The organism is Poriferisphaera corsica (assembly GCF_007747445.1).
In the GTDB taxonomy this organism is placed as follows: Bacteria; Planctomycetota; Phycisphaerae; order Phycisphaerales; family Phycisphaeraceae; genus Poriferisphaera; species Poriferisphaera corsica.
In genome coordinates, this window is record NZ_CP036425.1 from 922,743 (window position 1) to 1,038,085 (window position 115,343).

General features: G+C 49.1%; 103 protein-coding genes, 2 tRNA genes and 1 pseudogene (2 of these 106 cut by a window edge). 55 read left to right on the top strand and 51 right to left on the bottom strand.

Going from position 1 to position 115,343, the window contains the following annotated elements:
* Positions 1–566, bottom strand: partial view of a segregation and condensation protein A gene (locus tag KS4_RS03650; protein WP_145074772.1) — the beginning only. 862 nt of this gene lie to the left of the window's left edge; the window shows 566 of its 1,428 coding nt (coding positions 1–566); the start codon lies at positions 564–566; its stop codon lies beyond the left edge, outside the window.
* A 165-nt stretch (positions 567–731) separates the two neighbouring features.
* Here KS4_RS03650 and KS4_RS03655 point away from each other — a divergent pair, with 165 nt between their 5' ends.
* Positions 732–1,805: a KpsF/GutQ family sugar-phosphate isomerase gene (locus KS4_RS03655; RefSeq protein ID WP_145074775.1), complete on the top strand. Its 1,074-nt coding sequence runs from the start codon at positions 732–734 to the stop codon at positions 1,803–1,805.
* A gap of 7 nt (positions 1,806–1,812) precedes the next feature.
* Here KS4_RS03655 and KS4_RS17460 read toward each other — a convergent pair whose 3' ends face one another.
* Positions 1,813–2,304, bottom strand: a complete 492-nt coding sequence (locus KS4_RS17460) for a DUF2867 domain-containing protein (protein ID WP_200761535.1) — start codon at positions 2,302–2,304, stop codon at positions 1,813–1,815.
* 150 nt (positions 2,305–2,454) lie between these two features.
* On the opposite strand from KS4_RS17460, the gene KS4_RS03665 reads away from it, so the two are divergent.
* Complete coding sequence (locus KS4_RS03665) at positions 2,455–2,976, top strand: KdsC family phosphatase (RefSeq protein WP_145074781.1); 522 nt, start codon at positions 2,455–2,457, stop codon at positions 2,974–2,976.
* A 44-nt stretch (positions 2,977–3,020) separates the two neighbouring features.
* On the opposite strand, the gene KS4_RS03670 is transcribed toward KS4_RS03665, so the two are convergent.
* Genes KS4_RS03670 through KS4_RS03680 form a run of 3 tightly spaced genes read right to left on the bottom strand, consistent with a single transcriptional unit; the run spans position 3,021 to position 4,801 of the window.
* Positions 3,021–3,731: a hypothetical protein gene (locus KS4_RS03670; RefSeq protein ID WP_145074783.1), complete on the bottom strand. Its 711-nt coding sequence runs from the start codon at positions 3,729–3,731 to the stop codon at positions 3,021–3,023.
* 33 nt (positions 3,732–3,764) lie between these two features.
* Positions 3,765–4,472, bottom strand: a complete 708-nt coding sequence (locus KS4_RS03675) for a zinc ribbon domain-containing protein (RefSeq protein ID WP_145074787.1) — start codon at positions 4,470–4,472, stop codon at positions 3,765–3,767.
* A gap of 17 nt (positions 4,473–4,489) precedes the next feature.
* Positions 4,490–4,801 (bottom strand): tetratricopeptide repeat protein, encoded by a 312-nt coding sequence (locus KS4_RS03680; protein ID WP_145074789.1) that lies wholly within the window; start codon positions 4,799–4,801, stop codon positions 4,490–4,492.
* Positions 4,802–4,959: 158 nt separating this feature from the next.
* On the opposite strand from KS4_RS03680, the gene KS4_RS03685 reads away from it, so the two are divergent.
* On the top strand, positions 4,960–6,060 hold the full coding sequence (locus KS4_RS03685; RefSeq protein WP_145074792.1) for a hypothetical protein: 1,101 nt from the start codon (positions 4,960–4,962) through the stop codon (positions 6,058–6,060).
* Here KS4_RS03685 and KS4_RS03690 read toward each other — a convergent pair.
* Entirely contained in the window at positions 6,057–6,569 is a 513-nt protein-coding gene (locus KS4_RS03690) for a metallophosphoesterase (RefSeq protein WP_145074795.1), read from the bottom strand. The two genes, KS4_RS03685 and KS4_RS03690, sit on opposite strands and share 4 nt — an antisense overlap.
* A gap of 383 nt (positions 6,570–6,952) precedes the next feature.
* On the opposite strand from KS4_RS03690, the gene carB reads away from it, so the two are divergent.
* The gene (gene carB, locus KS4_RS03695) at positions 6,953–10,402 is read left to right on the top strand and encodes a carbamoyl-phosphate synthase large subunit (protein WP_145074798.1); all 3,450 of its coding nucleotides are present in this window, start codon (positions 6,953–6,955) and stop codon (positions 10,400–10,402) included.
* 73 nt (positions 10,403–10,475) lie between these two features.
* On the opposite strand, the gene KS4_RS03700 is transcribed toward carB, so the two are convergent.
* Positions 10,476–11,303, bottom strand: a complete 828-nt coding sequence (locus KS4_RS03700) for a helix-turn-helix domain-containing protein (protein WP_145074800.1) — start codon at positions 11,301–11,303, stop codon at positions 10,476–10,478.
* Between the two features lie 358 nt (positions 11,304–11,661).
* Between KS4_RS03700 and KS4_RS03705 the strand changes: the two genes are divergently transcribed.
* The gene (locus KS4_RS03705; protein WP_145074803.1) at positions 11,662–12,189 is read left to right on the top strand and encodes a peroxiredoxin; all 528 of its coding nucleotides are present in this window, start codon (positions 11,662–11,664) and stop codon (positions 12,187–12,189) included.
* 84 nt (positions 12,190–12,273) lie between these two features.
* Positions 12,274–12,813, top strand: coding sequence for a carboxymuconolactone decarboxylase family protein (locus KS4_RS03710; protein ID WP_200761536.1), 540 nt, complete (start codon positions 12,274–12,276; stop codon positions 12,811–12,813).
* Positions 12,814–12,939: 126 nt separating this feature from the next.
* Here KS4_RS03710 and KS4_RS03715 read toward each other — a convergent pair whose 3' ends face one another.
* The 3 genes from KS4_RS03715 to KS4_RS03725 all read right to left on the bottom strand — a co-directional run bounded on the left by KS4_RS03715 (position 12,940) and on the right by KS4_RS03725 (position 14,904).
* Positions 12,940–13,413 (bottom strand): hypothetical protein, encoded by a 474-nt coding sequence (locus KS4_RS03715; protein WP_145074809.1) that lies wholly within the window; start codon positions 13,411–13,413, stop codon positions 12,940–12,942.
* Between the two features lie 264 nt (positions 13,414–13,677).
* Positions 13,678–13,914, bottom strand: coding sequence for a hypothetical protein (locus tag KS4_RS03720; RefSeq protein WP_145074812.1), 237 nt, complete (start codon positions 13,912–13,914; stop codon positions 13,678–13,680).
* A gap of 165 nt (positions 13,915–14,079) precedes the next feature.
* Positions 14,080–14,904 (bottom strand): YdjY domain-containing protein, encoded by an 825-nt coding sequence (locus KS4_RS03725; RefSeq protein ID WP_145074815.1) that lies wholly within the window; start codon positions 14,902–14,904, stop codon positions 14,080–14,082.
* Between the two features lie 420 nt (positions 14,905–15,324).
* Here KS4_RS03725 and KS4_RS03730 point away from each other — a divergent pair, with 420 nt between their 5' ends.
* Together KS4_RS03730 and KS4_RS03735 are read left to right on the top strand one after the other, a co-directional pair.
* The gene (locus KS4_RS03730) at positions 15,325–16,371 is read left to right on the top strand and encodes a Gfo/Idh/MocA family protein (protein ID WP_200761537.1); all 1,047 of its coding nucleotides are present in this window, start codon (positions 15,325–15,327) and stop codon (positions 16,369–16,371) included.
* A 45-nt stretch (positions 16,372–16,416) separates the two neighbouring features.
* Positions 16,417–16,788, top strand: a complete 372-nt coding sequence (locus KS4_RS03735) for a hypothetical protein (protein WP_145074820.1) — start codon at positions 16,417–16,419, stop codon at positions 16,786–16,788.
* A gap of 398 nt (positions 16,789–17,186) precedes the next feature.
* Here KS4_RS03735 and KS4_RS03740 read toward each other — a convergent pair whose 3' ends face one another.
* The 10 genes from KS4_RS03740 to KS4_RS17470 all read right to left on the bottom strand — a co-directional run bounded on the left by KS4_RS03740 (position 17,187) and on the right by KS4_RS17470 (position 25,744).
* Positions 17,187–17,936, bottom strand: a complete 750-nt coding sequence (locus KS4_RS03740) for a pyridoxine 5'-phosphate synthase (protein WP_145074823.1) — start codon at positions 17,934–17,936, stop codon at positions 17,187–17,189.
* 126 nt (positions 17,937–18,062) lie between these two features.
* Positions 18,063–18,680 (bottom strand): MotA/TolQ/ExbB proton channel family protein, encoded by a 618-nt coding sequence (locus KS4_RS03745; RefSeq protein ID WP_145074826.1) that lies wholly within the window; start codon positions 18,678–18,680, stop codon positions 18,063–18,065.
* Between the two features lie 50 nt (positions 18,681–18,730).
* Positions 18,731–19,171 (bottom strand): hypothetical protein, encoded by a 441-nt coding sequence (locus tag KS4_RS03750; protein ID WP_145074829.1) that lies wholly within the window; start codon positions 19,169–19,171, stop codon positions 18,731–18,733.
* Between the two features lie 133 nt (positions 19,172–19,304).
* Positions 19,305–19,445, bottom strand: a complete 141-nt coding sequence (locus KS4_RS17465; protein WP_200761538.1) for a hypothetical protein — start codon at positions 19,443–19,445, stop codon at positions 19,305–19,307.
* A 138-nt stretch (positions 19,446–19,583) separates the two neighbouring features.
* Entirely contained in the window at positions 19,584–20,207 is a 624-nt protein-coding gene (locus KS4_RS03755) for a LysE family translocator (RefSeq protein ID WP_145074832.1), read from the bottom strand.
* Between the two features lie 33 nt (positions 20,208–20,240).
* Positions 20,241–20,762, bottom strand: coding sequence for a zinc ribbon domain-containing protein (locus tag KS4_RS03760; protein WP_145074835.1), 522 nt, complete (start codon positions 20,760–20,762; stop codon positions 20,241–20,243).
* Positions 20,763–20,777: 15 nt separating this feature from the next.
* Positions 20,778–21,515 (bottom strand): SDR family NAD(P)-dependent oxidoreductase, encoded by a 738-nt coding sequence (locus KS4_RS03765; RefSeq protein ID WP_145074838.1) that lies wholly within the window; start codon positions 21,513–21,515, stop codon positions 20,778–20,780.
* 3 nt (positions 21,516–21,518) lie between these two features.
* Entirely contained in the window at positions 21,519–22,367 is an 849-nt protein-coding gene (locus KS4_RS03770) for an aldo/keto reductase (protein WP_145074841.1), read from the bottom strand.
* 323 nt (positions 22,368–22,690) lie between these two features.
* Positions 22,691–24,835: an elongation factor G gene (gene fusA / locus KS4_RS03775; protein WP_145074844.1), complete on the bottom strand. Its 2,145-nt coding sequence runs from the start codon at positions 24,833–24,835 to the stop codon at positions 22,691–22,693.
* A 744-nt stretch (positions 24,836–25,579) separates the two neighbouring features.
* Complete coding sequence (locus tag KS4_RS17470) at positions 25,580–25,744, bottom strand: hypothetical protein (protein WP_200761539.1); 165 nt, start codon at positions 25,742–25,744, stop codon at positions 25,580–25,582.
* 114 nt (positions 25,745–25,858) lie between these two features.
* Between KS4_RS17470 and KS4_RS03780 the strand changes: the two genes are divergently transcribed.
* A complete protein-coding gene (locus KS4_RS03780) occupies positions 25,859–26,071 on the top strand; it encodes a hypothetical protein (protein WP_145074847.1) in 213 nt (70 codons plus the stop codon).
* A 50-nt stretch (positions 26,072–26,121) separates the two neighbouring features.
* Here KS4_RS03780 and KS4_RS03785 read toward each other — a convergent pair whose 3' ends face one another.
* The 6 genes from KS4_RS03785 to KS4_RS03810 form a co-directional block, all read right to left on the bottom strand.
* Entirely contained in the window at positions 26,122–26,844 is a 723-nt protein-coding gene (locus KS4_RS03785; RefSeq protein ID WP_145074850.1) for a PEP-CTERM sorting domain-containing protein, read from the bottom strand.
* A 92-nt stretch (positions 26,845–26,936) separates the two neighbouring features.
* Positions 26,937–27,665 carry a PEP-CTERM sorting domain-containing protein gene (locus tag KS4_RS03790; protein ID WP_145074853.1) on the bottom strand — a complete coding sequence of 243 codons (729 nt, stop codon included), beginning with the start codon at positions 27,663–27,665 and terminating at the stop codon, positions 26,937–26,939.
* 417 nt (positions 27,666–28,082) lie between these two features.
* Entirely contained in the window at positions 28,083–28,799 is a 717-nt protein-coding gene (locus tag KS4_RS03795; RefSeq protein WP_200761540.1) for a PEP-CTERM sorting domain-containing protein, read from the bottom strand.
* Positions 28,800–29,172: 373 nt separating this feature from the next.
* The gene (locus KS4_RS03800) at positions 29,173–30,129 is read right to left on the bottom strand and encodes a GNAT family N-acetyltransferase (RefSeq protein ID WP_145074859.1); all 957 of its coding nucleotides are present in this window, start codon (positions 30,127–30,129) and stop codon (positions 29,173–29,175) included.
* Between the two features lie 172 nt (positions 30,130–30,301).
* Positions 30,302–33,409, bottom strand: a complete 3,108-nt coding sequence (locus tag KS4_RS03805; RefSeq protein WP_145074862.1) for a discoidin domain-containing protein — start codon at positions 33,407–33,409, stop codon at positions 30,302–30,304.
* 315 nt (positions 33,410–33,724) lie between these two features.
* Entirely contained in the window at positions 33,725–34,405 is a 681-nt protein-coding gene (locus KS4_RS03810; RefSeq protein ID WP_200761541.1) for a PEP-CTERM sorting domain-containing protein, read from the bottom strand.
* A 367-nt stretch (positions 34,406–34,772) separates the two neighbouring features.
* Here KS4_RS03810 and KS4_RS03815 point away from each other — a divergent pair, with 367 nt between their 5' ends.
* Together KS4_RS03815 and KS4_RS03820 are read left to right on the top strand one after the other, a co-directional pair.
* Complete coding sequence (locus KS4_RS03815; protein WP_145074868.1) at positions 34,773–35,684, top strand: FkbM family methyltransferase; 912 nt, start codon at positions 34,773–34,775, stop codon at positions 35,682–35,684.
* Between the two features lie 267 nt (positions 35,685–35,951).
* Positions 35,952–36,431 (top strand): hypothetical protein, encoded by a 480-nt coding sequence (locus KS4_RS03820; RefSeq protein WP_145074870.1) that lies wholly within the window; start codon positions 35,952–35,954, stop codon positions 36,429–36,431.
* A gap of 59 nt (positions 36,432–36,490) precedes the next feature.
* Here the strand turns inward: KS4_RS03820 and KS4_RS03825 are convergent, their stop codons facing one another.
* From KS4_RS03825 to mutL, 3 genes are all read right to left on the bottom strand, one after another.
* Complete coding sequence (locus KS4_RS03825; protein ID WP_145074873.1) at positions 36,491–37,213, bottom strand: PEP-CTERM sorting domain-containing protein; 723 nt, start codon at positions 37,211–37,213, stop codon at positions 36,491–36,493.
* 201 nt (positions 37,214–37,414) lie between these two features.
* Positions 37,415–37,942 (bottom strand): ClbS/DfsB family four-helix bundle protein, encoded by a 528-nt coding sequence (locus KS4_RS03830; protein ID WP_145074875.1) that lies wholly within the window; start codon positions 37,940–37,942, stop codon positions 37,415–37,417.
* 457 nt (positions 37,943–38,399) lie between these two features.
* Positions 38,400–40,337, bottom strand: coding sequence for a DNA mismatch repair endonuclease MutL (mutL, locus tag KS4_RS03835; protein WP_145074877.1), 1,938 nt, complete (start codon positions 40,335–40,337; stop codon positions 38,400–38,402).
* 494 nt (positions 40,338–40,831) lie between these two features.
* On the opposite strand from mutL, the gene KS4_RS03840 reads away from it, so the two are divergent.
* Positions 40,832–42,106 carry a pre-peptidase C-terminal domain-containing protein gene (locus tag KS4_RS03840; RefSeq protein ID WP_145074880.1) on the top strand — a complete coding sequence of 425 codons (1,275 nt, stop codon included), beginning with the start codon at positions 40,832–40,834 and terminating at the stop codon, positions 42,104–42,106.
* A gap of 41 nt (positions 42,107–42,147) precedes the next feature.
* Here KS4_RS03840 and KS4_RS03845 read toward each other — a convergent pair whose 3' ends face one another.
* Positions 42,148–42,840: a hypothetical protein gene (locus KS4_RS03845; RefSeq protein ID WP_145074883.1), complete on the bottom strand. Its 693-nt coding sequence runs from the start codon at positions 42,838–42,840 to the stop codon at positions 42,148–42,150.
* Between the two features lie 51 nt (positions 42,841–42,891).
* Positions 42,892–43,596, bottom strand: coding sequence for a cell division protein ZapB (locus tag KS4_RS03850; RefSeq protein ID WP_145074886.1), 705 nt, complete (start codon positions 43,594–43,596; stop codon positions 42,892–42,894).
* Between the two features lie 118 nt (positions 43,597–43,714).
* On the opposite strand from KS4_RS03850, the gene rsmA reads away from it, so the two are divergent.
* The 9 genes and pseudogenes from rsmA (at position 43,715) to KS4_RS03895 (ending at position 53,354) form a co-directional block, all read left to right on the top strand.
* Positions 43,715–44,578, top strand: coding sequence for a 16S rRNA (adenine(1518)-N(6)/adenine(1519)-N(6))-dimethyltransferase RsmA (rsmA, locus tag KS4_RS03855; RefSeq protein WP_145074889.1), 864 nt, complete (start codon positions 43,715–43,717; stop codon positions 44,576–44,578).
* 123 nt (positions 44,579–44,701) lie between these two features.
* Positions 44,702–45,490, top strand: coding sequence for a glycosyltransferase family 2 protein (locus KS4_RS03860; RefSeq protein WP_145074892.1), 789 nt, complete (start codon positions 44,702–44,704; stop codon positions 45,488–45,490).
* A gap of 35 nt (positions 45,491–45,525) precedes the next feature.
* Positions 45,526–47,064: a hypothetical protein gene (locus KS4_RS03865; protein WP_145074895.1), complete on the top strand. Its 1,539-nt coding sequence runs from the start codon at positions 45,526–45,528 to the stop codon at positions 47,062–47,064.
* A 54-nt stretch (positions 47,065–47,118) separates the two neighbouring features.
* The gene (locus tag KS4_RS03870; RefSeq protein ID WP_200761543.1) at positions 47,119–48,663 is read left to right on the top strand and encodes a transglutaminase-like domain-containing protein; all 1,545 of its coding nucleotides are present in this window, start codon (positions 47,119–47,121) and stop codon (positions 48,661–48,663) included.
* A gap of 662 nt (positions 48,664–49,325) precedes the next feature.
* Positions 49,326–50,162 (top strand): nickel pincer cofactor biosynthesis protein LarB, encoded by an 837-nt coding sequence (larB, locus tag KS4_RS03875; RefSeq protein WP_145074901.1) that lies wholly within the window; start codon positions 49,326–49,328, stop codon positions 50,160–50,162.
* Positions 50,163–50,186: 24 nt separating this feature from the next.
* Positions 50,187–51,083, top strand: coding sequence for an NAD(P)H-hydrate dehydratase (locus KS4_RS03880; protein ID WP_145074904.1), 897 nt, complete (start codon positions 50,187–50,189; stop codon positions 51,081–51,083).
* Positions 51,084–51,320: 237 nt separating this feature from the next.
* A tRNA-Glu gene (locus KS4_RS03885) sits at positions 51,321–51,395 on the top strand.
* Positions 51,396–51,884: 489 nt separating this feature from the next.
* The gene (locus KS4_RS03890) at positions 51,885–52,865 is read left to right on the top strand and encodes a helix-turn-helix transcriptional regulator (RefSeq protein ID WP_145074907.1); all 981 of its coding nucleotides are present in this window, start codon (positions 51,885–51,887) and stop codon (positions 52,863–52,865) included.
* Positions 52,866–52,904: 39 nt separating this feature from the next.
* A pseudogene (locus KS4_RS03895) lies at positions 52,905–53,354 on the top strand (RbsD/FucU family protein).
* 49 nt (positions 53,355–53,403) lie between these two features.
* Here KS4_RS03895 and KS4_RS03900 read toward each other — a convergent pair.
* The gene (locus tag KS4_RS03900; RefSeq protein WP_315851389.1) at positions 53,404–53,922 is read right to left on the bottom strand and encodes a dihydrofolate reductase; all 519 of its coding nucleotides are present in this window, start codon (positions 53,920–53,922) and stop codon (positions 53,404–53,406) included.
* A gap of 396 nt (positions 53,923–54,318) precedes the next feature.
* Here KS4_RS03900 and KS4_RS03905 point away from each other — a divergent pair, with 396 nt between their 5' ends.
* The 3 genes from KS4_RS03905 to KS4_RS03915 are packed head-to-tail and all read left to right on the top strand — an operon-like array spanning position 54,319 to position 56,268.
* Entirely contained in the window at positions 54,319–55,662 is a 1,344-nt protein-coding gene (locus KS4_RS03905) for an FHA domain-containing protein (protein ID WP_200761545.1), read from the top strand.
* Positions 55,659–56,000 carry a hypothetical protein gene (locus KS4_RS03910; protein ID WP_145074916.1) on the top strand — a complete coding sequence of 114 codons (342 nt, stop codon included), beginning with the start codon at positions 55,659–55,661 and terminating at the stop codon, positions 55,998–56,000. Before KS4_RS03905 ends, KS4_RS03910 begins: the two co-directional genes overlap by 4 nt.
* A gap of 25 nt (positions 56,001–56,025) precedes the next feature.
* A complete protein-coding gene (locus KS4_RS03915) occupies positions 56,026–56,268 on the top strand; it encodes a hypothetical protein (RefSeq protein ID WP_145074919.1) in 243 nt (80 codons plus the stop codon).
* A gap of 14 nt (positions 56,269–56,282) precedes the next feature.
* On the opposite strand, the gene KS4_RS03920 is transcribed toward KS4_RS03915, so the two are convergent.
* The gene (locus KS4_RS03920; protein ID WP_145074922.1) at positions 56,283–56,711 is read right to left on the bottom strand and encodes an NADH-quinone oxidoreductase subunit A; all 429 of its coding nucleotides are present in this window, start codon (positions 56,709–56,711) and stop codon (positions 56,283–56,285) included.
* A gap of 187 nt (positions 56,712–56,898) precedes the next feature.
* Here KS4_RS03920 and KS4_RS03925 point away from each other — a divergent pair, with 187 nt between their 5' ends.
* The 4 genes from KS4_RS03925 to KS4_RS03940 all read left to right on the top strand — a co-directional run bounded on the left by KS4_RS03925 (position 56,899) and on the right by KS4_RS03940 (position 60,429).
* Entirely contained in the window at positions 56,899–57,780 is an 882-nt protein-coding gene (locus KS4_RS03925; RefSeq protein WP_145081415.1) for a thymidylate synthase, read from the top strand.
* A 196-nt stretch (positions 57,781–57,976) separates the two neighbouring features.
* Positions 57,977–58,050, top strand: a tRNA-Val gene (locus KS4_RS03930).
* A gap of 135 nt (positions 58,051–58,185) precedes the next feature.
* Entirely contained in the window at positions 58,186–59,757 is a 1,572-nt protein-coding gene (locus tag KS4_RS03935) for a hypothetical protein (protein ID WP_145074925.1), read from the top strand.
* A gap of 60 nt (positions 59,758–59,817) precedes the next feature.
* Complete coding sequence (locus KS4_RS03940; protein ID WP_145074927.1) at positions 59,818–60,429, top strand: AAA family ATPase; 612 nt, start codon at positions 59,818–59,820, stop codon at positions 60,427–60,429.
* A 422-nt stretch (positions 60,430–60,851) separates the two neighbouring features.
* Here KS4_RS03940 and KS4_RS03945 read toward each other — a convergent pair whose 3' ends face one another.
* Positions 60,852–61,523, bottom strand: a complete 672-nt coding sequence (locus tag KS4_RS03945) for a T6SS immunity protein Tdi1 domain-containing protein (RefSeq protein WP_145074930.1) — start codon at positions 61,521–61,523, stop codon at positions 60,852–60,854.
* A gap of 140 nt (positions 61,524–61,663) precedes the next feature.
* Entirely contained in the window at positions 61,664–62,551 is an 888-nt protein-coding gene (locus tag KS4_RS03950) for a formyltetrahydrofolate deformylase (RefSeq protein WP_145074933.1), read from the bottom strand.
* A gap of 465 nt (positions 62,552–63,016) precedes the next feature.
* Here KS4_RS03950 and KS4_RS03955 point away from each other — a divergent pair, with 465 nt between their 5' ends.
* Entirely contained in the window at positions 63,017–63,832 is an 816-nt protein-coding gene (locus KS4_RS03955) for a FliA/WhiG family RNA polymerase sigma factor (RefSeq protein ID WP_200761546.1), read from the top strand.
* A gap of 430 nt (positions 63,833–64,262) precedes the next feature.
* On the opposite strand, the gene phoU is transcribed toward KS4_RS03955, so the two are convergent.
* The 6 genes from phoU to KS4_RS03985 form a co-directional block, all read right to left on the bottom strand.
* Complete coding sequence (phoU, locus tag KS4_RS03960; RefSeq protein ID WP_145074936.1) at positions 64,263–64,934, bottom strand: phosphate signaling complex protein PhoU; 672 nt, start codon at positions 64,932–64,934, stop codon at positions 64,263–64,265.
* A gap of 177 nt (positions 64,935–65,111) precedes the next feature.
* On the bottom strand, positions 65,112–66,011 hold the full coding sequence (pstB, locus tag KS4_RS03965) for a phosphate ABC transporter ATP-binding protein PstB (protein WP_234698851.1): 900 nt from the start codon (positions 66,009–66,011) through the stop codon (positions 65,112–65,114).
* 61 nt (positions 66,012–66,072) lie between these two features.
* Positions 66,073–67,065, bottom strand: coding sequence for a PstA family ABC transporter permease (locus tag KS4_RS03970; RefSeq protein WP_200761547.1), 993 nt, complete (start codon positions 67,063–67,065; stop codon positions 66,073–66,075).
* Positions 67,066–67,125: 60 nt separating this feature from the next.
* Entirely contained in the window at positions 67,126–68,112 is a 987-nt protein-coding gene (gene pstC, locus KS4_RS03975) for a phosphate ABC transporter permease subunit PstC (RefSeq protein ID WP_145074939.1), read from the bottom strand.
* 124 nt (positions 68,113–68,236) lie between these two features.
* A complete protein-coding gene (locus KS4_RS03980) occupies positions 68,237–69,241 on the bottom strand; it encodes a PstS family phosphate ABC transporter substrate-binding protein (protein ID WP_145074942.1) in 1,005 nt (334 codons plus the stop codon).
* A gap of 505 nt (positions 69,242–69,746) precedes the next feature.
* Positions 69,747–70,760 (bottom strand): UbiA family prenyltransferase, encoded by a 1,014-nt coding sequence (locus KS4_RS03985; RefSeq protein ID WP_145074945.1) that lies wholly within the window; start codon positions 70,758–70,760, stop codon positions 69,747–69,749.
* A gap of 192 nt (positions 70,761–70,952) precedes the next feature.
* Between KS4_RS03985 and KS4_RS03990 the strand changes: the two genes are divergently transcribed.
* Entirely contained in the window at positions 70,953–71,828 is an 876-nt protein-coding gene (locus tag KS4_RS03990; RefSeq protein WP_200761548.1) for a HEAT repeat domain-containing protein, read from the top strand.
* Between the two features lie 110 nt (positions 71,829–71,938).
* Here the strand turns inward: KS4_RS03990 and KS4_RS03995 are convergent, their stop codons facing one another.
* Complete coding sequence (locus KS4_RS03995; protein WP_200761549.1) at positions 71,939–73,435, bottom strand: phosphodiester glycosidase family protein; 1,497 nt, start codon at positions 73,433–73,435, stop codon at positions 71,939–71,941.
* A 308-nt stretch (positions 73,436–73,743) separates the two neighbouring features.
* Positions 73,744–75,183: a phosphodiester glycosidase family protein gene (locus tag KS4_RS04000; protein ID WP_145074951.1), complete on the bottom strand. Its 1,440-nt coding sequence runs from the start codon at positions 75,181–75,183 to the stop codon at positions 73,744–73,746.
* A gap of 464 nt (positions 75,184–75,647) precedes the next feature.
* Between KS4_RS04000 and KS4_RS04005 the strand changes: the two genes are divergently transcribed.
* Positions 75,648–76,334: a dual specificity protein phosphatase family protein gene (locus KS4_RS04005; protein WP_145074953.1), complete on the top strand. Its 687-nt coding sequence runs from the start codon at positions 75,648–75,650 to the stop codon at positions 76,332–76,334.
* 35 nt (positions 76,335–76,369) lie between these two features.
* Here KS4_RS04005 and abc-f read toward each other — a convergent pair whose 3' ends face one another.
* Positions 76,370–78,475 carry a ribosomal protection-like ABC-F family protein gene (gene abc-f, locus KS4_RS04010; protein WP_200761550.1) on the bottom strand — a complete coding sequence of 702 codons (2,106 nt, stop codon included), beginning with the start codon at positions 78,473–78,475 and terminating at the stop codon, positions 76,370–76,372.
* Between abc-f and KS4_RS17480 the strand changes: the two genes are divergently transcribed.
* Both KS4_RS17480 and KS4_RS04015 read left to right on the top strand, forming a co-directional pair.
* On the top strand, positions 78,450–78,743 hold the full coding sequence (locus KS4_RS17480) for a hypothetical protein (RefSeq protein ID WP_200761759.1): 294 nt from the start codon (positions 78,450–78,452) through the stop codon (positions 78,741–78,743). The two genes, abc-f and KS4_RS17480, sit on opposite strands and share 26 nt — an antisense overlap.
* The gene (locus tag KS4_RS04015; RefSeq protein ID WP_200761551.1) at positions 78,691–80,094 is read left to right on the top strand and encodes a sulfatase family protein; all 1,404 of its coding nucleotides are present in this window, start codon (positions 78,691–78,693) and stop codon (positions 80,092–80,094) included. The genes KS4_RS17480 and KS4_RS04015 overlap by 53 nt, the downstream gene beginning before the upstream one ends.
* 167 nt (positions 80,095–80,261) lie before the next feature.
* On the opposite strand, the gene acs is transcribed toward KS4_RS04015, so the two are convergent.
* Positions 80,262–82,283 carry an acetate--CoA ligase gene (acs, locus tag KS4_RS04020; protein WP_145074961.1) on the bottom strand — a complete coding sequence of 674 codons (2,022 nt, stop codon included), beginning with the start codon at positions 82,281–82,283 and terminating at the stop codon, positions 80,262–80,264.
* Positions 82,284–82,822: 539 nt separating this feature from the next.
* On the opposite strand from acs, the gene KS4_RS04025 reads away from it, so the two are divergent.
* The 4 genes from KS4_RS04025 (at position 82,823) to frr (ending at position 86,512) form a co-directional block, all read left to right on the top strand.
* On the top strand, positions 82,823–84,010 hold the full coding sequence (locus KS4_RS04025; RefSeq protein WP_200761552.1) for a carbonic anhydrase: 1,188 nt from the start codon (positions 82,823–82,825) through the stop codon (positions 84,008–84,010).
* A 58-nt stretch (positions 84,011–84,068) separates the two neighbouring features.
* Positions 84,069–84,863: an NYN domain-containing protein gene (locus KS4_RS04030; RefSeq protein WP_145074967.1), complete on the top strand. Its 795-nt coding sequence runs from the start codon at positions 84,069–84,071 to the stop codon at positions 84,861–84,863.
* A 190-nt stretch (positions 84,864–85,053) separates the two neighbouring features.
* Positions 85,054–85,782, top strand: a complete 729-nt coding sequence (gene pyrH / locus KS4_RS04035) for a UMP kinase (protein WP_145074970.1) — start codon at positions 85,054–85,056, stop codon at positions 85,780–85,782.
* Positions 85,783–85,945: 163 nt separating this feature from the next.
* Positions 85,946–86,512, top strand: coding sequence for a ribosome recycling factor (gene frr / locus KS4_RS04040; RefSeq protein ID WP_145074973.1), 567 nt, complete (start codon positions 85,946–85,948; stop codon positions 86,510–86,512).
* Between the two features lie 75 nt (positions 86,513–86,587).
* Here the strand turns inward: frr and KS4_RS04045 are convergent, their stop codons facing one another.
* Entirely contained in the window at positions 86,588–87,823 is a 1,236-nt protein-coding gene (locus KS4_RS04045) for a hypothetical protein (RefSeq protein WP_145074976.1), read from the bottom strand.
* A gap of 206 nt (positions 87,824–88,029) precedes the next feature.
* Between KS4_RS04045 and KS4_RS04050 the strand changes: the two genes are divergently transcribed.
* Entirely contained in the window at positions 88,030–89,523 is a 1,494-nt protein-coding gene (locus tag KS4_RS04050; RefSeq protein WP_200761553.1) for a radical SAM protein, read from the top strand.
* A gap of 147 nt (positions 89,524–89,670) precedes the next feature.
* Here KS4_RS04050 and KS4_RS04055 read toward each other — a convergent pair whose 3' ends face one another.
* Positions 89,671–90,171: a helix-turn-helix domain-containing protein gene (locus KS4_RS04055; protein WP_200761554.1), complete on the bottom strand. Its 501-nt coding sequence runs from the start codon at positions 90,169–90,171 to the stop codon at positions 89,671–89,673.
* A 518-nt stretch (positions 90,172–90,689) separates the two neighbouring features.
* On the opposite strand from KS4_RS04055, the gene KS4_RS04060 reads away from it, so the two are divergent.
* Positions 90,690–91,211, top strand: a complete 522-nt coding sequence (locus tag KS4_RS04060) for a hypothetical protein (protein ID WP_145074986.1) — start codon at positions 90,690–90,692, stop codon at positions 91,209–91,211.
* A gap of 61 nt (positions 91,212–91,272) precedes the next feature.
* Here KS4_RS04060 and KS4_RS04065 read toward each other — a convergent pair whose 3' ends face one another.
* Complete coding sequence (locus KS4_RS04065) at positions 91,273–92,478, bottom strand: aminopeptidase (RefSeq protein WP_145074989.1); 1,206 nt, start codon at positions 92,476–92,478, stop codon at positions 91,273–91,275.
* 214 nt (positions 92,479–92,692) lie between these two features.
* Here KS4_RS04065 and KS4_RS04070 point away from each other — a divergent pair, with 214 nt between their 5' ends.
* The 3 genes from KS4_RS04070 (at position 92,693) to KS4_RS17860 (ending at position 95,590) form a co-directional block, all read left to right on the top strand.
* Positions 92,693–93,838 carry a phosphotransferase gene (locus KS4_RS04070; protein WP_145074991.1) on the top strand — a complete coding sequence of 382 codons (1,146 nt, stop codon included), beginning with the start codon at positions 92,693–92,695 and terminating at the stop codon, positions 93,836–93,838.
* A 38-nt stretch (positions 93,839–93,876) separates the two neighbouring features.
* Complete coding sequence (locus tag KS4_RS04075; RefSeq protein ID WP_200761555.1) at positions 93,877–94,353, top strand: GNAT family N-acetyltransferase; 477 nt, start codon at positions 93,877–93,879, stop codon at positions 94,351–94,353.
* Between the two features lie 421 nt (positions 94,354–94,774).
* Complete coding sequence (locus KS4_RS17860; protein WP_145074994.1) at positions 94,775–95,590, top strand: type II secretion system protein; 816 nt, start codon at positions 94,775–94,777, stop codon at positions 95,588–95,590.
* 538 nt (positions 95,591–96,128) lie between these two features.
* On the opposite strand, the gene alr is transcribed toward KS4_RS17860, so the two are convergent.
* Entirely contained in the window at positions 96,129–97,409 is a 1,281-nt protein-coding gene (gene alr, locus KS4_RS04085) for an alanine racemase (protein WP_145074997.1), read from the bottom strand.
* 520 nt (positions 97,410–97,929) lie between these two features.
* Here alr and KS4_RS04090 point away from each other — a divergent pair.
* On the top strand, positions 97,930–99,282 hold the full coding sequence (locus KS4_RS04090; protein ID WP_145075000.1) for a DEAD/DEAH box helicase: 1,353 nt from the start codon (positions 97,930–97,932) through the stop codon (positions 99,280–99,282).
* Between the two features lie 267 nt (positions 99,283–99,549).
* On the opposite strand, the gene KS4_RS04095 is transcribed toward KS4_RS04090, so the two are convergent.
* Positions 99,550–101,280, bottom strand: coding sequence for a diguanylate cyclase (locus tag KS4_RS04095; protein WP_145075003.1), 1,731 nt, complete (start codon positions 101,278–101,280; stop codon positions 99,550–99,552).
* A 231-nt stretch (positions 101,281–101,511) separates the two neighbouring features.
* The gene (locus KS4_RS04100; protein WP_145075005.1) at positions 101,512–101,721 is read right to left on the bottom strand and encodes a hypothetical protein; all 210 of its coding nucleotides are present in this window, start codon (positions 101,719–101,721) and stop codon (positions 101,512–101,514) included.
* Positions 101,722–102,209: 488 nt separating this feature from the next.
* Here KS4_RS04100 and atpG point away from each other — a divergent pair, with 488 nt between their 5' ends.
* The 12 genes from atpG to KS4_RS04160 all read left to right on the top strand — a co-directional run.
* Entirely contained in the window at positions 102,210–103,091 is an 882-nt protein-coding gene (gene atpG / locus KS4_RS04105; protein ID WP_145075008.1) for an ATP synthase F1 subunit gamma, read from the top strand.
* Positions 103,092–103,325: 234 nt separating this feature from the next.
* Positions 103,326–103,751, top strand: a complete 426-nt coding sequence (locus tag KS4_RS04110) for an AtpZ/AtpI family protein (RefSeq protein WP_145075010.1) — start codon at positions 103,326–103,328, stop codon at positions 103,749–103,751.
* A complete protein-coding gene (locus KS4_RS04115; RefSeq protein ID WP_145075012.1) occupies positions 103,723–104,202 on the top strand; it encodes a hypothetical protein in 480 nt (159 codons plus the stop codon). Before KS4_RS04110 ends, KS4_RS04115 begins: the two co-directional genes overlap by 29 nt.
* 2 nt (positions 104,203–104,204) lie before the next feature.
* On the top strand, positions 104,205–105,236 hold the full coding sequence (locus KS4_RS04120) for a F0F1 ATP synthase subunit A (protein WP_200761556.1): 1,032 nt from the start codon (positions 104,205–104,207) through the stop codon (positions 105,234–105,236).
* Positions 105,237–105,371: 135 nt separating this feature from the next.
* A complete protein-coding gene (atpE, locus tag KS4_RS04125; protein ID WP_390620472.1) occupies positions 105,372–105,635 on the top strand; it encodes an ATP synthase F0 subunit C in 264 nt (87 codons plus the stop codon).
* Between the two features lie 133 nt (positions 105,636–105,768).
* Positions 105,769–106,356 (top strand): F0F1 ATP synthase subunit B, encoded by a 588-nt coding sequence (gene atpF, locus KS4_RS04130; RefSeq protein WP_145075017.1) that lies wholly within the window; start codon positions 105,769–105,771, stop codon positions 106,354–106,356.
* A 35-nt stretch (positions 106,357–106,391) separates the two neighbouring features.
* Positions 106,392–106,988, top strand: coding sequence for an ATP synthase F1 subunit delta (atpH, locus tag KS4_RS04135; protein WP_145075020.1), 597 nt, complete (start codon positions 106,392–106,394; stop codon positions 106,986–106,988).
* An 87-nt stretch (positions 106,989–107,075) separates the two neighbouring features.
* Positions 107,076–108,611, top strand: a complete 1,536-nt coding sequence (gene atpA / locus KS4_RS04140; protein WP_145075023.1) for a F0F1 ATP synthase subunit alpha — start codon at positions 107,076–107,078, stop codon at positions 108,609–108,611.
* Positions 108,612–108,778: 167 nt separating this feature from the next.
* On the top strand, positions 108,779–109,039 hold the full coding sequence (locus KS4_RS04145; RefSeq protein ID WP_200761557.1) for a PLDc N-terminal domain-containing protein: 261 nt from the start codon (positions 108,779–108,781) through the stop codon (positions 109,037–109,039).
* Between the two features lie 739 nt (positions 109,040–109,778).
* Positions 109,779–111,062 carry a citrate synthase gene (locus tag KS4_RS04150; RefSeq protein WP_145075025.1) on the top strand — a complete coding sequence of 428 codons (1,284 nt, stop codon included), beginning with the start codon at positions 109,779–109,781 and terminating at the stop codon, positions 111,060–111,062.
* Positions 111,063–111,295: 233 nt separating this feature from the next.
* The gene (locus KS4_RS04155) at positions 111,296–114,004 is read left to right on the top strand and encodes an NAD(P)-binding domain-containing protein (protein ID WP_200761558.1); all 2,709 of its coding nucleotides are present in this window, start codon (positions 111,296–111,298) and stop codon (positions 114,002–114,004) included.
* 26 nt (positions 114,005–114,030) lie between these two features.
* Positions 114,031–115,343: the 5' portion of a hypothetical protein gene (locus KS4_RS04160; RefSeq protein ID WP_145075031.1), read on the top strand. Its footprint extends 241 nt past the window's final position; the window shows 1,313 of its 1,554 coding nt (coding positions 1–1,313); the start codon lies at positions 114,031–114,033; its stop codon lies off the right edge, out of view.

Here is a 115,343-nt window from a genome sequence, read left to right on the forward strand (position 1 = left end):
ATTTCAGGTTCTTCGGGCTGCGCGTCTGGGTCTTCCATGGCCTTTTTGGGGGCGGACTGGAAGCGGTTTTGCCATTCGTATTCGCGGTGTTCGAGTTCGATCGATGCGTCTTTGAATCGTTTGTAGGCGAGGAGTTGCTGGACGAGTTCGTAACGTGGGTCGGACTCGTCGAGGCGGTTTTGTTCTTCTTCGGTGAGCTCTTCTTCGCCGGAGCGCTCGCGGATGGCTTCGTCGATGCGTGGGACGAGGAGTTGAGATTTGATTTCGAGGAGGGTGGCGGCCATGACGAGGAACTCGCCGGCACGGTCGACATCGAAGGTTTGGATAACCTTGATGTGATCAAGATATTGTTCGGTGAGTTCGGAGACGGGGATGTCGTAGAGGTCGATTTCGTTGCGGCGGACGAGATAGAGGAGTAGGTCGAGCGGGCCTGAATAGGCGTCGAGGCGGACTTTGTAGGCTTGAGGTGAGGCGGGAGAGGGATCGGCCTGATTAGGCGCGGGTGATGAGGTGGGCTGAGGGGCTTGTTTGGGGGTGGGTGGATTGTCGGGGGCTTGCTCGATCATAGGGGAGTAATTTTAGCGGATTTTTGGGGGTGATGCTGGGCAGATTTGGGGGGATTATGGTGGAAAAGCGCGTTATGGCGATGAATGAGGGGTGGGGCGGTGAGTGAAGCGCGGCAGGGTGTATAATGGTGCTTTGAATCAACCTTGAGACTGGATGAACCATTCATGACTGAGATGCCAAAAGAAACGTGTGATGGTGTGGGGAATAAGTCGAACGATCAGCGTTTTGCTGAGGAAGTGTTGCGGGTCGAGCGGGAAACGATCGGGCGGTTAGTGTTGGGGGATGCGTTTCATGCAGCAGTGAAGTTGGTGCTTGAAAAAACGGGAGGCTGGATGTCGGGGGTCGGGGGTGCATCGAACGGTGGGTCGTTGGTGATCTCTGGGATGGGGAAATCAGGGCTGATTGGGCAGAAGCTTAGCGCGACATTTGCGTCGACGGGAACGGCATCTCATTTCCTGCATCCATCTGAGGCGATGCATGGTGATCTTGGGAAAGTGCAACGCGGTGATGTGGTGATGATCTTATCATATGGCGGAAACACGGAGGAAGTTGTGTCGTTGGCGTCACTGCTGAGGCAGGATGATGTGCCGGTGATCGCGATGGTGGGGACGGATGATTGTGAGTTGGCAAGATTGTCAGAGGTGGTGTTGGAAGTGGGTGATATTACAGAAGCATGTCCGTTGAATTTAGCGCCGACAGCTTCAACGACGGCGATGTTGGCGTTGGGGGATGCGCTGGCGTTAACGGTGTCGCGGCGTCGTGATTTTGGGGTAGATGATTTTAAGCGCGTGCATCCGGGAGGTGGCTTGGGCAGGCAGCTGATGCCGGTGGTCCAGGCGATGCGGTTTAAGGTGGGAGAGAATTTGCCGCTGGTGAATGAGGCGGCGAGTGTTCGAGAAGCATTTGAGGAGGCGGACGCATTCGCAGCGAAACGAAAGATCCGTCGGACAGGTGCGATTTTGGTGGTGAATGATATAGGAGAGCTGGCGGGGATATTTACGGATGCGGACTTCAGGCGGTTGGCGATGAAGGGGGCTAATCAAGCGTTAGGTACGATGATTAAGGATGCGATGACGAAAGAGCCGCGAAAGCTGGGAAGTGATTCGATTGTGCGTGATGCGGTGCATCTGGTGCGTGAATTACGGATTGATGAGATCCCGGTGGTAGACGGTGCGAATCGACCTGTTGGGCTGGTGGACGTGCAGGATTTGATTGCTTTGAAAGTAATCGAGGGTTAAGTGCTGATTAGTATTTTTGTTTACAGGCGGCGTTCATCATTGCGCGGACGACGAGATGGTGGAATGGTCGGATGAGGTTGAAGTAGATGGGGCCGGTCCAGTGCTTGTATTTGACGACGGTGGTGACGGTGAAGTGGCTTTTATTATCGGTTGTGACAGCGAGCCAAGCAGCGAGGTGGTTATCTTCGGGAGCTTCGACAATCCAGTACTGATCTTCCTGGGCTTCTCGGACGGTGAAAAAGAGGGCGAGTTGGTTGGGGGTGAAGGGGACATCTTGCGGAGATGTGATGGTGGTGATCGTTGGATGGCCGGTCTTGAGGCGGAGGAGGGTAGTGAGAATGAGACGTATTTTATAGAATATTTTGAGCCACCACGGAGAGTAGGATATGAAGCCGAGGATGAATTGGCGAAGGGTGAGATTGCAGGTGGTATGCTTGCGGTCGACGTGATTTGCGCCTTGGAGGTAAGGTTCGAGGATGGGATTGATTGGATGCGTCAATGTGCAACTCCTTGTGAACCAAGTAGAATTACTTAACAGACAGCCTAAGCAATAAAACTGACATTTCTTAGCGGAAGTATAATGGTTTATTGTCGATAATGTATATGTTGCGTGAATTAATAAATTGAAATGAGATAAGCGAGTTAGCTGATGCGCGAGATTAAATTGATTGTATGTGACGTGGATGGCGTGCTTACGTCTGGTGAGATTATCTATGATAATCAGGGTAATGAACTGAAGAAGTTTAATGTGAAGGATGGGTTTGGGATTAAAGCTGCTCAGCTGACTGGTGTTAAGGTGGGTGTGATTACAGCTCGTGAGTCTGAGGTGGTACACAAACGGGTTGCGGAATTAGGGATGGGTGATTACTACCACTATGGCGTTCACGATAAGGCGGTGGCTGTCCAGAAATTAGCAGAAGCTGCGGGCTGTGAATTGGAAGAGGTCGCGTATGTGGGTGATGACGTGATTGATATGTCTGCGATGAAGTTGGTGGGGTATCCGATTGCGGTGGCTGATGCGGTGCAAGAAGTGAAGGACTTGTCGAAGCATGTGATGATCAATAAAGGCGGTGAAGGGGCGGTGCGTGAAGCGATTGAAATGATTCTCAAGACGCAGGGGACGTGGCATCGGGTGATTGAGACGTATGGTGGGGCAAGGAAATCGGTGTGATGGTTTATCGAAGCATTGCTTTAGAGATGGCAACGATCTAATGGCTAGAGATGTTTGTTTGATACATCAAATAATTTATGGTGTTGGTTGAGCAACTTTGTGATGTATTGAGATTCTTCGACTGTGGCGTAAGGAGAGAATAATTTATACGTCTTGCCTGCGATGGTTTTGATTTGGGGTTTATATGCGAATCCGTTGATAAAAGCGGTGTCTTTATCACCATTATCTTGGATGGCATAGTAGAAGAAGTTGATTTGATTGGCTGGGAAGAATTGTTTGCCTATATGGGGTAGAGGTGATTCTTTCTTAGTGAGGCCGAGAGGAGAGAGTGTGAGAGTGGTTGTGTTGAGGATGGAGGCTATTGTGCCGTAGATCAAAAATAAGCCTATGATCCAAAAGATCAATAGGAAGGTGTTTTCTAGAAAGAACTGAAGTGTGAAGATGGGTTGGTTGTTTGCGATCGCTTGCCAGATGGGGATGCCGACGGCAGCGTTCCATAATAGCGTGATGATGACGGCGAAGAAGAATTGTAGTCGTGGCCAACGGTATTGAATGACGCAGGTGTCTTCAATGGTGTTGACGATGATACGGTTGGTTGGCGGTTGGAGAGGAAGGTTGTTGGCTTGATTAGCAGTTTGGATGTAATTCTTAAGATTTATGTTTTTTAGGCAGTTGAGGCAAGAAGCATCGAGTGTTGCGATATCTAAGTTTGAGGCAGGGATAGGGTGCTTGCAATTTGGGCAGGTGATATTCATGTTGCCGATCCAGATGAGGATTGGGGGCGATAATTATGTGCCGACTGTTTGTAGTGAGGAGATGCCGGTTTGGCGTTCGAGTTCTTGCTCGATGTAAAGGGCGTGGGATTTTTCTGCGAGGCGTGCGGCGATGAGTTGATCTTTGCCTTCGATCATGATGGCGAAGACGTTGTAACGGGGCATGTCGTTGACGGTAACGCCACTTTTCTTGACGTGGAATTGTTTGATTTGGGCGGGGTCGAGGCGTTTGTTGCCGAACCATGGGAATGGGCCGTGTGAGACGCGGAGCTGATTGGCGTCGAGTGAGTAGATGGTGCGGTTGAAGAGGCCGGTGATTGCAGAGTAGGAAGTGCCGATGCCAACGCAGATGAATGGGATCATGAAAAGGGGAAGGAACCAATCGACGTCGGATAGCGATTGGGCCGTGGCGATGTCTTTGATAGCCTGATAGACGAAGATGCTGACGATGCTGTTCCAGAAGAGGGCAAAGAAAAGGAAGAAGAAGGCGCCGCCGTTGAACCAGCGGTGGATCATACGAAAGCTGTGAGAATGTGGATCGATTTTAAGGAAGGCGGGTTTATCGACAGTGTGCTTGGTTTGGATAATACCTTCTTCTGTATCGGGGAGCTGATCGGTGATGCTGAAAATTGAATCGCATGCGTTACATTTAGCGATCATGTGTTCGATGTTGATGTCATCGGAAGGAATTGCTTTATTGCAGTTTTCGCATTGGATTTTCATGTTGCCTCACTTTTGGGTTACTCCATCATTTCTAGCAGGTCGTTGATTTCTTGTGCGGCGTGGTCATCGCCTGATTCGACGGCCATTTTGATGCCGAGATTGAGGACGGATTTAGCGTCGTGGTCTTCGCCAAGCTCAGAGAGCATTTTTGCTTTTTGGAAATAGGCGTAGCAATAGTGCTTATCGAGGTCGAGGGTTTTGTCGAGCCAATCGATAGCGGTTTGGAAATCTTCGGTTTTGGCGTGTTCGAGGGCGATGCCGTAAGTGACGAAAGGGTCAGTCGGGTCGGCATCGAACATTTTTTGCAATTGATTTAAGCGATCACTCATGCGGGCATTATAATGCATTCACAATGTATTGAATAGAAATGAAAACGTTATGTGTTTTACATTTAACAGTTGATATTTTTTTAAGTACATTGCGAATTGTTCTTTTATTACAGTTTGTTTCGATCCATAATAATTAGTCGCTTAGCGAGATTGAAAAAATGTCGCATTCTGAATTACTTTGTTTTTGCGGATCAGGTAAAAAATATTTCCAATGTCACACAAAATTTGAGGGTATGCAAGAGCCATCTGATAGAGATTTGCATAATGTTGATCAATATGTTCCTCAAGAACGCGTATGCTACGCGCCCGACTTTCTACGAAAATGTAATGGTAAGATCATTAGGTCACATACAATACAGAAAAAGGGTAGCTTGTCATTTATTGCGGATAATGGGCATGTTATCGGTGTGAAATTTGGTGATAAATACAATAATCATATACGGTTTGATAAAATTGGAATAAACAAAGCTTCGACATTTTATGGTTTTTGCCAGCACCACGATAAAGCGATTTTTAAGCCAATTGAAGATGTTGATTTTATTGCAAGTCCTATGCAGTGTTTCTTGATGTGTTTTCGAGCATTATGTTTTGAGTTGTATAAAAGTAGAGGGGCTGTGATAAATAATGATTATCGAGATCTTTGCTGCAGAGGCCAGCACTATAGAGAACAATTAACAATTCATGAAAATGTGAGAAGATATAACGCGGAAACAAAATCAAAAATCCATGATCTGGAAATATTAAAACGATGGATGGACAGCAGCATATCAAAAGGCGTAATACCAAAGAATTTTGCCTTTACTGTAATTGAGTACAACGAACAATCGCCATTTCATGTTTCAGCTGTGATTAGCCCAGAATATGATTTTGAGGGGCGACAATTACTAGAGCTATCAGATCTTAGCAGTTTTTCGGATCGTGTAATGATTTCAACAATCCCCTTGGAACGAAAAAAGGGTTGTATGGTTTTGGGGTGGAATTCGTCCTTCTGTGGGGCGTCAGAAAGTTTTGTGAATTCGTTTGTTGATCAAACTAAATTGCTTGGTTTTGATGTACTGTTGCAATCTTCAATTATATTAGCGGAGAATATTTATTTAAATCCTTCTTGGTGGGAGTCATTAGGTAGCCATCGTGATGTTTTAAATGATATGTTGGAGCATAATATTCAGGATTATGGCTTAAATAGTTTGAAAGATATCCAGTCGTCAGGCCTGTTTGATAGTACTGAATTCAGATTTCAGAGTTTCGGTGGGGGTTAGTCGTCAATGTCGATGATTTCGGCGGTGACGGTTTCTAGGTCGAGGATGGCGACGGTGCAGCGGCCTGTGAGCCAACCACAGCATTCACCGGGGTTGAGGAAGAGTGTTGAGGAGTCGTGGCCGGGGAGGGTGCGGGTTTCGTTGACGATTTCGTGGGTGTGGCCGGTGATGATGACGTCGGCGGGTTTGTTATTTGGGGTCATGTCATCGGTTTTGAGCCAATCGATGAAATGCGACATGACGATGGTTCTGTTGTGGAGTGTGACGGTGATCTGGTCTTCGAGATCGGGTAGGACAGATTTGAGGCCCTTGCGTTCGCCATCGTTGTTGCCGAAGACGCAGTAAAGGGGGATGGGGAGAACTGAGGGGGCAATGAGCTTTGCGGCGAAGGGAGCGACGTAGTCGCCGGCATGAAAGATAGCGTCAACGTTCTGCTTGCGGAAAAACGCGATGGCTTTCTTGAATGTGGGGAGGCGGTCGTGTGTATCGCTAATAACGCCGATTTTCATGGGAGGCTCCTTAAACGGGGTTTGCGAGGGTGTGAAATGGAGGGGTGAGGAGCGGGAGAGATTGTGACTAACTATGCACAATGCTATTCAAGATGGCAGAGAGGTCAATGGGGGACAGTCTTGCGTGCAATGGTTGAAGGAGGGAAAGATGGGGGAGATGGGATGATTCGATTAATAAGATGTGCGAAATGGTGTGTATAGTGGGGTGAAAAGGGCGTCTGATTCGCCATTTGAGGGGCAAATGGGTAAACTTCATCAAATTTAGGTGAAAATTGTCTCGATCGGTGCGCGATTTGTTCGCGCTGATTTGTAGGCGATTGGTTTGAGTTAATGTTCCCGAAAGCTGGGCGCTGTGGCGCTGGTGCTGTTCTTACAGGTGAAACATGCCAAAAAGAGAAGATATCAAAACGATCCTGATCATCGGTGCAGGCCCTATTGTGATTGGCCAGGGCTGTGAGTTCGATTATTCAGGGACACAGGCGTGTAAGGCTCTCAAAGAAGAGGGTTACAACGTCGTGCTGATTAACTCGAACCCGGCGACGATTATGACCGATCCGGAGTTTTCGGACAGGACATATATTGAGCCGATCACGCCGGAAGCGGTTGAGAAGATTATTGCGAAAGAGCAGGATGGGCCGTTCCACATTGATGCGCTATTGCCAACACTCGGTGGACAGACAGGACTTAACTGTGCGTGTCAGATGTTTGATGCGGGTGTGCTTGATAAGTACGGCGTTGAAATGATCGGTGCGAACCGCGAAGTGATCTACCGTGCTGAAGACAGGCTACAGTTTAAAGAGTGCATGGAATCAATCGGTTTGCAGTGTCCAAAAGCAGGCGTTGCAGAAACGATGGATGAAGCGAGAGCGATTCTCGAAGAAGTCGGCTTGCCAGCAATTATACGCCCGGCGTTCACGCTCGGTGGAACAGGCGGTGGGGTTGCATATAACTATGAAGAATTTGAAGACATCGCTAAGCGTGGGTTAGACGCATCGATGAATAGTCAGATTTTGATTGACCAATCGTTGCTTGGTTGGAAAGAATATGAACTCGAAGTGATGCGCGACAAGGATGATAACTGTGTCGTGATCTGCTCAATTGAGAACTTTGATCCGATGGGCGTACATACAGGTGATTCAATCACTGTGGCACCATCTCAGACGCTGACGGATAAAGAATACCAGCGAATGCGCGATGCGTCGCTGGCAATTATGCGTGCGATTGGTGTTGAGACTGGCGGTTCGAACGTGCAGTTTGGTGTGAATCCGGCTGATGGTGAGATTGTGGTGATTGAGATGAATCCACGCGTGTCACGTTCTTCAGCACTTGCTTCCAAAGCTACAGGATTCCCGATTGCAAAGTTGGCGGCTAAGTTAGCAGTCGGTTACACGCTGTGGGAATTGGATAATGATGTTACAGGTGAAACCAAAGCATGCTTTGAACCAACGATTGACTATGTTGTGACGAAGATTCCTCGTTGGACGTTTGAGAAATTCCCAGAAGCAGACGAGACACTGACAACGCAGATGAAGTCGGTTGGTGAGGCGATGAGTATTGGACGTACGTTCAAAGAATCGCTGCAAAAAGGTATCCGCTCGATGGAAGTGAAGCGGTTTGGCATTGGTCTTGATGCGAATGATAAGTGGTTGAATTCATCACGCGGTAAGAAGAATGCGGATGATTCGCCAATTGAGTGGCCGATTAAGGCGACGAAACTTGAGCGAAAATTAGCAAGCCCGTCACAAGGTCGTATGTACTACCTGCGTTATGCGTTCAAGATGGGGAAGTCGGTCGAAGAAGTGAATGCAGCGACGGGCATTGATCCGTGGTTCTTGGATCAGCTTAAGCAATTGATTGATTTTGAGGACGTGCTTTGTAGCTATCAAAGGTTGGAAGACGTGCCAGCGGAAGTGATGAAGCAAGCAAAGCAATGGGGTTATAGTGATCCGCAATTGGCGTATCTGTATCTCGATACAATCGGGACAGAAAACATTTTGAAGGTGCGTGAATACCGCAAATCACTGGGCGTTGAGCCTGTGTATAAATTGGTTGACACCTGTGCGGCAGAGTTTGAAGCAAGTACACCTTACTACTACTCGGCTTATGAATCGCCTATTACGCAAATAGATGATAGTGGCAGTTCGACACAAGTTTATGACGATGAGATCCGTGTTACGGATAAGAAAAAAGTCATCATTCTTGGCGGTGGTCCGAACCGCATCGGGCAGGGGATTGAATTTGATTACTGTTGCGTCCAGGCTGCGTTTGCAGCGAAGGAGCTTGGGTTTGAAGCAGTGATGGTGAACTCAAATCCAGAGACTGTTTCGACGGACTATGACACCAGTGATCTGCTATTCTTTGAGCCATTGACGTTTGAAGATGTGCTGAACATCTGTGAGCGTTTGAATGGGGGTGCGTTTGGAGCTTCTGATAGCAAAAACTTAGTCCATGGCGTGATTGTGTCATTTGGTGGTCAAACTCCGCTTAACTTGGCGCATAGCCTTGAGCGGGCAGGTGTGCCGGTGATTGGTACTGCGGTCGATTCGATCGATCTTGCTGAAGATCGTGAAAGATTTGCTGAGTTATGTGATAAGTTGAATGTGAAGCAGCCTGATAACGGTATTGCATACGATGTTGATCAGGCGATTGAGATTGCGAATCGTATTTCCTATCCGGTGCTGGTGCGTCCTTCGTTTGTGCTGGGCGGTCGTGCGATGGAAACGGTTTATGATGACGATCAGCTACGTCATTACATGACGATTGCGATTGGTGCATCTGATCTTGAAGGGCAGCCGATCCTCGTTGATAAATTTTTGGCTGAAGCGATTGAATGTGATATTGACGTGATCGCTGACTTTGCTCCTGCTGCTGGCAGTGAAGGTAAATCATGCCGAGCATTGGTGTGTGGTGTGCTGGAGCATATTGAAGAAGCTGGTATTCACTCCGGTGACTCAGCTTGCACGATTCCGCCGCACTCGCTGTCGGCTGAAACAATCGAAAAATTGAAGCAGCAGTCACGTGATATGGCAGAAGCCCTGAGTGTGCGTGGTTTGATGAATGTGCAATGGGCGATCCGAAAGGGTACGGTTTCGGGAGAAGACGAGATTTATGTTATTGAAGTGAATCCGCGTGCATCGAGAACTGTACCGTTTGTTGGTAAAGCGACAGGTGTGTCATGGGCGAGATTGGCTGCAAAGGTTATGGCTGGTAAGCAGCTTGAAGAGTTGGGTATAACCGAAGAGGTGATACCGACGCATACTTCGATTAAAGAATCAGTGTTCCCGTTCTCCAAATTCCCTGGTGTTGATGTGATCCTCGGCCCAGAGATGCGTTCTACGGGCGAGTGCATGGGTGCTGACTACGATTACCCGACGGCTTTCGCGAAATCACAATCATCGGCAGGTGTGACACTTCCGACGGAAGGCAAGATATTCTTGTCAGTGAGGGACTCAGACAAGCCAGGCATTGTTGAAATTGCACGCGATCTTGTCGATATGGGTTTTGAAGTCCTGACGACGGGCGGTACGCATGAGTTCTTGAAAGAACAGGGTGTTGAAACCACACGCTTGCGTAAGATTTCAGAGGGGCGACCGAATGCAGTCGACTTAATCAAGAACGAAGAGATCGCGCTGATCTTGAATACGCCGACGCGAAAGGGTGCAGGTTCAGATGAAGGGCATCTCCGTGCAACAGCAGTTCGTTTCCGCACAGGTATGATTACGACGTTGACCGCAGCAAAGGCGGCCGTGGCGGCGATCAAAGCTTTGAGGAATGAAGATTGGCAGGTTAATGCACTGCAAGATTATTTCCCAGAGGTTGCTCGGGAACGGTAATCATGAAGATCATGTAACAAAAAAGACAGGCATTAAGCCTGTCTTTTTTAATTTTCAACTTACGCTGATTTTGTTATTTGTCCTCAATAATTCCCGGCCCCTCTATTGTTTCATCTTTGCGGTGCAGCGCTTTCCAGTTACGTGGGGTAAGTGTTGTTTGCTGTTTGAAGCAACGTGAAAAAATACTTTGTTCCGAGAAGCCGCACGCCCTGGCAACATCTCTTAAAGGCAGATTAGTCTGAGACATTAATTCTTTTGCTCTGCCTATTTGGATTTGCTTGAACATCGCAATTGGAGATTGGGATTCAACCTGGTTGAACAATCTACGTAAATGTGAGGGCGAGATACGTACTGCAGCGGCAACGATTTCAACAGATGGATTGGATGCAAGGTTTTCAGCATACCATGACAGTGCATGAGCAACCTTGCGGTGCGATTCTTTTTCTGGCGTTATGGAGGCTGTCATCGGGACGTCTTTTAATGCGCTCAATGAGAGTTCTAAAAGCAACTTGTCGAACCGCATATTTGAGAGCCCTGTCGGGTATTCGTAATCAGGTACGACCTCCCTGATGCTCTGGTATAAAGCTTGTGATTGTTCTGGGCCAAGTGGTGCGCAGAGTGGGCCATTATCTGTGACGTGGTGTCTCAGTGCATCGGGTACTTGATCAAATTGTGCGACAAATACTCGACAACCGGTGTTAGGTAGCCCTGTCCAGCCATGTAGTTGATGAGGTGCAAAAACCCACATCGTGTGAGATTTGAGGTCGGGATTCATGTTTTCTGGGAGCAGTGGGGCCGCATATCCCTCTACGACAGCCTGGAATTCCCATAAAGCGCGCGTGACGGGTTGTGTGGGGTAATCGCCGTAATGTCTTGTGCCTAATCCGATATAGCCAAGCATACGAAATATCCTATTGAAGTGGTAATTGATAATGCACAATGAAAGCAATGATAATAGCTGAATAATGCGCTTGTTAGTCGAAAATGTCAAATAGAATTTTCAGGCTCTGCCTGCTGCATGAGCGATTATGTTAAATACTAGTTTATAAAGATAATTTATTTAGAATATTTCTAAATAACGGTTGACGTGATCGTCTCGACAGCCTACATTTACTTCGTCGTAAGCAAGCTGTCCGATGATAGTGTGTGGGACGAAATAAATTGTTCTGCGAAGCTGTTGGGCAGCAGGAACACAAAACAGCGGGTCAGGTGAATTCCGCTAGCAAACGATAAAACTCCAGCAACGAGAGAGAATAATCATGTTAACCGTAGGTGACGCTTTTCCAGTTTTTTCATCGAAGGCATGTGTCGGTAACACGCCGGATGATTTAATTACAATTGATAATTCAAGTGATGGTGATAAGTGGCGGGTTTTCTTTTTCTACCCCAAGGACTTCACATTTGTTTGCCCAACTGAGATCGCAGAATTTGGCCGTCGTCTTTCTGAATTTCACGATCGCGATTGCACTGTATTTGGTGGTTCAACTGACAATGAATTTTCGCACCTTGCTTGGCGTAACAGTCATGAGGATCTTCGAGATTTGCCATACCCGCTTATTGCAGCTCAAAAGCTTGCGACGGAATTGGGGATATTAGATGCAGAAGAAGGTGTATGCTTACGTGCAACTTTTATTGTTGATCCGCATGGCGTGATTCAATGGGCGCAAGCAAACAACCTGTCTGTTGGCCGCAATGTCAATGAAGTACTTCGTGTTCTCGACGCAATTCAATCTGACGAACTCTGCCCATGTAATTGGAGCAAGGGTGATGGCTTCATTCAGGTATAATTTCGCAAAATTTAGTGCCGATTTTTTAACGGAAATCGGCATATTTTTTACTCACATCGTATAAGTATCGATAAGGAAGAAATGATGGCAACTATACAATCGGGTGGAATTGAAGCCATAAAAGAGCAATTGTCAGAAGAAGCCAAAGATTTGAAATTGAATCTTTCTGGCATTTTTGCAGGCGGAGTGCTTTCTGAATCACAGACGTGGGGAGTAATCTTAACCAGTGCGTATTTTATTAAAGATGATGCACTTATCGATGCTTTTGAATCTGATGCTGAAGCATCATCGGTATCGAATGAGGTTATTAGTGACGCTAAGGCCGCAGCTTCTATTATGGGTATGAATACCATGTATTACCGATTCAAGCATTTGATTGGTAAGGAATCTTATATGAAAAAACCTGCTCGGCTTCGCATGCAGCGTATGATGACACCTGCAACAAGTAAACTTGATTTTGAGTTAAACTCAACTGCTGCCGCAGTGTTGGCTGGCTGTGAAATGTGCGTCAAAGCTCATGAAGCGAGTGTGCTTAAAGAAGGGCTGTCCGAAGAGCATGTGCATGAGGCTGCGCGTTTGGCCGCAATCATACATGGCGTATCGATTGCACTTCATGTTTCATGATTTGCGAGATAAAATAGATAACCCTGAAACCCAGCATGAGGAGATGCATGCAAGGAGTCGTGTGTAGGGGAATAGATAAAAAGCCACGCAATTAAGTGTGGCTTTTATTGTGTCCTCATGTTGGCATTACGCGACATCTGCAGGTGGAAGGAATGATATGTCCTCATCTTCTGCATTAGCCTCTGAGTCTTCTCGGTCGATTTCTGCTGGATCAACGCCGAGTAGTGCAAGTAGGCCAGTGTCGATAATGAATTGGCTACCAACTAGAAATAAACCATCATCCACTTCATGGACATGTTTTACAAGCACTGCCTGTTGTCCAACAACAAAGCCGCGTTTGGTAAAGCAAATTCGCCATGTTGAGCCGGCGCGTAGGTTTTCTTGGCAAATAAAGCCTAGGCCTCCGCGGCCAATATCACGTAGTTGTATTTCGATTGGTGTCGGGTCGAGCTTGCTGCGATTCATAGGATGAAGTTCAGCTTCACCTCTCACAACGTACCGATCGTAGTGACGGCTACATGGTGAGGATTCTTGAACCATACGAACGTTCTCAAGTCTGCCAAGCTCATCTAGGAGTTCTTCTGGGGATCGTTTGAACATGCTGGTGCTCCGGTAGTTGACGCATCAAGCCGGCTCTGCTCTAGCCTTCGCTTCATGCCTACAACGGCCATGGTTGTCCCCGCCCCAATACTGGAGTCACATAACTGCACCTTTGTTATCGACTCATATTTGATATGTCTTAAGTGTCCATCTGAGATTGCCTAGGGAAAATAGCTATATAACATGATAGTCCAATAATAAGCCAGTCCTTTGATAAGGACTGGCTTAAGCAATCGTCTATTAAAATACACTCATGTTGCCAAGTTATGGCGAAACGAATGGATTTGCCTGGGAATTTTGATCCAGGAAGAAGAGTCGTTCGAAATCGTTCCAAGCTGTGCGTGAACTATTGTCCATAACACGCGACCACTTATAGTGCATATCGCCAGCAGCTTGAGTGCCTGACATCAGTTCGGGAGTCATAGTACCACAGCCGGTCAAAGAAACCGCGACAACTGCGAGGACACATAAAGCTGAAACCGTCTTCAAGGTCTTTGTCATAAAGCACGCCTTTCGATGAATTGACGAGCCAATTGTCCTCATAAAATGATATTTTGTCAAATGTATTTCCTGACATTGGGGCAGGTTTCTTTGCCCAAAAACATACCTACCAACAAGGCGTCGCAAATAGTGACTTTTAGTCATAATATATGCTTGAAATGCCAGCTATTTGGCGATTTTGGCTGTTTGGCTGACCTTTTCTGCTGGACGCAGTACGATATTGACCGGCGTGCCTCTAGGGGGAATCAACGCAATATTGGGTTGTAAAGTCTGACCATCATTTGCACTCGATGGCCCGTCCTCGCTTGAAATAACATCATCGCCAAAACTGACCAGTGAAATGAATGTCCCATTCTCATCGGCCATATATCTTGGCTGGCCGTCCAAATCTTCCGCAAAAGCTGAGCCCGCGAAGACCCATTGCCTGCTACAGATGATTTGCTTGTCGGTTCTCCCAATGATCCATTCGGAGGCAGGAATTCTCACGAATTCGCCGCTTTTGGGATCGGTATACGTCAATTCGATTTCCACTCGATCACCTGTCGCTGGGTAAACCTTCCAGCCATCTTCTTCGCGGATTAGCTTCTGCGGTTTGCCTGGCTTAAGTCCGATCGAAACGAGCGCTAAATGAAGGTGTGAGGGTAGGGCGTCCGTTACAACCAGTGACTCGTATTCACGTGTATTCGGATTACATGCAAGAAGCTCAAGCCAATCGCAGACGTCAGATAGTTCCCAGCAAACTTGGCCGCTAATGGTTACAGTTCTTGTTTCTAAATTGGCAATAATTCCCGGTAAAACAAGCGTTTTAGGGTCGGTGTGGTTATTAGTCTCTTGTTGATATGACGCTTTGCTTTGGCGATCGGTAGTAGCTTCTACGGTTGCAGTTTTCGTAGGCGCTAAGGCGCAACCGCTCAGCAATGCGATTACAAATAAAACGAAACATAAAAGCGGAATCATCTGAAATCGTTCTGTCGTAATACCTTGATTCATGGTTCGAAGTGTATCGCACGAGGCGAAAAGATGAAAAGGAAAAAGGCCCGATTAGGAGAACCCTAATCGAACCTTTCCGGGGGCAAATCTGTGTTGCTCAAGGCAACTGGCCATATGATAGGTTAGCCTGATTGGATTGCAAGTGGTATTCTCATGAATGTATTGCTCAGGCAAAGAAAATGAGTGAGTTATTGCAAAAAAGCTTAATAAAGTCGCAATAGACATTTATAGCAATTGGTGTGAACAATCATTGAATAATTAATGTGGAAAGATTTCTACTCTGATTCTTGAGCTGTTATATATGATCACCTAATGTCTGTTAAGTCGAAATATGACTTACAATCCGCGTTATGCTCAAATGACATCGCAGCAATTTATGCGCAAGTAAGCCTTGAACAACCGCATTACAGGGATTCAGTTATGCAGCAAGACAAAATCAGAATCGGTTTCATTGGTGCCGGTGCAATTTGTGAACTCAGGCATCTGCCCGGCCTTAAAGCAATTGAAGACGTAGAACTGGTTTCTGTTTGTAATAGGACCCCCGATAGTAGTAGTAAAATCGCTAAGAAATGGGGTTTCCAAGATGTCGATACTGATTGGAATGTGCTCATTGCCCGAGAGGATATTGATGCTGTTTTTATTGGCACTTGGCCATACACGCATGCCCAAATGTCAATCGCTGCTCTTGAAGCCGGAAAGCACGTGTTCTGCCAGGCCAGAATGGCCGCTGATGTAGAACAGGCTCGGCAAATGCTCGAGGCCGCTGATGACAGCCCGCATCTCGTAGACATGATCTGTCCACCGCCTCACCGCATGCCTTATGAGCCTTATATTAAGCAGGTGCTTGCTGATAACGAACTTGGTGATCTTCGCGAGGTACGTCTTGTATGCCGTAACGCCGCAGATCTTGGCCCGTTAAATTGGCGGCAACGCACCGAATATTCTGGCCAGCAGATTATGCAAATTGGTATTTGGGCCGAAACCATCAATGCTTGGCTTGGTGAATATGAAGAATTGCGTGCCGAGTTTGAATCACCAATCGACAGCAAGCCTGACCCTGAAAACAACAATCAGGAATATGAGTTGCGCATCCCGCAAATTGTAAAAGTCGCCGGTTGGCTGAAATGTGGGGTCTTTATTCTCGAAGACCACTCCGGCGTGGCTATTGGTGAAAACGCAAACCACCTCACGATTACCGGTAGTCACGGCGCCATGCGCATCAACTACGATGGCGAGATTGAACGTGCAAAAAATGGTGAATCATTTCATCCTGTAGGCCCGCCTGTCACACTGCAGCGTGATTGGCAAGTTGAGCAGGATTTTATAGATGCGATCCATTTGGCTCAAGAAGGCATCCCTTCTTGTGATTGGGGTGTATCACCAGATTTTGCAGAAGGCTTTAAATATATGAAAAAAATGGATGCTCTTTGGCGGGCTGCAAAAACAAGTGATGTCGTCATAGTCTAATTCATGGTTAGCCGTCTTTGGATAGGTATGGTATAATTCTCGGTCATGAATTCTTCAGAATCTAAATACGAACCATTGCCTGCCGATCAGATCACGTGGGCAGCACTCCTTGGACAATGGGTTGAGTTTGCTCGTTCAGCCGTTGCGCTCCCTTCGAATGACGAGGGGGCACGAATGAAGGATTCCATCGCTGATGTGATCATGCTTCAGGCCGTCTGGTTTGCACTTGAAAGCCTCAGCGGCCTCTCCACTGACGAGCAAGCTCTCGGCCTTAACCGCGCTGCGCTTCTAATAAAAAAACACAAAGCAAATCTTGTCAGCCGTTACACGGAAATACAAATGCCGCACTCAATGAGCCAGCTCATTTCAGATGCAGAATCTAGCTACAGCAAAGCCAAATCAGCCGATAAAGAATAATCATTAAACTGCAAAAAAAGCTTTGATTTTACTAGATTCCTCTATATATTGAATTCTTACATCGCTAATCATGTTACTTTTAATTTAACTTCTATTGATTTTTGATTTCAATATTTTAAGTACTTGTTTTCAAATGTTTGTATAACGTTTAGATTGTCATAAATTACATTTACATCGATCTAGTCAATAATTGTTGATTATTATAACCGGCATAAAACCACACGAAACGAACACCAACCAAGGCGGAGAGGTTCTATCATCGTCATCATGTTGCCTGCTACGATTGTGCGTAGGTTATATGGATCAGAGCTTGGTAGAGAGATATACCGGTAGGGAGAGAACACCCACATCATTTAGTATGTGGGTGTTTTTATCTATTGATCCGCTGTATGCAATGATTAGCCCGTGAACCGATTGCAGATATTTAAATACGCCTTCACTGATTCTTTCAGCCCAGTTTGTAGCGCATCCGCGATCAGTGCATGTCCGATCGAAACCTCATCTAGCCACGGAATATGCTGAATCAAATAGCCGAGATTATCTAGATTCAAATCATGCCCCGCATTTAGCCCCAGTCCGGCTTTTTGTGCCGCTTTCGAAGCTTCGATGAACCGCCTTAAAACGTTATCCTGCTCGTCTGTTCCCCATGCATCCGCATACGGCTCCGTGTACAGTTCAACGCGATCTGCGCCAACTTCTTTCGCCAGTCGAATTTCGTCAGGATCAGCATCCATGAATAAGCTCACCCGCCCGCAGTGTTTCTTCAAATCGCCAATCACTTCTATCAGCCGTTCGCGATTTTCGCTTACCTTCCAGCCAGCATTGCTCGTGAACGCTCCCGGATCATCCGGCACTAGCGTGCATTGATCAGGCTTCACCGTTGTGACCAGCTCAATATACTTCCCTTCAAACGGGTTCCCCTCAATGTTATATTCCCGTCCAGCGTATGCCGTTTCTTTCAAAACCTCCTGAATTGCATAGACGTCATACTCACGGATATGGCGCTCATCCGGTCTTGGATGTACGGTCACACCAACCGCTCCCGCGTCCAAAGCCGTTCGCGCAGCCCACGTCACGCTCGGCACCTCCATATGCCGTGTGTTCCTCAGATGCGCTACCTTATTGACATTTACACTCAGCTTCGTCATCACGAGCCTTCCAAATCAATTTCATACAACACAGCCAGGACGGGCCACAGTCTCTGCCACAGATACCATCGGAAAGCTCAACACTTTATCCGCAATCTCACTCCCTCGCCAACCGTATTCATTCAATCAGATTTCGCCAAATGCCATCAGAGACGCAGCCATATTTATAAAGGACATCCCGATCACCAGGATTGCCATCTTTGCCATCCAAGGTTCGTGTTTTAGCTTTTCACCAGCCAAATGCTCGTTTCGTGTTATCAGAAATCTACCACAAGGCGCAAATATCAATTCAGCCAAAATGACTGCATACAGTATCCCCAACATCGCTGTCGCCATTCCCATACCAATCGTACTCGGATCTCTTAAATCACGTAGTATCGCAATCAGTCCTGTGATGAAACTAAAAATCCCAGCTATCCACGCGATGTTTCTTCCGCGATCCATCACCCGGACACTCGCTACAAACTCAGCATTATTCGAAAATCGTTTCCCAATCAGTACCGCTTTTATGCCCCGAATGACGACCCCTAAGCCGCAAGTCATCCATAGCCCCCCAACCGTCAAGCCACCAACAATGATCATCTCCGGAATGTAGATCCACGCGCCAATATCTCCAGCCGCCGACATCCCCCAAACCATAACGGCAAGCATCAGCAATCCGCCCATGTAAAAACTGGAGAGCTTCATGCCTTCCTCATTTGTTTGGCGTGAAGAATCAATCGTTTCTGTATGGTGATCTTGCATGGTGGGCCTCGACAAAGATCTCAAAGAATTCTAAAAAACAATATCAATCATTATCGGCTATCAGCACGTCTATTCTCGATCATCTGATGCCAAATCCAGAACCCGCTACTCATTGCGACCAAACCAAAAATAACTAGCTGCCAAATACAAGCACCATGTCGCAGCAGATCACCCGCATCACCAATATGATTTATCCATCCCAGCCCGATGTATGCACTATTGGCCAGCAAGCAAAAGCCCGCCCACCCCAACGTCCAGCGTTGCGGCCAGATCATAATTCCCACGCGTTTCCATACAATCGTGGAGCCTATCGCCATAACTAACGGCACGGCGCATCCAGCACTTGCACCCATCCACGCCACAAACAGCGGTTGCGGATTGATCCCAATAGTCGTTCTTGAAAAACCAACGGCGGGGACAATAATATCAATCTCGCTTCCACCGCTAAGCCATGCTCCCCATGCATGACCTAACTCATGGATAGCCATCATCCCACACCACCAACTCAATAGACATGCAATAGCCCCAATCCCCGCTCGCCAGCATATCCGATATCTTTTCAATAAAAACAAACACGTCATCTTGCAATATGACGTAGCCACCATCAACTCATTCCATCGAAACTTACATCATTGCAACAGCAATTAAAAACACAATGATACTCGTTGCCCAAAATACTGGATTGGTTAAAACAGCATTTAATAATTTGTGACGCGTAGGTTCTTTGTGATGTACTCTCTTTTTCTTCGCATGATGCTTCGACATGTTAATCCCCTTTAGATATTGGGATTGATAACCTAGCTAATCATTCAAAGTGAAATGCAAAACCATACAAGCCAAGCAAGCAATCTGCTCGCATCACTATTTTAAGCGCTAACATCCAATCATCAAAGAAAAAAACAATCACCTATCATGTATTGCAAGTCCAATCCCCAACAAACATAGCACGCTTCCAGAGACGTATCGTATGCTCCCCGCAATCTTATCATTCTTTTTTAGTTGCTCGCCAAGTTTCGCAGCAAAGACGCCAATGACTCCAAAAACCAAGATCGTCATCACCATAAAAACGGCACCGAGTTCTAGTAGCTGAGTCCATGCCCTGCTATCTTGATTAATGAATTGGGGTAGGAAAGATAGATAAAAAATTGCCACCTTCGGATTCAATATATTCGCAATCACGCTTTGCTTATAAATTTGTTTGATCTGCTTGCCTTCGAGTTTGCCCGAAATATCGAAATGAGATTTATCAAAAAGAGCACGCAACCCCAGATAAATCAGATAACCTGCGCCCACCAATTTAATCACCATAAAAGCAACTGCGCTCGCTTGAAGTATCGCACTGATCCCCACAATTGCAAAAGCAGTGTGTGCCAAGCTTCCAGTTGCAAAGCCAAACGCTGCAGCCAATGCCGCCTTCGTCCCTTGAGCCATGCCGCGAGTTAGTACATAGATCACGTCAGGACCGGGTGTGACTGCCAAGACTGCTGTTACCCCAATAAACAAAACTAATTTTTCCCATGTGACCATAATATTTACGCCTTGACTTGATGTTCATTCAGACTAATTTTTCGTCTGTGCTTTGGTTGTTTTGTATAGCAGCGTTCCCAATAACATTGCGAGTAAAGCAAGGACTGTTGCTTGTAAAATACTCAGTAGAATGTTGTCTGCGATACCGGTTGAATATACTGCATGGTGCGAGTCGAATTGACTGTTGTACTCAATGACCCCGAAAAAGCCTATATATAAGGTGTAAATCGAGCCTAATCCTGTGATCAGCACAGATGGTCCAAAAATCAGCCACATGCCAATGAGTACGATCGAGCTTCCTTTTTCTGATGTTCTTTCAGTTGCAGATCTGTACGCGTAGCCTTCACTGAAAATCTGCCCAAACGGATCGCTGCTTGCAATACCAGTTAAAGGTTTGCCACATTGCTCGCAAAAATGATTTTCCTTCGGGTTCTGTGTGAAGCAGCCGGGACAAGCAAGCTCTGCATTCTCACCCATTTCCTCAACATACACATCCGCATTCGGATCGTCTGATTCCCAATATTCTCGGTCGTTGTTATTCGTTTCTTCACTCATTTTAACCTTTGGAAATTAGCAAGCCCTAAACCATACCCATCGCGGCAATGCCCGCATGATCCATGCCATTAGCCGCCATCGTTTCGTGACCACCACGTAAAACTTCCCCTTAATAATCCCCGCATAAGCCTGATCAACAGCCTTCTCCACTGGCTGCACCCAGAACATACGATCATTATCCTTTACCAGTTCCGTATCAACAAATCCTGGCAAAACTGCTGTGACATTCACGTCTAACCGGTGCTTCATGAAGTACTGTTTGGCTGCTTCCAGATAAAGCCTTTCATACCCCTTGCTAGCGCTATAAACTGGCGCATCTCCAATCCCCTTGATCCCTGCGATTGAGCTTAGCCCCACAAGTGACCCTTTCTTCTGCTTCTGAAACAACTCAATCGCAGCATCCGCAATCGCGGTGAAGCCAACCACATTCACTCCATTTGTCCATTCACTGATCTCCCAGTCAGCCATCGAATTGTTTTTCCCGACACCCGCCGAAATTACCACCATGTCAACGATACCGCCATCTTTAGCCATTTCATTCGTAAGGCTCTTGAAAATTTTTCTCGCTTCTTCCGTTTTGGTGACATCCATCTCTCTAATCAGCGCATTGTCTTCTCCGACCTCATCCCGTATTCGCTTCATCTCCACCGTACGCCGCCCCGTCATTCCCACGCGATACCCTTCCCGTACTAGCTTTCTAACAAAACCTTCGCCAATCCCTGAACTCGCGCCAATCACAATCGCATTTTTCATTCATTAACCTTCCAGCGGAAACAGCGGCTCAACTGTACAATAAAAATCTTTTAATTTAGTTAGTTCCTCATCATGAAGCGGCTCGCAATTCTTAGCCGCTTGCTCAACACCTATCCGCATTAGTTTCGCATCGCCCGGCGGTATCGCAGCCGCAATACCCGGTAAATTCAGCGTATATCGCAACAGTAAACCAATCGCCTCTTCACGATCCTCAGGCTCGTACCAGCATTTCGAATGCGTTCGTTCGCCAATCAACTTGGTTTTCGCCATGCTTTTTAGAGCTAAAATACCCATCCCCTTTTCATTGGCTGCCGCTAACATTCGCGGCCCAAACCCTGCTTCATACGACACGAAATTCAGCGGCACTAACATGCTGTCAAATAGCCCGCTGGCAATAAGTTTCAGGGCGATTTCTTCATTGTGTGCGCTAAAGCCAGCGTATCTGATCTTTCCAGCTTTCTTTGCATTCATTAGGGCTTCAATAGCTCCGCCCTTACCCATTGCGAGCTTATAATCTTCTTCTGTCGTCATCGCGTGGAGTTGGTATAAATCGAAATGATCCGTGCATAATTTATTGAGTGAATCGTCTAACTCACGATTAGCATTATCTGCTGTTCGCTCTAGTGTCTTGCATGCCAGTACGACTTCATTCCTGAAAGGCTTCAGGGCCGGCCCCATTAATTCTTGAGAGTTCATGTACTGTGGCGCGACATCAAAATATCGTATCCCCTGATCATATGCCCACCTTACTTCCTCATTCACTTCCTCTTGTGGGCGTTCGCATATCGTTACGCCGCCTAACCCTAAGATAGACACCTCGAGATCCGTACGGCCTAATCGCCTTCGTCTCATACATCACCTCACACTCAGTAATTTTTTTAGCATACGTTACGATTCGCATACTTGCTTACATTGTAATCATACCCCACGGCATCGGATATGAAGTCAGATACCTAACCCAATGGGGCAGGGCGGTTCGTTTCTCACCACTTAGCAGCCTCTAGTAAGTATGCGCACAAAAAAAGACCACGCCGTGGGGATTGGCGTGGTCTTGCGGTTGGGGTCTCGCTATAGAAGCGAGAAAGGTGGTTGGTCTAATTTATTATGCCGGTATTCTAACATCCGACGGTCTCAAATGCAAACCCCATTCGAGACTTTCCACAAAGGCTTGCTATTTACTTGTTCTCGCCTTCGACGATTTCCTTAGCAATGCTATCTGGAACTGGACGGTAATCCAATGGTTCCATTGAGTAGCTGGCACGGCCTTGTGACATGCCGCGGAGGCTGTTTGAATAACCAAACATTTCACTGAGTGGTGCTTCAGCCGTAACAATACGGGTGTTGCCTCGCTGCTCAGTGTCCGCAATGATCGCACGGCGGCGATTCAAGTCACCCGTCACATTACCCAAGAATTCGTCTGGAGTTGTGACAGAGACCTTCATAACAGGCTCAAGAAGCTGTAGACCAGCCTTGCGGGTCGCTTCCTTAAAGCCAATCGAGCCAGCCATTTCGAATGCGAGCTGTGAGGAGTCGACATCGTGGTACTTACCGTCGATGACTTCAACCTTACAACCGATCAGTGGGTAGCCAGCCAAGACGCCGCCCAGTGCAGTTGCACGAGCACCAACGCCGACGGATGGGATGTATTCGCGAGGAATTGAACCACCCGTGATGCTGTCCTGGTAAGCAATGCCGTCCTTGTATAGCAAGTCCTGCTCTTTGGCTTCTTCTTCAGTGATTGGGCTGACGATGATAGTTGCATCACCGAACTGGCCGCGACCACCGGACTGTTTCTTATGAATGCCGCGTGCCTGAGCCGTGCCGTTGATCGTTTCACGATAAGCAACGCGTGGCTGACCGACGTTGACGCCAATCTTCAGGTCACGAGTCAATTTAACATTGATGATCTCAAGGTGAAGCTCACCCATGCCAGCAATAATGGTTTCGCCGGTTTCATCGTCATAGTGGAACTGGAACGATGGGTCTTCGCGGCGGATCGTTGCCAATGCACTTGAGAGCTTCTCTTTGTCGCCAGCACTTGCCGGTTCAATAGACATGGAGATAACTGGGTCTGGGAATTCCATACGGTCAAGAACGATTGGATCGTTCGCATCGCACAGTGTTTCGCCGGTGTAGCTGGTCTTCAGACCGACAACAGCAACGATTTCGCCAGCCTTCGCATCTTCACGAGCAATACGCTCTTTCGAGTGCATTTCGAAGATACGTGAGACGATTTCCTTCTTGCCGTTGTTCGAGTTCAACACACGTGTACCCTTCTGAAGAACGCCCGAGTAAACGCGGACATAAGTCAGGTCGCCGTGTGCATCGTTAACAATCTTAAAGACCAATGCTGAGAAAGGTGCGTCTTCACTGTGTGGACGAGACAGTTTCTTCTCTGCGTCCTTAACATCAGTACCCTGAGTTTCAGGAACTTCCGTTGGATTTGGCAGGTATTCAATCACACCGTCGATCAGCTTCTGAACGCCGATGTTTTGGAGAGCTGAACCACAGAAAACTGGGTGAGCCTCCTGAGCCAAGGTGCCCTTACGAAGTGCTGCTTTGAGCTCATCAACACTGATTTCTTCTTCCATCAGGAATTTTTCAGTCAGTGCATCGTCAAGCTCAGCAATAGATTCCACCATCTTATGGTGCCATTCATTAGCCTTGTCTTTCAGCTCAGCAGGAATATCTTCCTCTGTCACTGTTGAGCCCATATCTTCTTTGGAGAAGTAATAAGCTCTCATTTCCATCAGGTCGATCACACCAACGTGATCGTTGGATGCGCCGATTGGGTATTGCACTGGAATGACTGGTGCGCCAAGACGCTCAATCAGTGTGCCGTACGAGAACTCAAAGTCCGCACCCATCTTGTCCATCTTATTGATGAAGCAGACGCGTGGGACGCCGTAACGGTCAGCCTGACGCCACACAGTCTCTGACTGTGCTTCAACGCCTTCCTTACCGTCAAATACAACCACTGCGCCATCAAGCACACGCATCGAACGTTCAACTTCCATCGTGAAGTCAACGTGGCCTGGCGTGTCGATCAGGTTCAGTGTGTAAGTGGTGTTGTTGAATTCCCACGGACAAGTCGTCGCAGCAGACTGAATGGTAATACCGCGCTGCTGTTCGTCTTCCAAGTGGTCCATGGTAGCCGTACCTTCGTGAACTTCACCGATCTTGTAGTTCTTACCGGTGTAGTACAGGATACGCTCGGACACAGTCGTTTTGCCTGCGTCGATGTGGGCACAGATACCGAAGTTACGGGTCATGTCTAGACGACCCAGCTTCCCTTTTGGAGCTGCTGTTGCGGTGCTCATACCTTCTAACCTTTAACTGAAAAAAGAGGTCTGCTACTTTGTTATCAATATTAGCCGGTGCATCGAGCACCGTTCTATTCATACCAGCTTTCGCCAGTCTAAATTTCTTCTATTGCTTGCCGTTCCATCCCTAACAGCCACATTCATGGCCGTCGCGGCATACTCTTGGGTGGGGCTTCTCAGCCTGTTTCCAACCTGGCTTCTCAATTCCCCGCCTTACCGCTTGATGCAACGCTCTAACTCCCTCACATCCCGCGTTACATGCTCTCCACAGCCCCCTCTGCCGCCCAAAACAACACAAAAAATCAAGGCGCTACTATTAATAGTAAATTTCCGTGGAGCGAAAAGAATAACCGCTTTACGCCCCCCGTCAAGTTTAAGGCCTACTCACGCCCCATCCATGCCCCTAAATCACGTTAAACTCGGCACAATATGACAAATATATCGACTGCCGCACCCTTCTCCTCAATCATCGTCTCCCCCAATCCGCCCTCATATCACTCTCCAAAGCCCCAAATGCACTCAACCTGGTGGCCCCACAATCAAATCCCAATCTCCGACTGATCAATAACTTACCGGTATTCGACGTATTTAGGGGTTTGCCCGAAATATTAGCAGTGGTTCGCCTATCTTCCACTCGAAAAGCTAAAAATCTTCATCATTTACATATTTAAAACATTTTTTACGACATAGTCCGCTCCACTTAGCTCGAAAAGTTAATTGTACGAGTTTATGTCAGTAACATTAGTCACGTAAGTGCTTACAGTTTGAAGATTTGTTTGCCACAATATCTCGTTGAACCAATGACCCAGAGATGAGCCAATCGACTACCTCCAGCATCACATCAATGCTATCACCATCGCATCCGCCCGAACCGTCTTCACCAAAGCCGGTTTCAAGGTTTTTCACGTTGAGCCGGCACCTGGCAAGCTGGCGACCATCCCCAAAGACGCCCACAAAACCTACGACGACGTTTTTGCCGACCGCCTAGGCAACTTCATCATTACCGTCTCAATCCTCGCCATGATCGCCGTCACCATCGGTCACCTGATTGCTTACTCAAACGCCCCGCACAACGGTAATGCAATCTTTGCCAGTTTTATTTTACTTCTCATCCTCAGCTTCACCTCCGCTGTTTTTGGCTTCGCCCTCAAATACCTCATCCGCCTCTGCAAAGCTCAAGAAACCATCGCCAGTTTACTCATCAACAAAAAGAGCGGTCAGCCTTGCAGCTAACCGCTCAATCCCACACCTAAATTCTATCCCCTATACCTGTCGCGATCCGATCATCCACGCTTGCGGCCGAGAATCGCCAATCCGCCCAATCCCAGTAGCATGATGCTCGCAGGCTCCGGCACAACAACCAACGATTGGATATCAAATCCCAAGCCACCTTCAGCAAATCCACTGCCATCGCTATACATATTGCCGCTGTAGCTATTAATTTTGGTGTCGCGTTCAGCCGTATCCACGAACGTCGGCAGCTTTCCATCAATCAGCGTATTCGGATCAAACGTGCCCGGCCCGCTTGCACCAGTTCCCACATTAAACAAATCCGGCGCCGCCGCAGGTGGCAGCCAATCAATTTTCGTAATGTCAAAATTGAATGAAGGCGGGTTTACAGGATCCGCATAAGGAACCGCGTCTACAAACGAAATGTTCTGACTACCATAGTCTGCTCGATCCCACAACTGCATCGTCGCTTCGACATTCGTATACAACACTGCATCTCCGCTCGTTGTATGCAGAATGACTTCATCGAAAATGACACCCGAATAATCCGTTTGTGAACCGTCTTGCCATTCCCCGTTATCCGTCATCGCCAAGCTGTCGGTTAACGTGAACACAACCGTGGCGCCTGTTACCGTGTTGTAATCAAACCCGTCTGCCGCATCACGATCATCCGCATAATTAGTCACCATTTCCGCGCGATATGTCGTCGCTGCTTCGCATATTCCAGCCAGTCCCATTGCCACCAAACCCAATGCTATTGTTGTATGGAATTTCATTCTTTTTCTCTCCGTTTGCGTATCGCAAGACACGATCTAAATTAGAATCAATAGAATCAATTTATGAACTTAATTATTAACATCGATGAATATCACCCACGCCTGCGCCCAAGCACCACGAGGCCGCCCAAACCCAATAGTGAAAGACTCGCTGGTTCAGGAATTGGCCCGCCCGTAAAACTCACAATATCGAAATACGCTGACCCACCAGCACCAATAATCTCACTGCTCGTGTAGCCGCCATTCGTATAAAGTGCATGACGTTCGCTTATATTCGTAAACGTTGGCAAACCGCTGCTCAAATATGTATTCGGATCAAATGTACCCGCCCCACTCGCACCAGTGCCGACATTAAAAAACGATGGTAATCCCGGCAAAATCCCCAATACCCGCTCGAGTCCAAATGTAATACCCGTAATCTCGTCGCCAACATTACCAAAACTGTAATGGTTGATACTCTGTATGCCGCCATCAACATAATCCCAAAGATTTGCTTCAGCCGCATACACAAGGCTCGGCATCCAATCCCCGCTCGTCGTGTGAATCGTCACGTCACTAATCGTAACGCCCGAATAATAAGTAGCCGAGCCGCCATCCAGCTCGATATTGCTTGTCATCGTTAGCGCATCCGGAATGGTCAGCGTCAGCGTCATCCCCGTAATACTTTCATAGTCGTAAGCATCCGACGTGTTCCCATCAAACACACCAGCCAGAGCCAAATCTGCTGTGTAAATTTGCTCCGCTGCCGCATCTTCTGCAACACCAAACAAACCCATCGTCGCACTACATATCACAACACTCATCGCTTTTTTTAGCCGCATCGCGCATTCCTCTCCTGTTGAGCTGTCACATACATCCCAAACTCATCTTATTCGGGCTAAGCTAACCATGTAATAGACTTCTAATGCAACGGGTGTTACACAGAATGAATCTACTTTTTAATTGAATCGCAATAACAGCTTCTCGCACCGTCATTGCTCAAGAAATGAGTCGATCTCCTCGTACTCACTGTGCGTAGCTTACATCAAAAAAAACGGTCTTCAAGTCGAGATGGTTCTGTTGCATGCAGATATTCCCAGGAAACCGTAAGTAGGCATGTAGCTATTGCGCATATCCAAGTCAATGAGTCATATAACCCACTCGGCTTGCGCGGCATGAAAAATCTTACCGCAACTAAACAACATTGCACGCAGTTAACTGCGTGCAATGTTGATAATTCAAATTATATCTGCTCGTTATTATGCCCGATTGCGTCGCAGCATCACCAGTCCACCTAAGCCCATCAATCCCAAGCTCGCCGGCTCAGGCACAGGTAAAATCTGTACGCTCGCAATATCAAAGTATGCGACACCATCAGCAAAACGGAAGCTATCTGAGACGAGCTTTGCCGATGAGCTGCTAAACAGTTGGCTCGGATCAATCGCGCTCGTAAACGTCGGGAGAAGTTGATCGTTCGGCAGATTCAAATTGGGCGTTCCCGCTTTGATCAAGTTGCCGTGATTCGCATGCCCTTCATCAGTGATCAATTCAACCTGAAATGTAGGTACATCAATGCCATAGCTATCAATATAGAGCACATGCTTTTTTGTAGTTCCTGGGGCCGGATCATATACATTGGCTAGTGCCAAATCTGTTAGCGGATCAGACCCTTTGGGTAGCACAATGTCACCTGTACTTGTATGTGCGACAAGACTGTCCAAGCTTAACGAATCATAATATCTCGTGACTGTAGCTTCCCCGTAATCATCGTCATCGGTATGTGTCAATGTATCAGGCACAGTAAATACAGCGGTGATACCTGTAATCGCCGTATAATCAAAACCATCATTGCTATCGTAATCTTCTGGTGTACCGCTTACCACAAATTCTGCCTGATACTGTGTTGCCGCATGACTCAATCCCCCCATACCCATCATGACCACCCCAAAAACTAAAATATTTTTGAATGCCTTCATCATCTCATTCCTCCAATAAAAAGTGCCATCCATATCGCCAGAAAAATCCAGCAGGATTGCGAGTTAAGCAATTGATCATTCACGCATAGTAATTGATCACTATCGCTCGCCTAATGATTGATTCATCGAGTTACATAGCAGCAATCAAAATCTTTGCCATAAACAAACATGACGCTGCAAAAAGAAATGAGCAGATCTCCTCGTACCCATTAAACCCAAGCTTACATGATTAAATGCATGATGCAAATTGTTTCACTGAATTGATGAATCGTGTTAGCCTATATTGCCCAGCCCAATCACATCAATCGGAATAGCACTATTAATATCGTGCTATTGAGAAGTCAGTCTTAAATACAGTACGGTACAATTCATCTTACATCTCTTTCACCATCACCTCGTGCCGTCTCACCTCATGTAGCCCACCTTTCTCCGCATAAAATCTTGCCGCCGCGCCGCCCGTCCATCCTAACCATATAAAGTGTTCGCCAGCTTTTTTCATCTGTTCCACAACCTGCCAAAACAAAATCGATCCAATCCCCTTACCTCGTAATTTTTCACTCACCCCAAACGGCCCGAAGTGCGATCCATTCCATTGCACATAACCCAGCACTTCCTCATCTTTCGTCGCAACAATAATCTCATCATCCGTCCCCTTCTTGATCTTGTCCACGATCACACTCGCCCAATCACCCGCAAACTCTTTGCGCAGAAAATCTAAAAGCGAAAACGCATACTTATCCTCAAACATTTTGAGCTCAATCCCCTCAGCCGCCAATTCCTTCACCTGCTCCTTCACCTTCTCAGGTATCACCATATCCTGTAACTCATTCCCCATCCCCACAACATCTCCGCCTTCGCGCTTCTCAAACCCATGCTTCTTCAAAAACGCCCAGCCACTCGCATACGCATCAATATCAACACCAGCAATAAAATAGTTTGGCACGTACGTTGATACATTGACCAATCGTCTATTCATTCGCTGCATATACCCCATCACCTCCTTCAGCAAGCGGCTCCCAATTCCCATCCGCTCATACACCGGATCAACAAAGAAGCTCGTAATCCAACCTAAATCCTCCTGCATACCAATCCCTTCCAATGGGTTCAGCCGCACGATCCCTAACATAAATCCAATAACTCCGCCGGAAGTTTGGTCAACTGCCACGTAACACCCTGCCGGATCAAAATTCCAATCCGCCAACACTTTCTCCATAAATACTCGTTCGCTGATCCCGTCCCTGACTAGCACCTGATTCCATAGCGATACTACCCCCTCAAGGTCGCCTACCGCATATTCACGCACACAAATCGCTTCAACCGTCACACTCATCTTCAGCTTCCTTGTTGTCTTCAAGTTTCTTTGTACCCAATTTTTGGCAACTTCCAAACCACATTATCGCAGAACCTATATAAAACATCAACGATTGAACATATTGCAATGTTTCCAAAAAAAAGCCCCACACAGGGCAGGGCTTGGCATCTCTACAAAAAATTGAGATTCACTATTCACCAGATGGCTCAAACATCAGTACCACCTCCCGAGTGTCATGCGGCAACATGATGCGCCCATCCAATGACATCGACACCCGCTTCCCATCCGCCTTCACATCCACAGGCTTCTCACCCTGCCAATCCACAGTCATATGTTTCAGCCCCACATCATGCGTCAACGGCTCCACCCGAATTACAAGGCGATCCTCCGTATATTTTGCCGTCATATTCAACTCGCCAAATCGCGTCGGAACCCTAGCCAACCTGACCCCATCCCCACGCAACCACTCCACCGGCGTCCCTGGCAAAAGATGCAACGCTTCATCCGCTTCATAATAAACAAGATTCAAGACCGCATGCACAAATCCCGATCCCACCCACGTATGCGGCATGTCTCCAATGTAACTCCCCTTGCGGACATCACTATGCACCACTTCTGCCAAATGTCGCCACCCAGCAGGTCTTCTATGATTCATCAACATCTTCAACAAATCATGAGCCGCCTCAACCTGACCCATCGCCACCAACGCATTAATATTCCGCACCTCATACGGCGTATACGTAAACGAAGACCCAGGCTCACTTCGCTCCCTTATCTGCCGCACATAATGATCATACGTATACGCTAACTCCGCCTCAGGCAATAATTGCTGCTGATTACACGGAAAAAACGCAATCGAAATCGATGTCGGGTCAGCATCCCCCAAATCCGCGCTCGCAGGTAAGTACGAAATCTTTTTGTATTCAATCGTTTGTGTGATTGATCGCAACAACCCCTCATAAAGCTTACCGTACTGCGCCAGCGCCCAGTCTGCCGTTTCCTGATCCCCCATCTCCATCGCCGCAAAACGTCCTGCCTCCCACCCCTGCAATGCAAAGAAGTTATCCCAGTAACTATGCATCGGCTCGGAATACCCCTCATGACTGATCGATGGCAACAAAATCCCTCTGAACCGATCACCATGTTCCACATCCGCCATATAACTTCCCGACGTCGTTCCGAGTCTTAATTCCTCGGTCTTTTTTAGCACCCGTCTAATCGTCTCATAGTTCTCAGTCAAAAACTGTTTATCATGTGTTAACCGGTAATACGTCATCAACAAGTACAAATACTGCCCCTGACTGTCATACTCCAAATCCGCGCCAAACCAATCATTGACTGTCCCATCCGTATTCAAGATCGGATTGACCAGCCCATCCTCAGCGATACCACTCCGCTTATACCAATTGATGTAATCAATCGCCTGCTCAAGCAATCCCATCCGCATCATCGCCGTCGCCGTGATCGACCCATCACGCATCCACGAACGATTGTAGTTTCGCGAGCCCGGCTGTATCGCATGCCCATCTTGATTGATCAAAATATACGCAATCTGCGCCTTCACCGTATCCATGATCTCACGATCATTCACCGAAAACTCAACCCGTCCCAGCCGTTCTTCCCAATCGCGAATCAGTCCTCGCTTAAGCAAATCAAAAGCCGCACTCGTAAATTCATTCCCTTCAATATCAGAACCTTCATGTAAAGGTACCGCAATCATATAGTCTATTTGCTGGTTAGGTTTCAACGAGTAATCATAAGAAACCGCCGCTGACAGCATTCCTTCTTTATCCTCAAACTGCCGCGCCGATTCCCCCTTATTATCTTCAAGTAGACGCTCAATAATATCCCCATGCCGAAACACTTTCGCATCAAACCGTGGTTCGCCGTTCAGCGTGACATACACAGGCTCATCATTCACTAAAATTACCTGCCTGCCACTCACTGATTCAACAAATCCAAGTTTCTTAATCGGTGCGAAGCCACCATGCTGCCACGGCGGATTAATCTGTACCGGCCGAAGCAATAAATTCAAAGTCCCCGACAAATCCCGCTCCGTCTTATTCGTTAGCCGATACCGAACATAAGTCGTTGATTTGTTCTCCGCCCCTGCCGTAATCGCCTCAATATCCATATCAACATCAGCATGCCGCCACGTCACCTTCGGCAACGGCAAATGCCCCTTCGCTAAACGCTGCTCAATCCCCGCCGCATTTTGTGCGTGATAAACCTTTCCCTCGCTCACACGGTAAGGCATCAAAATCGGGGCGCGCGTCTTCGCCTCCAAATTCCCATACTCATCCAGCAACGATTCCTCCCCATCATTCGGCACGCCCGTCACCGTCCAATACACCTGCTGCTTCGAAACCGATGGCGGATAATACCCCGCCTCCGCCTTCATCGCCGCAATCTGATAAGCCGCCATCGGCGTCATTTCCTCCCCCGGCCCGCGCAACGTTAACTCACGCACCCCTATCACACCATCCTCCGACTGAGCATCCCAAAAGCGCATCCGCAGATACTGCGCATCTCGCAACTCACCCAACAAATAATCCAGCTGCCCCCGCCCTTCATCCATCTCCCCAATCACTCGCCACGCTTTCCCATCAAGCGAACTTTCCGCCACCATCCGCTTCGCATACCCCTCAGCCCAATCAATCCGCAGCCCCGTTACTGGAAACACCTGCCCCAGATCAACCAAGACCTCAGCCTCCCCCTTACTCAAATCCGCACGCCACACCGACTCCAAATCACTATCCAGCAACTTCTCCACCATCCCATCTCCCTCAACCCGCGGCTTCACCGATTCATCAAGAACCATCACCTCCCATATCGATATCCCCCAACCCGTTGCACGCTTCACACCCGTAATTCTGCAATATCTTCCAGTTCGTGGCTTAATGTAAACATAATCACCATTCCCATCCCCCTTTGTCGTCTCGTAAGCCATCTCCCAATTTTTTTTATCAACCGATACTTCTATCTTGTAGTTAGTCGCGTACGCCGCTTCCCAAAAAATCACAAAACCATAAATCTCCGTCGGCTCCCCCAAATCAATCATCAGCCACTGATTGTCACTGAAACCCGACCCCCACCTCGTTGACATATCACCATCCACCGCCACACCAGAAGGATTTTCTCCGACCTGCGTCGATGACGCCTCCGTCACCCATTTCGCACTCCCGCCCCACGCACGCCCCATCAATACGCAACACGCAAAAAGCACCACACCAACGATCAATCTAACCTGATACATCATGTATTCTCCAATCCGCCATGTCTCATCATCAGCGGCCATGCAATACCTGTCGCGCAAAAGATGCCCTCTCTAACGCGATCAGCCAAAACACATTTTTCTAACGCAATCCACTGCACACCTGATGCAGCAATCAAATCCACCCACCCCACAGCCATAACTCATCAAGACTTCATCATTCAGTTTGGCCGAACAAGCAAAAGATAACGAATTACAGCAATGTAAGCGTTTACATTCTACACCAAGTAATCTCAGCATGGAAGTCGTTTCTGCCTTGATTTGATCATAAAAAATAAAGGCCGCACACTTCCGTATGCAGCCTTCATCTTCTTTTCTTATCTCAGCATGTGTTCGTGATTACGCACGCTTGCGACACAGCATCACCAACCCGCCAAGCCCAAACATCGCCAAGCTCGCAGGCTCCGGCACAGTTGGCAAACCATCAACAACTTTCAGATCCAACATCTCACCGAAGAAGAAACCTTCACTACCATAATTGCCAACAGATGCTTCATCATAAAACTTCTTACGTTCTGCATCTGTATCAAACGATGGTGAAAACGGATCATTCATCGCAAGCTTGCCAGAGATTTTGTCCAAAAACGACGCATAGAGATCATCTTTAGCCCACCAACGTGTCTTGAAAATCATCTCATAATCATTTGTCTCGATCATGATCTGCTTGTATTGACCTTCGCTGTCAGTACCGATCGACAAAGTTGCCCAAGCATCAAGATCGCTTGCAAGGATCTCTTTAGTCTCGTTTGATTCGCCGTAAACAGCATCAATCTTCAAGCCGTTATACCGCGTCCCAGAATTGCCGCTGCTGTTGGCTGCATCATAGGTCAGCTTGTCAGCATCAATCGTGAAGTAAACGTCAAAGCTAAAGAAACTGCTGTAGTCAAAAGAATCATATTCATCGTAGTCATACCCATCAGCCGTGACGGTCGCTTTGTACATCGCCGCATCTACTTGGCCGCAGTACGCCATTCCCAGCGCGCACAATCCAATCGCTAAACCTTTTTTCAACATCGTCATCCTCTTCTCTCCACAGCGGCTCCGCGCCCATGTACAGCGACACATATCCTCCCCACCAGCCTCAATCACCAATCTTCGGAAGCAATCTCTGCTGTACACAGCCGCAACGACAAGCCTCTATGGATGCATCTCTTGAGTAAGTTTCCGCTTCCGCACAGAAGATAAGGGAATCCTTTAATGGAAACTAGGCGATTCCCCTATGTATCGTAGAAAATGAGTCCAATTTGCCCGCTTAAACGGACTTTCGCAATCCAACTTTAGCTGTTTTCTTAAAATAAGCATCTCCTAACCCGCCAATCCTGCCCATCATAACATCGGGCTTCTACCCATATCCGATATTCGCCTCACCCCTTACCATAGCCGCTACATGCGAATCATCCCCCTTCTCAAACAAATCGCCCTTTACCTCCTCCGCCTCACCCCCGCCCAACAAGCCGGCCGAACTTTCGACCTCTCACGCAAAAAACTCGTACAGCTCCCCAATTTTTCCCTCTATGTTCACCCCCACGATTTCAACGGCCAGCGCATCCTTCGGCTCAAATCCTACGAACCACACGTCACACAAATCCTCACCCAATCCCTCGCCCCCGGCCACGTCGTCCTCGACATCGGCGCCAACCTCGGTTACTTCACCCTCCTCGCACACGCCCTCACTCAACCCGCAGGCCGCGTCATTGCCTTCGAGCCCAATCCCCAAAACCAACAACTCATCTACCAATCCATCCTCCACAACAACGCGCAAGACAATATCACCCTCTATCCCTACGCCGCCTCCGATCACGATTCCCCAAAACTTCTCCGTTTCACCACCGTTGGCTCCAACGGCGGCGTCGCTTCCTCTCTTGTCTCCTCCCAGCCTCATCACCTCATCGTCCCCGCAAAACCCGTCGATGAAATCCTCCAAAACGAACCCCGTATCAATCTCATCAAAATCGACATCGAATCCCACGAACCTTTCGCCATTCGTGGCATGGCCAAACTCATCAAGAAGCATCACCCCATCATCCTCACCGAGTTCCATCCCTGGGCCATGAAAAACAACCACGACTTCCCGCCCCTCGATTACCTCAACCTCCTCACTTCCCTGAACTACACCCTCGCCATCATCCAACCGTCCCCCCCCTATAAAACAGTTCAGCTTACCACTGATGAAATCATGGGTTATTACCACAACTTATCTAACCCCACCGACCATCTCGATCTCATCGCTTACCCGATCAAATCTAATACAAAGTTAGTCCCCCCCATCCCCGCCACCCACCAAATCCAACCCATCTAATAACACAAAAGCAAAAGCTCCCTCAAGCCCACGACCGCCGGTCGTGGGGTGTTGTGCAAGAAAATCACAGTGACCCCAGGCCGCCTATACCTGCAATTCAAATATCCCCCCCCCCACACACACTGCGCCCACCACCATCTCATCACCCCTCATCTTTTAATTACTCCTTCGCTTCCCTTAATAAAACGATCTTTCCTCGCAAAAATTCCTATAATACAAACACCATTCGCCTGTTCACGGACATACGACACCTTCCGGAGTTTCATCATGCCCATCTATATCGCATACCTGCAAGACAATGAAAACTCACCCGAATACACCCGTAAAGTCAACGCACCAACCGTCGATATTGCCCGCCGCGCCCTCGAATCCGAAGGCTATATCGTCAACTCAATTGTCCTCGAAGAAGATGTACCTACATCCGAACAAGATTCACTCATCTCTCGCGAAGCACTCAGCTATGACTTCCTTCATTTCTTCGCTAAATGCCTTTCCATCCTCCCCGCCGCATGGTTCGTCTGGGTCTTCCTGAACTTCATGTACACCCTAGCCAGATCCGGCAGCCGCATCGGCTCTCGCCGTCTGTGGGATATCGACTGGATTCCCGTCCAGTATCAGTACAGCAGCAACTTCCACCAATTCGTCAATGCATGGCTCGACCTCGTCGCCTGCTTTATGATCCTCGTTTCCTGCATCGCCATCGCCTCCGTAATCAAAATCAAACTCCAACGTCTGACCGAAAAATAAATAAAAACTGCACACATCAATGATGTATGCAGTGCAGATTATTTATGTCTAATTGACGGTTAGATTAAACGTTTTCTTCCGAAAATTGCAAGACTGCCCAGCCCCAGCAGCATCAAACTCGCAGGCTCCGGTACCTCAACCAATTCCAATGAACTCATCAAGAAATACGCACTGCCTTCCGCATAGGTCGTGCCGTCACTGTAAAACGAAACCGTCGAATCATTCGTCAACGCATCGCGCTCAGTCACATTACTAAACAGTGGCAACAAAATCGCATTCGGAACATTCGGCCCCGGCGTACCCGCTGTAAACAAATTTTCATGATTCGGATCCCCTTCATCCGTCTGCACTTCAAGCTCAATATCCATCCCATCATACTGAATCATGTCAACATCCAAATGGTGCTGATTGTCAAACACCAGATCAGTCTTATTCCGATCCCACAACGTAACCTCAGCCTCCGCGCTATGCGTCAGTTGCGAGACCACCTCAACATTCCCATTGCTTGAAAACAACGTAAACGACTCAAATATCGCACCCGTATAAATCGTCAGCGATCCACCCTGATTTTCAATATTATCCTCAAACGTCAGCACATCCTGTACGTTAAAAATAATTTCTCCCCCGGTGATCGACATGAAATCGAAACCATCCGAATCATTTTTATCCGACAGAAAATCCGTCATCAATACCGCGCGATACCTCTCCGCATTCACTTCACCAATCAAACCAAATCCCAATGCGCACGCGCATACCCCAGCAACACAAGCTAGTTGTCTCATCTTTCTTTTCTCCTGAATTTCAGATCTGTCTAGCAATTATTTCTTGCAGCCTAATAACGTTGACTGCATGTCTCGTAGCACAAGCCTATCACGTCATTTTATCGATGCAATACACGAACACCCTCAGCCATCAATTATTCGTGCTATATATAAAATCATCATTCATGCATTTCCAACATTGAATCCGACATCACATAAATCCTACTTTTGTAAGCTTTTCTTAAACTTTCGTACCCGCGTCCTCGCCGAACCATACGGCCCGATCGTATTCACTTGAATCCATTTCACCATCGACCATTTTTCACCCGTCCATTTCCGCTGCCCAACCTCAAGCAATTCTATCTCATCAAGCGATTCGATCATCCTTCTAATCTTCGCATAGATATCCGCCCACTCACTTCGCAATCGTTTCAACGATTTACCCTTGTTTTCGCGATAAAACCGATCCGCCAGTCTACCTAGCTCATTCCACTTGTAACCCGCGCATGGCATCACAGCTTTTTGACCATCACGTTCCGCTGCCTCCCAGCCCAATAACAATCCGCCCCAGCCAATCTGATACGCCACGACCTCGCAGCAACTCACCATCTCCCCATCTTTGCTCTTCGAACTCGCGACCCCTTTTTTGTTTGCATCCCCCTCCAGCATACCCTCAAACTCATCGTCTAACAGACGATAAGCTTTCTCAAGTTGCGCTAACAATTCGACTTTAGTTTCAGCTAATGGCATATCAAAACCCTCAACACGTCAATCAACCAAATCGTGCTAACCTACGATTAGATACTCACGATACCCCATGATATGTAATAACACTTACATGCAAAAGCCGTGCCAAGAATCAGCGCCGTGCATTTGTGCGCAAATCATCGATACTGTTAAAAAATAACGGATCATAAACGCATCAAAACCGACAAAAACTAATCCGATTTTTCAAAAATCGCTTGTTTTTAAGCTAAAAACGTCCATTTTCTCATACAGGAAATCCCCCGAAAATCGCTTTCTGTGCGCAAGAACCCGCCGCGCCGCAGCACCCCCCCCCCTCCTTTCTTCCCCCTCTTCTCTCCCCCTTTCCCCCCTCCTCTCACACAAAAAACGAGCGGGCAAATCCAACCTCAATTTCATGCAGCACCTTTAGCGCGCAGGGTCAAGGGCGGATTTGGAAAAATGATCTGACGAACAGGGGGGGTTAGCGGCCGAACTGTTTGTATAGATCTTTGAGTGTGAGACGTAGTGTCGTCGGCCTGCCGTGCGGGCAATTGCTGGTACGCTCAAACTTATCCTTTTGCGCAAGTAGTTCAGCCAATTGATCTTCGGTCATGTTGTCGCCTGCTTTGATCGCGGCTTTACACGACATCATATCGAGGACTTCATGCAGCGCGTTTTCCTCTGCTGCCGGATCGTTGATCGAGATCGCACCTTCCAATGACTTATCAATCAACTCCCGCATAAACGGTACCGCTTCAACTTTGCGTGAATACAAAAACGATGGAAATGCTTGCAGTGCAACAACATGTGGGCCGATCGGTTCGACTTCAATCCCTAATCTCACCAACAGCGGCTTCAATTCTTCCAGTAATTCCTGCTCGTTCTGACTCGCCTCAATAATCTCCGGCATCAATAACCGTTGTGATTCCAAGCTTTTAGGGGCGCCAGAATTTGTCCCCAGCACGCGTGCCGTTAGTTTTTCAAACATGATCCGTTCATGAAGCGCATGCTGGTCGATGATCACGATACCCTGATCATCTTCTGTAACCACAAAACTGTTGTGGATTTGCAGGATTTTAACGGGTGTCAGATTCAAGCCCTGTGGTTCAGCCGCCAGAATAGGCGCCGCATCATTGGCTGCGGCCATCACCTCACCCGTCTCCGTGTCTACAACCTCTTGCTCGCTCACTGCTTGCGTGAACGTGTCGTTCAGCAGCGGCGCTTCCTTTGAGACCTCGGTTTGGATTGCGCGTTGCACTTCCTGATACGCAAATCCTTTTTGCTTCGGCGCCATCTTCTTGAAGTAGTCGACAAAGGCTTGTGTCGCCTCGGTTTCCGGCACCTTTTCCTGTTCGACAGGTCGGAACGCGGGAACCGCATCGTCGGAAAGCTTCGCCGTGGGCATCAGGTCATTGTCGAGCAGGCATTGCCGGATCGCGTTGCGTACTAAACCAAAATACTGCTTGGGTTTACGGAAACGCACCTCCGCTTTGGATGGGTGAACATTGACATCCACATCCTCAGCGGGCATTTCAATAAACACCGCTGCGACCGGCGTTTTTTCTGGCGGAATCAAGCCGCGATACGCTTCACGCACCGCATGGATCAGATTGCGATCTTTGATAACTCGCCCGTTGATACAGAGATACAAAAACTTGTTGGTAGCGCGGGCAATTTCCGGGAGTCCAGCCATACCCCAGAGCGTGGCGCCGCCATGCTCTGCGAGGTCTTCATGCGAAAATTCGAGCAGCCCGTTTTTGATATCTTTACCAACTAATGAAATCACGCGCTGTGCGCGCGTTTGGTTGGGGGGTAAGTCTGTAATTTTGCGGTCGTTATGCGTTAAGCGAAAGCCGATATTGTGGTTACACATCGCAATACGCGTGACGATCTCGTTGATCTGGGCGAATTCGGTTGAGGGTTGACGTAAAAATTTGCGTCGAGCGGGTGTGTTAAAAAAAAGGTCGCGCACATCGATGATCGTACCCGGCGCGCAAGCTGCGGGGTAGGGCGGGCTTAGACGTGAGCCTTCGACTTCGAGGACGGCTGCGGCCTCGGCAGCCTTGCCGTCACGCGTGGGGCGTGAGGTGATTTTGGTGCGTGAGACGGATGAGATTGAGGCAAGGGCCTCGCCGCGGAAGCCGAGTGTGCCGATAGCGGCAAGTTGATCGGGGGAATGGAGTTTGGAGGTGGCGTGCGGGGAGACGGCGAGCTCAAGTTCGTCTTCTGCGATTCCTAAACCATTGTCACTGATGCGGATAAGCTGATGCCCGCCCTGTTCGATGGCGATATCGATTTGGGTGGCTTGGGCATCGATGGAGTTTTCGACGCACTCTTTGACGATCGAGGCGGGGCGTTCGATGACTTCGCCGGCGGCGATCTGGTTGATGAGCAGTGTTGGCAGTTTACGGATCTTCATGTGGGATATGGTAAGGGGGGAAAGAGGGTTGTGCTAGTCGGGAAATATTGAGGAATTTGAGTTTGATTGCGGGCTGGAGATGCTGGCGTATACAGTGTTTTGATGTCGCGTAGTTTTTCAGATACATTCGAACACTAACTAATTGTTAGTTAGAAATGTTATGAGATGTATTGTTGATTCTTGTAGGCAGTATAAGGTACCTGCCACCTTTTCCTCCCCCCCCCACACACCACCTTTTCCCCCTGGCTACCTTTTCTTTCCTCGGTAGAACTAAATAAAAGGCGTGTCCCGCGCAACGATTTACTTACCTTGCTTCAAAACCCAATCGATATGCCCAGCCTTAATTTTCAGTCACTTCCTCAATTGTTAATGTCAATACTAATAACTCATGTTATGATGCGATTTACACATTGAACGAGTGCAGACCCTAATACTAATTCACACTGACAGGCAATATTAAAACTGCGCAATACCAACCTTCCCGGGAAAATACCATGTTCAAAACGCTTCAGTGCTATTTGGTTTGTATTTTGACTTTCGCTATGACCACTCATGCGTTCGCCGTCTACGAGGGATTTCGCAAGAATGGCAGATGGAAAAAAACTGCAACAGATGGAAACGTCGGCTCGGAACATGGCCGCTCAATCACACTGACTTGGGGATTCGTGAAAGACGGTACAGAAACTTATCGCAAAGGAAAACCCACTCGAACGAGCACATTCATAGCGGCGATGGATGCCAAACTCGGCTCAGGCGCCGGTGGGGATGACTTGACCAAACGTCCATGGTTTAAACTTTTTGATAATTCCTTTAAGCGTTGGAGCGAATTAACAGGAATCAATTTCGTCTATGTCCCCTACGACGATGGCGCCAGACATGGACAAGGCGGTCTTCCCGGCGAACTCGATAAGCGAGCGGATGTCCGTATTGCGGGCGCAAAAATGGGGCCTAAGGGCGGGGATGTTGCATATAGCTACCACGAAAATAACGGTGACATGTTCATCAATCACAACTGGACATCTCGCTGGAAGTTGTTTGACCCATCAAAACCCATAAGAAAAAATAACCCCGTTAATTTCAATAACACCATTCTGCATGAAAGCGGGCACGGCATAGGCTTAAGCCATATCTCCTCAAAAAGCACAGAACAATTAATGGAGATACGCGGAGAAAAGAATTTTTTTGGCCCACAACTCGATGAAATCCTCCTTGCACAAAGACTATATGGGGACAAATACGAGCAATTCGGCGGCAACGACACACTCGACACCGCACAGAAAATCGGAACCCTCACTGGCCGCGCTACATGGTCCATTGGTAGAGATGCGCTTCGCAGTCCCCGTCGATTTATTTCACCAAACGAATCTGACTTCGTATCAATAGATGACGAATCAGATACCGATGTATATCAATTCAACATCACATCCAGCTCAACAATCAGCATTACGCTAACACCTGCCGGCTACGAATATAGCCGACGCGTTGGCGGCGGCGGCAAAAAACCTGAATCCAGGGTAGATATGCGAAAATTTTCCGATCTCGGTTTCAAAATCATCGATGCTGATGGCTACGTCCTCAAAACCATCAATGACAACGGTGAAGGACGCAATGAATCAATCCGCAACTTCCCCCTCAACACAACTGGCCCCTACTACATAAGCGTCTTCGGTCTTTCCGACGACGCACAATTTTATTCACTACGTCTCAAAGTCACAGCAGTTCCCGAACCTGCTCATTTAACTCAATCGCCTTCCCTTAGTTCGCAGTGACCCGCGGGAAACCAAAAACAGCATAATCTTACCTAGCACCTTTATTCGGTTTCTGCGGTGATTGTTGTGATTTCTGCGTAGCGGCAGTAGTGGGCGTCGTACTCAGAGACCAATGCGCGGAACTGATAGGATTTATTGCGTTTGATGATTGGGGTTGAGAATGATTGTTCGGCGACAGGTCTTTGATTGGTTAAGTTGAGGTTTGGTTTTGCGCGGTATAGGTTGACTGTGCCTTGGAATTTGAGCGGTTCTTCCGACTGGTTTTTGATGGCGAAGGTGAGGACAATTTGATTCTGTTTGAAGGATTCAAAGAACTCGGTGTTCGTCAATTTTCGCCTGCATGTTTTAGCGCGTTTGTAGCGGCGCAGGCTGGCGTTAAATTTCTTGCGTAGGCCGAACTCGTCGAGATCTTTGAAGACAAGTTTATTGAGCGAATAGCTGTAGGTGTATTGAGGGTCTTGAATTTGATTAGTTGAAGAAATGGTTGTGGTTGAGGATGTGTTTGTACTTGTTACTGCAACGGACTGAATTTGCTTGATTTCAGTTTCGATGTTTGAGAGCGAGCTATTGATGGTGTTTGATTGATTGCGGAGTATGCGTGATTGAGATTCGATTTGTGAGAGGGTTTGTTTGAGTTGTTCAAATGTGTGTGGCTGAGCATCTTGGGCGTGGAGTAGGGTGAACTGGAGGGTAAGAGTGGAGGCGATGATTAGGCTGATTGATGACTTTCGCATGATATTGTTCCGGAAGGTTTGCGAATCGAAGGCATAAAGTACCGCATGCGATTACTTTGAGGAGATCATAAAGGCGGATGCGTTTGTTGCGATGAGGTAGTTTTCTTTTGAGCCGACGTTGTTGAGGAACTTGGTTGCGGTGTACGCGCGGCGAGGTTGGATGTAATCGGTTGAGATGCTGAAATTGTCGAGGAAGTCGGTGTTGCTGTTGTCGGCTGAGGGTTTTAGTTTTTGGTTGGTGAGACCGACGTCGAGATTGTATCGTTGCGGCTTTTTACTCATGTTTCTGATGGTGATTTGGGCGGCGATATAGTTATCAAGTATGTCTTTGTGGCTGTGTACGACGCCGCCGGCTTGCAACTGGGTATCGAGTTTTTGGATTTCCTTGCTGGTGAGTTTGCGGAAGGTGTAACGCAGGGCATAGTTTGCGTTGGCGGGTATCTCGTTGGGCTGGACTTGCCGATTGAGTTTGTTTTCTAATGCGGCGGCTTTTTCGGTGAGTAGGTCATATTCTGCTTTGAGTTTGTCGTAGTTTTGCTGAAGAGTTTGGATTTGATCGAGCAGTTCTTCGAGTTGCTCGGGGGAGATGGATGAGGTCGGCTCTCCATGGGTAGTAGATTCGAGATCTAACTCGACATCAGTGGAGCTGCTTGAAGAGGAAGGGGGTGTGTCGGATTGAGCGAGGAGGCAAGGGGACGCGAGGCATAGCGTGAGCAATACGATGAAGTGATATATTGGTTTATTTGCGTAATACATGCACACTCCGGAAGCTGAGGTGAAGGTTGTGAGACCATTTTAATGGAAATGAGTTGAGATTTGAAGGGCAGGTGTCGGCGAGCGTGAGCGATGGTGTTGGAGGTGGTAGAATGGGGCGATGGTACAGAAATTGAGTGATATTAAGGGGATGTTGAGTGTGCGCGGGCTGCATCCGAAGAAGAAGTTCGGGCAGAATTTTTTGCATGACCATAATCACATGAAGCGAATCATGGCGGCGGCGGAGATTGGGGAAGGGGATGTGGTGCTGGAGGTTGGGCCGGGGACGGGGGCGCTGACGGAGTGGCTGTTGGAGGCGGGGGCTGAGGTGGTGATGGTGGAGATTGATCGGGATATGGAGGATATTCTGCTGGAGCAGTTGGCGGCATGGGAAGGGAAATGGCAATTGTATGTGGGGAGTGCGTTGAAATCTAAGCATGAGATAGCGGATGAGGTGGGGGAATTGCTGGGTGGTCGTGAGTTCAAGATGATTGCAAACTTGCCGTATAACGTGGCGAGCCCGCTGCTGGCGAATTTGGCGGTGGGGTATGAGCAGATGAAGGGTGCGGTGGTGATGATTCAGAAAGAGGTGGCGGATCGTTTGACGGCGGAGCCTGGGGGGAAGACGTACGGGGCTTTGGGGATTGTGGTGCAGGCGATGTGTGAGGTTGAGGAGGTGAGTTTTTTGAGTGGCGGTTGTTTCTGGCCTCCGCCGCGGGTTGGGAGCAGTGTCGTGAGTTTGAAAAGGCGTGCGGAACCGCTGACCGCGGATGCTGGGCGGTTTAGTGCGTTTTTGCAGAAGGTGTTCAGCAAGAGGCGGAAGCAGTTGGGGGGCGTGTTGAGTCGAGATTTTGATGGTTGGCCGGAGGGGGTGAGTGGGGAGATGCGATGTGGGGAATTGAGTGTGGCGCAATTGGAGGCGTTGTCAGTGGCATGGACGCGGTTTGAGGCGGAAAATGGGGCTGATGATGGGGCGATTGGGTAGGGAGGAATGAGGGGAGAAGTGGAGCGGATTGAGGGAATATAAGGGGAGGGGTGGGTGTTGTGTTGGTGCGTAACTAGAATGACAGTAGTGTGAGTGGGGCGAAATAGTAGGAGACGCGTAGCGATGCGGATACTTGTGGCGATACCTGTGTATAACGAAGAACAATATGTGACGGGTGTTTTAGCGGAGGTGGGGAAGTATACGAAAGATATTTTGGTGGTCGATGATGGATCGACGGATGAGACGCCGAGCTTGTTGGCGAGGCAGCCGGTGGATGTGGTGCGGCATAAGCGGAACCGTGGGTATGGTCGGAGTATTCGCGATGCGATTCGCTGGGCGAGTTGTTATGGGTATGACTGGTTGATCACGATGGATTGTGATGAGCAGCATGAGCCTCGGAGTTTGCCTGACTTTTTTGAGGCGATCGAGAAGGCGGGGAAAGAAGATGGGCATGGTGCAGACATTATTTCGGGGAGCCGATATTTGCATTGTGAGGCTTGCGGTGGTGGAGAGCTTGTGCCGGAGGATCGGAGGGAGATCAATAAGACGGTGACGGGTTGGGTGAAGGAAACATTGGGGTATGAGATTACGGATTCCTTTTGTGGGTTCAAGGCTTGCAGGGTGAGTGGATTGCGGAAGATGCAATTGGATCGGGATGGGTATGCGATCCCGTTACAGTTTTGGGTGCAGGCGAAGTCGCATGGCTTGAAGGTGGATGAGGTGCCGATTCGGCTGATTTATAATGATCCGAATCGAAGCTTTGGTGAGAAGCTGGACGATCCGGCGCACCGGATTGCGCTGTACCGTGAGGTTTGGGAAAATGAACTGTCTCGTACTGCGAACATGCGCGAGAACTGTATGCCAGCAGATTGCGTTGAAGAAAAAGTTGAGGCAGACGCGAGTCAGGCTTGATGTAAAAGATGAGTGTCTAATCAAGGGTTAGGCTGATGAAGATTGTGATCGAGCCACAGATGTGTGAGTGGGAAGGGATGGTGGAGTCGGCTGTGGGTGCGCGTGATGGTGAAGAGGGGGAGAAGCTAGGGGGAGATGAGCAGGGGGGGGATGATGATGGGTTGGTTGCTTGTATCAACGCGAATGCGGATCGATTAGGGACAGGACGGGTCAGTTGTGATGATCGTTTAGTGGTGACGGGGCATCAGGCGTGGTTCTGGCATCCGGGGATATTAGCGAAGGATATAGCAGGGGCGGTATGGGCTGAGAAAACGGGGCGGAAATTGGTGCATTTGGTGGTGGATCATGATGTCAATGCAGCGCTTAGATTGCAGGTGCCTGTTGAGAAAGATGGGCGGCTGTACGTGCAGACTGTGCGATTAGGGAAGGAGATGGTGGGTGTGAGTACGGGGTGGCAGGGTGTGGTGGATGTAGACGAGGTACTTGAGAAGGTGGGGGAGCTGGATGAGCCGTTGCGTGGGGTGATGCGCGGCGCTTGGGAGCGGGTTCAGGCTGCGGATTGCAGGACATTAGCAGAGCAGGTGGGAGTTGCGCAGGTGGCGATGATGGAGCCGTATGTGGGGGGGGCGGGAGAAATGGGACTGCTTTTTACGAGTGATTTTGCGGAGATGAAGGGGTTTGATGGATTGGTTGAGATGATGGTGGGTGATGCGGCGCGGTGCGTTCGGATCTATAACGAAGAGGTAAGGAGGCGGCCTGAGGCGGGGGTTGGTGAGTTGGTTGTGACGCGTGAGTTTGTGGAGTTACCGCTGTGGGGGATTAAAGGGGAGAAGGGCGCAGGTGCGGGGCGTCGGATGCGGGTGTTTGCGGATGTTGGGGATTCGCGTGAGGTGGTTTTGGTAGATGAATGGGGGGAGGTATTGGGTGATGATGTGGTGATGATGCCGAAGGCGCTGATGATGACGTGGGCGCTGCGGAGCGGCGAACTCGGGCGATGCGATCTTTTTATTCATGGGACAGGTGGCGGTATCTATGATGGAATTATGGAATCGTGGTGGCTACGATGGTGCGGGAAGCGGCTGGCGCCGATGGCGGTGGTAACGGCAGATTTATATTTGGATTTTGATGTGCCTAACAGTGGATTAGATGAATTAGAGGCGGCGGTGTGGTGGGCGCATCATGTGGTGCATAATGTGGAGCGCGTGGATGGTGCGGTGAATGATGGGGATGGTGTTTTGGTTGAGGAAAAACGCGAGTTGCTGGGGCATATGGATGATGATCGTGATCGGCGAAGGCGGCGGGCTGCGTTTAAGCGGATTCATACGATTAATGATGAGTTGGTCAAGCGGCATGGTGAGGTGATTGAGGCGGCGGAGACACGATTGGCAGCAGCGAAGGCTGGGGTGAAAAATCGAGCGATTGCTGGGCGGAGGGATTGGTGTTTTGGGCTGTATGATCGGTGTGAGCTGAAACGGTTGCGTGAGATGATTGCGGGGGCATGTCATGCTGAAAAAGAGGGGGATTTGAGGGGTGATTGCGAGAAAGTTGTGGGGTCGCGGGACGAGAGCTTGTAGAATGCGGGAGTTGCAGGGTGGGGAGGCGAAATCTCAATAATGAAGGATATGATGATGCGGATGAAGCTAGGCCGATGGTTTGTAGGTTTAATGTGCGTGTTAATGGTGGGCGCGGTGAGTGGGGTGGTTAGGGCGCAGAATGTGCGGCCTAATGAGATGGGAGATGTGCAGGAGGAGCAATGGTACGTATTGATGTTAGGCGGACAACGGGCGGGTTGGACGCAGGCGAGGCGGGGTGAGGATGATGGTTTGGTACGTTCGGATGTGAAGATGAATTTAAAGATCAAGCGGGGGGCAATTGAGCTTGAGATTGACATGTTGCAGGTGAGTTGGGAGACGAGTGGGGGCGAGCCACGACGGGCTTATAGTGAAATGAATATGGGTGGTGGGAGTGGTTTGAAGGCGGCCTATAAGATGGGTGAGGATGGCGTGATTCAGACGACATGGCAGTTGGGTAAGCCGGTAGAGAAGGCGTTTCCTGAGTTGCCGACGGACGTGCTGGGGTTGGCTGCATCAGAGAAAGTGATTGCTGAGAAGTTGAAAGCGGGTGAGGATGAATTTTCGATCAAGACGGCAGATTTATCGTTGGGTGTGACGGTTGTTGAAGCGAAATTCAAGAAGGTTGGAGAGAAGGTGATTGAGGTTTATGGGAAGAAGGCGCCTGCGATTGAGTGGGAGGTGAAGCTGTCGAACTTGCCGAGCATAACGGCAAAGCAGTATACGGATGAGCGGGGCAGGGTGCTTCGGATGATGGTGCCGATGGGTGGTGGATTGGATGTGGAGATGGTGGCGGCGGATAAGGCAACGGCGATGATGGATCTCGAAGCACCGGAAGTGATGGCGGAAACATTGATTAAACCGATGGCTGGGAGTGTGAAGGGAGATATCCGAAGCTCACGCCAGGCTGTTTACGAGTTGAGTTTTAAGCGAGGCAAGGATGTTGATTTGAAGATGCCGCGTACGGGAACACAGAAGGTGATCTGGGGGAGTAGCAAGAAAGCGCGCGTGGTGGTCAATCTGGATGAGGCGAATAATCCGGAGGCGGATCTGCCGGCTGAGGATGATTTGGCTTCGACGCAGATGCTGAGGTGGGATGATGAGGTTGTGCAGTCGCTGATTAGACGTGCGTTAGGCGATGATATGGGGCAGGGGATGAGTGATCGTGAGAAAGCGAGCAAGCTTCGCCGCTTTGTGAATGCGTACATTGATGAAAAATCGTTGGCGGTCGGGATGGCGACTGCGGCTGAGGTGGCGCGAACGAAAGAGGGAGACTGCACGGAGCATGCGGCTTTGTTGGCGGCAATGTTGCGGGGTGCGGCGATTCCGAGTCGTGTGGTCAATGGGTTGATGTTTGTCGATGAGTTTATGGGGTATGAACGCGTGCTTGGATATCACGCATGGACGATGGCGTGGATTGAAGAAGAAGATGGTGGACGATGGGTTGATTTTGATGCGGTGCTAAGCGGGAATGAAGATTATGATGCGGGTCATATTGCAATGACGGTGAGTTCGATGCGCGATGATCAGATGCAGAATGATTTGGTGGGGCTGGTGCCGATGATGGGGAATGTGAAGGTTAAGGTTGTGCGGCTGCGTTAATCGCTTTGGTTTTAAAATTTAGGATTTAAAAACGCTGACGAGAGTTAGCGTTTTTTTTTGCATTGATCGGTCATTAAAAAAGGATGGTTGGCCGGTCATGATGCTTTTGCTTGGCATCATGACGCAGCGCCCATCCATTCGCCCGCCATCCCGTCCCCCCCTCCTTTATCCCTCTCCCCGATTATCCCCTATCCCGTCCCTCCCCGTATGTAATCCCGCCCCATTAGTCCCTCCCCTTGGTTATCCCCCCTTGTTTTGACCTCACTGATTGATGATGAGATCGTGGCAAACTCTGGTTCGCCTATCCATCCGTATCAAATGATGCGCGATATGTGCATGTGCGGGATTAGCGACATGACAGTGAACGGATGTCTTCCCCCCCCCCCTTCTATTTAAAGAGCGTTTTGTGTGAATGGTGCTGCTTGTAATGACATGCAGTTGATTGCGGTGCAGGTCTCAGCGGCTGATAATCACGCGAACGGCTCTATCCTCCCCCCTTTGCCCTCAAGTTAGGTTATATCGAATTGAAGTTTGTGATTTATGGGTAAACGTGCTGCCAAATGGCGTGTGTATTCGATATGCTGAATATTATGGCAACAGTGGGTGTCATCTGTTTGGCACCCGTGTATTGTTTGTTGAAAAAAAGATAAAAAAGTAGGCCTATGAATCTCGCGAACATCATCAAAAGAATTCGCACCGGTGAGCTAACCGAACAAGCAGGATTAGATGCGATAGAAAAATTGCAACAGGAGCATGCTTCAGAGCAATATCACGCCGAGCAGTTGCATGCGGGGCATGGTGTTTCGGATGTGATGGTGGATCATGATCGTAAACGCCGGTGTGGTGCTGCCGAGGTGATTTATGCTGCGGGTAAGACGGCTGATCAGGTGGTTCGGATTGCCAAGGCTATCTATGTGCGGGGTGATGTTGTGCTGATGACACGTGCAAATGATGAGCAGATTACAGCGGTGTGTGATGCGTTTAAAGGTGAGCCGATTGAGGTGGCAGATTCGTGCGGCGCGGTGATGATTGGTAGCCCCGGTGGTATGGAGGATGCAGAAGATTCAAACAGGGGGGGGATGGTGGTGCCGATTGTGACAGCGGGAACGAGCGATTTGCCGGTTGCAGAGGAGGCGGCAATGACGGTGAAGGCGATGGGATGTGAGGCGAGGATGGTTTGTGATGTGGGTGTGGCTGGGTTGCATCGGTTGATGGGACGTATGGATGAGTTGGGTGGTGATGATGTGCGTGTTTTGATTGTTGTGGCGGGGATGGAAGGCGCGTTGCCGAGTGTTGTGGGGGGGTTGGTGGATGTGCCGGTGATCGCTGTGCCGACGAGTGTGGGGTATGGTGCGAGCTTTGGGGGTGTGGCCGCCTTGCTTGGGATGTTAAATAGCTGTGCATCGGGCGTGGTGGTGGTTAATATTGATAACGGATTTGGTGCTGGATATACGGCTTCAATGATCGTGAAGCAGAACCGTGTTTCAGCTAATGACTAACCGTCGAATAGGTGATGAGATGTTATGGATAAGCAAACCATGAAGCAAATAACGAAGCTACCATCTCTACCGCCTCGGCCAAAAGATGGGCATAAGGGGGTATTTGGCACGGTGATCGTAATCGGTGGTTGTGAAACAATGATTGGTGCGCCAGCTTTAAGTGCGGGAGCTGCATTGCGTAGCGGCGCGGGGTTGGTGAAAATTGCGAGTGATTTGAGGTTACTTCATCATATACTCGTGGTTGAGCCGAGTGCTACGGGGATCGCTTTTGGTGGTGATATTGAACGTAAGCTCAAAGCTTTGGATGATGCTGATTCGAATGGTGGAGCTGTACTTGCTATTGGGCCAGGTATTGGCCAGAGCGCTTCAGTGCGTGAGATTGTGCAGCGGATGATTAGAGATGGGCGCGATGTGGTCTTGGATGCTGATGGACTCAATGCGCTTGCTGGATTAGGGGAAGCAGGTGTAAAGGATCGAGAACAAGGTGAGGGGGCCGGCTTGGTGATGACGCCACATCCGGGTGAATATGCACGGTTGGCAGATGGTCTGAGGATTAAGTGGAGCGGTGTTGATTCAGATCAACGAGTTCAAGGAGCGGGCGAGCTTGCAAGGCGATACCGAGCAGTGGTGGTGTTGAAGGGGCACGAAACGGTTGTCAGCAATGGCACACAGTACTACATCAATAAGACCGGCAATGTGTCGATGTCGACCGCGGGGAGCGGCGATGTGCTGACAGGTGTCATTGCCAGCCTGCGGGCTCAGGGTGTGAGCTTGTTTGATGCTGCGGTGTTGGGTGTGCATCTTCATGGTCAGGCCGGCGACATCTGGGCAGACAAAAACGGCTTTGCTGGGCTTAAAGCGATGGATTTAGTTGAGTTACTCCCGTTAACGATGCAATTAAACAAACGAGAGCGGCTGTGAATGTTGAAAACTCAGCCTTGAGATAGGTGTTGATGCTGGCAGTGTGGGCTTTGAAATATTGCGTGTAATTGAATAAATAACAATAGGTTATAATTTTGTTCTGTATGGTGGTTTCACGGCTCCTTACGATCTGTCAGGTATGTCATGTGGGAAAAAGGAACTTGAACTCTGGAAAGAGTGGTTAGATTTGCTTGAGTTTTGGTTTGCCCTATAATTGCTCGCCCAAGCCAATTGGACGGCCCCTTCGTCTAGTCAGGTCTAGGACACCAGGTTTTCATCCTGGCGACACGGGTTCGAATCCCGTAGGGGTCATTTCCGAAAGAGCCGCTTTGCTACCAAGCAAGGCGGTTTTTTTATTTCAATACAAATCTAATATCTGATCGAAGTTGCCATTTCCTATGAAAAATCAATTTATGTTTTGGCTATCCATTAGTTCTTAATACGTATTTTGATTGGTGTTTTACCAAATCAATCTCAAATTAGTTTGCTTCGATCGGTTTTATCTTTTATCTATTCTCATCACCGTGTATGAGTATTGGGAATTTATGTATGCGCTTTTGTGCGAATTAATCTAATACATGATTAGTTTATATGTTTTATGCATACCTTGTCTTGTCTGTTTGATTCGATTCGTAATTATGATTTGAGTGTTTTTGTGAAATATGCTGCAAAACATGTGATTTTGGGAGGTTAGCTTGTTATGTGTAAGCATGGATTTGACGTGACACAACAGTAAGCCATTTGTATGATAAATTTATCCGGGATGTGAGGTCGCAATGAATAACATGTGGGGCATCCATCATGCAAATCAGTAAGGTCCATCGTGTCATCAAACTCATTGTCGTTTTGCAAGGGGGGCGAGCGAAAACTGTTGAAGAACTCATGAATGAGTTAGGTGTCAGTAGGCGAACACTTTTTCGTGATTTAAACATGCTCGAAGCTGCAGGTGTGCCGTATTACCATGAGAAAGGTGTGGGCTATCGACTGGGCAAAGAGTTCTTCATGCCACCGATCAGTCTAACCGCAGCCGAGACATTGGGGCTCATGATATTAGGTAAATCTGCGGCTGCGCAGCGTGATAAACCCATGTTCGCCTCCGCGCTTTCGGGAATTTACAAATTGATCAGTTCAATGCCAGAACCCATGCGGTCTGCTTGTGGTGAGATGATGAGTGGCGTTTCGATTGATGTGGGTGCACATGGCTACGGTGAGAGTGAGATCGAGCATTACGCTATTTTGCATCGCTGTGTTGATGAGGGGCGTGTTTGCAGATTGCATTACAAAAGCCCTGTTGAGAAAAGAGGATTTTGGACGACAGTTCATCCGTATGTGCTTCATTATGCTGCTCGTGCGTGGTATCTCTTCGCATGGACTGAGAAGCACCAGGAGGTGCGCGTACTCAAGTTAGCACGCATTAGTGATATCGAAGTGCTTGATGAGCGTTTTGAAAGACCATCAGATTTTGCGGTTGGTAATGTGCTTGATGGCGCGTGGGCGCTCAATCCCGAAGGCCGTGTTTATGATGTGGAGCTCGAATTTAAGCCGCTCGTCGCGACCAACATTGCAGAGACATGCTGGCATCCCACACAGCACATCAAAATGCGGCCCGATGGCAGTTGCGTGGCGCGTTTTCATGTCAACGGTCTGAACGAGATCGCATGGTGGATCTGTGGCTATGCTGATCAGGTGATCGTCCGAAAACCCGACCAACTCCGGGAAATCGTTTTGGAGCGAATGAAGCGGGCAGTCGATAACTTTAGCAGCGAAGTTGCACTGACGTAGCTCAATCGAATCATCTCGTGGCCCCACTCGGGTTGTGCCATGCTCAATTATGAACTAACTCATCCACGCATCCTTCATGCGCTTGCTGCTGCTAGGCACAGCTCGCAAATACTGATTGCCGATGGCAATTTTCCTGCGCGTACAACGCTTGGCCCAAATGCGACACTATGCAATCTGAATTTGAAGCCTGGCTTGGTTGATTGCGTGACTGTTCTTGAAGCAATTCTGAGCGCAATTGTTATTGAAAAAGCAGCCGTCATGGATATGTCTAAAAATAGTCCGCATGCACCGGCTCACGAGTCTCGTATATGGGATGAGTTTCGGGAAGTTCTTGCAGATGATGGATAGCAGGGTGAGTTAGGTAAAATCGAGCGGTTTGCGTTTTATGAAGCGGTTCACAGCCCCGATGTTGCACTGGTGATCCAAACCGGTGAGCAGCGTGTATATGGCAATATTTTGCTCACGATGGGTGTTGTTATTACAGAATAGATACGGGTTGCCTATCTCCAATCATCTAAGACTAAAATCTATCTATTGATTAGCTTGAGCGTTCGTAGGTAATAAATGTAAACGGGTAGATGTGCCGATCGTCTGCTGGGTGTTCTGTTTTTTCAGTAACTTCAAAATCAGATGGATTGAAGTTGGGGAAGAAACGATCGCCTTCGACATGCGTATGCACCAGCGTGATATACATGCGCGTAACAAAAGGCAAAGCAGCTTTGTAAATCTGTTCCCCGCCAATAATGAACGGCTCGTCATCTTGTGATTGAGCGATATTGATCGCGTCCTGCATGCTTTGTACAACCGTGATCTCGCCCGTTGCCATGGCTTCTTCAGTGAGCGAGTAGTTCTTATCGCGTGTGAGAATAATGTTATGGCGGTTGGGTAGTGGCTTGTTGCCGATTGAATCGAAATTGGCACGCCCCATGATCACTTGATGCCCTTTGGTTTTGTTTACAAACCATTTCATGTCGTCAGGCAGATGCCACGGCAAATCGCCCTCGCGTCCGATCACGCGGTTCTCGCTCATTGCAACAATCAATGATAGTGGCTTCAAGTTATCTCCCTTGGAAGATCATGGTCATTTCGTGCGTCTTGCGAGGTTATCCATCGCGCTGAGAAGTCGGTCGGGCCGTTCAAATTATGCATTTGGTGGGCCTGTTGCCTGACACGGATTCGGTTTCGCATCATGAGTGATCATGCAATTTGCTTTATCCCGACTTATTCGAACGTGACATCATAACCTAACCTCAAATTTTTGCAGCCAATCTCAAGCGGATCTGTTGATATCTCTCCAGTTTTACCTGTTTTAACATGAAACCTGTACGCATTTTATTGCAAATGAGTGTATCCGAATCCACCCGCTTGCTGTTAAAATGTATATCAGATCGCAATGTGTTCTACGGTATCGCTCACCTATAACTTACTAGGTCATCCTTCGAGGCTCAGCAACGTGCTACGTTTGAAATTTAGTTCTGGCATTCAGGAGGGGCGGGACTACAGCATCAGGCAAAGCAAAGGCGCTGTTCTTGGGCGTAAGTGCAAGGGTATTCTCGTTGCTGACATGATGGCGTCACGTCAGCATGCTCAGATTGTTTACCAGAACGGCGCCTGGCTACTCAACGATCTCGAATCAAGTAACGGCACCTATCTCAATGATCAGAAAATCCAGAATTTTGCTGAGCTTGAAATCGGCGACATCATCCGAATCGGCGAAACCAGTCTCGTCATCTTCGAGATTCAACAAGAGCCAGATTTTCCAATCACGTCAACAACGAAGATATCCGAATCAAATCCTGTAACCCCCTCGCCACAAGCAGATCGTCTAGCCGCTCCTATACCCATGACTCGCGATCAAGCCGTGGCCGCACAGCTTGATGCTGCCATGCACGCAACGCCGCCTTCCTTCCCTTGTCCTCAAGTCAATATCAAATCACAGCCTTCACTCGATGATCAGCCCAACTCTCCACTAACCGACGCTCAAATGAACGAGCAAACAGTCGCTGGCATGGCCTATGATCCTTCGCAAGTGATTGAGCATTGGGATGATGATGATTTAGTTGAAGAAGATACGCCGCTTGCAGAAGCTGAGCTTAACGATGCTGATCAGATGGCCGTGGAAATGAACGAACTGCTTCAGCCGCTTCCCGATGGCCGCTCTCTTGAGCGAGTAGATTTTAATACCGACACACGTACCATTACGCCGTTTCGTGTTATCTCAATGATCGTGTTCATTACAGCCCTTGCTGGTATTACTTTCCTTGCTTATCAAAATCAACAGCTCAAGCAGGCCATTAATCGCAGCGATGTTCCCATCAAGCCTGTGACGCAAAAAGATAGCGGTGTACCTGAGGCAATAGCTTCAAGTCCGCCAGAGCATGCCGCGGTATCGCTAACGGTTGTGCCTGAGGTGGCCGTAATACCAAAACAGGATCGGACTGATCAGAAAACCAGCACAATCTCACCCGCTACTACAACAGCACCGGTGAAACCGGTGAAACCTGTGGAATCTGCAAACAAAGGCAATACTGCCGCAGCGGAAGATCACTCTGCTGATGCGACTACGCAGCAAGCTCCATCCTCTGTCAAGCAAGCAGTACCTGAGAACATCTCAAAAGATGGCAAGCCCGAGCCCGATTCCAAAAGTAAAGGTGATCGCACTTTAAAACCGCAGCAAGAAAAGATGAACATTCAACCAAATATCGCCAGTTCTGATTTTCTTCCCAGGAAGCAGACCGCCCTCTACCTCATGCATCAAGGTGATCCAGAACCGTCAACAGCAAAGCCGTCACCATGATCTGTAAAAAATGTTTTTACAACCTCTATTACAACGAATCAGGTGCCTGTCCAGAGTGCGGCCAATCTTTTGATCCGCTCGACCCAAGCACCTATCGAGATCGTGCACCTGACACAGGCTTCCGCCGCTATCGCTTCTGGATTTGGCGCATTGTGAAAACTGCCATCCTCCCACTGGTCCTCTTCTTTCCCATTCCCGGCTTCCCGCGCCCTTGGGACCTCTCACCGATCTCAATCTGTTATACCTTCATTATCAGCTTTATTCTCTTTACAGTCTTGATTGATTTTTCCATCGCCCTCATGAGGCAAATTTTCAACGAGGCGAAACTACTCAGATAGCATCAGCAATAAAAAAGGCAGCTCATTGAGCAGCCTTCATATCATTTCCTATTATCCAACCACCGTTGCGCTGCAACTCAAAGTCGGATTTGAAAAAACGATGCTACGCACGGGGGGGATCGCTGCAACTCAAGGGCGGGTTTGGAAAAACGATGCTACGCACGGGGGGGGATCGCTGCAACTCAAGGGCGGGTTTGGAAAAATGATGCTACGCACGGGGGGGATCGCTGCAACTCAAGGACGGATTTGGAAAAAGCTTGTGACGTAACAGGGGGATGGGATTTAGTCGTAGCGGAATACGCCTTTGCGGAATGCATAGGCATACGCCACAATCGTAGTCAACACGAAGAACAGCATGCGGCCCAAGAAAAGCGTTGGTAAATTATTCGCATCTGATGCATCGCCACCCAATGACAAGAAATCAACTGCCCATGGATACAGGAACACGATTTCAACGTCGAAAAGCAAGAACGTCATTGCGACAACATAAAATCGCACATTGAACCGCCGTCGTGTCTCAGCCAACGGGTTCACGCCTGATTCATACACCGAGCCCTTCACCTTCCCCTTGCGACTAGGCCCCAACAAATGAGTAATGACCACATTGCCCAGACCAAAGCCAAGGCCAATCAAAACCAGCAGCCCGATCGCCGCGTAATGATTAAATTCTTCGACAGCTAGTAGTGTGCTCATGCCCAATATTGTAGCCATCACGCCGCACCTGTCGAATCATTCCCGCATCCCACAACTGCCCTTGGCGCGGCCATTCTTCCTCACCACAACATGCATCTGTGATGTATTCCACATTTTCTCCCTAACCCGCTTTGAACCAACTGCTTAAGGCAAATATCGCTTCCCCCGATTGGCAGCCACCATCCACCCCCTTAAACTCATGAATATGAAGCAATATCTCGACCTCATGCAGCACGTCCTCACCCACGGCTCCGATCGCTCCGACCGCACTGGCACCGGTACGCGATCCGTCTTCGGCCACCAGATGCGCTTCAATCTATCCCCCCCCTCAAAAAGCAATGCGCTGCAAGTCAGCAGCGGCTTGGAAAATGACATGACACAAATAGGGGGGGGCGGGTTCCCTTGTGTCACCACCAAAAAGCTCCACCTTCGTTCTATTATTCATGAGCTGCTCTGGTTTCTTAAAGGCGACACCAACATCGCCTATCTCAAAGACAACGGCGTCTCAATCTGGGATGACTGGGCAGACGAAAACGGCAACCTCGGCCCTGTCTACGGCTCGCAATGGCGCTCCTGGCCCAACCCCGACGGCTCAACCACCGATCAGATCAGGCAACTCCTCCATCAAATCAAACACAACCCCGACTCCCGCCGCCTCATCGTTTCCGCATGGAATCCCGGCCTCGTCGACGACATGGCCCTCCCTCCCTGTCACGCGCTCTTCCAATTCTACGTCCAGCCTCAGTCCGATGGCGGCCCCGCTCGACTTTCCTGTCAACTCTATCAACGCTCAGCCGACATCTTCCTCGGTGTTCCCTTCAATATCGCCTCATACGCACTGCTCACCATGATGATCGCTCAAGTCTCTAACTTGCGGTTAGGAGACTTCATCCACACCCTCGGCGACGCCCACCTCTATACCAATCATTTTGAGCAAGCTGAACAGCAACTCGCCCGTACACCCCGCCAACTCCCCACCATGCGTCTCAACCCAGACGTCAAAGATCTCTTCGATTTCACGTTCGATGACTTCGAACTCCTCAACTACGATCCACACCCTCACATCAAAGCCCCCGTCGCCGTCTAATTTTTTAGGTCGTAATATCGACTATCCAAACCCGCCCTTGGGGCGACGCGTATCGTTGTGCGCCATCGATTCAGCATCGTGGTAGCCACGGACTGGCAGGCCGCCGGTCTTCTGTCCCCGCATTTTCACCCTTATTCCCGAACTTCTTCCCAACTTGCACTCGCCCGCATATACCCGCTATAATGCCTCCCCTAAAGGGCGATTAGCTCAGTTGGCTAGAGCAACTCGTTTACACCGAGTAGGTCACTGGTTCGAGTCCAGTATCGCCCATTAAACACCACTAAAACTCCTGACTACGATCAGGAGTTTTTTTGTTACCCATCTCTTTCTCAATCACGCTTCCACCCGATCCCGCCTTGATGCATAATACATCTGTTCACAAACCAACATGATTCCGGAGCTGAGATGATTCTTAACGCATCAGCCAAATTGCTCGCTATGGTCGCCTTTCTGTTGGCCTCCATCGCTCACGCAGCAGATCTTACTGTGACCATCCCCGGCCACACCGATCTGGCAGATATTTGGTCCTATCAACTCCCTTTTAGCGAACCCTACAGGACCTATGACCTTTCCACGGAATTCAAAGCCTTTACCGTTGATCAGAACAAAATCACCGCACAGCTTCCCGATGGAAAATATGCGCTTGTCTTCAATCGCGTAACCGAGGACAGCATCCTTTCCGTAAGAACACCCCTCCTGACACCTTCGCGTCAAACACGATCAGAAAATATCCCACTCAAAACAAAACAAGTTTCGCTCACTCTTAACGCTCCCGCCAACTTCACCGTTGAATCGCTCGTCCTCCGAGCTCATGATGATGGCAAACAAATCCGATGGATTCGTCCCAGCCATGCATCGCCAACAACGCTCCCCACACTCACCGTTTCGCCCAAAATCAAATACCAACTCATCATCAACGCGACCTACAATAACACGCCCCTCATCTATTACACACAACTCTCTCAAATCCGCAATGGAACACTCGTCATACAAACATCAAAGCTCAACCGCATCACGATCACCCTTGACCCCGAGACGCCGCCTCATACCGAAGCAACACTCAACCTCAATTTGATGGATCAAATCCGTACACTCAATTTCAATGATCCCGTTGTTGTGTATACGAATCGGCGTTACCTCGAAGCAACCTACAACCTGAAAATCAGCAACCAGAACACCATCACTTTTGGCGTTAAATCCATCTTCGCTTCACGTAATACCAATCTCACCCTCGGCGGCCCGCTCAAGCCACACGCCTGGGTTGAAGCGATGAAGAAAAAACACAAAGGCAAGTACATCTACCCCATCTATCAGCAACTCATCGTCCGCGATAAGTCCGGCCTCATCCTCAATCCTGCCGACTTACAACTCTCAGGCATTCAATACGAAGTCGGCTCGAAAACCGGAAAACTCAACCTCCCATCCACTGAAGTACAACCCGATCATTGGCCCAATGAGAAATTTGTCCGTCAATTTGCCTGTGCCGTTAAAACAACGACCAACCTATTTCCTGACGCCGTCATTCCCATCGAAAAAATCAATACCTACCGCACGAGACACTTTGAAATCCATGTCCCAGCCTGTGTCGCAACCCTCGCCCGTATGTACATGGCTAAAGCCGAAGTCGCATACACCCACAGCAAACCCATCACCGATTATCCCGGTTCCGGCAACATCCGCATCTACCTCATCACCAATAAATCCGGCGCAAAAGGTGGGTGGCGCGGTAAACGCAAAGGTAAAAAGAACGGCCACATCTCCATGCCCGAAAAACACTTCCTCCTCAATCGCGATTATCAATCAAGAATCAATCACCTTCAGCACGAAATCCTCCACACCTACGGGCATGGCCACGGCAACCCTGCCGATCAGGCCGCCTTTAAGATCATCGAAGACCAGTCAATTAACCATTGGAAAGCCTACGCAAAAACCGCCGTCCTCGACCCTAACTTCATCCCCAAATTGCAGCGCAGATAACCCGACAACCCAAATATTTTACCTCCGAGTCCCTGCTTTCCTATAATGAGCTGATCAATCATGACTACCAAGCTCACACAACAACTCGATGATCTCTGGGCTAAGCTCAAACAGGCTCCGACTATTGCACGATTAGATCAACAATCGCTTACGCCAATATCCAGCCCATCCCCCGACAACAAGCTCATCGTCGTCATCCCCGTCGGCATGATCGGCTCAGGTAAAACCACCGTCGCTAAATACTTTCTCGACAAACACTTCCTCATGGCCTACGAGGACATGCTCATCTCTTCATTCCACGGCGGTACATACGATTATAAAATCCCTCTGCAACAACAATATCTCGCAGCAATGCGGGAAGTCGCTGCATATTGGTTGGGGCAGGGTTTTTCAGTTGTTGCGGATTCAACGAACCATACCCGTCGACGCCGTCTTGATGTAATCAACCGTCTTGCAGAAGTGCATGGCCGTGAGTTTATCTGCGTGTTAGGCGTTGTGATGCCGAAACGCGAGGCCGCCTTCCATGCCGCCATTCGCATTCAGCACGATCATCGCGATTACGCAACCGAACGATGGAAGCGTGTTGCCGCCGAACACGAAGCAGAATACGAACCAGTGACCGAAGACGAGCCATTCGATTTTGTCCTCCATCTTCCTGATGTTTTTGACTAACTGTCGATTAGGATAAAAACTGAATTTTACAATTGTATTTGTATCGCTTGAGATCAATTTGCGCGCATACGGCCTACAGAACGCTGAACAAAACATGCACACGCCTAAAATTCCTGTGCGCACGTTTTGTTGACCCTTCGAAATACGTACTCATTAACCTGTTGCAGCAACAGTATTAAACGATTTGCCTAGCACTTCGCACAACGAATTTCGTTTTGACTGGTTTTGAGGCGAAAAGATCAAGCAATCTCAAGCAATGGATCGTTTTAGTCAGAAATCGACCGAAAAAACGCAGTTTTGATGCACACGCACACAAACCCGCATCAGGCAATATCGTGCATTTGTGCGCAAATATAGCTATTCAGAAACATAGCATTTTATGGGAGCGACGTGTTTCCAATTGCAGGGTATGACTCAGTAGTTCATTTCTTGCGCAAGAGATTCAGTATTTTGGATTTGATATTCTTCGGCCTTTTATCGGATTTGATGATTATGTCGTTGACTCTTTGCCCATTTTTTATGCTCGTGGTTTTATGAAGTAGTTGGCTGCATAGATCGACATATAGCTGAAAATCAGTTATTTCCAAATTATCAATCGTGTCTGATCCACCGAGAAACAGAGGTGTTTTATAACCGACGCATTGTTGGTAATTAAAGTGTTGGTTATAAGTGCTATACCACTCAGTGAAGAAGGGATAGGCAAGTGCATCATCTTGATGATCGATTAGAGCTTGACTATGGAAGCTGATGATATCGAAAGGGATTTCAAGGGCTTCACCTGTACCTGGCTCGATAAGAAGTATTGTCGGTTTGCCGTTTACGGTGTTTTTATGATCAATCACGAAAATTCGTCCAAGCCAATCTCGCGAAAAAGCGACACAGCGACCTTGGGACTTTGGAAAAATGCAATACACAAGTTTGGTAACAGGCTGTATCTCGTCTGCAGATAGTACGGTGTACAGGCCGTTGTTGTAGGATGTGCCGCCTATAGTTTCCACCACAGATTTCAAATCATTATCGACATTGAGTCGGAGTGGCCCGTTTTTAGTATTCGAGCTTGGTGTATAGTTTTGAAGAAATCGGCTGAATGTCATGTTCTGCCCCAGACAATCAATATTCAGATAGGAAACAGGATATTTACATACGGGTTTAATATATATGTAATCAGTGTGAATAAAAAGCTGCGAATCGATCGCAGCTTTGATAGTGTCTAGTTTTTGTTAAAGCTTTAGCTTTAATCCTCAGCGTGGTCTAGGAAGCGGGAGAGGCCGGGGCGGAAGACGACCTTGTTTTCGAATGGTAAAAGCTTTTCATCCAAGTACATTTGAACAGCATTGGAGAGGACGTTGCCTTCGAGTTTTTGGCCTTTTTCGCGGACGTCTTCAGCAGTGTCGTTGCCGACGTTGATGTGGAAGACGTCTTGGAGGATGGTCGGGCCTTCGTCGAGATCTTCGGTGACGAAGTGAGCGGTGCAGCCGGTGACTCGGACGCCGCGTTCCCATGCCTGGTGGTAGGGTTTGGCGCCGGGGAAGTAAGGCAGCAATGAGGGGTGGATATTAATAATACGGTTTGAGTACTTTTTCACCATCTCAGGCGGAATGATCTGCATGTAGCGAGCGAGAGCGACGAGGTCGATGTCGTACTCAGCTAATTTTTCCATGATCCATTTGAAATGGGCGGGCTTGTCTTTAGATGACAGCCAATGGAAGGGCAGGCCGGCATCTTTGGCGACAGACTCAAGGTCGGGGTGGTTGCCGAGGACGCAGACGATGTCGCCGCGATATTTGCCGGTTTTCCAATCACTGATCATCTGATCGAGGCAGTGAGCTTCCTTGGTGACCATGGCGGCGACGCGTTTGCGGCGGCGTTGATCGTGGAAGGTGACGCGAACCTGCATGTCGATTTCTTTGCCAAGCTCGAGCATTTCGGTGATGAGCTGATCGAGAGAGAGAGACATTTCAGCAAGATCGACGAGCATGTCCATGATGAACTTGCCGTTGACGACCTGCTGCTCAATATCGAGGATGTTGATGTCCTTCTCGGCGACGTATGTTGCGAATCGAGCAACGACGCCTTTCTGGTCGGAGCCGATGACATTGATGACGGCTTTGATGGTTGGCATGAGACTGCTCCTCGTATCTCCTCGGTTATCTACGGGTGAGGATATGTGTTTTGAATGAATAACCTGTTGATAAGCGCTATTGTAACGAGATTCGGCTTGTGGAATGCGGTATAGCTTGTTTATAATCGTGTCACTGCAAAGTCCACTTTTGTTATAAGAGCAAAGGAGTGCTCACAAATCATGCTAACTAAACAGGTTCCGTAATTTCGACGTCAGATGCGCTGGGTAGAATAATGCGTATGTGACGTTCTTGTCTTTCTTAGGGACTGTTTGTTGGCTAAAGCTTTACTAACTGCGACACGTCATGGTAGACGAAGAATGTTAGCAGAATGTGGAGAATGGATGATTTGATGCTGGGACAGGCATGTGGACGGCAGTATGAGAAGTGTATGTCTGAACGTTGCGTGGCATGCATGGACCATCGGGTAATGGATCACGGAAGCGCACTGGGTCAAGGAGAAGACCATGAGCCGCACGGAGGCAAGCCCATCAAGCCTGTCGACTATTACAAATGAGAATGTTGACGAGGTCTGGAAGGAATACAAGTCTGGAGAGACAGAGTTTCTCCGTAACAAGATCTTGGAACACTATCTTCCGCTCGTAAAATATATAGCAGAGCGTGTCCACTCAAAGTTGCCGAACGAGGTCGATTGTGATGACCTGATTAGTGCGGGGATCTTTGGGTTGATGGATGCGATCGATGCATTTGATTTGTCGAGAGGGATCAAGTTCCAGACTTACTGTGCACCGCGAATTCGTGGGGCGATCCTTGACGGATTGCGCGCGATGGACTGGGTGCCACGTCTGGTGAGATCACGTACGAATAAAGTCGGCACGGCGAGAACCAGGCTTCAGATGCAGATGGGTCGTAAACCGACTCACGACGAGATAGCTGAAGAGATGGATATCTCGATGGAGGAGTACGACAAGATCCGCAAGGACTCGAGTACGGTTGGCGTGACCTCGCTTGACCGGAAGTTCTTTGAGACGGATAGCTCGCGTGAGATGCGTGAGATTGACGTGCTGATCGATCGGACGCAAGAGAACCCGATGTCGGCTGCTCAGCGTAAGGATTTGAAGTCGCTGATCTCGAAAGGTCTGTCACGGGCTGAGCGTTTGATTCTTATACTTTACTACTTTGAAGAAATGACGATGAAAGAGATCGGCACGACGCTGGATCTTTCGGAGTCTCGCGTCAGTCAGATGCATGCATCGGTGCTGGCGAGATTACGGGCGGGGCTCGCACACAGAAGCGGACAGCTTTATTCAGAGCTGGACTAATGTGAGCGATAGATTTCGCAGGGGTAAGATGAGAGAGAATAAAAAAAAGCCAGTCTTCGGACTGGCTTTTTTGCTGTTATATGGGGCGAGGGTGAGTGCGTGATGCGAAATGTTGTTGGGCAAATAGGTGGTTGAGTGATGATAAAGATCGGTGGTCTGTAGGCCGCGGCTATTGGCGTTGTAGGATTCGGTATGGTGTCTAACTATGCGCTGCAATCGAGAAAATTGATAAGCATAAAGATCTACGAGCTGTAAGCTCGCAGCGAATGGGGAAATCAATGTGAGAGGGATTGGGGGGGACACCCCGCCACCGGCGGTAATGGGCTTGGAGGCGTTCTCTTTTTTACGTCTAATTATGCGCTGTAATCGTGGGGATCGCTGCAAGTCAGGGGTGGGATTGGAAGTTGCGTGATACGAACAGGGGGGGGGATTATTGTTCGAGGATGGAGCGGTTACGGCCGTGGCGGATGATGTCGCCTTCAGTCATATAGATGACGTCCTCGGCGATGTTGACCACATGATCGGCGATGCGTTCGAGGTTGCGCGAAACATTGAGCAGATGGATGTAGGTTTGCACGAGTTCGGGGTCTTCGCGGATGGCCTGTTCGACGCGGCGGTACATGCCGGTGTGGATTGCATCGACTTCGTCGTCACGGTCTTTGACTTGTTGGGCGAGTTGAGCGTCTTGATTGATGAGCGCGTCGAGGGATTTTGAGAGCATCCATTTGACGGTGTGAGTCATGCCGGGCAGGTCGAAGGGGATGCGGTCGAGGCGTGCGAAGCGTGAGAGGTAGATTGCTTGTTGAGCGATGTTGACGGCAAGGTCGCCGATGCGTTCGAGTTCGTTGTTGATCTTGAGTGTTGCGACAACGTAGCGAAGATCCATTGCGACAGGATGGTATAGGGCGAGGGTGTGGAGGCATTCTTCTTCGATGTCGACTTCGGCGAGGTCGATGAGGTGATCGGCGTCGAAGACTTTTTGTCCGAGTTCAGGGTCGCGGTGTTGGATGGCGGTGATTGCGTTTTGAACCGACTCTTCGGCAAGTGCGCCGAGTGAGAGTATCTGCTTTTTCAGTTTTTCGACTTGTCGTTTGAGGTGCATTGTCCATTCAGCTTGTGAGGAAGCTGCTCGTCATTAAGTGTTTGTTTTATTAGGCGTTTTACGCGTTTACTGTTTTGCTGAGGAACGCTATGAAGCGGCTTCGGCAGGTATAGGCTTGTGGCAGGATAAGAGGGGGCATCTTTGCGATCGTGAACACAATCATTGTGTTGTGTGTGATTAACCGAAGCGGCCGGTGATGTAGTTTTCGGTTTGTTCGTTTTCTGGGTTGGTGAAGATCTGACGGGTTGGACCGTATTCGATGAGGTCGCCTTGGAACATGAAGGCGGTGTAGTCGGATGAGCGGGCGGCCTGCTGCATGTTGTGTGTGACGATGACGATTGTGTATTCTTTGCGTAGCTGATCGATGAGTTCTTCGATCGCTGCGGTGGACTTGGGGTCGAGTGCGGAGCAAGGCTCGTCCATGAGGAGGACTTCGGGTTCAGCGGCGATAGCGCGTGCGATGCAGAGACGTTGTTGTTGTCCGCCGGAGAGTCCGAGTGCGGATTGCTTGAGACGGTCTTTGACTTCGTCCCATAGGGCAGCGTGGCGGAGTGAGTTTTCGACGATTTCGTCGAGATCAGTTTTGGAGATGCGTGTGTGGAGGCGCGGGCCGAAGGCGACGTTGGCGTAGATTGATTTGGGGAATGGGTTTGGTTTTTGGAAGACCATACCGACGCGTCGGCGGAGGTCGACGACGTCTGTGCCGGGTGCGAAGAGGTCTTGGTTGTGTAGTTTGAGTGTGCCTTGTGCGCGTGCGCCCATGGTGAGGTCGTTCATGCGGTTGATCCATCGTAGGAATGTGGATTTGCCGCATCCTGATGGGCCAATGAAAGCGGTGACGCATTTTTCGGCGATGTTCATGGAGATGTCGTGAAGCGCTTGAAAGTTGCCGTACCATGAGTTGAAGTCTTTGACTTCGATGGCGACTTTATTCCCGACGACGTCGGCGCGTTCGTGGACGACAGGCTTTGAAAGTGAAAGCTCGTCTTTTGGTTGATCTGTTGTGACGGTTTGCCCGTTGGTTTCGGGTGCGTTCACGAACTGTTCTTGTTGGTCGGTGGTTTGTGTCATGGTCATGGCTATTAACTGGTTAGGTTAAGTTGATTTTAATTGGTCATTAGGCTGAGCGTGTGTGTGATTAGCTCATGGGTTTGTGTGTGAGTTGGCGGATGGTGATGGCGATTGCATTGAATGAGAGGAGGATGATGAGTAGGACGATGATGCCTGAGGCTGCGACGTAGTGGAAGTCGGCTTGTGGTCTGCCGGCCCAGTTGAAGATTTGTAGCGGCATGGCAGAGAAGTCGTCCATGAGGTGTCCGGGTGTGAAGCGGAGGTATAGTGAGGCGATGATAAGTAGTGGAGCGGCTTCGCCGATGGCGCGTGACATGGCGAGGATCGTGCCTGTCATGATGCCGGGGATTGCTGCGGGGAGTGATGTTGACCAGACGGTTTGCCAACGCGTGCATCCGAGAGCGAGCGCACCGTGTCGGAGTGATCCGGGAACGGCGCGGAGGGCTTCCTGTGCTGAGATGATGATGATGGGGAGGATGACGAGCATGAGTGTGAGCCCGCCTGCGAGGACGGAGCGTCCGAATGGGAAGCGGAGATAGTACCAGTTGTCGGTGGTACCGAGTTCGAATGCGGGGTTATCGATGGTGGCGATTTCGCCTGCAAAAGAGGCGTAGAAATCGGATTTGAAGAAGTTGAACATGAGTGCGAACGCGGTCATGCCGAGGATGCCGTAGACGATGGAGGGGACACCTGCGAGGTTGGTGATGTTGAGTTGGATGATGCCGTGAAGCATGCGGAGGTATTTGTTTCGTGGTTTGAATTCTTCGAGGAGGATGGCTGTGCCGACACCGATAGGGATTGCGGTAAAGGCGCAGACGCCACAAACGAAGATGGTGCCCATCATGGCGGGGAAGATGCCGGCTTTGACGGGTTTACGTGAGGGGGAGTTTGTAAGGAAATCCCAAGTGAGGAAGTCTTTGCCTTGGAGGCCGATGGAGGTGAGGAGGATGAAGAGCATTGCGATGGAGAGCGCGGCTGCGGTGATGCAGAGGACGACAAAGAGTTTATCTTTGGCGAAGCGGCCGTTTTTATGGAGTGCTGGATCAGAGAGTGACTGCATAATGGATTGCTCTGTGGTGTTCTAATCAAGGGTTAGTGTGAGGCGTTGAGCTTGTTTGGGTTAATCGTATGCTTGGCGGAATCGTACGCGGACGATGTGGCCGATGATGGTGAGTGCGAGGGTCATGAGGAAGAGAGTTGCGCCGACGGCGTAGGCTGAGTAGTATTCGGGGCCGAAATTCGAGACATCGCCGAGGAAGATTTGAACCATGTAGGCGGTCATGGTTTGTGTTTCACCGCGAGGGTCGAAGCCGTTGACGAGTGAGTCGACGAGTTGCGGTGGTGATGAGCCTGCGGCGAGTGCGACGATCATGACTTCGCCGATGGCGCGTGCAAATGCGAGAAGGAATGCGGCGATGATGCCGGAGAGCGCGGCGGGTGTGACGACTTTTGTGGAAGTTTCGAATCGTGTTGAGCCGAGACCGTAGGCGCCTTCGCGTAGTTGTTTGGGTACGGCGCGGAGTGCGTCTTCGGTGAGTGATGTGACGATGGGGAGGCACATGATGCCGACGGCGATGCCGGCGGACATGGCGTTGAAGACTTCGAATCCGCCGTGTAGCCATTGAAGCGAGGGTGTGATGATGGTGAGGGCAAAGAAGCCGAAGACGACGGTGGGTATACCGGCGAGTACTTCGAGCATTGGCTTGAGGACACGGCGAATTTTTTCGGGAGCGTATTCGCTGAGCCAGATGGCGGTGATGAGGCCGAGTGGGATGGCAACGGACATGCCGATGACGGTGACTTGGAGTGTGCCGGAGATGAGGGGCCAGATGCCGAAGTGGTGTTCGGCGCCGAGTAGTGGTGCCCATTTGAGGCCGAGGAAATAGTCGGCGAGTGAGACTTCATCGAGGTTGAAGAAACGGATGGTTTCTTTAGCGAGGACGATGATGATGGTGAGTGTGGTAGCGAGAGAGAAGAGGCCGCAGGAGATGAGGCCGGTCATGATGAGTGATTCGCGGATTTTGCGAATCCTTTTTGAGCGTGGTTTGCAGTCGGAAAGCCGACGGGGCTCGTGGGGAGAGGAGGATGTATTTGAAAGAGTGGTCATATATATAGCCGTGATACGTGGGTAAGGCTGGGTCATGAAATCGAGTGGTGTGTGAGGGTGATGAGTTTTTGAGGTAGAAGGCACGTTGCTGCGGTTAGGCAGCAACGTACGAGATATTTAGTTGTTATTTATAGATGTCAGGGAGTGCACCCTTGATCTTTTCACCATCTGCATCGAGGAAGTGTGTGCCGGTGTGAACGGTGAGGTACTTCTTTTTAGCGATCGCGTAGACAGCGGATGGAAGGCGGACGTAGCCAACTTCTTCGGCAAGGGCAGGGCCCTGTTCGAAGTAGAACTTGACGAAGGCGTCAACTTGTGGCTTGTTCACGCTCTTTGCGTTGACGTAGATGAACAGAGGACGTGAGAAAGGAGCATACTCGCCAGACTCGATGGTCTTGGATGATGGGAGTACAGCGCCCTTGCCGCCGTCGATTGCGACAGCTTTGAGCTGGTCGGTGTTTTCGAAGTAGTAAGCACAACCGAAGAAGCCGATTGCACCCTTGTTGCCGGCCACGCCGCGGACGAGGATGTTGTCGTCTTCGGAAACGGACATGTCGCTACGGATAGAACCTTTTTTGCCAGCAACGACTTCTTTGAAGTAGTCGAATGTGCCGGAGTCTGTGCCTGGAGCGTAGATCTTGATTGGGAGATCTGGGAAACCTGCACGAACGTCTTTCCAGTTGGAGACAGCGGAGCTGTCGAGGAAGATTGCCTTGAGCTCATCGACAGTGAGGTTTTTAGCCCAGCTGTTCTTTTTGTTGACGACGATGGTGAGGCCGTCGTATGCCACGGGGATTTCGATGAAGTTGATGCCGTTTTCTTTGGCAGCTTTTAGCTCTTTGCCTTTGATTGGGCGTGAAGCGTCAGAGATGTCGGTGTCGCCGATGACGAAACGCTTGAAGCCACCACCGGTGCCGGAGACGCCGACGGTCACTTTGACGCGTGGGGCTTCACCGGAAAATTCTTCGGCGACAGCTTCGGTGATTGGGTAAACAGTTGAAGAGCCGTCGATACGGACTGGGCCGGAAAGCTTTTTGTCGGCGGCGTTAACAGTCGTGAAAGTTGTTGCGATCAGGCCAGCAGCAGCGAGGCCGAGTGCTGCGAAGCGGATTTTGCTGATGGGGTTCATCAGTTGATCTCCTAAAGGATGTCACAGTTTGAATGTTGAAGTCAATCTTGTTTGTTTCCGTAACAGTTACGGGTGTACGTTTTTCCTCCCCCGGTTATCCCCTTCCGGTATCTTTCTCTCCGTTATGTTGCTGTTATCACTCACCAGGCAACGGAGACGACAACGAACTGGCTGCAGCACCTTTGCGATTGTCGAGTCGCGTTCGAGCGTTGGCGTGTTTAGTCAAAATGAATGGGTATGGCTAGGTGCGAAACTGAATCATGTGTACATATAGTTTTGCACGAAAACCCGTTCATAGAGACACAAACACAATTGGCTCTTAGTTCAGGTGCAAAGAATAAATTTGGTTTGTTAACGGATTGTTAGCGGTAGATGAGGAATGTAAGAAAGCATGCTAACGTTCGTTTTAGGGGCATAAGAGGGGTATGGAATGTTAGGAATAGGTTAGATGTGTTCAGATTGTGCGTAACAGGTGTTGATGTGGAAAGGTCGAGAAGCATGAATGTTAGAGCTGATCGGATAGGCCGAAGGTTGGTGGGGAACCGATTAATGCGTGAATGATTTTGCCGAGGCAGATGATGAGGACGGCAAGTAGGAGTAGCGCGGTCATGACGATGGCTTGCCAGTACATGCCGAGGCCGATGAGCCATGCGACGTCGTAGACGATGAGCCAAAGTCCGGCGATGCGGGAGTATCGGAGTCCAAGTTGTCGACGTGTGGTGATGTTTAATTTTTCGGCTTTGCCAAACATAATACTGGTGATGATGGCGAAGACGATGATTGCGAGGACGGGGCCGAGCATGAGGCGGATGATGTGCGCTTGAGTTGCGGTTTGTGCGATTGGGTTTTCATGAGGCCGGAGGACGCCAACGATGAGCATGCTCCAGAAGAGCCAGCCAGCGCAGATGCCGAAGCCGTCTTTTGCGGTGAGTCGGGGGCGTTTGTTGGCGAGCCAATGACGAGCGGTTGAGCAGAACATGACGTGTGTCATGGCGAGGATGATGGGCCATGCATATTCGGGTCGAGGGTCGGGGATGAGCATGACGAGTGATGTGATGAGCCCGAGAGAGACGACGCCGACGGCGGGCATGAAGCGGCCGGTGAGGTTGTAGAAGAGGATGCCGCCGACGGTGATGAGTGTGATGGTGGTGTTGAGTTCGCCGAGCCAGATGGATGCGGCAACGGCGTCGATCATGCTGACAACAGCGGCGGCGATGGCGAAGCGGACATTGACACGGCCAGCGGGGATGGGACGTTTGGGGGCGAAAGCACGGTCGTGGCGGGCATCGAGTACGTCGTTGAGTGCGATTCCCAGGCCGGCAAGACCGAGTGCGATGAGTGTGACAAGGATGAGGTGAAGGGTGAGAATGGGGGTGAGGCCGTTGTCGTCACGGTGGAGGATGAAGGTCATGAGCCAAATATTGGCGATGAGTGTGAGGATAACTTCGCCGCGTCCGAGTTCGAAGAGGTGAAGTATGTCACGTAGGTTGATTCGTGTTTTTGTGGATGGGTGGTTCATCAGTGTTATTATCGGCGTGATGGTGAGTTGTAGCCTTAATAAAGTCTTGGCGAGTTGGCAGAATGGGGGTGAATGCTCAGAAAGGGGGGTGTGGCGAACAAGGGGGGTAAGCCGATCGTATACAGAGTGTAAAGATCAGTGCAATGGTTGGTTAAAAAAGGTAAACTGTCAGGCCTGATGAGAAGATCAAGTGTGAAAAAGATCGGTGCGACAAAGGTCGCGTTGTTAACAACGATGGCGTCGCTGCTGTTGGGTGGCTGCAGTGCGAGCTCGTCAGGCAATCCGATATTGGATTTGCTATCGGATTTTATGCCGCCGTCGCCGAAAGAAGCGGCGTTGGATTTGTTTGATATTTATGATGCGGATAAGCGTCGTCGTGCGGTGGCTTTGATTGCGGCATCGCCGTTTGGGCATGAGGAGCCTTATGTCCGGACGTACCGGGTGATGTTGGGTCGTGGGTCTGAGGGACAGGTGTTGCCTGTGGACGATGATGCGACGGTGAGGGCGACGTGTGCGAAAGCGCTTGGGATGCATGGGACGGTTGAGGATGCGGAACTGATAGCGCCGTTGTTGAAGGACAAGGTTTCGTATGTGCGTTGGCAGGCGGCTCAGGCATTGCAGCGGATTCATAATCCGATTGCGGTGCAGCCTTTGATTGAGACGCTTCGGATGGATGAGGACTCTGATGTGAGGCAGGCATGTGCGGCGGCGTTGGGGCAGTACCCTCAGCCGTTGGTCTATGACACGTTGGTGGGTGCGTTGTCCGATCCGAATTATGGTGTTGTGCAGGCGGCGCATCAGTCGTTGCGAACACTGACGGGGCAACAATTCACGTCGCAAGGTGAAGCGTGGATTAAATGGGGAAGTGAGAATCGCTCGACATTGTTTATTGATCAGCAGATGTATCAGTTTTTGCCGTATCAAAAGCCAGCATCGATCATCGATAAGGTGCGTTTCTGGAAGGAACGCGAAGAGGTTCAGCCGAAGCTTCCGATTGGCAAGCGGCCGCTTGAAGAAGAAGATGTTATTGCAGTTGAAGCAATGACGCCGACAGACGAGGAAGAATAGGCGGGGGTTATTAAGAAGAAATATTGCGGTCGCCTAAAGGCGGCCGTTTTTTTATATAAAAAAGATCGCTCGATATAAGGAGCGATCTTTGTGTGAGATGATTTGTTGTGTTATGAGCGGCGGCGTCTATTTGTCATCGCGAGTATGCTGATGGAGATCAGGCATAGGGATGCGGGTTCTGGGATTTGGTTTGACGAAATGCTTAGGCCAGAAGCAACTGAGTAGCCAGTGAGGTATGAGAGGCTTCCGTCGGTGTCATGTGCGAGGTTGTCGAGATAAACGACGGTGTCGCCTTTGCCCCAGATTTGGATGGAGTCCATTGTGAAGTCACTGCCATCAATTTGACCATTGGTGTTATTCACCCAACTTTCCCAAGCGGTCGCGTCATCAATGTTCCATTCGTAGAGATGCCAATTGCCGTCAGCGGTGATTGCTTTGCGGATACCACGATCACCAGTCGTTGGATCATCAAGTGCAATGGAGATATAGGCATCGGTGTCAGTGGTTTTGGCCCAGACTCCGACATATCCGTCTGCGATTCGGATGGTGTTTTGGCTGCGTGTTGCGTAACTTCCTGAGACGAGTCGAGCGAACCACTCGTTGGTTTGATAGGCGTCATCGGTAATCGTGAGTTTCATGGCACCTTGGCCAACGGCTACATCAGAAGTGACGATTTCAGTTGTTGAAAGGCTTTCATTGAAGCCGGTGCTGCTGCCTGAGTAGCCGGGTGAATATTCAAAGTTCGCGAAGTTGTTGTGTTCGAAGTTTGCGAAGGCCATGTATGAGTTGTCAGCCACAGCGTGTACGCCGAAGTTAGCACCGACAGCGCGATATGTATCTGATGGTGTATTTACATAATGTGCAGTGCCATTGTTCATGGTCATTTGAGTCGAACCGCCGCCATCGAGGTTGATTGCCCATGTTGCGTCGAATGCCTTCATGAGTTTACCTAACTCATTGTTAGTGACGCCGATAGAATCGGAGCGACGGCCATCAACAGTCATGAGAATGAGTTTGTTGAGAACGGCGTTGTAGCCTACGGCAGTGCGGGGGTGACGTGAAGTTGCGTGCGAGAGTTGGCCGTTGCCTGTGAGTTGACCGTTTTGAACGATGATGTCGCTGCCTGCAAATGCGTTTCCGTAGGCATATTGATTGCCGGTATAGCTGGTGAGGAGTTCGATTTGTTTTGTTGGTGAGATGTTGACAGCGGGCCAACCGGTTGAGAAAGATGAAACGAGATTGGAGTCGGAAACAACTAGACCAACGTTGTCAGCATTTGGACTGAATGTGCCATAAAAGTTAGTGTTAATGGCGATTTCAGTGTTTGTTGCGTTCATGAAATCCATTGTGGTTTGAAGTGTCGTATCGTATGGATCTGAACCGTTGCTGGGTGTCGAAGTGAAACTGATAGATGGTTGTGCGAGTTTGATTTCCATGACATCGACGTCGAGGTGGCTATAACTCCAGCCGAGAATACCGTGAACGTCAGTACCTCGCAGCGCGCTGTATGAGACGCCGCTAAATGGGTTGGTTGTCGTCCAACCGGCAAGCGCGTGAGAGGTGAGAGCAATGGAGCATAATAGTCCGAGTGCGATTCGTTTTTTCATCATATGTTTCCTTAGAGAGGTAGAAAAAGCAAAAAAGCCGACGATAGATTTTCGCCCCGGCGGAATGTTAGATACGTCATATGTTTGCAGAAAATAGAAACGAATTGATATGTGAAACAGAGAGCAAAGTACATGCAGATATGGACGCGCGTAAATATCAAAAACGATGAAATTAGATTATGTATACCCGCGGTCTTATTCTCGGCTTTGTTTGAAAGTGTTTCATTTAGCAAGGCTAGCCTATTGGAGTGTATATAAAAAAACCACTTCATTTGAAGTGGTTTTAGAGTTTCGGGTTTTACGATTGGTTATCGTTTACTTCGAAGGAGTGCGAGGCCGCTGATTGCGAGAAGACTGAGGGTTGCGGGTTCTGGAATGATCATTGAGGAGACAGTGTCGTGCTTGAGGTTGTCAATGAATGTGACGGAGTTTGATTTACCAGAGAGTAGGATTGAATCGAGTGAGAATGTGGCGCTGTCGATTTTGCCATTGCCTACGAAGCTATCCCATTGGTCGGCATCATCAAGATTCCACTCGTAATAATGCCAGTTACCGTCGGCGACGAGCGCCTTTTTTGTGGATTTTTCGAGGTCAGATCCTTCGTCGAGTGCAAGTGAGAGGAACTGATCTGCGTCGGTCGTTTTGGCCCAGATACCGATGAAGCCGTTGGCTTCAAATTTCGTGTTATTGGCGGCACTGCCGGAAGCAGAGACCATACGTGTGAGCCAATCGCTAGAAGACGAGGCTTCGTTGATGGTGAGTTTGAGTGCGCTGTTGCCTTCTGCGGCATCGCCTGTGATGACTTCGAAAGAGGAAGATGAGGCGATGTTATTTGAGGTGCCTGACCAGTCGAGGTTTTTATCGAATTTGGCAAGGTTACCGTGCTCGAAGGAAGCGAGTTCGGAATAGGTATTGTTGATGTTGGCGTTGACGCCGAAGTTGCCACCGACTTTGCGGTATTTATCTGAGGGGTTGTTGACGTAGTGAGCGGTACCATTGTTCATGGTCATTTGTGTTGAGCCGCCACCGTCGAGGTTGATGGCCCAGGTTGCACCGAAGCCTTGCATGAGTTTGGCGAGTTCGTTGTTTGTGACACCGATGGTACGGCTGGAGTCGCGGCCATCGACGGTCATGAGGATGAGTTTGTTTTCTGCTGCGTTGTAGCCAACGGAAGTACGTGGGTGGCGTGAGGTGGCGTGGTCGATTTGACCGTTGCCCGTGAGCTGGCTGTTTTCGACGATGACGTCACTGCCAGCGAAGGCATTGAAGTAGGCATATTGATTCTGATAGTAGCTGGTAACAAGCTCGACTTCATTTTTCGAAGAGATATTGATTGCGGGCCAAGCACTAGAGAAAGAAGAGACGAGTTGGCCGTCAGAGTACATGAGGCCAATGTTGTCGGTTTCGGTGTATGGCGAGAATGTGGTGCCATAGAAATTGGTATTGATGGCAATTTCTGTGTCTGAGGACTGCATGAACTGCATGGTGGTTTGGCGGGTGGTGTCACCTGCTTTTGAGCCATTGGAGGGTGTGGTTTTGAAGTTGATTCCTTCTGCTTCGAGATCGATTTCCATCACATCCACAGCGAGGGGGCTGTAGCTCCAGCCTAGGAATTGGTGTGCATCTTTGTTGCGAAGTTTGCTGTAAACAACGCCATCAAATGGGTTACTGGTTTCCCATGCCTGGGCAGCAGTTGCGATACTCAGGATCATGCCTGCGCTCAATAGTCCCAAAGCGGATTTCATCATACGTTTCACCTCTCAGAAAGTAAGGTCTCTACTCAACCCATCACAAAGCATTGGAACGACAGCTGTTATGCCGATGCCTGTGACAGCAACTCATATATGCTTGAAAAAGCATGTTTACTTGGAGAAATGCGGTTTACCGATCAATTTGGCGTGCAAAGCTGGACGTCAATCCCGGCGGTCGGCATTTCAAGCGACCCACTGTGTATATAAATGTACATGAAATTCTGAAACTAACAAAGAAATTGTTCGGTGATTGAAGAAATATTTGTTTGGCTGTTCTGCCGGGCTGTAAGACGGGGCAAGATAGCTATTTTAGGTTGTTGATTGATGTTTGGATGCAGCGTTAGTCATATCTGTACAAGTTAGGTTTAAGTTTGGTTGAGTCTAGATGTAAATACTGACATAAAATTAATATTCACAAAGGCTTGTGTGAGATAAGATGTGCGTATCACGAAAGAGGGTTCATGCATCAAAAAAATAAAAACGGGGTCGGGGATTGTGAACGGCCAAACCGATTCTGGTGGCATTTCACACTGATTGCGGTGGGTGTAACAGTTGTCAGCTTGTTAGTGACAAAGGTTCTTTTGGATCAAAAGATTCTGAGGCCGCCGTATCCTGCATTTGGGAAACAAGTGGCTTGGTTATTGGGTGAACAAGAATCTGCGTATAACTTCGATGAGGTTGTGCCGGGGCTGGTGTATCGATCATCGAACCCTGATCTTGCGTTTCTGGAATATCTGAAGGCTCAGTATGGGGTCGGTACGGTAGTGTCACTCGCTGGGCCGCAGGATTGGTTTGAAGATGCTGAGAAAATGGGGATGAAAGTGCATCGATATGGGTGGGGAACATCGAAGTTGCCTGGGATTGATGAATTAGGTGAAGTTGAGAAGCTGATGGAGCAGGCGGAAAAAGGGGATGCGGTGTTGGTGCACTGTTCTGCGGGTGCGGATCGCACGGGATATGCGGTGGCATTGTATCGGGTAAAAGCTGAGGGTTGGAAATTAGACGATGCGGTTGAAGAGATGCGCGGGTATTGGCATTTTCCAGAAACAAAGGAAATGCTTCACCTTCAAATGAAGGTCTATCTTGAATCGCCAATTGAGACAGCGCAGGCGAAACCACCGGCTTGGGATAATGCGGCTTACGAGTGAAGAATTTTGGTGGGGCTAATCATCAGATAGATAAATTAATTTGATCGCGAGAGCCATTCGTCTTCGATTTGGCTGTACTCACTTTGCAATTTTTCTCGTTCAGCTGTGAGTTGTGTGACTTGGTCACCTTCGCGGTAAGTGTCTGGATTAGCGAGCAGGGTGTCAATTTCTGTGAGACGCACTTCAGCAGCTTCGAGGGCGGCTTCGAGTTTTTGCTGATTCATGTGCTTAAAGCGTGTGTTTTTTCGTTGGGTTGGTTGCTGTTGAGGTTGTTGTTTCTGAGATTGTTGAATGCGGATTTCTTCGGCTCTGCGTTTTTCAGCCTCTTTGCGTTGTTGTTCGTTGCGAGCTGCTTCGGCTTTTGCGGTTGCTTGATGCTTTTCTCTGGTGATGGTTTCGGCATACTCGGAGTAATTGCCGAGGAATTGTCGGACGTTACCGTTGCCGTCAAGGATGAGTAGTTGATCGACGAGATTATCGAGAAGCATTCGGTCGTGGGAGATGAGGATTAGTGTGCCTTCGATGGGTTTTTCACCGACGGTTGTGTAATTGTTGACGGGCTTAGTGTATTGCTTGAGTGATTCTTCAAGGCGTTCAGATGAGGGGATGTCCAAGTGGTTGGTGGGCTCGTCGAGGATAAGGACGTTGTGGCCGCCTGCAACAAGGCCTGCAAGGACGACACGTGCGCGTTCGCCGCCGGAGCATGTGCCAAGGAGCGAGTCCTGTTCGTTGCCGGTGAAGAGGAATGCGCCAGCCAGATCGCGAGCTTCCTGCTCGGTTTCGTTGGCAACGTGTCGGCGGAGATAGTTGACGACGGTTTCGTTTAGTGCGAGGTCTTCATGGGTTTGTTTGAAGTGCCCGACGTCGATCTGCGCGCCGTTTTTAACGATACCTGCATCGCGATCGAGGAGACCGAGGAGAACTTTGACGAGTGTGGTTTTTCCAGCACCGTTGGGGCCGATGATGCCGATTTTTTCGCCGCGTGTGATCTTGATGTCCACATCTTTAAAGAGGACTTTTGATCCATAGGCTTTGCTGACGTTTTCTGCGATGACGATGTGGTCGCCGGGACGTTTGGCTTTCTTGAAGCTGAGATTCATGACGTCGAGTTCTGCGGGACGCTCGAGCTGCTCGTCACGTATATATCGGCTGAGCCGCTTTTCACGGCCTTGCGCTTGTTTTGAGCGTTGGCCTGCGCGGTATCGATCGATAAAGGCTTTTTCCTGTTTGATTTTGGTTTGTTGCTTATCGTAGGCGCGGCGTTGGGCGAGAATACGTTCAGTGCGAAGCTCACGGAATTTGGTGTAGCTGCCGGGATATTCGACCATTCTGCCAAGTTCTAACTCGTAGATAGTCTTAACGCTGCGGTTGAGAAGCCAACGGTCGTGTGAGATGAGGATGACGGCACCGTTGTATTCGCTGAGGAATTCTTCGAGCCATTTACGGCCTTCAATATCGAGGTGGTTGGTGGGTTCGTCGAGTAGCAGGATGTCGGGGTGTGCGAGCAGAAGTTTGGCAAGCGCGAGTCGGCCTCGCTGTCCGCCGGAGAGATCTTTGACTTTGACGCCAAAGAATGCGTCAGTGAGTCCGAGGCCGTGAAGGACTTCGTCGACGATGTGATCGACGGTATATCCACCAGCAGTATGCATGTTGTGCTCGACACGCTCATATTGCTTCATGAGTTTTTCGAGTTGACTGCCTTCGGCATCTGCCATTTGGTGGGCGATATTTTCGAGTTGGGCATGCATTTCATCAAGGTGGGCGAAGGCTTCGCCTGCTTCCTCGCGGAGCGTTTTTTCACCATCGAGGTTGTGATCCTGATGGAGGTAGCCGACGGAGGCGCCGCGAGCGACTTGGATTTGCCCTTTTTCGGCTTTAAGGTTGCCGATGCCGGCAATGAGTTTCATCAGCGTACTTTTGCCACAGCCGTTACGACCGACAAGGCCGACGTGCTCACCGGCATCGAGGGTAAGGTTGACGCCGTCAAGGATGACACGGTCGCCGAAGCTGAGTTCTACGTTTGCTACGCTGATAAGAGCCATGTTGTGGAGTGGCCTTTCGATTGGTGATGCGGGGTACGGATAGTTCTGTTGCGGGCTGGGATCGCTTGAGTTGATGAGGGTAGAGATTGTAGCTGACATGGTGATTGCCGCCAAAAGTGACAGGATCATTACAGATGGTATGGCCGTTACGATTGGAACAGAAGGGTGTATTAGGACCGTTTTTGTCTGGGGGATTCGTTACTTTAGACAGTTGATGACACCTGTGCGGATCGACCAGCGTGGCCGTGATTTTATCCTTGATATTAGGGCGAAAATGTTCAACAAATGGGTCTGTATCTCCTATGCTTTGTGGCATGAGATCGACGCCCAATTTGTTGATAATCTTGCCGCGAGGATTCAGATCTGATGCGGTATCGGATGAACATGCGTGGCCGCTAGCGACTGCGCATCTGGAGGCGCTTGCGCGACGAGGTTCACGGATGGTAACGACCGCGTCATCGCCAGCGGATCCACTAGCGTTTGACTCGCTCATTACGGGGTTGCATGCGAGGCAGATGAGTGGCCATTTGGTGGCGACGGATGAGGATTTGGTGGATGAGGAAGGTGAGAAGAATGTACGGCCATATTCGCAGCGACAATTGGATGTGTCATTGGCGGGGTATTTGAGGGATGCGGGATATCACACCGCGGGAGTGGGATTGGTGCGGCCGTTTTTGACGCATCTGGACCAGTCAGTTTGTCTGGAAGATTTAGATATTGTGCGGCAATCGCGTGCGACTGAAGATTTGTATTACAGGCATTTACGAAAGCGTGGCTTGTTGGCGGCAATCATGAAGCAGCGGATGACGCGAAAACGGTATGGGCCGTTTAAACCGGAACGGTTGCTGCTGGAGCCATGTGATGATATTGATGGGTTTATTGCAAGGCAGGCGGAAGAGATGATTCCGACATTGCCTGAGGATAGGCCGTGGGCATTATTTATTGTGATGGCTGGGCCTGATTCACATTTGCCGCCGCCGACGATTTATGATGGACTAGTTTCGACAAAGCATTTGCGTGATGGTTTTACGTTGGCAGATTTCAGGGGGATGCATGCGATGACTCAGCCGGTATTTGTGCGGACATCGCTGCAGCATCTAGATCCGGGGCAGTTGGCTCGAATCAGAGCGGATTATCTGGGGCGTGTGTCGATGGTGGATTATGCGGTGAGGCAGATTGTGACGGCATCGGATCAGCGTAAAGATCGTGAACGGACATGGACGGTGTTTACATCGGATCGTGGAACGATGTTGGGAGAAAAAGGCCTTGTTGGTCATCAGTCGTTTCATTCGGGGTGTATTCAGACACCGCTGATTGTTGCACCGCCACGTCATACGACAATGCCGCATGATGCGATACCTGAAGGATTTTTCTCGACCGCTGATGTTGTGCCCACACTATTGGATATTGCAGGGGTTAAGCAATTGTCTAATGTAAGGTTAGGCGGTCGATCGTTGAAGCCATTGTTAATGACGGACGATCTTGTGCCGAAGGATACACCGCTTGGTTTGATATCAGAATTTGAGGATCGATTATTGATCGAAACACAGCGATACAAGATTGTGTACCGTACGCCGAGCTTTGAGCCGATGGCAGTTTATGACCTGATTGGTGATATTGATGAGAAAAAGAATTTAGTGAACTCGACCATTGGTTTTGGCGTGGCGAATGCCACGAAGCCACGGTTGGATACGATTCTTCAACGGATCTCTGCCTGATAAAGTCGGAATAATAAAGATGGATACGAACGAGCTTGGTTCGAACCCATCGCCAGGCTATCGCGGGGACTGGTGGCCTAAAGAAGATAACGCGGTTATGGTTTCTTTATTGCATGTAAAAAGCACGCTTAAACAAGCGTGCTTTTTGTATTAAATAGAGATTGTGACTAGTCACTATTTTGTTGCAGCTTCTCAACGATCGACTTGTCCTCAAGTGTTGTGATGTCACCTGTGATTTCACGGCCAGCGGCGATATCACGGAGTAAACGCCGCATGATCTTGCCACTGCGTGTCTTGGGTAACGCAGGGGTAAAGCGGAGTTTGTCGGGCTTGCTGATAGGCCCGAGTTCCTTTGCAACATGATTGCGGACTTGAGCTTTGAGTTCATCGGTTTCTTCGATACCACCGACGAGCGTCACGAATGCCGCGATGCCCGTACCTTTGATGTCGTGTGGGAACCCGACAACGGCAGCTTCGGCGACAGCCTCATGTGAGACGAGTGCAGATTCAACTTCCATCGTGCCGAGGTTATGACCCGCGACAACGATAACGTCATCGATTCGGCCCATGATCCAGAAGTTGCCGTTTTCATCTTTTCGTGCACCATCGCCTGCGGTGTAGCATCCCTCGATTTTTGACCAGTAGGTTTCGAGGAAGCGTTCACGGTTTCCGTAGATACCACGGAGCATGGATGGCCAAGGTTTGCGAACGACGAGAATGCCGCCTTCATTGGTGCTGACTTCTTCACCTTCACTGTTAACGACCGCAGCGTCGATGCCGAAGAATGGCCGTGTGCAACTGCCGGGGGTGGTGGTTGTGGCGCCGGGTAGTGGTGTAAGCATGTGCCCGCCAGTTTCGGTTTGCCACCATGTATCGACGATGGGGCATTTTTCGTTGCCGATGACTTTGTGATACCACATCCATGCTTCGGGGTTGATCGGTTCGCCAACGGTGCCGAGGACTTTAAGTGACGAGATGTCGTGTTTATCGATCCATTCGCGGCCCCATTTCATAAAGGCGCGGATAGCGGTCGGTGCGGTATAGAATTTGGTAACTTGATGACGTTCGATAATGTCCCAGAAGCGATCTTTTTCGGGAAAATCGGGGGCGCCTTCGTACATGAGCGTTGGAACGCGGTTGGGAAGTAATCCGTAGATGATATAAGAATGGCCAGTGATCCAACCAATATCTGCGGTACACCAGTAGACATCACCATTTTCTGCGCCGCCGTTGCCATCAGGCTTCGTTTCGTGTAAGTCGAAGGTGTAGCGGCTAGTTAGATAGGTGTAGACCATGTAGCCGCCGGTGGTGTGCATGATGCCTTTAGGTTTGCCGGTGGAGCCTGAAGTGTAAAGAATGAATAGCAGATCTTCGGAGGCCATCTCTTCAGCAGGGCAGTGCTCGCTTGCTGTGGATATGACTTCATGCCACCAATGATCACGACCATCAGCCATGACGATGTTGTTTTTGCAGCGCTCGTAAACAACGACGGTTTCAACGAGATCTGTAAGTGTGAGCGCTTCATCGACGTTATCTTTAAGTGGGACAATTTTACCACGTCGCCATCCACCATCGGCGGTGATGACGATTTTACTTTTGCCGTCTTCGACACGGTCACGAATCGCACTGGCAGAGAAGCCGCCGAAAATAATCGAATGAACCGCACCGATGCGTGCGCATGCAAGCATCGCAATCGCAAGTTCGGGGATCATTGGCATATAGATGGTGACGACGTCACCTTTTTGGACGCCGAGCTTTTTCAGCCCATTCGCAAAGCGGCTGACTTCGCGACGAAGATCGTAGTACGTGAGCTTGCGGACTTCGGGTTGGCCATTCTCAAGGGGCTCACTTTCCCAAATGATTGCGGTGTGATTGCCAAGCCCCGCGTCGATTTGCCTGTCGATGCAGTTGTAGCAAATATTGGTCGATCCGCCGACAAACCATTTCGCATCAGGTAATCGCCAATCTAGGACTTGATCCCATTTTTTAAACCAGTGCAATTGATCTGCGATCTCAGCCCAGAAAGTTTCCGGCTCATCTATCGAGCGCTTATGCATGGCTTCGTATTGCTCAATGGACTTGATATGCGCCCCATTTGAGAAAACCTTTGATGGCGGAAAATGACGATGTTCATCAAGAATCGATTCCATCGTGCTGCTGGTTTCGGCTGCGCCTTTTGCTTGAGTCATAGCCACGCTCCTCGTGATGTGCAATTCGTGTCTGTATGTTGATCTGAATGATTGTGTGTTCAATCATAGGTTGTGATCAAGCCGCTGAAATGAATGCGATAATTCAGCAGCCATGATTGATTGCCGACTTAACTCTGATGCGCTCGATCACTTGGTCGTATATAGGACTAACTAAAAACCCTTACGCATCTGCCATGCGTTTCATATACTTCCGCAGCTTATCCCTATGAACCCTCATGAGCAAGATATTTTTGAATCGTGTGATGGGTATGTCAGTATCATGTGAAAACGGATATGTCCCTATAAAAACAGTATAAATAAGACTGATATATATTTAGATCGGTGTTTAAGCTATGACGAACAAGATGTGGGCGTATCTGGCAGAATGTGTTGAGCAGAAATAATCGTATGGGCAAAATGTACCCGCGTTTTGGCAAATGATTTATCCCCATTCAGACGATCTTCTCTTAAGGTTTTAGTGAGCTATCGCTCGCGATGCGGTTGGCGAATATTCAATGAATGGAAGGTTGGTTTCGAAAATGGCTGTGATTGCAACTGTGTTTGGCCGCATGTTGTGTGCGGGTGTGATACTGGTCGGACTGTCTGCGATTGGCTCGCCAATTCATGCTCAGGAAACAGGACTCATTTCCGATTCACAAATGGCAGAGATGCGAAATCGATTTGCTAACAAAATAACTGCCGACGATGCGGTTCGCAGATTGAAAGGAGGAAACCAACAATTTGTGAAGCAGGAAAATTCGACGATTCATCTTGATCTCAAACAGTTAAAAACGATCTCACAGGCAGACCAATCAAAATATGCGTTTGCAACGATTCTGTCCTGTTCAGATTCACGCGTACCACTGGAATTGATATTCGATCAAAGTTTTTTAGATCTTTTTGTCATACGCGTTGCGGGTAATGTTTCAGGCGTATCGCAGCTTGGCTCAATTGAATACGGCTTGGCTCATGTGAAAACACCTGTACTGCTTGTCTTGGGTCATGAAAACTGTGGTGCCGTCGAAGCGACAATCCAGGCAGTGGATCAAGGCAATCTAGTTTTAGAACGAAATATCCCCGCGTTGATCGAACAGATTAAGCCGGCTGTTGAGCGAACAAAAAAAGAACATCCCAATGCCAAAGATCATGAGTTGCTTGATCTTGCGATAGCAGAAAATGTTTACCAGCAAATAGCGCAAATCTATTACCTATCACCAGTCACCCGTAAGCTATCTCAAGCAGGGTTGGTTCGTGTCGTCGGCGCGGTCTATAACTTGAGGAATGGTGAAATAAGTTGGTTATCACAAAATCGTATTAACGGGATTTTAAGTGACGTACTTTCAGATCCAGACCGTGTAAAGGATGTGTATGCGATTCCAGAAGTTCAATTCGGTTTGTCAGAGGCAGCACCTTTAAACGGGTATCCCATGTCGCATGTCTATCGACGAGACCATGATCGCTCGATTCGAGAGAGTCGCGCAGGGCCAGGTCCGGATAGCATCTCGGCGAAAGGCCGATTTTCCATTACAGGGTTAGGAGCAGCGGATTCAACTGATCCAGCGCCTCTACCTTATCCTAAGAATCTGACCAAATTAGACGATTCAGTTCTTGCAATACCAACAAAAACTTTTCCATGGCAAGATGTCATTATTGTTGTGATCCCATTTGCAATTGTCGTTCTGCTTGTGCTGACAACATTAATCGTGCGGCGATGCTATTCTAAATGAAATCCGATCAGCGTAAGCTGCCGACACGCCGTTGCTATCCACTCTATAATGCTGCACCATGCTCATTATTGACGCATACAACGTACTGCATCTGCCGATGCCTCAATCCCTCGCTGGGCTTGACGAGGCGCGGTTATGCCTTGCGATGTCGCGATCCGCATACCGTGAACGATCCGCAACCGTGGTTTGTGACGGTCGCCCAAAACCGCATATCCCCTCAACTTCGCCTGTTCCATCAGTACAGCTGCTTTATTCTGGTTTATCTAATTCTGCTGACGATCTGATTATCTCGCTGCTCGATGCGTCGACATCGCCTCGAAAGATCACGGTGGTGACCAACGACCGAGCAATTAAGCGAGCCGCTAAACGCCGCAAGGCTCAGCTTCTGTCTTCCGAATCTTTCATCACCCGTTTAGCCTCAACGCTCGGCTCAATACCTCCACTTCCAAAATCTGCAAAGCCTGACCTTTCCCCTGTCCCTGAAGATCAGGTGCGTGGTTGGCTTGAGGAGTTCGGTCTGACAGTCGAGGATCTGCAGAACGACCCGCTTTATGCAGAGCTACAATCGCTATCTCACGCAATCAACCCCGAAGCGCGCCCTGAGCCCACTGGGTCTCAGCAAGCTTCTCCAGCTTCAAACGAGGACATCATCCAAAAGCTCCGGGCAACTGAGAAAGCTGAAACCAAAGCAAAACGCAGGCAGAAAAAAAACAAAACCAACACCAAAAATCACAAGAACAATCGCATCACGCCGCCGCTCTCTAAACATGTCAACCGCCTCGACCCTGACAAACTTTTATCTTCGGATCTGCGGGAGGAACTCTCGAAATATTGGCCTCCACCCGGCCTCTAAACGGCCCTGTTCGCCCTTGGCCCCGTTTCCACCCGTAAAACCCACCTATTTTCGCATATTCTTATCTTTTTCACCCTTCACACACCCCCAATTCCAACCCAATAGCGTGTATCATTATCCCAGCGTAGGGCAGGGTATCGCTCCGCTCTTTTCCGCAAGTTTTTTAAATCAGATTAGGGATCACGCCTCCATGACCCAGCCAGCAACCTCTTATAAACGCGTTCTCCTGAAAATCTCCGGCGAAGCGCTCTGCAAATCAGGCTCCTTTGGTATCGACTCCGATGAACTCAAAATCATCGCCAATGAAATCGTCAAAGCAGCCAAGGTCGGGGCTCAACTCGGTATCGTCGTCGGTGGCGGCAACATCATCCGTGGTGCGACCCTCGCTCAAGAAGGCGCAATTCAGCAAGCGACCGCCGACCAGATGGGGATGCTCGGCACCGTCATGAACGGTCTCGCTCTGAAGGAAATGCTCGAAAAACTCGGGCAACCCGCTCGCGTTCTTTCTGCAATCAATCTCTCTGCTGTCGCAGAAACCTTCATCCGTGGTCGTGCGATCCGTCACCTCGAGAAAGGTCGTGTCGTCATCTTCGTTGCTGGCACAGGCAACCCATTTTTTACCACCGACTCTGCCGCCTCGCTCCGTGCAGCCGAAATCGGTGCAGACGTCCTCCTCAAGGCCACCAAAGTGGACGGTATCTACGACAAAGACCCCGTCAAATATCCTGACGCAACGCGCTACAAGCATCTCACCTTCTCTCAGGCGATCGACCAAGATCTTAAAGTTATGGATCTGACCGCCTTTGATATGTGCCGTAAACGCAATATCCCCATTATCGTCTTCAACATGAAGCAGACTGATCACATCGCCAACGTTGTGGCCGGTAAAGATCATGGCACCAAAGTGACCGTCAACTAAATCTTCCTGCCTCAAACATCGCGCACCACTCAAAATCGCAACTTTTACCCACACATACCCCTACTTTTGAGTACAATAGCCCAACAAGTCCGATCATGGACACCAAAGCACAATCAACCCTCACGCCGCCGCGGCGTCGAGTCACATAAACAAGGACAGAATCATGGATATCGATACCATCCTCCTCGAAGCCGAAGAAGCTATGGACAAAGCCGTTGATTACCTCAAAGGTGAACTCAAAGGCATTCGTACCGGCCGCGCCTCCACCGCACTTGTCGAGTACATCAAGGTCGACTACTACGGTTCCATGACCGATCTTCGTCAGCTTGCCATGATCACCGTTCCCGAGCCAACACAGTTGCTCATCAAGCCGTTCGATGCTTCCTCTGTGCAGGCTTGTGCGAAAGCCATCCAGAATGCTGGCCTCGGCCTCAACCCGCAAGTGGACGGTAAACAGATCCGCCTTAATCTTCCCGCACTCTCCGGCGAACGCCGTCAGCAACTCATCGGCACAGTCAAGCAAATGGGCGAATCCACCAAAATCTCACTCCGCAACACACGCCGCGATGCCAATAAGCATCTCGATAAACTCGGCAAAGATAAATCGCTTCATATCCCCGAAGATGACGTCGCATCCTCAAAGGACGATATCCAGGAAGCGATCAAGAAGCACGAAAAAACAGTCTCCGAGCTTGTTGATTCCAAATCCAAAGAAATTCAAGAGATCTAATCTCCCAATAGATAAACAAAAAAGCCGAGGCATCATGCTTCGGCTTTTTTTGTATTCAACTTTTGGGCAGTGCCGCTATTGCTTTTTCATTTGTTCTAACTCACGTCTCTCATACGGCCGTTCTAATCGCATCGGAGTCACAACTTCCCCCTCTTCCGGCAGCTTATCAGCACGTCCCGACGCAATCAGCTTCTTCAATTGATCGCTAATCCATTTATCTCTTTTTGCCTTTAATTTATAGTCGTTTGCGATCATCATCGCATACCCCAACCCTCTGCTTACAGTGACCGTTCCCTTACTGCGAAAAACCTTCTCGCCATTCTTCTTTAAGTACGAATACACAAACTCACGCAAGCGAATGTCTTCTGCTAATGACCAATCCTTATCCCAATGCTCGTACACATATTTCACCGTCTCAATCATCACATCCCCCTCTTGCGGCACCTCGCCCGGAAAATGAACGCTCGGCCACTTGTCAGGGTGACTCATGAATTCATGCAGCAATAAAAAACCAATCGCGACCGATGCTTCGTAGTGTGATTCCCCCTTGTCACCGTGATCCAGCTCAAACAACCTCGCCCAACACGTAATCCGCATCGCTTTTGGGGTACTGTGTCTAAGCGCTGTTAAGTCAGCATAAAATTCCTGCAGCACGCCATACACCTCACCGTGATATCGATACAACTCAACCACCGCTTCTTTCGGCAAGCGTGTTGTGATGTAGTTGTGCCCCAATTCATGCCGCACAATCACCTCAACATAATTACCCATCGTGATCTTATGCAGATCCGCCAGCTCGCCAACAGCCGGCGTTGGACTGTTGATATACTGCGGCCGCCACGATACCACAGGCAAAATATCGATCACACGTCCCTGCCGGTTACGACGCTCCAAAACCATCTGTACACCAACTTGCTCCTTATCCGGAGCGTAATTTGCAGTAAACTTATTCCCCCACATATTCACATCAAACGTGATCGGCTGCGGGCTCGATACATGCTTCCACCATTTTGGCCGAAAGATCTTCATGTAACTTTGTACACGTCGTACCGCTAACTTCTCATCCGCCTTTAAAAACCCACTCATACCTCTAACTGAACGCGATAACGCTTCAACTTTATCCCAATCATTGCTCAGATAGGCCTTCTCGTACTCGGCATATGTCTTCGCAGCATTTGCCTTACGTTCTTCCAACGATGCCCGTGGTTTTACCGCGCCAAACGCGACACCTCCGCACATCACAACCAATAGCAATGCGATACCCCAATTAGCCCACCACTTCTTGCTCTCCGGATATTGGCATTCATGCATACAGTAACTCATCCCATGAAAACTGATTTAAGACGGTTTTGTGGTTTTTGCCCCACATTTCGCCCCTATTCTAACCCATCACATCCCCATACCCAAGATTTTCCCAACCCAGTCCCTCAATCCTTCCCCCAATCCCATCAGCCCCCCGAATCCTTTACAATATTCCCCGTACCCAGCCGTGCACCCTCTATGAGATGGCAATCAAAATGACCCAGCAAACAACCACCCGCGCTCTCATGCTTCCGCTCGATTCAATCGATATTGATGCCGTCGTTGCAGGCACCAAACGTCTCACCCCGCAGGAAGCCTATAGCCTCTATCATCAAGCCTCACTCTACGATCTCGGCCGCTGGGCTAACGCCGTCGCCGAGCGCGTCCACGGCTCCTCCACGCGTACATACGTCAAAGATCGCAACATCAACTACACCAACGTCTGCACCGCACGTTGTACCTTCTGCGCCTTCCGCCGTGATCTCAAGGCCGATGGCTCATACACCCTTTCAACTGAACAACTCCACACCAAAATCAAGCAGCTTCTCGACGTTGGCGGCACGCAAATCCTCCTTCAAGGTGGTATGCATCCAGAACTCCCCATCGAGTTCTATGAAGACATGCTCCGCGATATGAAATCGACCTTCCCCTCAGTTCATGTCCACGGCTTTTCCCCGCCAGAATTCGTCGAATTCGTCGCCATCTTCAACATCCCCGGCTTCCCAACCCCCGGCCCCCTCAAAGCGCATACGCTTGACCCAGACATCTACATCGAAAAACTCACGGTTATTATGAAACGCCTCCAAGACGCAGGCCTCGATTCCATCCCCGGCGGCGGCGGCGAAATCTTCCCGCCTCATGTCCGTAACCGCATCGGCATCGGCAAAGCCGACGCGAATCAATGGCTGCAAGTCATGAACATCGCCCACTCCCTCGGCATGAAGACCTCAGCCACCATGATGTTCGGCCACATCGAAGGCGTCTACGACCGCATCATGCACATGAACCTTTATAGACAGTGGCAGGATAAAGCGCATCAGCAAAATCTTCCGGGGGAGTACGTCTCCTTCATCGCTTGGCCATTCCAACGTGAAAACACACCCATGGGCAACCTCCCTGACTACGATCCCGCATCAACAGACCAATTCCCCGGCGACATACTCGCCGACTTTATCGCTAATCAAGAGATAGACCCTAACGATAAAAAAGCACATGTCGCCGCAGTACCCGATGCCGGCAAAGTCGTCCGCCTCGCCGGTGCAACCGAATACCTCCGTACACAAGCCATCGCTCGCCTTTTCCTCGACAACATCCACTCCATCGGCTCATCTTGGGTCACCATGGGCCCGCACATCGGCCAGCTCGCCCTCAAATACGGCGCCAACGACATGGGTTCCATCATGATGGAAGAAAACGTCGTCTCCGCCGCTGGTACAACCTACGCTCTCAATGAGCAGTACCTCTGTCACCTCATCCGCACCGCCGGCTATACCCCCGCCGAACGCGACAACTCATACAACATCCTCAACATCTACACCAACGACAATATCGATGCCCCTGATCTGGCAGTTGAAGATTGGTCAACCCAACGCGCCACCACCATCCACTACGAAGACGGCTCCTCTTCCGGAACCTGTGACAGCATCCCTGCCGATCAACAATCTCAATCCGGCGATCCCAATACAATCTCACTCGACATCGCCGACTAATCGTCAGATAGCACAAAATCCCAACTGCCGTGATCTTACAGATTGCAGATTATCAATAAAAAAACGACCAGTATCTCAAACTGGTCGTTTTTATATTTTCATTTTCTGCAAGCCATGCAATCAACTCGCTCGCAGATTAATCCCAACTCAACTTCCGGGGGCGACCAGCTTCAATTTGCGTTTCCTGCGCTGCTCTGCCATATCCACCAGTACCCGCTGCGTGATCGTGCAGTTTCTCGCGACTTCATTCAACAGCGCAATCTGCTGCAGCGTTTTCTCAGGATCCATGGGCTCGCCGTTACGTACCGCACGCAGTTGTGCCAGCGTCTCAGCCGCATTACGCATCATATTGATTGCCGCATCTAATGCGTCTTCAACATCAACAACACCGTCGTCATTCACATCAAGTTCTAGATCCATATGCGAATACTGCCAAGCTGTCCCCGCCGAGTAGACCGAAAGCAAAGCTTCCTGAGCTTCTTTACGCGGCATGTGCCGCACCAGTAACCGAATCGAATCAAAGTCTGGCTGACTCTGCCCACTAATCCACCGATAGACTGTTGACGTCGACACGCCAGAAAGCTCCCCAATTTCTTTCGCCGTCGTCAGATTCTCATCTATCATCATCTGAAGTGTTTTTGCAAGCATACGTCGTACATCCTTTCCCGGAATACCTTGTCCATTGTTGATCGTGAATCCATCAACACACATCGCAGGCCTCTCAGTCTCCAATTCCACTACCCATGCGGATCAAAGATCCTCCCGCCGTATGTTTGAATCAGCGGCAAAACCTGCCGCCATAGTATAAACGCTTTTTTCGTTTGCCCCAGTATCAATTCGTAAAAGTCTACCCGCTCATCTTCCTCAGCTCTGATAACCTGCTATCCAATATCCCCATTCATGCAATCCTCGTTCCTCCCCGCAATTCCCCCTTTCCTCCCTAACCAGCCCATCCTCCCCCCTCCATCCCTCCATCTCTCTCCAGCCTCCCTCCCCAAGCACATTTCGCGCCACGTCCCTCCCCAACTCATCTATAACCCCACATTATTCAGCCCCAATACCAAGCACATTTAAACCGATACTGTTAGTAACCTTCTTCTCCGCAAAGACTCATTTCTCCTCAATATCACTCGCACGATTTACTCGCTTGTTTTGGAGTTCTAATCATGACCAATCAACCACCCCATGCCAACGCCGCCCCCACACCTCCGCAGCGACCCACCGTCGTTTCGTTTTTCTACGCATACATCACCTTCATGAATCTGCTCTACGCGATCGTTTTCGCTTTTTCTCTTCTCGCGATTGCGCTCCCGCCAGATGCCGATCAACCTCCAAGTGATGTACCTGCCGATACCGCAGCTTCGCAACCTGATCCCACCCTGTTCGATAACGATTCATTTCTGCAAGGTGCAGATCCTCAATTCGTAGGCCAGCTTCTCGCTGTTTTTTCCATCGTCATGATCATCCTTTTCACGACTTCTTACTTTATCAATCCGAACCGTTTTCGTTGGGTATATGCACTCATCCTCCTCGCCATCGGCGCCCTCAATCTGTGTCTTTGGCCTGTCGTCCTCCCCATCCTCTATTTCTGGTTGCAACCCAATAACCGTCTCTACCATCAATTCAACCCACTCGACGTCTATCATCGTCAACACTTTGGCCCCGACATTGAGCCGCCCAAACACTAATCCCAAGTTAGCCACACACGCACAATAAAAGCTCGCCATCAAGACGAGCTTTTAGTTTTTATTACTTTAAATGTACTTCGCGCGTCCTTTCAAGGGCGGGGTTGAAACAATCACTCTGACGAACAGGGGGGGATGGTGAAGGCCACGTCGAATTAATAAACCGTCCATCCTTCGATATCACTTCCCCATCCACCGTGATCGTCCCACCTTCACGCAGATCACACACCATATCCCAGTGCAATCCACTCACATTCTCATTCCTCGTCTCCGGATAGCCAGCCCCGACTGCAATATGGAACGTTCCGCCGATTTTCTCATCAAACAGCGTATTTTTCGTATATTCCTGAATCTGATAGTTGGTCCCAATCGCAACCTCACCAACTGCCCGCGCCCCTTCATCCATGTCCAGCATCTTCAGCAGAAATTCCTCATTCTTCTCTGCCTTCGCTTTGACAACTTTCCCCTTTTCAAACCACAACTCCACACCATCAACTTCACGCCCAAGATGCACCGCCGGGAACGAATACTTCACGTACCCATTAATCCCCCCATCCTCAGCCTTAAGGTTCGGCCCCGTAAATACCTCGCCATCCGGGAAATTCTCATGTCCACAACAATTAATCCACTTCATCCCCGATACGTTCACCACTACATCTGTCCCGTTAGCGCTCTGGAACCGAACCTCTTTTTTCCCATTCAGGTAATCCGCCACAAGCTGCTGACGTTTTTCAATCTCTTGCCATACAGCGACCGGATCTACCTTGTCTAGGTGTCCCGCCTTGAATACAAAATCTTCATACTCACGCAAACTCATCTCTGCATCCTGCGCACTGCCATTGGTTGGATACTGTGTCCCACACCACCGCAGCTCACCCGCCGCCGCACGCTTCATGAAGATCTCGCCGATTTCTTTTCTTGCCGCGCCTGCAAGCCCTTGCTTCGCTGGATCCACACGACTAAGCGATTTCGTGTTCACATCTGCCCATAACCCGATCGAGCAATCAATGGTCTTGATTTCTTGTAGTGATAACTCACTCACATACTGCAATTGCTCATCGTTCGCCTTTTCGTACATGATCGCCTCAAACGCCTCTGGCGAACTCCGCCAAAACGCATGCGCGCCCGCTTCAATAACCTTTTCATACACCGCCTCGAGCAATGGCAATCCAACTGGATCGCCGCTCAATCTCACCAGATCCCCTTGTTTCACGCCCACCGAATAACGCACAATCACATCCGCCAATTTATCTAAACGATCATCACGCATCGCAGCAATCCTTTTTTAAATCCGTTATCATTCTCACCGACCCGCCGCTACATAAACCCCATTATACGCCCTCTTCGCCCTTCTATCCTTCCTCATAAGCCTCATCCCTCTCATGCTCCTTATTTATCAAATTCATTCTTAACCTTCCTAGCTCGTGACCCTATAATATGACTACCAATTCGAAGCCGTTCCCTTCTTTCAGGACACCGTGCCCATGAGCCAGTCCCAGTCTTGCAGCCGATCGCAAAAAGTCTCAAGCGATACACCCTCCACCGAGGCTGATTCAGAACCATCAAATAATACCACGCCGCTGCCCGCTGAAGATCACGCTGCACACACCGCACCCGACGTCCCGCCTGAACTCAACACCGGCCACTTCGGCTCTCACCTCGAACCCATCATCAAACAGACCCTCTCGCCAAACCTCGGCGATATCCACTGGTTCCGCACCGATTGGCAACGAGGTGGCGCACTCACCGGCTTCTCCACATGGACAACACCCGACAAACAATCTCATGACGTCGTCATCAAGCTTCCCGTTCCCCCATGCGAGCGTCATTGGCTCGCGCACCTACAGGCTTACGCCGATCAAAACCCCACCGAACCTCCCATCGCGCCACGCCTTTTTGCTCACGGCGAATCTCTCGGCTCACACGACCTTTCTTACGTCGTCATTCAACGCCTCCCCCACGGCCCGCTCAACCATAAATGGCAAGGACACGAATTCGACCTCCTCACCGATGTCGCATCACGCTTTTACAAAGCCACCGCCAACCACCCCCTCTTAGGCGAACCTCTCCACCGTGATTGGCGGCAAGTCTTTTCCCTTGCTCAAAAACACGTCAAAAATCATTCCCTACCCAAGCAACTCGAAAAACGTTGGGCGAAAGTTTTCAAGAAAACCAAAAAAAAGCTCCCCGAATGGATCAAGATCTGGGACGATCGGCCCATCAACGGATGGAACCACGGCGACCTCCATCTCCGCAACGTATTAACCTTTAATCCTCCCCCTTCCCAAACAACACCCCCCGCATCCAATCAAAACAAATCCATAGCAAATACTTTCAGCGGCGCCGTTCTTATCGATTTCGCCGAAGTGCGAGTTGGCCACTGGACCGAAGACGCCGTCTATTTCGAACATCTATACTGGGCTGCACGCGATCGCCTTCAAGGCCGCAAACTCTGCAAAATGATCGCTCATGCACGTAAGCTCGCTGGCTTCACACTCGATCCTCATTGGCCACGCTTCGCTCAAACCAAACGCAACCTCCTCGCGATGTCCACGCCAGCCATGCTCCAACATGACGGCGGCTTTCACCATCTCCAAGCATGCCTCGAAGTCCTTGAAGCAAACGTCTAATAATCGATTAGGCTGCGTCTTTGATATCCCCCTCAGGCATGACCATTACCACGCTTATGCAGTACACCATCAAGCTCATCTCTCATACTCAGGCTCCGCTTGATCTCCTCCTCGAAGCTGATCCTTCCGTAGAGAAAATCAATGCTTACCTCCCGCATTCACATTGCTACGCAGCCATCACCTCGATCAATCAAATCTGTGGCCTCTACGTCCTGACCCCTCATTCATCCAATACCATCGAACTCATGAACCTAGCCGTCTACCCCGATCACCAAAAGCAAGGCATTGGCACTACGCTCTTAAAACACGCCATCCAAACCGCTCGTTCACGCCACTACCACACGCTCACTCTCGGCACGGGTATCTTCGGGTACCAACTCCCCTTCTACCAATCACTTGGCTTTACACCCACATACTCCATACCCAATTACTTCCTCAATCATTACTCAAAAATAATCTACGAATCAGGCAAGCAACACCACCACATGACCTGCCTTTCATATTCCCTTGAATAAGCAACACGCCATCTATTGAATATTGAACAAAATGCTGGAATCAATAATATCTCATATATATAGGTGTTTATCGTACCTGCGATCAAACTATCGCTCCTATCTTTTTCATTTAAACGCCGTTTGCTGAATAGTGCAGATACCATTTTGTAAAGTGAGAAATTAAGTATTTTAAGCTGCTGTTAAAAAAAAGATGTCAAAATTGCGCTGTGATACACAAAAGCATTGCAGGTATCCCATAATCTGTTTTTTTAACAAAATCGTCTGTTATATTAAATTGTTGAAAACACTTGACTGCGATCAAAAGAACGAAACTCTTAATTTAGAAATCGTATTTATATTATTTCAATAGCTTTTTATCTTTGTGTTTCTTTTGTGTCTGTGTGGGAACAAACCGGGACATTTGACTGATCAAGGAAATATCATGTCTAGAAAAAACGCCTTTACGTTGATTGAATTGCTAGTAGTCATATCTATCATAGCTCTGCTCATCGGAATACTACTCCCAGCACTTGGAGCCGCTCGTAAATCTGCTCTCAGTATTCAATGTCTTTCAAATCTCAGGCAACTCGGTACCGCAACACAGGCATTCGCGGTTGATCATGATGGATATATGCTCAAAGCATGGTTCAATCGTGGTATTTATTACGGCAATAAAAATTCGAATGTTGACGTCTGGATTGAAGTCGATTGGCCTCTCTACGGATTCGATGATCGACTCGCAGCTCTGACAGGCAGTAAAGACTTTTTGCATTGTCCTTCAGATGACAGCGGCGTCTTACGTGATTCTTTTGTCAGCAGTTATCCTGAAGTTGATCCCAACTCAGCTTCCTATCGCGTGAATATTAGCAATAACCCAGATGAAGGCAGAACCGCGATTAGTCTTGATAATATTAAAAATCCAACCCAATCAATTTACATCCTTGATGGCAATCCAGTTTATAGCGGCAGTGGTAATCCAAATAAACTGCACCACGTGGCAACCTTTGATTCTGTATGGGGCACAAAAGTAAGTTCGACTCACGATTATAACATTGGTTTCCGCCATTCCAGCAACGAAAATTTCAACGGTAACTTCAATGCAAACTTCTTGGATGGCCACGCATCAAGCGTCGGATGGGCAGATTCATGGGAGTCATTCGGTTCCTCCGGCCCAAACCGCGATCACACGCTTTGGCGCTCTCATTACGTTGAGAACCAATTTTTTAATGCTGGCGCAGTATCCGAAAATCAACAATGATCGACTCTCGCATGAGCATAACCAAAGGGACTGCGTTTACGCAGTCCCTTTTTACATCAACGTGTCGATCACTCACCTCATCGTTCGCAACAGATGCAGCTAATGTGTAAACCTTCACGCAAAGATTTACGAATTGTGTTGTGTCTTGAATTCCAAAATGACTTCGCACACAAACAATCACTCATCTCGAAAAACTCGCCCATGTTGTATCTGTTTTAAAACTCAGTCTATGCAGCATGATGAGAATGGAATCAGATTGCGCGCACAAAAACTCACCGAGACGCATAAGTCCTTATTTTTCGAGACCCCCACTTTCTGTTTTTGGCTAAAAACAATCCAAAACGCACCAAAGTTTGGCTATTTCGAATTAAACATCGCGATTCTTGGATCAGGCAAAACCCCAAAATCGAGATTTTGTGCGCACAAAAACCTCAAATTTTATCCGGCTCACCATGTAGATGGTTCAGAAAAAGATGAGTACAGCACATCCTTCATCACTGCTGCAAATTTAATTTTCGATACTGACATCCACCACAAACTACTTCAAATACACCCGCGGAACGTTTTCAGCGATACGGCACAGAATTTCCCACGGGTGTGATCCAATCATCGCACTCGTGCGTGGCACACTGTTGGGAGCATTCTCATCCGCACTGTAAAGCTCGACCACAGAACCAATTAGCGATTCAATCTCCCCGTCCCAATCTTGTACGACATCGGTCAAATCAATACTGATCTGATCCATATTCACCCGCCCAAGCACAGGTACATCACAGATCGGCAACCGTTCATCTGTAGGATGCAATCGAATCATCCCCTTGCTGCTGAGCGCTAGTGGATATCCATCGCCATAACCTATTGGTACTACAGCAAGTAGCGAATCTCGCTCCAGCGTTGCCGTTCCGCCATATCCTACCTTCGAGCCTTTTGGCATTCGTTGTATCAGCGCGATACTGCTCAGCCAGCTCACCGCATGTTTTAATCCCATGCTGTCCGAAATAATCGGGCCAGGCTCGAGGAATTCATATCCATAACCCCACAACCCGATCCCTGGGCGGATCATGTCAAAGTGATATTTACCATCACGAAGTATTGCGCAAGTGTTTCCAATATGAAGAGTTACATCTTTCGGAATGTTCTCAGCATTCTTCTCGATCGCTCCTTCGAAATTTGCCCACTGCTGATCTAGAAATTCCGGATTATCATCCGCTGTCGCCATATGTGAGTAAATCCCCGCCAGCTTCACGTGCTTGTAATCCGCCAATTTACCGATCATCTCATCGAACATCGAGAGGCTCATCCCGCCTCTGCTCATCCCAGTGTCGAGCATGATGTGAATGGGGATTGTTAAACCGTAAGTCCTGCCTATTGCATTGATTGCATCAAGTTGTACGAAATCATGGACAGACAAGTGCAGGCGATCTTGTGACAGGGGTCTGTACAGTGAATCATCCCGCTCGAGCTTTGTAAAAGGTAAAAAAAGCAGTACAGGCTTATTAATCCCACTTTTGATCAATTCGTCCGCTTCTTGCGGGCTGTAAACCGCGAGCATTTCGCAGCCGAGCTTGATCAGGCGATGCGAGATGACATCCGCGCCCATGCCATAAGCGTTCTTTTTGACCACACCGCAGACCTTGGCGGGTTGCCCGGATCGAGACGTTAAGTTGCGTAATGAGTTGACGTTATGATCGAGTGCGTTGAGATCGACTTCGACCCAGCTCACGGCGATTGAGTTTGGAGCTTGATCGAGTGATCGCCGATTTTTCTGTCTGTCAGCTTTCACATTGTTCTCAGCGGTGGAGGAGTTGGAAGGAATCATGTCAGGTTGCCTGTGTGGGAGTCTGGTGGGGTGGATTGTGATCTAAACGTGTGTAAACGGTGCATTGGTGATGCGTTACGCGAACGGCGGTTGTAAGCGTAGGCGAGTGTTTCTAAAATCAGTTGTCAACACACTTGTCAGGCTTATTATGATAGGGACTCGCGGTCGATCAGTTAAGTCTTAAATAGCGATAAGCGATTACTCACAGTATTGTCTACATAGGTGATACGGATCGCCTGAAGCATTGCGAATCATGTGTGTTGATGTTTTGCAGGGATAGAAGCTGCAAGCGGTGTAAACAGCGCGATCAGATCCGCGAGATGTGATCGGTTCAATCGCTGAGTGCATTTCATGTGTGGGTTGTTGTTGATTGTTACAAACCAGCAGCAGGAACGATTTCTGGGCGATGAGGCAATGAAACAGGTGTGATGTAACATGCCTGGCCGGCATATGGAAAGCGGTTACTGTTTATTTCCAGCCCCAAGGGAGGGGCTTACCTCAACGGGTCACAGAGTCATTTATGAGCGAGATTTTTGATACAAGTAATACGTTTGAAGACCTAGGTTTGCGCAATTCCGTGTTAAAGGGAATTGAGAAGATGGGTTTTCAGCATCCGACGGATATTCAAGCGTTATTGATCCCGGCGGTGCTGAGCGGTCGCGATGTGATCGGACAAGCGAAAACGGGGACGGGTAAGACGGCGGCATTTGGTTTGCCTTTGCTTCACATGTGTGAGCAGGGTGTTCCGATGCAGGCGTTGATTTTGACGCCTACGCGCGAGTTAGCTGCTCAGATATGTTCAGAGTTGGATCAGTTGGGCGAGTTTACGCCGATCCGATCGGTGAGCATTATTGGTGGCATGTCGATGCGTAAGCAGCAGCAGGCAATTGAGGAAGGTGTTGAGATTATTGTCGGCACGCCTGGCCGCGTGATGGATTTGTATGGTCGTAAGCAGATCAACTTTAAGAACATGAAGCATGTAGTGTTGGATGAAGTTGACCGGATGCTTGATATCGGTTTCCGCGATGATATCCGCAAGATTTTGTCGAACGTGAGATGCGAACATCAGACGGTGTTTGTGTCTGCGACGATTGATCCGGAAATTGAACGGCTCTCACGAAGCTTTATGAAGAATGATGCTGAGAAGCTGTCAACAGTGTCGGGTTCACTGACGGTTGATATGGTGGATCAGAAGTATTACACCGTTGAGGGTTGGGATAAACGTCGGTTGTTGATGCATATATTGAAACATGAAGATCCTGAGACGACGGTTGTGTTCTGTAAGACGAAGGCAACGGTTCAGAAGATCGCGGATTATTTGCGTGGTCGGAAGTTTGATGTGCGTGAGATTCACGGTGATTTGCGGCAGAAGAAGCGTAATAGTGTGATGAACTCGATGCGTGAAGGGAAAGTTCAGGTGTTGGTTGCATCAGACTTGGCGGCGCGTGGATTGGATGTTGAGCATATTACGCACGTGCTGAATTATGATTTGCCTGAAGATCCTGAGATTTATGTTCATAGGATTGGCAGAACGGCGCGGGCAGGGCGGCGCGGTTTTGCGTGGTCGTTTGTGACGCCGGAACAGGGGCAGTTGCTGACGAATATTGAGATTCTGACGGGTGCGCATATTGAGAAGCTTGAGTTTGATGAAGGCTTCAAGCCGGGCCCGGTTCCTAAGGATGTGTTAGAGGAGCGGGAACGGGAGGAAGCGCGTCAGAAGCGGCGAGAACAGGATACTGTGCGAACAGGGCCGCGATCGCTTGATGGGCTTAGTGACGATCAATTGAGCGCGATGTTCCCAGGTGGGAAAATTCCGACAGGCGCGAGTAAGAAGAAATCGGGTGGCCGATTGCGATCGAAGCGTCGCCGCTAAAAGCTAGAATAGAATTGAGATTACTTGAACCTCGTCATTGCATGGCGAGGTTCTTTATCTAATTGATGGTTAGGCTTGTCGTGTTTAATTAGATGTGGTGATGTTGCGACGAGTTTGAACAGTGCCCCACACGCAGAGCGTGTGGGCTTGTAGTTTGGGCGAAGTGGCAGTGTTGTTGCAGACGATTGATCGTTGATCTGCTAAACACCCTGCCACCGGCGGTGGCAGGCTTGAAGATGGGGAGGATGTTGATCAGTGGTGTTTGTGTTAGACGAGGCAGAAGTCGTGGTATGAGCAAGATTGGTTACGGCCGGATTGCTTGGCGTGATAGAGCGCTTTGTCAGCAGCAGAGATGAGTTTATCGAGGGTGTCGAGTTCGGGTGTGAGAGCCGCGAAGCCTAGGGAGATGGTGATATTAAATGAGGTGTTGTCGTTGTCGATGGTGGTGTTTTGAATCGCTTGGCGGATCTGTTCTGAGATAGTACGCGTTTCATCTAATGATGTGTTAGGTAGAAGGATGGCGAATTCTTCGCCGCCCATTCGGCCAAAGGCGTCGGATTTGCGGAGGATTTTGTTGATGCATTGTGTGAGTGAGGTGATTGTTTTATCACCGGTGGGGTGGCCGTGGGTATCGTTGACGCGTTTGAAGTGGTCGATGTCGAGGAGTATGAGGGTTAGAGGGGTGTTGTCCGATTGCGTTTGATGGATCATTTTCTTGCTGTGTTCGAGGAAGTATGAGCGCGAGTAGATGCCGGTGAGTCCGTCTTTTGAGGCGATTTTCTGGAGCATGGATTCGATGGCTTTGCGAGGAGAGATATCGTCGACGATCCAGAGGATACCTTTGTCGAGGTCGGGGGGAATGTTGGTGTCGAGTGCGTTGGCAGAGAAGGAGCACCAGACGGGAGAGCCGTCTTTGCGTTTGAGTTGTAGGTCGGCATGGATGGGTTCGCCGTTGATGAGTTTGGTGCGGTATGTGTGTACGAAGCGTTCGGTTTCTGGGTAATCGTAGTGTAGTATTTTGGTGCTATGTTTTTCGATATCGGAGGGGTGGTCGTAGCCGAGCATTTGGGCGAGGCGGGGATTGCACTTGTCGATGGTGCGGCCGGGACGCATGATACCGACACCTATCATAGAGTTAGAAAAGATAGATTGGAGCTCGCGTTTGTGCTCGGCTTCTGCGGTGATGTCACGGATGATGATACAGAGATGAGCATCGGCATCGACCCAAATGGGAGTCGATTGGATGAGGACTTCTTTTTGGGTTTTGTTGTTGAGTTTGATGATGAGTTGTTCGTGATCAGCTTGACCGCTTAGGAGCATGTCGAAGAGGCCGCGGGATGAGTTGATGGGCTGGGCGATGTGATTGGCGTGTTGTGAAGTTATTTGGTTGTAGTTTGTGTTGAAGAACGAGCAGGCTTGGTGGTTTGCGTCGGCGACGTGGCCGTTTTGGAGGTCGATGAGGATGATGGGGGATTTGTGGCCTTCGAACATTTGTCGGAACATGGCTTCGGATTCGATGGAGCGGTCTTCGGCTTTTTTCTGGTCGGTGATGTCGCGTGAGTAGATGAGTGCGCCGATGATGTTGTTTTGCTTGTCGAAGTAGGGTGTGAGTTTGGTGGTGACGTAGCGTCTGCCGATGGCGTTGTAGTTGAACCAGCCTTCATAAGTGGTGGTGTTGCCGTTGAAGCATCGTTCGAGTGCGGCTTCGGTGTGGGTGAAATAGATTTCGCTGCCGATGACGTCTTTGACGTGCTTGCCGATGATTTGTTCTTTGGGCAGGCCGGTTGCGGTGACATAGCGATCGTTGATGATTTGATAGGTGATCTTGCGATCGATATAGGAGATGAAGTCTGGGGAAGTAGAGATGAGTCGGGAGAAAAGGTCGAAGAGATCGCGCGGGGGCTTTGCAGGCTCGTTATTGGATCGTGGCTCGACTGAACTCATGGTGTTGGGTGTTGCGGCCCGGTGTTTGGGGAAGCGAATTGCGCGACTATTCATCGTGTTGGTTAATCGTTGGAAACACTATGTGATTAACCTGACAGAATCTGGATCGGCATGAGTGTGGGGGGAAATGAAGTGAAAGGCGTGAAAAGTTAGTGATGTGATTGTGCTTGTTGTGCGAGATGAGATGAAAAGAAAAGCGGCAGTTGAAAACTTGCCGCTTAATAATTGTTTTTCAGATTTATCTGATTATTTTGAGCGTTTTGTGATAATGCCTGCCGTGTTGCTCTAGCCGGCTCGCTTGACTGGTTCATAGCCATCGCAAGATGAGACGGCGGTGACTTTGAGGTGAACATTTTCCAGGGTGGGGTTGCCACATTCTTCGGTAAGCGTTTCGGGGGCTTCATGGTTGACTCGTATTTGAATAAGTTCATCGCCGCCGTGGTGCTCGCCAAAGTGCTTGCACATACCACACATTCCGTCACTGATTGATAGCATCGTGTATCTCCTATTTAACGTTACTGGTTTGATCCGGTTATTTAATTGAATGATTGCTCGGTGGAAAAGTGGAGCAGGGGTGTTGCGGGTATTGGATTGGAGTGAGTGAGGTGTACGAAAAGCGAACGAGTTGAGGGGGTTTTGGGGGTGAATCGATCCGGTCGAGATGAGGCTATGTGTATTGTGGGGGAAAAGGTTCCGTGTGTGCATAGGTATTATCGTGCTAATAAGTAGAGAAATAGCAGAGAATAAGTATCAATTGCATATTGCGAGTGTGTTGCAAGAAGCTGAAAAAGAATGTTGTAAAAAGTGTGCTGAGAGGGTGAGGAAAGGGATATGATTTTCGGACTTCGACTGATGTTGGAGGTAGTATTTATCCGAATAAGTAATAGACCTAAAGCGGACTGTAAAGTCTTTTAATTTTCTTTTAACTTCTTGAGGTAGCCGCCTTTGGCAAGATTTGACGAAGGCGGTATGATACGCCGACCATGCCAGCAAACGTACGCGAAATCAAGGGCCGAATGAAGGCCGTCGGGAATATTGAACGTATCACGAAGACGATGCAGATGATTGCAACTGCGCGTTTTCAGGCGATGCAGAAGCGGGCTGTGGCCGCGCAGGCCTATACTCGGAAGATCGCGGAAGTGGTCAGCGAGTTGGCAGACAGCGTGGGCAGTGATGCTGAGGGAGTTCATCCGCTGTTGTTGCAGCCTGAAGAATCGACGGGGAAGGTGGCAGTGCTTGTACTGACCTCAAACCGTGGTCTTTGTGGTGGTTACAACGCGAATATTATCCGTAAAGTGAACGAATTTTTCCGAGAGCATGATGATGCTCATCTGGAAGTTTCGGGCAAGAAGGGTCATGCTTACTTTAAGTTTATAGGCCGCAAGGTTGATGTCTATCATGACGAGTTTGATGACAGCCCGAGTTATGAAGAGATCGAGGCGGTTGCGAACACGTACATGAAGGATTTTGTGGCAGGGAAGTATGACGCGGTGTATGTGATTTACACAGCGTTTATCAGCATGGCGAGGCAGGAAGCGAAAGCGGTCCAGTTGTTGCCGATGCAGCCACCTGAGGCTGATAAAGATCATGGGGCGAAGGCTGAGACGATGTACGATTTCTCGCCAGAGCCAGAGGTGCTGTTGGCCGAGTTGTTGCCGGTGACGGTGAAGACGCGACTGTATCAGTGCTTTAATGAATCGTTGGTGAGTGAGCAGTTGGCACGTATGATTGCGATGAAATCGGCGACGGATTCGGCTGGGAAGATGAAAAAATCTCTCGGTAGGCAATATAACCGCGCTCGTCAGACAGCGATCACGACCGAGCTCAGCGAGATTATCGGTGGAGCGGCGGCGTTGGATCAGTAAATAGAATAAGGAAGCGCCGGTGATTTGCCGGTGTTTTTTGATATGGGATGGATCGGGACGTGTTGAGGGGGATGTGGGAATGACAATTAGTGAGTCATGTGCGTGTGATCAAGCGACGTGCGTGTGTGACGAAAGAGATCAGGGCTGCTGATTGAGAGATTGATTGGCGGAGATAAACCGAGGTTGTATTTACCTGTGTTAGGTGGATGTGACTAGGTCAATGGTAAGAGCTGCATGAAGCGAGGTAAGCCGCAGGCTGACAATCCGTGGGTAATGTTTCACATGGGGTTGGAGTTTGCGGGCGCTGCAGTGATCTTGACTTTGATTGGTTGGTACTTTGTCGACCTCAAATTCGACACGGGTCCGTGGGGAGCTCTGACTGGTTTTGCGATTGGCTTCATTGGCGGCTTCTATTTGTTTATCAAAGAAGCATTGCTGGCGAACCGGTTGGCACAGAAGCATTACAAAGAGGGGTTAAGGAGCGGGCTAACGGGTAAGCCGAGCTTGATGAAGGGTGTGGAGCATTTGGGGAAGGGAATAGATGGGAAGGGTGATGAACCGTCTTCGGATGAGGCATCTGAAGATGAGGTTAAAGAAGAAGAAAACGGTTTGCCCGGCGATGAAAGTTTGGATGAATCGGATAAAAGTGAGAACGATTGAATCAGTGAGTCAGAAGCCAGCCACAATTCCACCCTTTCCGATCGTACGCAGCTACATCAGGCTGATTGCGAGTATCGTTATTGGTGTGGCTTTGGGCTTGTTTATTACGATTGGTTTAGGTCATGGGCAGTGGGTGCTGCCGATGGTTTGTTCGGCAATCGTATGTTTGATTGCTTCGCTGGTTGCGATGGAGCCGATTCGAATCGTGAGTAAATGGGGAGTGGAGAAGATCGCACCTGCTTATTTGATAGGTATTGTGATCAGGGGTGGATTGAGTTTGGCTGGCGCGTGTATGCTGGTCTTTGGATATGGCATGCCTTCACGTGAGACGGGGGTCTTTACAGCGGTATGGTATGTACTGTTGTTGGCTGTGGAGGTCATGATTTTGGTACGATTTTTCAACACCGCGACAGTTGATCCGACGAGACGTCCGGAACTGATGGAGAGTTGATGGTGTCGAGTTATATAAACATATTGGCTGAAGAAAACCTATTGGTTCACGTGTTGCCACAGTCTGCATTTAAGGTTGGCAACTTCACGATCTATAACCAGATGGTGCTTACAGGTATCGCTGCGTTGATCGTGTTGCTGATCTTTGGTTATGCGTCGCGCAAGATCCGAACGAATCAAAATGAGGGTTTGGATGGCTATGTCACCAAGGGTCGATTCGCACAGTTGCTTGAAGTGCTGTGCGTGTTTATCCGTGAAGAGGTGGCGCGGCCGAACCTTGGGAATCTTACAGATAAGTACATCAAGTACATCTGGTCGGTGTTCTTTTTTGTATTGACGATCAATCTTGTGGGGATGGTGCCTGCGGGGCCGTTCTTTGCAGAGATTGCATCGTACTTGCCGGAGAGCACGCAGACGGGCATTGTTCATGCACTTGAAGCGATCGGCGCGACGCCGCACCCATATGGTGCTGACAAGATTGGTCTGGTGACGTGGTTGTCACACCTCAATGGTAATGCGAACGGTAACCTGAATATGACAGCTGCGATGGCGGTTCTTTCGTTCATCGCGATTGTTGGGATTGGTATGAAAGAGCAGGGGCTCAAGTATTTTGCTCACTTTGCTCCGGTACCGTTTACGCCGATTTTGATGTCGCCGATCGCTGGGATGTTGGTGGTGATTGAGGCGATGGGCGTAGTGATTAAATGTGTTGTGTTGGCCATGCGTTTGTTTGGCACGATGCTTGCAGGTCACTTGGTCTTGGCGGCGCTGTTTAGTTTGATTTTGGCGGCAACCAAAGCGGGTGGGTTTATTATGGAAATGGGTGTTGGTGTGTTGGTCGTTGGTGGTGCGACGGCACTCTCACTGCTTGAACTGTTCTTTGCAGTGTTGCAGGCGTTTATCTTTACCTTCCTGACGGTGCTGTTTATCAGTGCTGGTGCGGTGCATCATGGCGAGCATGATCATGATGAAGAACATGAGTTCGAGCCTAAGCACGACAAGGGTATGGAAGGGATTGAAGGCGTTTCGCTTTAATAAGCAATGACACGCAGCTGAGGCTGCGAAAAACGATATTCGCCCCGGGTTATCGGCGCCGCGTTGGGCAACTTTTTGAAGGCCGAAGTAACGTTTAATCTCAGAATTGGAGATTTTGAAATGATGGATTCACTGATGACACTGGCGCAAGAAGGCGCAAGCATGATCGGCGACAAGGGTTTGGCTCTCTTGGGCTTGGCACTTGGTTTTGGTTTCACAATCATGGGTGCTGCAAAGGGCATCGGCAACATCGGCGGTAAGGCTGTTGAGTCGATCGCACGTCAGCCAGAAGTTGCTGGTCCAATCGGCACGAACATGATTATTGCTGCTGCACTGATCGAAGGTATCGCTGTTATCTCAATGGTGTTCCTTGCTTTCGTTCTTACAGGCAAGCTCTAAATTGGAAATTGCAGATGAGCGTCTAGCGACGTTTATCTGTTTTCAGGGCAGGGGACTAAATTGAAAACATGATTGATAGCACGAGAAGGTGCGAATCAATCGATCGAGCGTTTACACTGCAAAAGGTGAGACGATGAAGAAATATTTGTTAATGGCAATGCTTGTGACAGCAACACTCTGGCTGGGAGGCGCGGAAGCTTTTGCTGCTTCTGACGCTGGGGGTGATGACAACCTCTTGAAGCCAATGCTGGGCCAATTCGCATGGCAGTTGATCTTGTTCTTGGTTTTGTTTGTGGTGTTGACCATTTTTGTTTGGCCACCAATCCTGAAAGGTTTGCAGGACCGCGAAGCGAAGATCAAAGGCGATCTTTCCAGTGCTGAAAAAGCTGCTAAAGATGCGGCGGGCACGTTGGAAGAATACAAGGCGCAGTTGGCTGACGCACAGAAGAAGGCTCAGGAAGTCATTGAGGAAGGCCGTACTGCGGCGACGAAATTGTCTGCTGAGTTGAAAACTCAGGCGGAGAGTGAGATTCAGGCGATGCGTGAGCGGGCTGGGGCAGAGATCCGCGGTGCGAAGGAAGAAGCCCTCGCACAGATCTACGAGCAGGCTGCGGTGATGAGTACGCAGGTGGCTGGTCAGATCCTTCGTAAAGAGATCAGTGTAGACGATCAACGTGGGTTGATCGATGCGTCACTACAGGCATTGAAGGAACGCAACTGATCCTATTCAGCGGTTAGTCATGAAGGATTGAGCCGATGGCATTGAAAAAACAAGAAATGACAGATGCAGTGAGCGAAGTTTATGCTCGTGCACTGATTGAGATCGCTGAAGAACACGGTGAACTGGATACAGTTGCCGGCGAATTGAACGAGTTGGCTGCTGTGATTGAGCAGGAGCCGGACATGATGCGGATCATGCGGAATCTTGCGATCAGCAAGCGTGAAAAGGCGGGCTTTATAGAACGCGTTTTTCGTGGCCGATTCAGCGACACGATGTACAAGTTCCTGCAGGTGGTGAATGAAAAAGATCGTTTGGTGAGCCTTGCTGGTATGGTGACGGCTTACGATGAGCTGCTTCGTGAAAAGCGCAATGTGGTGAAGGTTGAAGCGTGGGTCGCTCGTGAGCTTGACTCGTCTGAGATTGACCGTGTTGCACAATCAATTGGCGAATCACTCGGCGGGAAGACCGTCGAGCTTGAGTTGCAGGTTGATGAGAGCCTGATTGGCGGCTTGAAGATTCGTGTGGGTGACAAGCTCATTGATGCGAGTGTTTCCAGTCAGCTTAATTTGATGCAGCAACGTCTGGTCAAAGTTGGGCGTGAGAAAGCAAGAGAGGCTGCGGCCACTCTGTAGCAGGCAGATTGCCTGAAATCGTAGATTAAAAGAATCAAGCGACTATGCTTGAAATAGAAGATGCCCCTTCAATAAAGAGGCCCATAAATGAAGATTCAAACTGACGAAATTACTGGTGTTATCAAAAAAGAAGTTGAGAACTTTGGGCACGCGCTCGACGTTGCTCAGATCGGCACGGTCGTCGAAGTCGGCGATGGTATCGCTCGTGTTTATGGCTTGTCAGAAGCCAAAGCTGGCGAGATGCTCGAGTTCGAGGTCGGTGACGGCGAAGTCGTTCGTGGTCAGGTCATGAACCTTGAAGAAGATATCGTTGGTGCGGTTATCTTCGGTGACTATCTCAAGGTTAGTGAAGGCATGACGGTCAAAGCGACGGGTGAATTGCTGAGTGTGCCCGTTGGTCCTGGCGTGCTGGGCCGCGTGGTGAACGCACTCGGTGAACCGATCGATGGTAAAGGCCCGATCCAAGGTGAAGAAACCCGCAAGGTCGATATCATCGCTCCGGGTATTGCTGAACGTCAGCCTGTGACGCAGCCGATGCAGACCGGTGTTAAAGCGGTGGATTCGATGATCCCGATTGGCCGAGGCCAGCGTGAGTTGATCATTGGTGACCGTAAGACTGGCAAAACTGCAGTCGCGATTGACACCATCATCAATCAGAAAAAATATGTCGGCACCGAAGACGAGATGATTTGTATCTACGTCGCTGTCGGCCAGAAAGACTCCACTGTGGCGGGCGTTGTTGAACAACTCCGTCAGGCTGGTGCGATGGATTACACCATCGTCGTGAACGCTTCTTCATCAGAAGCTGCTCCACTGCAATACATCGCGCCTTACTCGGGTACTGCGATGGGTGAGTACTTCATGTGGAAGGGTAAGCACGTTCTGTGCATTTATGATGACCTTTCCAAACAGGCAACGGCTTATCGTCAGTTGTCATTGTTGTTGAAGCGTCCTCCGGGCCGTGAGGCTTACCCCGGTGATGTTTTCTACCTGCACTCTCGTTTGCTCGAACGTGCAACGAAGCTCTCCGATGAGAACGGCGGCGGTTCACTGACTGCTCTGCCTGTTATTGAAACGCAAGAAGGCGACGTTTCTGCATACATCCCAACCAACGTGATTTCCATCACCGACGGCCAAATCTATCTTGAACCAGATCTGTTCTTCGCAGGTGTGCGTCCTGCGATTAACGTGGGCATTTCTGTTTCACGTGTGGGTGGTAATGCTCAGATCAAAGCGATGAAACAGGTGGCGGGCTCACTGCGTCTTGACCTTGCGGCTTACCGTGAGCTTGAGGCATTTGCTCAGCTCGGTACCGATCTTGATAAGGCAACCCAGTATCAGCTAGATAATGGTGCGAAGATGGTTGAGCTTCTCAAGCAGCCACAGTTCGTGCCGATGGATGTGATTGATCAGGTCATCCAGATCTTTGCTGCGGGGAACCGCTTCCTTGATGATGTTAAGTTGGATCAGGTGCAAAAGTTCTCGACTGATCTTGTTGAGTTCTTTAAAACGCAAGGTGCTTCAGTCCGTGAAGAGCTTGCTGAGAAGAAAGACATCAAGGGGCTTGAGGATAAACTCAAGAACGTGATCAAGGACTTTAAGAATGGCTGGTCTGCCAGCTAAATCAGGTCTATAAAATAGAATCTTCAGAACGCTCTGCGAGTAATCGTGGAGCGTTTTTTTTGCAAGCATGCAGAAGAATTGTGTCGAAATCTCACTTCTGTGGGTATTGTTGCGTTATGATTGGTTGGTAGAAAATACACGAACTCGATCAAGATGGAGATTCTGTAATGCTAGAGATGATGAGTATGTTGGCTAATGGTGGGCATGATGCGCTCTCCTTCTTGCCGGTTTTCGGATGTGCAGCATTCGGTGGATTGATTGGATTACTATTCTTGATCTTTTGGATCTGGATGCTGGTTGATTGCTGCACGAAGCAATTTAAGAACAATGATAAAGTCATCTGGATTCTGGTCATCATCTTTGCTGGCGGTATTGGGGCGCTGATTTATTTCCTCGTGGGTAGAAATACCGCAATTGAAGAAAGATAAGGGATGTTGTCGCAGATGTCGTTGGATGGCTACCGTCGGTGCTGCCGATGCGGGTAAACACTAGGCTGGTTTTTTCTTGTAACGCCTGAAGACCTGTCTTGATCGCGATAGCGTATAGATGCCTGAAAGATTCGTGCCACTAATGGATACGCATTCGATCTGGCGATGTCAGTTGTTGCGAGGCAGTCTATGCGGTACTCGAGAATTAAATTGATCATCTCAGTCCTAATTACGTTTGTTATCGTTTATGCAGGTTCGTATCTACTTTTGCCGCACTGATTTGAGTTGCATGCTGATTATGCTTGGTGGTAGATGTGTTATGGGCCTTCTCGGTCTCTTTATAAGGGCAATATTCATTGATGAGATGAGAAAGCGCCTATTCATAAATTAGACTGAATTGGTACTAATCGGATAAAAAATCTAATAAATCTTTTTGTGGAAAGATCTTGTAGCCGATGACATCTACTGTGTTGGAATTATGTGAAAAGATGCGCGTTATCTACATAGAAACGCTCGATTATGCTATGCTAGAATTGAAAAATAGCTGAAGATATGGGAATTTTATGGTTTTTTCCCGCATATCGGAACAGTTTCAGCATGCGGTACTTTGGGATGTGGCATGGTGGGCCAAGTGGATTTTAGTCGGTAGCGAAAAAACGTAAAGCCTTCTAAACTACTATATGAGAACGCTATTAAAAGTTTGGTTTGGTAAGAAAGTAGGAACATGGATAACGCGATCATGACTGATACGGCAAAGATATCGTTCCCTGATGGCCAGGTCTTCGAAGCACCTGTCAGAATCGGTTCGGAAAAAGAAAAGTCAATCGACATCACGAAATTGCGTGGCGAGACTGGGTATATCACCCTCGACCCTGGCTACCGCAACACCGGCTCTGTCGCATCTGATATCACATTCATCGACGGTGAGAAGGGTATTCTTCGCTATCGTGGCATCCCCATCGAGCAGCTCGCTGAAAAATCAACCTTCATCGAGACCGCTCAACTGCTCATCTATGGCGAACTGCCTTCGAAAGATCAGATGGCACGCTTCCGTGAGTTGCTCACGATGGAGCAGAATATTCACGAAGGTCTCCGTAATGCATTTGATGGCTTCCCCGCTAATGGTCACCCCATGGCGATCCTCTCTGCGATGATCAATGCGGTTTCCTGCTATCACCCAGATATTATGGAAATGGAAGATGAGTTCAGCTTCGAAAAAGCTGCTGCTCGTCTGATGGCTAAAGTACGCACCGTTGCGGCAGCTGCCTATAAAACATCCATTGGTCAGCGCATCATGTATCCGCGCCCCGACCTCTCATATTGTGCAAACTTCCTGCACATGATGTTCTCGATTCCCCACATGGAGTACTGTCCAGACCCCGACGTTGTGCAGGCACTCAACCAAATTCTTCTGCTTCATGCAGACCACGAGCAGAACTGTTCAACTTCCACCGTCCGTATGGTTGGCTCATCAGGTGCGAATCTTTTCGCTTCCTGTTCAGCGGGCGTATGTGCTCTTTGGGGCCCACTTCATGGTGGTGCGAATGTGGCTGTCCTCAAGCAGCTTCGTGAGATTCAACAAAGTGGTGTGAATGTTAACGACTACATCGAGAACGTGAAGCAAAACAAGGGCAAGCTCTTTGGCTTCGGTCACGGTGTTTATAAGAACTTCGACCCACGTGCTTTGATTCTCAAGAAGAGCGCTGACAAGGTGCTCTCTAAGCTCGGCGTGAACGATCCGCTGCTCGACATCGCAAGACGTCTTGAAGAAGCTGCGCTTAACGACGACTATTTTGTCAGCCGTAAGCTGTATCCAAACGTCGACTTCTACTCCGGGATTATCATGCGTGCGATGGGCATCCCAGTGAACATGTTTACAGTTATGTTTGCTATCGGTCGTATGCCAGGCTGGATTGCCAACTGGAAGGAAGTGCAGGATCAGAAGTCCAGCATCTACCGTCCGCGTCAGCTCTTTACCGGCTCAGAACCGCGTGACTATGTCTCACTAGATGACCGCAGTTAATTAACGTCATCACAAAATAATAGACGATAAGGGTAAAGCCCATAGGTCCAGCGCCTATGGGCTTTTTTCTGCTGGGCATCATCTTTCCGCCCTTCTTCTGACTTGATTCATATTTGTACGGAATATCACGTGGTTTTAAGACGTTTGCGTATTGTCCGTATAACGTCTAGCCAACGATATTCGGATTTATGCGATCAGTATGTTTCATACATAGATTCAATACGGAGTGAATGATGGTCACGACTGCATCTGGGAAAAAGCGAGGATGGTTTGGCAGATATGTCCATTGGTTGCACACCAAGTGGCCGGCCGGTACCGTCGAAAAACTCCCAGATGTTGCGCCTGATGGCACAACCAATGTCAACGGCCTTTATGTTGTCGGTGATCTCACCGGCGTACCGCTGCTCAAATTCTCTGCCGACACCGGCGCAAAATCTGTCAAGAACATACTCGCTGATCCTTCATTTCAAAAACGAACACAGAACGATAACGTCATCGATGTCCTCATCATCGGTGGCGGAGTCTCAGGCTTTGCCGCCGCGATTGAAGCTAAAAAAGCTGGTCTTACCTATAAACTTCTTGAAGCTTCTGAAGCTTTTTCGACCATCGTTAACTTTCCCAAAGCCAAGCCGATTTTTACCTATCCCACGGATATGACCCCCGCCGGTGATCTTCAATTTCACGAGAAATCTGCGATAAAAGAAGGACTTCTGGAAGATCTAAACGAACAAATCACCGCGCATAATATTGAGCCTACCTATGCTCGTGTCGAATTCGTCAAAAAAATTCGTGGTGGAATCTTCGAAGCAAAAATGGCGAAAAGCAATGTGACGCACAAAGAGCCCATGGCTGCTGATATCCCCGATATGCTCAAAGCGCATCGCGTCATTGTCGGCATCGGGCGTTCAGGTAATTTTCGCAAACTCGGTGCGAAAGGTGAAGACCTCGATAAAGTTTATAACCGTCTTTTCGATCCCAAGGATTTTACAGGCAAAGATGTCGTTGTTGTTGGCGGCGGTGACTCCGCACTTGAAGCAGCCATCGCGCTATCGACCAACGGCGCCAATGTCTCCGTCAGTTATCGTAAGCCAGAATTTAGTCGTCCTAAGCCCGAGAATGTTGATAAGCTTAATATGCTTGCGTCTAATCCATCATTAGACGTTTCCATTGAACATCCCACGAGTGAGCGTGTGACCACTGCTTCTGGCTCCTTTATGCGAGAAGATCAAGTCAAGGAAACATGCACACATTGCGGCGCATCACTCGTTGGTCAACCTACCGAAGGCAACTGCCCCGATTGCGGCCACCATTACCGTAAATTTGAGGGTGCATTGCAACTCATGATGGCCTCTAAGGTCAAAGAAGTCACCGAGGATTCGATCACGATTACCAACAGCGAAGGACAAGACGAGTCCTTTCATAACGATGCTGTTTTTAGCATGATTGGCCGTGAGCCACCACTTGATTTTTTTCGCCGCTCGAATGTGCGCATCCGAGGTGAATGGTCAGGCAAATTCATTACCGTTATGATTTTTTTCATTCTTTTTTGCTTTTGGCTTTATCACTGGAAAGGTGAAAAAGCGATCCCTGCCATCGGTATGCTTCAGAACGTCGGCCAGAAAGTTGAATCCGTCACCGGACTCAACTTCATTGATGAAATCCTGTCCCCCGATCCCGACTCTATACTCAATCGTTGGTTCGGTAGTATGGAATCCATGATGGGTGATACCATGGGTTCTGTTATGGAAGGCATGAAAGATCAACGCGGAACTTTTGGCGTTGTTCTTACTTCAGCTGGCGCGCCTGCTTTCTACTACACACTTGCGTACTCGATCATCGTTGTCACTTTTGGTATCAGAAGAATCAGGCGAAGACGCACGCCTTACATTAAGACGCAAACCATTTCGCTGATGCTCATACAAACCATACCGTTGTTTATTCTCCCAGAGCTTGTTCTTCCCATCCTTGGTTACCACGGCTTCTTTGACTCTGGCGCTTCAGCATGGATCGCCGATCAAATCTTTCCGATAGTTGAATACGGTCACGGCCGCGAGTATTGGCGATCTTACGGATTCATCCTTGCCTGGCCACTCTTCGTTTATAACTGGTTTACGAATGAACCACTTTACGCTTGGCTGCTCATTGGTTTCCTTCAAACTTTTGTGATTATTCCGCTTCTCATCTATCGCTTTGGTAAAGGCGCGTACTGTGGCTGGATTTGCTCATGCGGCGCTCTCGCTGAAACTCTCGGCGATATGCAGCGTCATAAAATGCCACACGGGCCTAAATGGAATCGACTCAACATGGTTGGGCAATTCATCCTCTGGATTGCCCTTTTCATGCTTTTGCTTCGAATCATTGGTTGGATTTTTCCCAGCTCCTTTATTGGTGATCTTTTCTACGTCATGTTCACCGGTAAAGTCCACTATGAATCGTGGCCTTTTTTCCTCAAACCAATCGGTCTTCTCCTTCAGGTCTTTAACTATCAATGGTTCGTCGACCTGCTGCTTGCCGGTGTATTAGGCTATGGCCTCTACTTCATGTATTCCGGTCGTATGTGGTGCCGTTTTGCCTGCCCGCTTGCCGCGCTCATGCACATCTACGCTCGGTTTACTCAATTCCGCATCCTTTCCGACAAAAAGAAATGTATCTCTTGCAACGTTTGTACTTCCGTCTGTCATCAAGGCATCGACATTATGAATTTTGCCAATAAAGGCCTTCCTATGGAAGATCCTGAGTGCGTTCGTTGCAGTGCTTGTGTACAAAGTTGTCCGACAGGTGTCCTCACTTTTGGCCGCATCGATCGACGTACCGGTGTGACCATTGGCAAAGATAAACTCGCCGCCTCGCCCGTTCAGATGGTCGAGATGTCAGTGAACGGCAAAAAAATGCCGAAACGTGTTGAAGGACTCATGAATCGCGGTAAGAAAATGGATCAATAACTCACGATTATCTGAAGGCTGCAATTATGCAAATCAAACCTATAAAATCAGTCTTTCTAGCATCATTGATGCTGCTCATCGCATTTACATCCTCCGCATGTAAAAAAGAATCCTCCCCACCTAGTGAAAGCGATATCGCCACCGCTCAAGGTGATTCTGCCTCTCAACCACCCAAGCCCGTTCTTCAATATCCAAACGATCGCGGCGATACTGCAACTGTCCCTCAAATGGAATCCGATGATAAGTATAATATCCAACATACCGAGCCCATAGCCCCACAAGATCAAGATCTCGAGCACAGTGATCAGCAAAAACTACAAGGTCGAACACTTCGCCGACCAAGTATGACTGTTCCATCTATCAAAGCACAAGTGAATGCAGCAGACACTAGTAGTAACCCTTCATCAAAGTCGGCAGATGAACCATCCGCGCCAACGACAGCTGACTCGCCTGCTGAGCAAGATGAATCAACAGAATCGCAATCAGAGACTAAAACCGAAGTGAAAGGCGACGAGTCTAAAAATGCTTCCGATGCGATGGATAAAGCTAATACACAGTTAGATATGGAAGGTGTACCCAAGCCCATGGGCGAAGATGAAGCAGCCATCGAAGCTCAAGATATGGCAGACTCAGATCCTTACAATAATATCCGTACTGATAAAGGTGAAGACGATCGTATGGACATCTCTGAACGTGAGAATGCGATCCGTAATAATGAACCAAGTTCCAAGTCAGCGACATCAGTCATCCCTGAAAATCCAGAGACTGTCAAAGAACCCGACGATCCTATCAACGCAGAAATGCAGCCAAAGGAACCTGTTGCTCCGCCAGTCAGCCCAATTCTTCCCGAGGCAATGCCTGATGGCGAGGAGCGTGGCAAGCAATTGGTTAAAGACATCGAGGAGAACGAGAACTATAAAGGTTGGTACAGTCATCAAGCCATTGAGGGCCGTGTTGAACTCGTCTGGATGGGAGCCAAAGCCTTCGAAGGTGTTCTGGCTTTCCAGACTAATCTGGGTGCTGCCTGTATAGATCTCGATTCCGGCGAACTTCTCGTTTACGACGGCAACAGCGCATGGCTTAGCCCAACGAGTAGCGCTTTTAAACGTGCCCGCTTTCATCTCCTTACTTGGCCCTACTTCATCACTGTTGGCTACAAACTCAGCGACCCCGGTGTCAACATCGAATACCTCGGCGAACAGCTATGGAAAGAAGGCGAATCTTACCCCGCCTTCCGAATGACTTTCGGCCCTAATGTCGGTGACACCCCCGACGACTGGTATGTCTTATATGTTGATACAAAACGCAATCTCATCGTTGGTATGAACTACATCGTTAC

Coding starts and splice junctions, on each gene's coding strand:
- KS4_RS03655 (WP_145074775.1), top strand. CDS start 732: ATGACTGAGATGCCAAAAGAAACGTGTGATGGTGTGGGGAATAAGTCG.
- KS4_RS03665 (WP_145074781.1), top strand. CDS start 2,455: ATGCGCGAGATTAAATTGATTGTATGTGACGTGGATGGCGTGCTTACG.
- KS4_RS03670 (WP_145074783.1), bottom strand. CDS start 3,731: ATGAATATCACCTGCCCAAATTGCAAGCACCCTATCCCTGCCTCAAAC.
- KS4_RS03675 (WP_145074787.1), bottom strand. CDS start 4,472: ATGAAAATCCAATGCGAAAACTGCAATAAAGCAATTCCTTCCGATGAC.
- KS4_RS03680 (WP_145074789.1), bottom strand. CDS start 4,801: ATGAGTGATCGCTTAAATCAATTGCAAAAAATGTTCGATGCCGACCCG.
- KS4_RS03685 (WP_145074792.1), top strand. CDS start 4,960: ATGTCGCATTCTGAATTACTTTGTTTTTGCGGATCAGGTAAAAAATAT.
- KS4_RS03690 (WP_145074795.1), bottom strand. CDS start 6,569: ATGAAAATCGGCGTTATTAGCGATACACACGACCGCCTCCCCACATTC.
- carB (WP_145074798.1), top strand. CDS start 6,953: ATGCCAAAAAGAGAAGATATCAAAACGATCCTGATCATCGGTGCAGGC.
- KS4_RS03700 (WP_145074800.1), bottom strand. CDS start 11,303: ATGCTTGGCTATATCGGATTAGGCACAAGACATTACGGCGATTACCCC.
- KS4_RS03705 (WP_145074803.1), top strand. CDS start 11,662: ATGTTAACCGTAGGTGACGCTTTTCCAGTTTTTTCATCGAAGGCATGT.
- KS4_RS03710 (WP_200761536.1), top strand. CDS start 12,274: ATGGCAACTATACAATCGGGTGGAATTGAAGCCATAAAAGAGCAATTG.
- KS4_RS03715 (WP_145074809.1), bottom strand. CDS start 13,413: ATGTTCAAACGATCCCCAGAAGAACTCCTAGATGAGCTTGGCAGACTT.
- KS4_RS03720 (WP_145074812.1), bottom strand. CDS start 13,914: ATGACAAAGACCTTGAAGACGGTTTCAGCTTTATGTGTCCTCGCAGTT.
- KS4_RS03725 (WP_145074815.1), bottom strand. CDS start 14,904: ATGAATCAAGGTATTACGACAGAACGATTTCAGATGATTCCGCTTTTA.
- KS4_RS03730 (WP_200761537.1), top strand. CDS start 15,325: ATGCAGCAAGACAAAATCAGAATCGGTTTCATTGGTGCCGGTGCAATT.
- KS4_RS03735 (WP_145074820.1), top strand. CDS start 16,417: ATGAATTCTTCAGAATCTAAATACGAACCATTGCCTGCCGATCAGATC.
- KS4_RS03740 (WP_145074823.1), bottom strand. CDS start 17,936: ATGACGAAGCTGAGTGTAAATGTCAATAAGGTAGCGCATCTGAGGAAC.
- KS4_RS03745 (WP_145074826.1), bottom strand. CDS start 18,680: ATGCAAGATCACCATACAGAAACGATTGATTCTTCACGCCAAACAAAT.
- KS4_RS03750 (WP_145074829.1), bottom strand. CDS start 19,171: ATGATGGCTATCCATGAGTTAGGTCATGCATGGGGAGCATGGCTTAGC.
- KS4_RS17465 (WP_200761538.1), bottom strand. CDS start 19,445: ATGTCGAAGCATCATGCGAAGAAAAAGAGAGTACATCACAAAGAACCT.
- KS4_RS03755 (WP_145074832.1), bottom strand. CDS start 20,207: ATGGTCACATGGGAAAAATTAGTTTTGTTTATTGGGGTAACAGCAGTC.
- KS4_RS03760 (WP_145074835.1), bottom strand. CDS start 20,762: ATGAGTGAAGAAACGAATAACAACGACCGAGAATATTGGGAATCAGAC.
- KS4_RS03765 (WP_145074838.1), bottom strand. CDS start 21,515: ATGAAAAATGCGATTGTGATTGGCGCGAGTTCAGGGATTGGCGAAGGT.
- KS4_RS03770 (WP_145074841.1), bottom strand. CDS start 22,367: ATGAGACGAAGGCGATTAGGCCGTACGGATCTCGAGGTGTCTATCTTA.
- fusA (WP_145074844.1), bottom strand. CDS start 24,835: ATGAGCACCGCAACAGCAGCTCCAAAAGGGAAGCTGGGTCGTCTAGAC.
- KS4_RS03780 (WP_145074847.1), top strand. CDS start 25,859: ATGATCGCCGTCACCATCGGTCACCTGATTGCTTACTCAAACGCCCCG.
- KS4_RS03785 (WP_145074850.1), bottom strand. CDS start 26,844: ATGAAATTCCATACAACAATAGCATTGGGTTTGGTGGCAATGGGACTG.
- KS4_RS03790 (WP_145074853.1), bottom strand. CDS start 27,665: ATGCGGCTAAAAAAAGCGATGAGTGTTGTGATATGTAGTGCGACGATG.
- KS4_RS03795 (WP_200761540.1), bottom strand. CDS start 28,799: ATGAAGGCATTCAAAAATATTTTAGTTTTTGGGGTGGTCATGATGGGT.
- KS4_RS03800 (WP_145074859.1), bottom strand. CDS start 30,129: ATGAGTGTGACGGTTGAAGCGATTTGTGTGCGTGAATATGCGGTAGGC.
- KS4_RS03805 (WP_145074862.1), bottom strand. CDS start 33,409: ATGGCCGCTGATGATGAGACATGGCGGATTGGAGAATACATGATGTAT.
- KS4_RS03810 (WP_200761541.1), bottom strand. CDS start 34,405: ATGACGATGTTGAAAAAAGGTTTAGCGATTGGATTGTGCGCGCTGGGA.
- KS4_RS03815 (WP_145074868.1), top strand. CDS start 34,773: ATGCGAATCATCCCCCTTCTCAAACAAATCGCCCTTTACCTCCTCCGC.
- KS4_RS03820 (WP_145074870.1), top strand. CDS start 35,952: ATGCCCATCTATATCGCATACCTGCAAGACAATGAAAACTCACCCGAA.
- KS4_RS03825 (WP_145074873.1), bottom strand. CDS start 37,213: ATGAGACAACTAGCTTGTGTTGCTGGGGTATGCGCGTGCGCATTGGGA.
- KS4_RS03830 (WP_145074875.1), bottom strand. CDS start 37,942: ATGCCATTAGCTGAAACTAAAGTCGAATTGTTAGCGCAACTTGAGAAA.
- mutL (WP_145074877.1), bottom strand. CDS start 40,337: ATGAAGATCCGTAAACTGCCAACACTGCTCATCAACCAGATCGCCGCC.
- KS4_RS03840 (WP_145074880.1), top strand. CDS start 40,832: ATGTTCAAAACGCTTCAGTGCTATTTGGTTTGTATTTTGACTTTCGCT.
- KS4_RS03845 (WP_145074883.1), bottom strand. CDS start 42,840: ATGCGAAAGTCATCAATCAGCCTAATCATCGCCTCCACTCTTACCCTC.
- KS4_RS03850 (WP_145074886.1), bottom strand. CDS start 43,596: ATGTATTACGCAAATAAACCAATATATCACTTCATCGTATTGCTCACG.
- rsmA (WP_145074889.1), top strand. CDS start 43,715: ATGGTACAGAAATTGAGTGATATTAAGGGGATGTTGAGTGTGCGCGGG.
- KS4_RS03860 (WP_145074892.1), top strand. CDS start 44,702: ATGCGGATACTTGTGGCGATACCTGTGTATAACGAAGAACAATATGTG.
- KS4_RS03865 (WP_145074895.1), top strand. CDS start 45,526: ATGAAGATTGTGATCGAGCCACAGATGTGTGAGTGGGAAGGGATGGTG.
- KS4_RS03870 (WP_200761543.1), top strand. CDS start 47,119: ATGCGGATGAAGCTAGGCCGATGGTTTGTAGGTTTAATGTGCGTGTTA.
- larB (WP_145074901.1), top strand. CDS start 49,326: ATGAATCTCGCGAACATCATCAAAAGAATTCGCACCGGTGAGCTAACC.
- KS4_RS03880 (WP_145074904.1), top strand. CDS start 50,187: ATGGATAAGCAAACCATGAAGCAAATAACGAAGCTACCATCTCTACCG.
- KS4_RS03890 (WP_145074907.1), top strand. CDS start 51,885: ATGCAAATCAGTAAGGTCCATCGTGTCATCAAACTCATTGTCGTTTTG.
- KS4_RS03910 (WP_145074916.1), top strand. CDS start 55,659: ATGATCTGTAAAAAATGTTTTTACAACCTCTATTACAACGAATCAGGT.
- KS4_RS03920 (WP_145074922.1), bottom strand. CDS start 56,711: ATGGCTACAATATTGGGCATGAGCACACTACTAGCTGTCGAAGAATTT.
- KS4_RS03925 (WP_145081415.1), top strand. CDS start 56,899: ATGAAGCAATATCTCGACCTCATGCAGCACGTCCTCACCCACGGCTCC.
- KS4_RS03935 (WP_145074925.1), top strand. CDS start 58,186: ATGATTCTTAACGCATCAGCCAAATTGCTCGCTATGGTCGCCTTTCTG.
- KS4_RS03940 (WP_145074927.1), top strand. CDS start 59,818: ATGACTACCAAGCTCACACAACAACTCGATGATCTCTGGGCTAAGCTC.
- KS4_RS03945 (WP_145074930.1), bottom strand. CDS start 61,523: ATGACATTCAGCCGATTTCTTCAAAACTATACACCAAGCTCGAATACT.
- KS4_RS03950 (WP_145074933.1), bottom strand. CDS start 62,551: ATGCCAACCATCAAAGCCGTCATCAATGTCATCGGCTCCGACCAGAAA.
- KS4_RS03955 (WP_200761546.1), top strand. CDS start 63,017: ATGAGCCGCACGGAGGCAAGCCCATCAAGCCTGTCGACTATTACAAAT.
- phoU (WP_145074936.1), bottom strand. CDS start 64,934: ATGCACCTCAAACGACAAGTCGAAAAACTGAAAAAGCAGATACTCTCA.
- pstB (WP_234698851.1), bottom strand. CDS start 66,011: ATGACCATGACACAAACCACCGACCAACAAGAACAGTTCGTGAACGCA.
- KS4_RS03970 (WP_200761547.1), bottom strand. CDS start 67,065: ATGCAGTCACTCTCTGATCCAGCACTCCATAAAAACGGCCGCTTCGCC.
- pstC (WP_145074939.1), bottom strand. CDS start 68,112: ATGACCACTCTTTCAAATACATCCTCCTCTCCCCACGAGCCCCGTCGG.
- KS4_RS03980 (WP_145074942.1), bottom strand. CDS start 69,241: ATGAACCCCATCAGCAAAATCCGCTTCGCAGCACTCGGCCTCGCTGCT.
- KS4_RS03985 (WP_145074945.1), bottom strand. CDS start 70,760: ATGAACCACCCATCCACAAAAACACGAATCAACCTACGTGACATACTT.
- KS4_RS03995 (WP_200761549.1), bottom strand. CDS start 73,435: ATGAAAAAACGAATCGCACTCGGACTATTATGCTCCATTGCTCTCACC.
- KS4_RS04000 (WP_145074951.1), bottom strand. CDS start 75,183: ATGATGAAATCCGCTTTGGGACTATTGAGCGCAGGCATGATCCTGAGT.
- KS4_RS04005 (WP_145074953.1), top strand. CDS start 75,648: ATGCATCAAAAAAATAAAAACGGGGTCGGGGATTGTGAACGGCCAAAC.
- KS4_RS17480 (WP_200761759.1), top strand. CDS start 78,450: ATGAGGGTAGAGATTGTAGCTGACATGGTGATTGCCGCCAAAAGTGAC.
- abc-f (WP_200761550.1), bottom strand. CDS start 78,475: ATGTCAGCTACAATCTCTACCCTCATCAACTCAAGCGATCCCAGCCCG.
- KS4_RS04015 (WP_200761551.1), top strand. CDS start 78,691: ATGAGATCGACGCCCAATTTGTTGATAATCTTGCCGCGAGGATTCAGA.
- acs (WP_145074961.1), bottom strand. CDS start 82,283: ATGACTCAAGCAAAAGGCGCAGCCGAAACCAGCAGCACGATGGAATCG.
- KS4_RS04025 (WP_200761552.1), top strand. CDS start 82,823: ATGGCTGTGATTGCAACTGTGTTTGGCCGCATGTTGTGTGCGGGTGTG.
- KS4_RS04030 (WP_145074967.1), top strand. CDS start 84,069: ATGCTCATTATTGACGCATACAACGTACTGCATCTGCCGATGCCTCAA.
- pyrH (WP_145074970.1), top strand. CDS start 85,054: ATGACCCAGCCAGCAACCTCTTATAAACGCGTTCTCCTGAAAATCTCC.
- frr (WP_145074973.1), top strand. CDS start 85,946: ATGGATATCGATACCATCCTCCTCGAAGCCGAAGAAGCTATGGACAAA.
- KS4_RS04045 (WP_145074976.1), bottom strand. CDS start 87,823: ATGCATGAATGCCAATATCCGGAGAGCAAGAAGTGGTGGGCTAATTGG.
- KS4_RS04050 (WP_200761553.1), top strand. CDS start 88,030: ATGACCCAGCAAACAACCACCCGCGCTCTCATGCTTCCGCTCGATTCA.
- KS4_RS04055 (WP_200761554.1), bottom strand. CDS start 90,171: ATGCTTGCAAAAACACTTCAGATGATGATAGATGAGAATCTGACGACG.
- KS4_RS04060 (WP_145074986.1), top strand. CDS start 90,690: ATGACCAATCAACCACCCCATGCCAACGCCGCCCCCACACCTCCGCAG.
- KS4_RS04065 (WP_145074989.1), bottom strand. CDS start 92,478: ATGCGTGATGATCGTTTAGATAAATTGGCGGATGTGATTGTGCGTTAT.
- KS4_RS04070 (WP_145074991.1), top strand. CDS start 92,693: ATGAGCCAGTCCCAGTCTTGCAGCCGATCGCAAAAAGTCTCAAGCGAT.
- KS4_RS04075 (WP_200761555.1), top strand. CDS start 93,877: ATGACCATTACCACGCTTATGCAGTACACCATCAAGCTCATCTCTCAT.
- KS4_RS17860 (WP_145074994.1), top strand. CDS start 94,775: ATGTCTAGAAAAAACGCCTTTACGTTGATTGAATTGCTAGTAGTCATA.
- alr (WP_145074997.1), bottom strand. CDS start 97,409: ATGATTCCTTCCAACTCCTCCACCGCTGAGAACAATGTGAAAGCTGAC.
- KS4_RS04090 (WP_145075000.1), top strand. CDS start 97,930: ATGAGCGAGATTTTTGATACAAGTAATACGTTTGAAGACCTAGGTTTG.
- KS4_RS04095 (WP_145075003.1), bottom strand. CDS start 101,280: ATGAATAGTCGCGCAATTCGCTTCCCCAAACACCGGGCCGCAACACCC.
- KS4_RS04100 (WP_145075005.1), bottom strand. CDS start 101,721: ATGCTATCAATCAGTGACGGAATGTGTGGTATGTGCAAGCACTTTGGC.
- atpG (WP_145075008.1), top strand. CDS start 102,210: ATGCCAGCAAACGTACGCGAAATCAAGGGCCGAATGAAGGCCGTCGGG.
- KS4_RS04110 (WP_145075010.1), top strand. CDS start 103,326: ATGAAGCGAGGTAAGCCGCAGGCTGACAATCCGTGGGTAATGTTTCAC.
- KS4_RS04115 (WP_145075012.1), top strand. CDS start 103,723: ATGAATCGGATAAAAGTGAGAACGATTGAATCAGTGAGTCAGAAGCCA.
- atpE (WP_390620472.1), top strand. CDS start 105,372: ATGACACTGGCGCAAGAAGGCGCAAGCATGATCGGCGACAAGGGTTTG.
- atpF (WP_145075017.1), top strand. CDS start 105,769: ATGAAGAAATATTTGTTAATGGCAATGCTTGTGACAGCAACACTCTGG.
- atpH (WP_145075020.1), top strand. CDS start 106,392: ATGGCATTGAAAAAACAAGAAATGACAGATGCAGTGAGCGAAGTTTAT.
- atpA (WP_145075023.1), top strand. CDS start 107,076: ATGAAGATTCAAACTGACGAAATTACTGGTGTTATCAAAAAAGAAGTT.
- KS4_RS04145 (WP_200761557.1), top strand. CDS start 108,779: ATGCTAGAGATGATGAGTATGTTGGCTAATGGTGGGCATGATGCGCTC.
- KS4_RS04150 (WP_145075025.1), top strand. CDS start 109,779: ATGACTGATACGGCAAAGATATCGTTCCCTGATGGCCAGGTCTTCGAA.
- KS4_RS04155 (WP_200761558.1), top strand. CDS start 111,296: ATGGTCACGACTGCATCTGGGAAAAAGCGAGGATGGTTTGGCAGATAT.